The 114,824-nt window shown below is 66.4% G+C and carries 97 protein-coding genes and 4 pseudogenes (2 of these 101 only partly in view); 64 read left to right on the forward strand and 37 right to left on the reverse strand.

The window, feature by feature from the left end:
• Positions 1-78, forward strand: the end of a protein-coding gene (locus EBS_RS12620; RefSeq protein WP_148307596.1) for a hypothetical protein. It extends 198 nt beyond the left edge of the window; only the last 78 of its 276 coding nucleotides appear in the window; the start codon falls outside the window, past its left edge; its stop codon occupies positions 76-78.
• Positions 79-281: 203 nt separating this feature from the next.
• Here EBS_RS12620 and lnt read toward each other — a convergent pair whose 3' ends face one another.
• The 6 genes from lnt to EBS_RS01160 all read right to left on the reverse strand — a co-directional run bounded on the left by lnt (position 282) and on the right by EBS_RS01160 (position 5,787).
• Positions 282-1,769, reverse strand: coding sequence for an apolipoprotein N-acyltransferase (gene lnt, locus EBS_RS01135; protein WP_052199174.1), 1,488 nt, complete (start codon positions 1,767-1,769; stop codon positions 282-284).
• Positions 1,770-2,645, reverse strand: a complete 876-nt coding sequence (locus EBS_RS01140) for an HlyC/CorC family transporter (RefSeq protein ID WP_043106924.1) — start codon at positions 2,643-2,645, stop codon at positions 1,770-1,772.
• A gap of 30 nt (positions 2,646-2,675) precedes the next feature.
• Positions 2,676-3,140 (reverse strand): rRNA maturation RNase YbeY, encoded by a 465-nt coding sequence (ybeY, locus tag EBS_RS01145; RefSeq protein WP_043106925.1) that lies wholly within the window; start codon positions 3,138-3,140, stop codon positions 2,676-2,678.
• A complete protein-coding gene (locus EBS_RS01150) occupies positions 3,137-4,114 on the reverse strand; it encodes a PhoH family protein (protein WP_043106926.1) in 978 nt (325 codons plus the stop codon). Before EBS_RS01150 ends, ybeY begins: the two co-directional genes overlap by 4 nt.
• On the reverse strand, positions 4,114-5,460 hold the full coding sequence (gene miaB / locus EBS_RS01155; protein WP_043106927.1) for a tRNA (N6-isopentenyl adenosine(37)-C2)-methylthiotransferase MiaB: 1,347 nt from the start codon (positions 5,458-5,460) through the stop codon (positions 4,114-4,116). Before miaB ends, EBS_RS01150 begins: the two co-directional genes overlap by 1 nt.
• A gap of 93 nt (positions 5,461-5,553) precedes the next feature.
• Positions 5,554-5,787, reverse strand: a complete 234-nt coding sequence (locus EBS_RS01160; RefSeq protein WP_043109023.1) for an acyl-ACP--UDP-N- acetylglucosamine O-acyltransferase — start codon at positions 5,785-5,787, stop codon at positions 5,554-5,556.
• A 192-nt stretch (positions 5,788-5,979) separates the two neighbouring features.
• On the opposite strand from EBS_RS01160, the gene EBS_RS01165 reads away from it, so the two are divergent.
• Entirely contained in the window at positions 5,980-7,539 is a 1,560-nt protein-coding gene (locus tag EBS_RS01165) for an inorganic phosphate transporter (RefSeq protein WP_043106929.1), read from the forward strand.
• 5 nt (positions 7,540-7,544) lie between these two features.
• Complete coding sequence (rsmA, locus tag EBS_RS01170) at positions 7,545-8,351, forward strand: 16S rRNA (adenine(1518)-N(6)/adenine(1519)-N(6))-dimethyltransferase RsmA (protein WP_043106930.1); 807 nt, start codon at positions 7,545-7,547, stop codon at positions 8,349-8,351.
• Here the strand turns inward: rsmA and EBS_RS01175 are convergent.
• The 3 genes from EBS_RS01175 to EBS_RS01185 form a co-directional block, all read right to left on the reverse strand.
• A complete protein-coding gene (locus EBS_RS01175) occupies positions 8,330-9,145 on the reverse strand; it encodes a DUF2927 domain-containing protein (protein ID WP_043106931.1) in 816 nt (271 codons plus the stop codon). The genes rsmA and EBS_RS01175 overlap by 22 nt on opposite strands.
• 419 nt (positions 9,146-9,564) lie before the next feature.
• Positions 9,565-10,044, reverse strand: coding sequence for a single-stranded DNA-binding protein (ssb, locus tag EBS_RS01180; RefSeq protein ID WP_043106932.1), 480 nt, complete (start codon positions 10,042-10,044; stop codon positions 9,565-9,567).
• Between the two features lie 73 nt (positions 10,045-10,117).
• Positions 10,118-11,497 (reverse strand): MFS transporter, encoded by a 1,380-nt coding sequence (locus EBS_RS01185; RefSeq protein ID WP_231892824.1) that lies wholly within the window; start codon positions 11,495-11,497, stop codon positions 10,118-10,120.
• Between the two features lie 167 nt (positions 11,498-11,664).
• Between EBS_RS01185 and uvrA the strand changes: the two genes are divergently transcribed.
• From uvrA to dksA, 6 genes are all read left to right on the forward strand, one after another.
• A complete protein-coding gene (gene uvrA, locus EBS_RS01190; RefSeq protein WP_043106934.1) occupies positions 11,665-14,487 on the forward strand; it encodes an excinuclease ABC subunit UvrA in 2,823 nt (940 codons plus the stop codon).
• Positions 14,488-14,805: 318 nt separating this feature from the next.
• Positions 14,806-15,258: a peptide-methionine (R)-S-oxide reductase MsrB gene (msrB, locus tag EBS_RS01195; protein ID WP_043109024.1), complete on the forward strand. Its 453-nt coding sequence runs from the start codon at positions 14,806-14,808 to the stop codon at positions 15,256-15,258.
• Positions 15,259-15,311: 53 nt separating this feature from the next.
• Positions 15,312-15,902 (forward strand): chorismate--pyruvate lyase family protein, encoded by a 591-nt coding sequence (locus EBS_RS01200; RefSeq protein WP_052199175.1) that lies wholly within the window; start codon positions 15,312-15,314, stop codon positions 15,900-15,902.
• Complete coding sequence (ubiA, locus tag EBS_RS01205; protein WP_052199176.1) at positions 15,899-16,807, forward strand: 4-hydroxybenzoate octaprenyltransferase; 909 nt, start codon at positions 15,899-15,901, stop codon at positions 16,805-16,807. Before EBS_RS01200 ends, ubiA begins: the two co-directional genes overlap by 4 nt.
• Positions 16,807-18,276: an alpha/beta hydrolase gene (locus tag EBS_RS01210; protein ID WP_043106935.1), complete on the forward strand. Its 1,470-nt coding sequence runs from the start codon at positions 16,807-16,809 to the stop codon at positions 18,274-18,276. Before ubiA ends, EBS_RS01210 begins: the two co-directional genes overlap by 1 nt.
• A gap of 76 nt (positions 18,277-18,352) precedes the next feature.
• Positions 18,353-18,772 carry an RNA polymerase-binding protein DksA gene (gene dksA / locus EBS_RS01215; RefSeq protein ID WP_043106936.1) on the forward strand — a complete coding sequence of 140 codons (420 nt, stop codon included), beginning with the start codon at positions 18,353-18,355 and terminating at the stop codon, positions 18,770-18,772.
• Positions 18,773-19,110: 338 nt separating this feature from the next.
• Here the strand turns inward: dksA and EBS_RS01220 are convergent, their stop codons facing one another.
• Positions 19,111-19,818 (reverse strand): ComF family protein, encoded by a 708-nt coding sequence (locus EBS_RS01220; RefSeq protein WP_148307598.1) that lies wholly within the window; start codon positions 19,816-19,818, stop codon positions 19,111-19,113.
• A gap of 151 nt (positions 19,819-19,969) precedes the next feature.
• Between EBS_RS01220 and EBS_RS01225 the strand changes: the two genes are divergently transcribed.
• The 12 genes and pseudogenes from EBS_RS01225 (at position 19,970) to EBS_RS01280 (ending at position 30,843) form a co-directional block, all read left to right on the forward strand.
• Positions 19,970-20,329 (forward strand): hypothetical protein, encoded by a 360-nt coding sequence (locus tag EBS_RS01225; protein ID WP_408065677.1) that lies wholly within the window; start codon positions 19,970-19,972, stop codon positions 20,327-20,329.
• A complete protein-coding gene (bioB, locus tag EBS_RS01230; protein WP_043106940.1) occupies positions 20,322-21,311 on the forward strand; it encodes a biotin synthase BioB in 990 nt (329 codons plus the stop codon). The genes EBS_RS01225 and bioB overlap by 8 nt, the downstream gene beginning before the upstream one ends.
• 4 nt (positions 21,312-21,315) lie before the next feature.
• A complete protein-coding gene (gene bioF / locus EBS_RS01235) occupies positions 21,316-22,482 on the forward strand; it encodes an 8-amino-7-oxononanoate synthase (protein ID WP_043106942.1) in 1,167 nt (388 codons plus the stop codon).
• Complete coding sequence (gene bioH, locus EBS_RS01240; RefSeq protein ID WP_043106943.1) at positions 22,479-23,234, forward strand: pimeloyl-ACP methyl ester esterase BioH; 756 nt, start codon at positions 22,479-22,481, stop codon at positions 23,232-23,234. Before bioF ends, bioH begins: the two co-directional genes overlap by 4 nt.
• Positions 23,227-24,084 carry a malonyl-ACP O-methyltransferase BioC gene (bioC, locus tag EBS_RS01245; RefSeq protein ID WP_043106945.1) on the forward strand — a complete coding sequence of 286 codons (858 nt, stop codon included), beginning with the start codon at positions 23,227-23,229 and terminating at the stop codon, positions 24,082-24,084. The genes bioH and bioC overlap by 8 nt, the downstream gene beginning before the upstream one ends.
• A complete protein-coding gene (gene bioD, locus EBS_RS01250) occupies positions 24,081-24,758 on the forward strand; it encodes a dethiobiotin synthase (protein ID WP_043106946.1) in 678 nt (225 codons plus the stop codon). Before bioC ends, bioD begins: the two co-directional genes overlap by 4 nt.
• Before the next feature lie 26 nt (positions 24,759-24,784).
• A complete protein-coding gene (locus tag EBS_RS01255) occupies positions 24,785-25,411 on the forward strand; it encodes a 2OG-Fe(II) oxygenase (protein ID WP_043106947.1) in 627 nt (208 codons plus the stop codon).
• 489 nt (positions 25,412-25,900) lie between these two features.
• Positions 25,901-26,386 (forward strand): DUF2244 domain-containing protein, encoded by a 486-nt coding sequence (locus tag EBS_RS01260; protein WP_052199177.1) that lies wholly within the window; start codon positions 25,901-25,903, stop codon positions 26,384-26,386.
• A gap of 113 nt (positions 26,387-26,499) precedes the next feature.
• Positions 26,500-27,620 (forward strand): annotated as a pseudogene (gene coxB, locus EBS_RS01265) (cytochrome c oxidase subunit II).
• A 20-nt stretch (positions 27,621-27,640) separates the two neighbouring features.
• Positions 27,641-29,200: a cytochrome c oxidase subunit I gene (ctaD, locus tag EBS_RS01270; RefSeq protein WP_043106948.1), complete on the forward strand. Its 1,560-nt coding sequence runs from the start codon at positions 27,641-27,643 to the stop codon at positions 29,198-29,200.
• 175 nt (positions 29,201-29,375) lie between these two features.
• On the forward strand, positions 29,376-29,921 hold the full coding sequence (locus EBS_RS01275) for a cytochrome c oxidase assembly protein (RefSeq protein WP_043106949.1): 546 nt from the start codon (positions 29,376-29,378) through the stop codon (positions 29,919-29,921).
• A 55-nt stretch (positions 29,922-29,976) separates the two neighbouring features.
• Positions 29,977-30,843, forward strand: a complete 867-nt coding sequence (locus EBS_RS01280; protein WP_043106950.1) for a cytochrome c oxidase subunit 3 — start codon at positions 29,977-29,979, stop codon at positions 30,841-30,843.
• Here the strand turns inward: EBS_RS01280 and EBS_RS01285 are convergent.
• Positions 30,831-31,016: a twin transmembrane helix small protein gene (locus EBS_RS01285; protein ID WP_043109028.1), complete on the reverse strand. Its 186-nt coding sequence runs from the start codon at positions 31,014-31,016 to the stop codon at positions 30,831-30,833. The two genes, EBS_RS01280 and EBS_RS01285, sit on opposite strands and share 13 nt — an antisense overlap.
• A 44-nt stretch (positions 31,017-31,060) precedes the next feature.
• Between EBS_RS01285 and EBS_RS01290 the strand changes: the two genes are divergently transcribed.
• From EBS_RS01290 to EBS_RS01345, 12 genes and pseudogenes are all read left to right on the forward strand, one after another.
• Positions 31,061-31,840 (forward strand): SURF1 family protein, encoded by a 780-nt coding sequence (locus EBS_RS01290; protein ID WP_171816156.1) that lies wholly within the window; start codon positions 31,061-31,063, stop codon positions 31,838-31,840.
• A gap of 48 nt (positions 31,841-31,888) precedes the next feature.
• Positions 31,889-32,407 carry a hypothetical protein gene (locus EBS_RS01295; RefSeq protein ID WP_043106952.1) on the forward strand — a complete coding sequence of 173 codons (519 nt, stop codon included), beginning with the start codon at positions 31,889-31,891 and terminating at the stop codon, positions 32,405-32,407.
• Positions 32,408-32,454: 47 nt separating this feature from the next.
• A pseudogene (locus EBS_RS01300) lies at positions 32,455-33,410 on the forward strand (COX15/CtaA family protein).
• Positions 33,392-34,297, forward strand: a complete 906-nt coding sequence (gene cyoE / locus EBS_RS01305; protein ID WP_052199179.1) for a heme o synthase — start codon at positions 33,392-33,394, stop codon at positions 34,295-34,297. The pseudogene EBS_RS01300 and the gene cyoE overlap by 19 nt, the downstream one beginning before the upstream one ends.
• 288 nt (positions 34,298-34,585) lie before the next feature.
• Positions 34,586-36,046 carry a cytochrome-c oxidase, cbb3-type subunit I gene (gene ccoN, locus EBS_RS01310; RefSeq protein ID WP_043106953.1) on the forward strand — a complete coding sequence of 487 codons (1,461 nt, stop codon included), beginning with the start codon at positions 34,586-34,588 and terminating at the stop codon, positions 36,044-36,046.
• A gap of 20 nt (positions 36,047-36,066) precedes the next feature.
• A complete protein-coding gene (gene ccoO, locus EBS_RS01315) occupies positions 36,067-36,801 on the forward strand; it encodes a cytochrome-c oxidase, cbb3-type subunit II (protein WP_043109031.1) in 735 nt (244 codons plus the stop codon).
• A 38-nt stretch (positions 36,802-36,839) separates the two neighbouring features.
• On the forward strand, positions 36,840-37,052 hold the full coding sequence (locus tag EBS_RS01320; RefSeq protein ID WP_043106955.1) for a cbb3-type cytochrome oxidase subunit 3: 213 nt from the start codon (positions 36,840-36,842) through the stop codon (positions 37,050-37,052).
• Positions 37,045-37,968, forward strand: a complete 924-nt coding sequence (gene ccoP, locus EBS_RS01325) for a cytochrome-c oxidase, cbb3-type subunit III (RefSeq protein ID WP_043106956.1) — start codon at positions 37,045-37,047, stop codon at positions 37,966-37,968. Before EBS_RS01320 ends, ccoP begins: the two co-directional genes overlap by 8 nt.
• An 85-nt stretch (positions 37,969-38,053) precedes the next feature.
• Entirely contained in the window at positions 38,054-39,472 is a 1,419-nt protein-coding gene (gene ccoG, locus EBS_RS01330; RefSeq protein ID WP_081999752.1) for a cytochrome c oxidase accessory protein CcoG, read from the forward strand.
• Between the two features lie 3 nt (positions 39,473-39,475).
• The gene (locus tag EBS_RS01335) at positions 39,476-40,273 is read left to right on the forward strand and encodes a FixH family protein (RefSeq protein WP_043106957.1); all 798 of its coding nucleotides are present in this window, start codon (positions 39,476-39,478) and stop codon (positions 40,271-40,273) included.
• Entirely contained in the window at positions 40,270-42,696 is a 2,427-nt protein-coding gene (locus tag EBS_RS01340; protein WP_043106958.1) for a heavy metal translocating P-type ATPase, read from the forward strand. The genes EBS_RS01335 and EBS_RS01340 overlap by 4 nt, the downstream gene beginning before the upstream one ends.
• Before the next feature lie 39 nt (positions 42,697-42,735).
• Positions 42,736-44,502, forward strand: a complete 1,767-nt coding sequence (locus EBS_RS01345; RefSeq protein ID WP_052199180.1) for a hybrid sensor histidine kinase/response regulator — start codon at positions 42,736-42,738, stop codon at positions 44,500-44,502.
• A 7-nt stretch (positions 44,503-44,509) separates the two neighbouring features.
• Here EBS_RS01345 and EBS_RS01350 read toward each other — a convergent pair whose 3' ends face one another.
• Both EBS_RS01350 and EBS_RS01355 read right to left on the reverse strand, forming a co-directional pair.
• The gene (locus tag EBS_RS01350; RefSeq protein ID WP_043106959.1) at positions 44,510-44,977 is read right to left on the reverse strand and encodes a LuxR C-terminal-related transcriptional regulator; all 468 of its coding nucleotides are present in this window, start codon (positions 44,975-44,977) and stop codon (positions 44,510-44,512) included.
• Positions 44,947-45,144, reverse strand: a complete 198-nt coding sequence (locus EBS_RS01355; RefSeq protein ID WP_081999753.1) for a helix-turn-helix domain-containing protein — start codon at positions 45,142-45,144, stop codon at positions 44,947-44,949. The genes EBS_RS01350 and EBS_RS01355 overlap by 31 nt, the downstream gene beginning before the upstream one ends.
• Positions 45,145-45,417: 273 nt before the next feature.
• On the opposite strand from EBS_RS01355, the gene EBS_RS01360 reads away from it, so the two are divergent.
• The 10 genes from EBS_RS01360 (at position 45,418) to ccoS (ending at position 71,142) form a co-directional block, all read left to right on the forward strand.
• Positions 45,418-46,746, forward strand: coding sequence for a TolC family outer membrane protein (locus EBS_RS01360; protein WP_171816157.1), 1,329 nt, complete (start codon positions 45,418-45,420; stop codon positions 46,744-46,746).
• Positions 46,747-46,763: 17 nt separating this feature from the next.
• Positions 46,764-47,093 carry an LEPR-XLL domain-containing protein gene (locus tag EBS_RS01365; RefSeq protein ID WP_081999755.1) on the forward strand — a complete coding sequence of 110 codons (330 nt, stop codon included), beginning with the start codon at positions 46,764-46,766 and terminating at the stop codon, positions 47,091-47,093.
• Entirely contained in the window at positions 47,063-64,666 is a 17,604-nt protein-coding gene (locus EBS_RS14455; protein ID WP_231892890.1) for a DUF4347 domain-containing protein, read from the forward strand. The genes EBS_RS01365 and EBS_RS14455 overlap by 31 nt, the downstream gene beginning before the upstream one ends.
• A 7-nt stretch (positions 64,667-64,673) precedes the next feature.
• Complete coding sequence (locus tag EBS_RS01375) at positions 64,674-64,907, forward strand: hypothetical protein (RefSeq protein ID WP_148307599.1); 234 nt, start codon at positions 64,674-64,676, stop codon at positions 64,905-64,907.
• 84 nt (positions 64,908-64,991) lie between these two features.
• Entirely contained in the window at positions 64,992-65,324 is a 333-nt protein-coding gene (locus EBS_RS01380; protein ID WP_043106964.1) for a DUF3467 domain-containing protein, read from the forward strand.
• Between the two features lie 47 nt (positions 65,325-65,371).
• Positions 65,372-67,186, forward strand: a complete 1,815-nt coding sequence (locus tag EBS_RS01385) for an HlyD family efflux transporter periplasmic adaptor subunit (protein WP_052199182.1) — start codon at positions 65,372-65,374, stop codon at positions 67,184-67,186.
• The gene (locus tag EBS_RS12625; RefSeq protein ID WP_148307600.1) at positions 67,183-67,710 is read left to right on the forward strand and encodes a PqqD family protein; all 528 of its coding nucleotides are present in this window, start codon (positions 67,183-67,185) and stop codon (positions 67,708-67,710) included. Before EBS_RS01385 ends, EBS_RS12625 begins: the two co-directional genes overlap by 4 nt.
• Complete coding sequence (locus EBS_RS12630) at positions 67,661-70,138, forward strand: preprotein translocase subunit SecA (protein WP_052199184.1); 2,478 nt, start codon at positions 67,661-67,663, stop codon at positions 70,136-70,138. Before EBS_RS12625 ends, EBS_RS12630 begins: the two co-directional genes overlap by 50 nt.
• Positions 70,135-70,866, forward strand: coding sequence for an efflux RND transporter periplasmic adaptor subunit (locus tag EBS_RS01395; RefSeq protein WP_052199185.1), 732 nt, complete (start codon positions 70,135-70,137; stop codon positions 70,864-70,866). The genes EBS_RS12630 and EBS_RS01395 overlap by 4 nt, the downstream gene beginning before the upstream one ends.
• A gap of 66 nt (positions 70,867-70,932) precedes the next feature.
• Positions 70,933-71,142: a cbb3-type cytochrome oxidase assembly protein CcoS gene (ccoS, locus tag EBS_RS01400; RefSeq protein WP_043106965.1), complete on the forward strand. Its 210-nt coding sequence runs from the start codon at positions 70,933-70,935 to the stop codon at positions 71,140-71,142.
• Positions 71,143-71,430: 288 nt separating this feature from the next.
• Here the strand turns inward: ccoS and rpoH are convergent, their stop codons facing one another.
• The 4 genes from rpoH to ftsY all read right to left on the reverse strand — a co-directional run bounded on the left by rpoH (position 71,431) and on the right by ftsY (position 75,113).
• Positions 71,431-72,306 (reverse strand): RNA polymerase sigma factor RpoH, encoded by an 876-nt coding sequence (gene rpoH, locus EBS_RS01405; RefSeq protein WP_043106967.1) that lies wholly within the window; start codon positions 72,304-72,306, stop codon positions 71,431-71,433.
• A 190-nt stretch (positions 72,307-72,496) separates the two neighbouring features.
• The gene (gene ftsX / locus EBS_RS01410) at positions 72,497-73,456 is read right to left on the reverse strand and encodes a permease-like cell division protein FtsX (RefSeq protein WP_043106968.1); all 960 of its coding nucleotides are present in this window, start codon (positions 73,454-73,456) and stop codon (positions 72,497-72,499) included.
• Positions 73,453-74,124 carry a cell division ATP-binding protein FtsE gene (ftsE, locus tag EBS_RS01415; RefSeq protein ID WP_043106969.1) on the reverse strand — a complete coding sequence of 224 codons (672 nt, stop codon included), beginning with the start codon at positions 74,122-74,124 and terminating at the stop codon, positions 73,453-73,455. The genes ftsX and ftsE overlap by 4 nt, the downstream gene beginning before the upstream one ends.
• Positions 74,121-75,113, reverse strand: a complete 993-nt coding sequence (gene ftsY / locus EBS_RS01420) for a signal recognition particle-docking protein FtsY (protein ID WP_043106970.1) — start codon at positions 75,111-75,113, stop codon at positions 74,121-74,123. The genes ftsE and ftsY overlap by 4 nt, the downstream gene beginning before the upstream one ends.
• A 155-nt stretch (positions 75,114-75,268) precedes the next feature.
• Here ftsY and EBS_RS01425 point away from each other — a divergent pair, with 155 nt between their 5' ends.
• The 6 genes and pseudogenes from EBS_RS01425 to ggt all read left to right on the forward strand — a co-directional run bounded on the left by EBS_RS01425 (position 75,269) and on the right by ggt (position 81,108).
• Positions 75,269-76,642 carry a M16 family metallopeptidase gene (locus tag EBS_RS01425; RefSeq protein WP_043106971.1) on the forward strand — a complete coding sequence of 458 codons (1,374 nt, stop codon included), beginning with the start codon at positions 75,269-75,271 and terminating at the stop codon, positions 76,640-76,642.
• Positions 76,632-77,936, forward strand: a complete 1,305-nt coding sequence (locus tag EBS_RS01430; RefSeq protein WP_043106972.1) for a M16 family metallopeptidase — start codon at positions 76,632-76,634, stop codon at positions 77,934-77,936. The genes EBS_RS01425 and EBS_RS01430 overlap by 11 nt, the downstream gene beginning before the upstream one ends.
• Entirely contained in the window at positions 77,933-78,502 is a 570-nt protein-coding gene (rsmD, locus tag EBS_RS01435) for a 16S rRNA (guanine(966)-N(2))-methyltransferase RsmD (protein ID WP_043106973.1), read from the forward strand. The genes EBS_RS01430 and rsmD overlap by 4 nt, the downstream gene beginning before the upstream one ends.
• 122 nt (positions 78,503-78,624) lie before the next feature.
• On the forward strand, positions 78,625-79,107 hold the full coding sequence (coaD, locus tag EBS_RS01440) for a pantetheine-phosphate adenylyltransferase (RefSeq protein WP_043106975.1): 483 nt from the start codon (positions 78,625-78,627) through the stop codon (positions 79,105-79,107).
• Between the two features lie 55 nt (positions 79,108-79,162).
• On the forward strand, positions 79,163-79,417 hold the full coding sequence (locus EBS_RS01445; protein WP_043106976.1) for a YfhL family 4Fe-4S dicluster ferredoxin: 255 nt from the start codon (positions 79,163-79,165) through the stop codon (positions 79,415-79,417).
• A gap of 5 nt (positions 79,418-79,422) precedes the next feature.
• Positions 79,423-81,108: pseudogene (gene ggt, locus EBS_RS01450) on the forward strand (gamma-glutamyltransferase).
• 10 nt (positions 81,109-81,118) lie between these two features.
• On the opposite strand, the gene EBS_RS01455 reads toward ggt, so the two are convergent.
• The 6 genes and pseudogenes from EBS_RS01455 to EBS_RS01480 all read right to left on the reverse strand — a co-directional run bounded on the left by EBS_RS01455 (position 81,119) and on the right by EBS_RS01480 (position 86,217).
• Complete coding sequence (locus tag EBS_RS01455; protein ID WP_043106977.1) at positions 81,119-81,454, reverse strand: c-type cytochrome; 336 nt, start codon at positions 81,452-81,454, stop codon at positions 81,119-81,121.
• A gap of 12 nt (positions 81,455-81,466) precedes the next feature.
• Entirely contained in the window at positions 81,467-81,778 is a 312-nt protein-coding gene (locus EBS_RS01460) for a c-type cytochrome (RefSeq protein ID WP_231892825.1), read from the reverse strand.
• A 264-nt stretch (positions 81,779-82,042) separates the two neighbouring features.
• Positions 82,043-82,856 (reverse strand): annotated as a pseudogene (gene mutM / locus EBS_RS01465) (bifunctional DNA-formamidopyrimidine glycosylase/DNA-(apurinic or apyrimidinic site) lyase).
• Complete coding sequence (locus tag EBS_RS01470) at positions 82,856-83,152, reverse strand: hypothetical protein (protein WP_043106979.1); 297 nt, start codon at positions 83,150-83,152, stop codon at positions 82,856-82,858. The pseudogene mutM and the gene EBS_RS01470 overlap by 1 nt, the downstream one beginning before the upstream one ends.
• Before the next feature lie 183 nt (positions 83,153-83,335).
• A complete protein-coding gene (locus tag EBS_RS01475; protein ID WP_043106981.1) occupies positions 83,336-85,342 on the reverse strand; it encodes a DUF4350 domain-containing protein in 2,007 nt (668 codons plus the stop codon).
• Positions 85,339-86,217: an ABC transporter ATP-binding protein gene (locus EBS_RS01480; RefSeq protein WP_052199186.1), complete on the reverse strand. Its 879-nt coding sequence runs from the start codon at positions 86,215-86,217 to the stop codon at positions 85,339-85,341. The genes EBS_RS01475 and EBS_RS01480 overlap by 4 nt, the downstream gene beginning before the upstream one ends.
• A gap of 518 nt (positions 86,218-86,735) precedes the next feature.
• On the opposite strand from EBS_RS01480, the gene EBS_RS14810 reads away from it, so the two are divergent.
• Positions 86,736-87,104, forward strand: a complete 369-nt coding sequence (locus tag EBS_RS14810; RefSeq protein WP_331711241.1) for a hydantoinase/oxoprolinase N-terminal domain-containing protein — start codon at positions 86,736-86,738, stop codon at positions 87,102-87,104.
• Positions 87,028-88,641 carry a hydantoinase/oxoprolinase family protein gene (locus tag EBS_RS01485; protein ID WP_331711263.1) on the forward strand — a complete coding sequence of 538 codons (1,614 nt, stop codon included), beginning with the start codon at positions 87,028-87,030 and terminating at the stop codon, positions 88,639-88,641. The genes EBS_RS14810 and EBS_RS01485 overlap by 77 nt, the downstream gene beginning before the upstream one ends.
• A 390-nt stretch (positions 88,642-89,031) precedes the next feature.
• Here EBS_RS01485 and EBS_RS01490 read toward each other — a convergent pair whose 3' ends face one another.
• Positions 89,032-90,285, reverse strand: a complete 1,254-nt coding sequence (locus EBS_RS01490) for an EAL and HDOD domain-containing protein (RefSeq protein ID WP_231892826.1) — start codon at positions 90,283-90,285, stop codon at positions 89,032-89,034.
• 365 nt (positions 90,286-90,650) lie between these two features.
• On the opposite strand from EBS_RS01490, the gene EBS_RS01495 reads away from it, so the two are divergent.
• Positions 90,651-91,766, forward strand: a complete 1,116-nt coding sequence (locus EBS_RS01495) for a DesA family fatty acid desaturase (RefSeq protein WP_043106982.1) — start codon at positions 90,651-90,653, stop codon at positions 91,764-91,766.
• Positions 91,767-91,841: 75 nt separating this feature from the next.
• On the opposite strand, the gene rpmG is transcribed toward EBS_RS01495, so the two are convergent.
• From rpmG to radC, 4 genes are all read right to left on the reverse strand, one after another.
• The gene (gene rpmG / locus EBS_RS01500) at positions 91,842-92,009 is read right to left on the reverse strand and encodes a 50S ribosomal protein L33 (protein ID WP_043106983.1); all 168 of its coding nucleotides are present in this window, start codon (positions 92,007-92,009) and stop codon (positions 91,842-91,844) included.
• A gap of 11 nt (positions 92,010-92,020) precedes the next feature.
• Entirely contained in the window at positions 92,021-92,257 is a 237-nt protein-coding gene (gene rpmB / locus EBS_RS01505) for a 50S ribosomal protein L28 (protein WP_043106985.1), read from the reverse strand.
• Positions 92,258-92,479: 222 nt separating this feature from the next.
• Positions 92,480-93,751 carry a cation:proton antiporter gene (locus EBS_RS01510; protein ID WP_070104700.1) on the reverse strand — a complete coding sequence of 424 codons (1,272 nt, stop codon included), beginning with the start codon at positions 93,749-93,751 and terminating at the stop codon, positions 92,480-92,482.
• Positions 93,752-94,026: 275 nt separating this feature from the next.
• Complete coding sequence (gene radC / locus EBS_RS01515) at positions 94,027-94,701, reverse strand: RadC family protein (RefSeq protein ID WP_043106986.1); 675 nt, start codon at positions 94,699-94,701, stop codon at positions 94,027-94,029.
• A gap of 358 nt (positions 94,702-95,059) precedes the next feature.
• Here radC and coaBC point away from each other — a divergent pair, with 358 nt between their 5' ends.
• From coaBC to slmA, 5 genes are all read left to right on the forward strand, one after another.
• Complete coding sequence (coaBC, locus tag EBS_RS01520; protein WP_231892827.1) at positions 95,060-96,286, forward strand: bifunctional phosphopantothenoylcysteine decarboxylase/phosphopantothenate--cysteine ligase CoaBC; 1,227 nt, start codon at positions 95,060-95,062, stop codon at positions 96,284-96,286.
• Entirely contained in the window at positions 96,255-96,710 is a 456-nt protein-coding gene (gene dut, locus EBS_RS01525; protein WP_043106989.1) for a dUTP diphosphatase, read from the forward strand. The genes coaBC and dut overlap by 32 nt, the downstream gene beginning before the upstream one ends.
• A 77-nt stretch (positions 96,711-96,787) precedes the next feature.
• Positions 96,788-99,214: a hypothetical protein gene (locus EBS_RS13245; RefSeq protein ID WP_171816158.1), complete on the forward strand. Its 2,427-nt coding sequence runs from the start codon at positions 96,788-96,790 to the stop codon at positions 99,212-99,214.
• A 45-nt stretch (positions 99,215-99,259) separates the two neighbouring features.
• A complete protein-coding gene (gene argB, locus EBS_RS01535; RefSeq protein ID WP_043106990.1) occupies positions 99,260-100,150 on the forward strand; it encodes an acetylglutamate kinase in 891 nt (296 codons plus the stop codon).
• A 1-nt stretch (position 100,151) separates the two neighbouring features.
• On the forward strand, positions 100,152-100,736 hold the full coding sequence (gene slmA / locus EBS_RS01540; protein WP_043106991.1) for a nucleoid occlusion factor SlmA: 585 nt from the start codon (positions 100,152-100,154) through the stop codon (positions 100,734-100,736).
• Here slmA and EBS_RS01545 read toward each other — a convergent pair.
• On the reverse strand, positions 100,722-101,471 hold the full coding sequence (locus tag EBS_RS01545) for a DUF4124 domain-containing protein (protein ID WP_081999756.1): 750 nt from the start codon (positions 101,469-101,471) through the stop codon (positions 100,722-100,724). The two genes, slmA and EBS_RS01545, sit on opposite strands and share 15 nt — an antisense overlap.
• A gap of 76 nt (positions 101,472-101,547) precedes the next feature.
• Between EBS_RS01545 and EBS_RS01550 the strand changes: the two genes are divergently transcribed.
• Entirely contained in the window at positions 101,548-102,294 is a 747-nt protein-coding gene (locus tag EBS_RS01550; RefSeq protein WP_043106993.1) for a sulfite exporter TauE/SafE family protein, read from the forward strand.
• Positions 102,295-102,339: 45 nt separating this feature from the next.
• On the opposite strand, the gene pyrE is transcribed toward EBS_RS01550, so the two are convergent.
• Entirely contained in the window at positions 102,340-102,978 is a 639-nt protein-coding gene (pyrE, locus tag EBS_RS01555) for an orotate phosphoribosyltransferase (protein ID WP_043106994.1), read from the reverse strand.
• A 42-nt stretch (positions 102,979-103,020) separates the two neighbouring features.
• On the opposite strand from pyrE, the gene EBS_RS01560 reads away from it, so the two are divergent.
• From EBS_RS01560 to EBS_RS01570, 3 genes are read left to right on the forward strand one after another with little or no spacing between them, the layout of a single operon-like run.
• Positions 103,021-103,794, forward strand: coding sequence for an exodeoxyribonuclease III (locus EBS_RS01560; protein ID WP_043106995.1), 774 nt, complete (start codon positions 103,021-103,023; stop codon positions 103,792-103,794).
• On the forward strand, positions 103,778-105,118 hold the full coding sequence (locus tag EBS_RS01565; protein ID WP_043106996.1) for an AmpG family muropeptide MFS transporter: 1,341 nt from the start codon (positions 103,778-103,780) through the stop codon (positions 105,116-105,118). Before EBS_RS01560 ends, EBS_RS01565 begins: the two co-directional genes overlap by 17 nt.
• Positions 105,111-105,779 carry a sulfite exporter TauE/SafE family protein gene (locus tag EBS_RS01570; RefSeq protein ID WP_043106997.1) on the forward strand — a complete coding sequence of 223 codons (669 nt, stop codon included), beginning with the start codon at positions 105,111-105,113 and terminating at the stop codon, positions 105,777-105,779. The genes EBS_RS01565 and EBS_RS01570 overlap by 8 nt, the downstream gene beginning before the upstream one ends.
• On the opposite strand, the gene EBS_RS01575 is transcribed toward EBS_RS01570, so the two are convergent.
• The 6 genes from EBS_RS01575 to EBS_RS01600 all read right to left on the reverse strand — a co-directional run bounded on the left by EBS_RS01575 (position 105,769) and on the right by EBS_RS01600 (position 111,124).
• A complete protein-coding gene (locus EBS_RS01575) occupies positions 105,769-106,203 on the reverse strand; it encodes a DUF4426 domain-containing protein (RefSeq protein WP_043106998.1) in 435 nt (144 codons plus the stop codon). The two genes, EBS_RS01570 and EBS_RS01575, sit on opposite strands and share 11 nt — an antisense overlap.
• A gap of 150 nt (positions 106,204-106,353) precedes the next feature.
• Positions 106,354-108,339, reverse strand: coding sequence for a dynamin family protein (locus EBS_RS01580; RefSeq protein ID WP_043106999.1), 1,986 nt, complete (start codon positions 108,337-108,339; stop codon positions 106,354-106,356).
• An 80-nt stretch (positions 108,340-108,419) separates the two neighbouring features.
• Complete coding sequence (locus EBS_RS01585) at positions 108,420-108,734, reverse strand: DUF167 family protein (protein ID WP_043107000.1); 315 nt, start codon at positions 108,732-108,734, stop codon at positions 108,420-108,422.
• The gene (locus tag EBS_RS01590; RefSeq protein WP_043107003.1) at positions 108,734-109,309 is read right to left on the reverse strand and encodes a YggT family protein; all 576 of its coding nucleotides are present in this window, start codon (positions 109,307-109,309) and stop codon (positions 108,734-108,736) included. Before EBS_RS01590 ends, EBS_RS01585 begins: the two co-directional genes overlap by 1 nt.
• Positions 109,310-109,312: 3 nt before the next feature.
• The gene (gene proC, locus EBS_RS01595) at positions 109,313-110,140 is read right to left on the reverse strand and encodes a pyrroline-5-carboxylate reductase (protein WP_043107005.1); all 828 of its coding nucleotides are present in this window, start codon (positions 110,138-110,140) and stop codon (positions 109,313-109,315) included.
• A 297-nt stretch (positions 110,141-110,437) separates the two neighbouring features.
• A complete protein-coding gene (locus tag EBS_RS01600) occupies positions 110,438-111,124 on the reverse strand; it encodes a YggS family pyridoxal phosphate-dependent enzyme (RefSeq protein WP_043107006.1) in 687 nt (228 codons plus the stop codon).
• Between the two features lie 132 nt (positions 111,125-111,256).
• Between EBS_RS01600 and EBS_RS01605 the strand changes: the two genes are divergently transcribed.
• Entirely contained in the window at positions 111,257-112,294 is a 1,038-nt protein-coding gene (locus tag EBS_RS01605) for a type IV pilus twitching motility protein PilT (protein WP_043107007.1), read from the forward strand.
• Between the two features lie 91 nt (positions 112,295-112,385).
• Positions 112,386-113,501: a PilT/PilU family type 4a pilus ATPase gene (locus EBS_RS01610; protein WP_043109041.1), complete on the forward strand. Its 1,116-nt coding sequence runs from the start codon at positions 112,386-112,388 to the stop codon at positions 113,499-113,501.
• A gap of 16 nt (positions 113,502-113,517) precedes the next feature.
• Here the strand turns inward: EBS_RS01610 and EBS_RS01615 are convergent, their stop codons facing one another.
• Complete coding sequence (locus EBS_RS01615; RefSeq protein WP_043107008.1) at positions 113,518-114,381, reverse strand: dihydroorotate dehydrogenase electron transfer subunit; 864 nt, start codon at positions 114,379-114,381, stop codon at positions 113,518-113,520.
• 169 nt (positions 114,382-114,550) lie between these two features.
• On the opposite strand from EBS_RS01615, the gene EBS_RS13370 reads away from it, so the two are divergent.
• Positions 114,551-114,824: the beginning of an MMPL family transporter gene (locus tag EBS_RS13370; RefSeq protein ID WP_171816160.1), read on the forward strand. Its footprint extends 2,513 nt past the window's final position; only the first 274 of its 2,787 coding nucleotides appear in the window; its start codon is at positions 114,551-114,553; the stop codon falls past the right edge of the window.

The following is a 114,824-nucleotide window of genomic DNA, read 5'->3' on the forward strand; positions in this document are numbered from 1 at the left end:
CGCGAGCGGCTGCACCGCCTGGGACTAGCCCGATATTTTACCGGGCGAACAACGCTCGAAGCCCAGGAGACTGAATGATCGGGCAAAAATGGCAAAAAGGGACGCCAATCGTCGGTTGCCGTTTGTACCCTGCATTGCTCTATCCCGATTCCGGCGGTTTCTCGCTCGCTGTGGCTTGGCTTTCACTCAAGCGATAGCGACAGCTATCCCTTGAGCGCCAAACCGCCGCCACAGCGGCTGCGAATTCCGCCGGCTTTCGGGATGCCGGTGAAACATCCGGGCTAGACGACGCGGTCCCGCCGCCACCGGAGCCATAGGCCGCCGAGGATCGCCAGCACCCACAAGGGGGCATCGTGCCAGCGCACGTAGGGGGTGGCGCCCCGGCGCGGTACCACCTCGGCCTGCAGCAGCGCGGGGGCGAACTGGGGCGAGCGTGCGCGCACCCGGCCGCGCTCGTCGATCACCGCCGAGATGCCGGTATTGGTCGCGCGCAGCAGCCAGCGGCCGGTTTCTCGCGCACGCATCCGCGCGATCTGCAGGTGTTGATGCGGCGCCAGCGAGTCGCCAAACCAGGCATCGTTGCTGGCGTTGATCAGGAACGCCGCCTGCGGCAGGGCCTCGGCGACTTCGTGGCCGAAGGCGTCCTCGTAACAGATGTCCACGCCCACTACGTGATCGGCGAGATGCAGCACCGGGCCGACCGAGGGGTCGGCGCTGAAGTCCGACATGGGAATGCGCAGAAAGTCCAGCAGCGGGCGCAGCAAGGGGGCCAGCGGCAGGTATTCGCCGAAGGGCACCAGGTGGCGTTTGAGATACTGCTGTCGGCCGGAGGTCCCGAGCCCGACCATGGCGTTGTAATAGCGACCGTCGGGGCGACGCACCGCGATGCCGGTGAGCAGGTCCCGCCCCTCGTTGTGCATGCGCCGGTCGAGCGGCCGCAGCAGGGTGTATTCGACCTCGTCGTCGAATGCTGCGATGGCCGTCTCCGGCCAGACGACCAGGCGTGCCTCCGGCGCCTGCTCGCTCAGTCCCAGGTAGCGTTCGATACTCGGCTGGAATTGCTCGGGCCGCCACTTCTCGTGCTGCGGCACATTGCCCTGCACCAGTGCCACCGGCACCGGCGTGCCCGCGGGCTCGGTCCAGTCGATGCGCCCGAGCAGTGCCCCCGTGCCCCACAGCAGGATCAGGGCGAGCAGGGGCCAGCCCCGCCGCCAGGTAAGCAACAGCCCGGCCGAGAGCACCAGCAGGGCGCCGACGCCGAATACGCCGAGCAGGGGGGCGAAACCCGCCAGTGGCAGGTCGACCTGGCTGTAGCCCAGGGACAGCCAGGGGAAGCCGGTGAAGAGATAGGCGCGCAGCAACTCGGTGCCCAGCCAGGCCAGCGGTGCGACCAGCCACAGCAGCCAGGGGCCGTCACGGGTGCCCCCCAGCCAGCGTAGGCTGGCGCCTGCGAGGGCGAAGTAGGCGGCCACCACGGCGATGAACAGCAGGGTGAACAGCAGTCCCAGCGGTGGCACCACGCCGCCGAACTGGTCGATGCTGATGCGCAGCCAGAAGACGCCGAAGCCCATCAGGCCGAGGCCGAAGGCATAACCGATGGCGGCCGCTTCGCGCGTGTTGTGCGTGCCACGCCAGAGATGCAGCAGGGCGGCGATCAGTGGCAGCGCCAGCCAGCCCTGGCCGAAGGGAGCGAAGGCCAGCACCAGCAGGGCGCCCAGCCCGAAGGCGGCAGCCCCGCGCAGCAGGGAGGGGGCGACCCGCAGTGGCACTCAGGCCTCGCCGTCGCTCGCGCCCCCGGTGGCGGGCGTCAGGCGCTCGATGTTCAGCAGGCGGATACGCCGGCCGTCGGCGCCCAGGACCTCGAAGCGGAAGCCGCCGACCTCCACCGATTCGCCGCGCTTGGGCATGCGCCCGAAGGCCTTGAGCACCAGCCCGCCGATGGTGTCGTAGCCCTCGTCGGGCAGATCGACCTCGAAATAGGCGTTGAAGTCCTCGATGCTGGTGTGTGCCTTGGCGGTGTAGTGGTTCTCGTCGCGGCGCATGATGAAGGCGCCTTCGTCGAAGTCGTATTCGTCCTCGATTTCGCCGACGATCTGCTCGAGCACGTCCTCGATGGTGACCAGGCCGGCCGCCGCGCCGTACTCGTCCACCACGATGGCCATGTGGCTGCGACTGGCACGGAACTCGCGCAGCAGCACGTCGAGCCGCTTGCTCTCGGGCACGAACACCGCCGAGCGCAGGATGTCGCGCAGACGGAAGCGTTCGGCATCGCGCCCACAGTATTGCAGCAGGTCCTTGGCGAGCAGGATCCCGACCACCTCGGCGCGGTCCTCGCCGATCACCGGGAAGCGCGAGTGCGCGGACTCGACCACCACGGGCAGGATCTGCTCGAGCGAGTCGTCACGGCTTACCACTACCATCTGTGCGCGCGGGATCATGATGTCGCGCACCTGCAGGTCCGAGACCTGCAGCACGCCCTCCATCATGGACAGGGCGTCGCCGTCGAACAGCGCCTTGCGGCGTGCCTGGCGCAACAGCTCGACGAGCTGTTCCTTGGTTTCCGGTTCGTTGCGGGTCTCCGGGAGCAGTCGCTCCAGCAGGCGGCTCGCGAACGAACCGCTGCGACTTCGGTCCTTGCTGTTCATGTCATCTCGTCGGGGGATGGGGGAAAGGGGTCATTCGTCGTAGGGGTCGCCGAAGCCCAGGCGTTCGAGGATGGCGCGCTCGCGCGTCTCCATGACCTCCGCCTCGGCCTCCGTCTGGTGATCATGGCCGCACAGGTGCAGTACGCCGTGCACCACCATGTGTGCCCAGTGTGCTGCCGGGCTCTTGCCCTGTTCGGCCGCCTCGCGCTCGACCACTGCCGCACAGATCACCAGGTCGCCGAGCAGGTGCCCGGTCTCCTCGGCCGGCACCCCGGGCGGGGCCTCGAAGGGAAAGGACAGCACATTGGTCGGCCGGTCCCGATCGCGGTATTCGCGGTTGAGGGTGCGGCTCTCGTCCTCGTCCACCACGCGGATGGTGACGGCCGCCGGCCCCTCGCGGTCGCTCAGGGCTGCGTCCGCCCAGTGGCGAAAGGCCGATTCGGGCGGCGTGCGCTCGTCGCGCACCGCGTACTGCACCTCGATCTCGGGGTTCATGCGTCGCTCCCGCGGTCGTGGCGGTCGTAGGCCTGCACCACCTTCTGCACCAGGGTGTGGCGCACCACGTCGCGGGCGTTGAAGAAGGTGAAGCTCAGGCCCTCGACCCCGCCGAGCACCTCGATGGCCTGGCGCAGGCCCGACTGCTGGCCGCGTGGCAGATCCACCTGGGTGACATCGCCGGTGATCACCGCTGTCGAGCCGAAGCCCAGGCGGGTGAGGAACATCTTCATCTGCTCCGGGGTGGTGTTCTGCGCCTCGTCGAGAATGATGAAGGCCTCGTTGAGTGTGCGCCCACGCATGTAGGCCAGAGGCGCCACCTCGATGACATTGCGCTCGATCAGCTTGCTCACGCGCTCGAAGCCCAGCATCTCGTAGAGGGCGTCGTACAGCGGTCTCAGGTAGGGATCGATCTTCTGGCTGAGATCGCCGGGCAGGAAGCCCAGGCGCTCGCCGGCCTCCACCGCCGGGCGTACCAGCAGGATGCGTCGCACCTGCTCGCGCTCCAGTGCGTCCACTGCGCAGGCCACGGCGAGATAGGTCTTGCCGGTGCCTGCCGGGCCGATACCGAAGTTGATGTCATGGGTCATCACCCGTTGCAGGTACTCTGCCTGGTTGGGGCCGCGCGGGCGGATCAGGCCGCGGCGTGTGCGGATGGTGACCTCGGGGGCATCCGCCTCGCGCGGCTCGAGCAGGGCCTCGATGCCCGATTCCTGCAGGAACAGGTGCACCCGCGCGGGCGTGAGCACCTCGTGCGCCGAGGCGTCATACAGGCCTTGCAGTACCTCGCGGCCCGCGCGCACCGCCTCGGGACCGCCGAACAGGCGGAAGAAGTTGCCGCGGTTGCTGATCTCGATGCCCAGCCGGCGTTCGAGCTGGCGCAGGTGTTCGTCGAGTTGGCCACAGACGTTGCGCAGGCGCTCGTTGTCCTCGGGCTCGAGCAGCAGGTCCAGCGAGTCGGGGTGTTCCTTCATCAGGCGTTGACGGCCTCTTCAACGGGCGCGACCAGCTCGCCGCGCAGCGAGTTGGGGAAGGCCTCGGTGATGCGCAGGTCGACGAAATGGCCGATCAGCGAGGCGGGGCCGGCAAAGTTGACCACCCGGTTGTTCTCGGTGCGCCCGGCCAGTTCGTTCGGGTTCTTGCGCGAGGGACGGTCGACCAGCACGCGCTGCACCGTGTCCACCATCTGCCGGCTGATGCGCTGGGCCTGACTGTTGACCAGCTGTTGCAGGCGCGCCAGGCGCTGCTGCTTGACCGCCAGCGGCACGTCGTCGGGCAGCTCGGCAGCCGGGGTTCCGGGGCGTCGGCTGTAGATGAAGCTGAAGGAATGGTCGAAGCCGATCTCCTCGATCAGGCGCAAGGTGTGTTCGAAGTCCTGCTCGGTCTCGCCGGGGAAGCCGACGATGAAATCCGAGGAGATGCTGATGTCGGGGCGCACCTCGCGCAGGCGGCGGATCTTCTGCTTGTAGTCCCAGGCGCTGTGCCCGCGCTTCATGGCCAGCAGGATGCGATCCGAGCCGGACTGCACCGGCAGGTGCAGGTGGCTGACCAGTTCGGGCACCTCGGCATAGACCTCGATCAGACTGTCGGAGAACTCCACCGGGTGCGAGGTGGTGTAGCGGATGCGCTCGATGCCGTCGATGGCGGCGACGTAGCGGATCAGCAGCGCCAGGTCGGCGGTCTCGCCGTCGTGCATCTGCCCGCGATAGGCGTTGACGTTCTGCCCCAGCAGGTTGACCTCACGCACGCCCTGGGCGGCGAGCTGGGCCACCTCGGCGATGACGTCGTCGAACGGCCGGCTGATCTCGGTGCCGCGGGTGTAGGGCACCACGCAGAAGGTGCAGTACTTCGAGCAGCCCTCCATGATCGAGACATAGGCCGTGGGACCCTCGGCGCGTGGCTCGGGCAGGCGGTCGAACTTTTCGATCTCGGGGAAGCTGACATCGATCACCGGCTCGCCGCGGCGGGCCTGTTCGATCATCTCCGGCAGGCGGTGCAGGGTCTGCGGGCCGAACACCAGGTCGACGAAGGGCGCTCGCTCGCGGATGGCCTCGCCCTCCTGGCTGGCCACGCAGCCGCCCACGCCGATCACCAGCGAGGGCCTGGTCTCCTTCCACGGCCGCCACTGCCCGAGCTGGGAGAACACCTTCTCCTGCGCCTTCTCGCGGATCGAACAGGTGTTGAGCAACAGCACATCGGCCTGCTCGGGGCGGTCGGTTTCCTCCAGGCCGAGCGATTCCCGCAGCACGTCCCGCATCTTCTGCGAGTCGTACTCGTTCATCTGGCACCCGAAGGTCTTGATGTAGACGCTGCCTGCCATCTGTTTACCGGTTTAATTCAGGGGACCGGCAATTTTACCTCGACAAACAGCTATTTGCATCCGTTCCCGGCCTTCTCGTGCCAACGGCAGTGCTCACAGGCCGATCAACTCCGCGTGCATGCCGTGGGCCTGGACCTCGCGCAACACCCGCTCGGGGCGCACGTCCTCGGGGTCGAAGTCCACCAGCATGAGGTGGCGGGCACGCTCGTGCACGCAGGCGCTATAGATCCCGTCCATCCAGGCCAGGTCACGCTCCAGGGCGTGGATCTGCTCGTCGCTCAGGTCTTCGTCGATATGGATGACGATGTCACTGCAGTAGTTGGACATGGCGGTTTCCTCCTCGCGACATGCGGCGGGACGCCGCACCCCATTGAATAGACCAGCCGGCCCCGCCGCGCCATGAGGGACATCCCTCACCCGGCGCCCTGGCCGATGGTGGTTTGGCCCGGGGACGGGCCTCCTACAGCTTCGCTGCGAGATGGGTACAATACCGCCACCTCCTCTTTCGACCCGATCATCATGAAACTGGAAAACCTGCAGGACATCGAACGCGCCACCGCGCCGGCACGCAGCGAAATGGCCCGCCTGAGCATGGCCATCCTCTTTCTCGTCGGTACCATCTTCTATGTGAGCGTTGCCCTGAACGCCAGCGACACCCTGGTGATCGCCGCCATCATGGGCGGCTACATGGCGCTCAACATCGGTGCCAACGACGTGGCCAACAACGTGGGGCCGGCCGTCGGCTCGCGCGCCCTGACCCTGGGCGGGGCCATCCTCATTGCCGCCATCTTCGAGGCAGGCGGCTCCCTGATCGCGGGGGGCGACGTGGTGGGCACCATCAAGAAGGGCATCATCGATCCGCAGATGATCGGCGACACCGACACCTTCGTGTGGCTGATGATGGCCGCCCTGCTCGCCGGTGCGGTGTGGCTGAATGCCGCCACCGCGCTGGGCGCACCGGTCTCGACCACCCATTCCATCGTTGGCGGGGTGCTCGGCGCCGGCATTGCCGCGGGCGGCTTCGGTATCGCCAACTGGGGCAAGATGGGGGCCATAGCCGCCTCCTGGGTGATCTCGCCGGTGCTTGGCGGCATCATCGCCGCGATCTTCCTGTATCTCATCAAGCGCAGCATCATGTACCGCCGCGACAAGCTGGCTGCCGCACGCCGCGTGGTGCCCCTGCTGGTGGCGGCCATGGTCTGGGCCTTCTCCACCTACCTGGTGCTCAAGGGGCTGAAAAAGATCTGGAAGACCGACTTCGGCACCGCCCTGCTGGTCGGTCTGGCAGTCGCCGTCGGCATCTACCTGCTGGTGCGCCCGCTGATCCGGCGCTCGACCCGCGACATGGACAACGACAAGGCGGCAATCAACCGGTTGTTCACCATCCCGCTGATCTTCGCCGCTGCCCTGCTCAGCTTCGCCCACGGGGCCAACGACGTGGCCAACGCGGTGGGTCCGCTGGCCGCCATCAACGAGGCCCTGGCGCACGGCGACATCGCCCGGAAGGCGCCCATCCCGCTGTGGGTGATGATGATCGGTGCCCTCGGGATCGCCTTGGGCCTGGCTCTGTATGGCCCCAAGCTGATCCGCACCGTGGGCAGCGAGATCACCGACCTCGATCAGAGCCGCGCCTTCTGCATCGCCATGGCCGCTGCCATCACTGTGATCATCGCGAGCCAGCTCGGCCTGCCGGTGTCCTCGACCCACATCGCGGTTGGTGCGGTGTTCGGCGTGGGCTTCCTGCGTGAGCACCTCAAAGCGACCTATGCGCGCATGATCGACGAGATCGAGGAGCACCATCAGGGCGAGGATCGCGAGGTGGTCGAGGCCTTCCTGGAGCGTTTCCGCGTCGCCTCGCTGGAAGAAAAGCGCATGATGTTGCGTGAGCTCAAGGACAAGAAAAAGAGCCTGCCGCTGGAGAAGGGCGAGCGCAAGCGCCTGAAGAAGATGGTGCGCAAGCAACTGGTCAAACGTTCGGCGTTGATGAAGATCGTCGCCGCCTGGCTGATCACGGTGCCGGCCTCGGCCCTGCTGGCCGCGCTGCTGTACTTCACGATCCGCGGCATGATGCTGCCCTGACCCAGGTGGGCCATCGGGCGCGCAAACGATTCGGGCAGAACTTTCTGCACGATCCGAACATCGTCCGCAAGATCGTGCGGGCCATCGATCCGCGCCCGGGCGAGCACCTGGTCGAGATCGGTCCCGGGCAGGCGGCGCTCACCCGTCCGCTGCTCGAGGCCGCGGGTGAACTGGATGCCATCGAGATCGACCGCGACCTGGTGCCACTGGTGGCCGAACGTTGCGCGCCGTACGGTCGGTTGCGCCTGCACCAGGCCGATGCCCTGAAGTTCGATTTTGCTGCCCTGACCGGCGACGGTCGCCCGTTGCGGGTGGTCGGCAATCTGCCCTACAACATCTCCACGCCGCTGCTGTTCCACCTTCTGGACTACCGGCGGCTGGTCCGCGACATGCACTTCATGTTGCAGAAGGAGGTGGTCGAGCGCATGGCCGCGCCGCCGGGGAGCAAGACCTACGGTCGCCTGTCGGTGATGCTGCAGGCCTGGTGCCGGGTCGAGCACCTGTTCGACATCGGCCCCGGTGCCTTCCGTCCGGCGCCGAAGGTGGATTCCAGTCTGGTGCGCCTCACCCCGTTGCCGGAATCGGCGGTCGGCATCGACGACCCGGCACTGTTCGCCGAGCTGGTGCGCCTGGCCTTCGCCCAGCGCCGCAAGACGCTGCGCAACAATCTGAAGGGGCGGGTCTCGGCGGAACGCATCGCCGCCCTGGGCCTCGACCCCGGTGCGCGTGCCGAGACTCTGGACGTGGACGACTTCAAGCGCCTGGCCAACGAGCTGGCGGGCGAGGGGGGTCAGCCGCCGGCGAGCGCGTAGGGCATGTGACGCCTCACCAGGCGTTCGGCCCGGCGGATCAGGCCGACCTTTTCCCAGGCGTCGAGCTGGCGGCGCACCGCCGGCCGGGCCTGTTCCCAGGTCATGCCGGTGCGCAGGGCCGGCGAGTAGAGCAGGCGGATCAGCAGGTAATCCAGGCCGGTCAGGCGCTCGTCGTCGCTGCGGTCGCTGAACACCGTGTGCAGGGCGAAGCGCGAGTCGTTGATCAACCCCAGCATCTGGGTGACCTCCTCGACGATACAGGACTCGAGCTTGCCAGCCGCCGTCACCCGGGAGACTGGGATCACCACGGTGCCGCGCACGATCTCGGCGCGTCGGTTGAAACGGATGCTGCCCATGCACCAGCTGTACGCGAATTCGTTTTCCGCGATCGCCGGCATCTCGCGCGCCACCAGGGCGTCGAGTTCATCGTCCGCGGCGAAGTAGACCCGTACATTGGCTTCCTCGGGGCGCTCGACCAGGCGCACCGAGAGGCGGGCGATACTGCCCAGGATCTCGAGGTGGCGGCGCAGCAGGGCGCGCTGGGTATGGGCGTCTCCCTCCCCGCTGTGCATCCACACGCGCAGGGGGCGCACCCAGCGCTTGATCACCGGAGGCACGCCCTCGCTGGTGTACTCGGCGTTCAGGGCGATGTCGTGGAAGCTGCGCTCGATGTAGAACTTGTCCTGCCAATAGGAAGTTGACGAGGCGGAGACGCCGCCAGCGGAGCAAACGGTCAGAATGCACAGCAGGCCGTACAGAAAGACGGTGGACAGGGCCTGCTTGTTGATCGGCATCTTCGGTAAGACCTCCCAGGCAGGGAAAATCCGATTGCCTGGTCAATCTAGCCCCGAAAAACACCTTTTACAACAAGCATTTACATCTTGCAGGATAATAATATTCGAATGTGGGCAGACGGCGATGCAGCTCGCCCGGCAAGGACCGGGCGAGAAGGGGGTTAGCCCGAATATTTCACCGGCCGAACAACGCTCGAAGCCCAACAGGCTGCATGATCGAGCAAGAATGGCAAAAAGGGACGCCAATCGTCGGTGACAATTTGTAGCCTGCGTTGTTCTATCCCGATTCCGGCGGTTTCTCGCTCGCTGTGGCTTGGTTTTCACTCAAGCGATAGCGACAACTATCCCTTTCGCTCCAAACCAGCCCCACAGCGGCTGCGAATTCCGCCGGCTCTCGGGATGCCGGTGAAACATCCGGGCTAGAAGGGAATATCGTCGTCGTAGCTGTTATCCACCGGCGGTGCGGCAGGGGCGGGTGTTCCCTGCGCTCCCTGCGGCTGGGCGTTCTGCTGGGGCGCCCCCTGCTGCTGACGCGGCGCGAAGTCGGCGCTGCCGCCACCGCGCGAGTCGAGCATCTGCATCTCGTCGGCGACGATCTCGGTAGTGTAGCGGTCGTTTCCCTGCTGGTCTTGCCACTTGCGGGTCTGCAGCTTGCCCTCGATGTACACCTTGGAGCCCTTGCGCAGGTATTCGCCGGCGATCTCCGCCAGGCGCCGGAACATCACCACCCGGTGCCATTCGATGCGCTCCACCGGCTCGCCGGTGTTCTTGTCCTTCCAGGACTCGGACGTTGCCACGGTGATGTTGCATACCGCGCCGCCGTTGGGCATATAGCGGACCTCGGGGTCCTGCCCCAGGTTGCCGATCAGGATTACCTTGTTGATGCCTCTGCTGGCCATCTTTCCTCCTCGAAAATAGGTGCTGGCGTCCCTTCCTTGGGGTCAGCCGTCGGTTCGTTCAGCGATTGGGATGTTACGCTGGCGCGCCGATGATTGCATCCGCCTGCGCGCGCTCGAAATGCTCGCGATCGACCTTCAGATAGGCTACCCCCTCCTCGGGCACCACCACCGCCTCGACCACCCCCGGCAGGGCCTGCAGCTGGCTGGCTATCCTTGCCGGATCGCCCAGCGCCGTCTCGGGCAGGTGCAGCAGTTCGCTGGCCACCCGCTGTGGCTGGCGCATGCCGCTGGCAGCGAGCAGCCAGACGAGGGTCATGCCGGCGCCGAACAGGAAGGGCGCCATGACGCCGTAGTGCTGGTGCAGCCAGCCGCCCAGCACGCCGCCGACGAAGGACCCCGTGAACTGCGAGGTGGAATACACGCCCATTGCCGTACCCTTGGCGTCCGGCGGCGCGGTCTTGGATACCAGCGAGGGCAGGATGGCCTCGAGCAGGTTGAAGGCCACGAAGAACAGCGCCACCGCCAGCACCAGCGGCCAGAACTGATGACCGAAGCGCCAGATCAGCAGTTGCGCTACGCCAAGGGTACTGATGGCGCCGAGGAACACGCCTTTCATGTGTCCGCCCTTCTCGGACAGGATCACCAAGGGCACCATGCCGATGATGGCGATGAGCATGATCGGAAGGTACACCAGCGCGTGATTCGCCGGTGCCACGCCGGCATCGCGCAGGAGCAGCGGGACGGCCAGGAACAGGGCGGTGAGGATCAGGTGCAGCGAGAAGATGCCGAGATCGAGACGCAGCAGGTCGGCCTGCGTGAGCACCCGCCGGAACAGGGCCGGCACCGGCTCGGCGTCGCGATGCACCGAGCTGCGCAGTGGCGTCGGTACCACCCAGGCGATCAGCGCCATGCCGGCCAGTGCCAGCCCGGCCGTGATCCAGAAGATGCCCGGCACGCCCACCCAGGCATCCAGAGCGGGGCCGGCGATCATCGCCAGCATGAAGGACAGGCCGATGGTCATGCCGATGGTGGCCATGATCTTGGTGCGCTGCTCCTCGCGCGTGAGATCGGCCGCCAGGGCCATGATCGCCGCCGCCACCGCGCCGCTGCCCTGCAGGGCGCGGCCGGCCACGATCCAGAGCATGTCCTCCGCACTCGCCGCCACCACGCTGCCCAGCGCGAACAGCGCCAGACCGCCCAGGATCACCGGTTTGCGCCCGAGGCGGTCGGACAGCAGGCCGAAGGGGATCTGCAACAGCGCCTGGGTCAGCCCGTAGATGCCGATCGCCAGGCCGGTGAGCAGCGGCGTGGCTCCCGGCAGGGTCTCGGCATACAGTGCGAACACCGGCAGGATCAGGAACAGGCCCAGCATGCGCGTGCCATAGACCCCCGCCAGGCCCAGCGCGGCGCGGCGTTCCGCCGGACTCAGAGCGTGATCCCTCTCCTTCGTCATTCCGACCTCCCGATATGAAGACTGCATGAAAAGCGGCATTTTACACTTCGCGCGCATCGGCGGCCGAGGCCGGCAGGGCGGCGTTGGCAAGGCGCTTTCTTTCCCGCTCGCCGCCCCTTCCCGGATTCCGTAGAATTGACTGGTTTGTCCCTGCTGCACGGAATTCGATGGACACGATCCAGATCCGCGGTGCCCGCACCCACAACCTCAAGAATATCGATCTCGACCTGCCGCGCGACCGGCTGATCGTGATTACCGGTCTGTCGGGCTCGGGCAAGTCCTCGCTGGCCTTCGACACCCTGTACGCCGAGGGTCAGCGGCGCTACGTGGAGTCGCTGTCGGCCTATGCGCGGCAGTTCCTGTCGATGATGGAGAAGCCCGACGTGGACCATATCGAGGGCCTGTCGCCGGCGATCTCCATCGAGCAGAAGACCACCAGCCACAATCCGCGTTCCACGGTGGGGACCATCACCGAGATCTACGACTACCTGCGTCTGCTGTTCGCGCGGGTGGGTACGCCGCGCTGTCCCGAGCACGGCGAGCCGCTGGAGGCGCAGACCGTCTCGCAGATGGTGGACCAGGTGCTGGCCCTGCCCGAGGGCAGCAAGCTGATGCTGCTCGCCCCGGTGGTCAGCGACCGCAAGGGCGAATACCACAGGCTGCTCGGCGAGCTGTACGCCCAGGGCTACATCCGTGCGCGCATCGACGGCGAGATCTTCGAGCTGGACCAGCCGCCCGAGCTGGACCTGCGCCGCAAGCACACCATCGAGGTGGTGATCGACCGCTTCCGGGTGCGCGAGGACCTGCGCCTGCGGCTGGCCGAGTCCTTCGAGACCGCACTGCGCCTGGCCGAGGGCACGGCGCGGGTGGCCTGGATGGACGAAGACCGCGAGGACCTGGTGTTCTCCGCCAACTTCGCCTGCCCGGTGTGTGGCTACAGCATCGAGGAACTGGAACCGCGCCTGTTCTCCTTCAACAACCCGGTCGGCGCCTGTCCCACCTGCGACGGCCTGGGTGTCGAGCAGTTCTTCGATCCGGCCAAGGTGATCACCGACCCCTCGCTGTCGCTGGCCGGCGGCGCCATCCGCGGCTGGGATCGGCGCAATGCCTGGTATTTCCAGTTGATCCGCTCGCTGGCCGAGCACTATGGCTTCGACCCCGAGACCCCCTGGCGGGATCTGCCGAAGCGCATCCGCGAGATCATCCTGCATGGCAGCGGCACCGAGGTCATCGAGTTCACTCACTTCAACGAGCGCGGCCGGGTGGTGAAGAAGACCCACCCCTTCGAGGGCGTGCTCAACAACATGCGCCGCCGCTATCACGAGACCGAGTCCAACGCGGTGCGCGAGGAGCTGGCGCGTTATATCTCGCACCAGCCCTGTCCCGACTGCGCCGGCACCCGCCTCAACGAGGCGGCGCGCAATGTCTTCGTGGCCGACCGCCGTCTGCCCGACCTGGCCGCGCTGCCCATCGAGCAGGGCCTGGCATTCTTCCGCGAACTGCAGCTGCCGGGACACAAGGGCGAGATCGCGGCCAAGATCGTCAAGGAGATCGCCGAGCGGCTGCAGTTCCTGGTGAACGTGGGGCTCAACTACCTGACCCTGGATCGCAGCGCCGAGACGCTGTCCGGCGGCGAGGCCCAGCGCATTCGTCTGGCCAGCCAGATCGGTGCCGGCCTGGTCGGCGTGATGTACGTGCTCGACGAGCCCTCCATCGGCCTGCACCAGCGGGACAACGAGCGCCTGCTCAAGACGCTCACCTATCTGCGCGACCTGGGCAACACCGTGATCGTGGTCGAGCACGACGAGGACGCCATCCGCACCGCCGATCACGTGGTGGACATCGGCCCCGGTGCCGGTCGCCACGGCGGCCAGGTGGTCGCCCAGGGCACACCGGAAGAAATCGCCGCCAGCGAGGCATCACTCACCGGGGCCTACCTGAGCGGCCGCGAGCGCATCGCCATCCCCGAGGCCACCACCCCGCGCGATCCGAAGCGCCTGCTGGTGCTGCGCGGCGCCTCGGGGCACAACCTCAAGGATGTGGACCTGGAGATCCCGGTCGGCCTGTTCACCTGCGTCACCGGGGTCTCGGGCTCGGGCAAGTCCACGCTCATCAACGACACCCTCTACCCGATCGCCGCCAACCGCCTCAACGGTGCCAACCACGACATCGCGCCCTACCGATCGATCAGCGGGCTCAAGCACCTCGACAAGGTGGTGGACATCGACCAGTCGCCCATCGGCCGCACCCCGCGCTCCAACCCGGCCACCTATACCGGCTTGTTCACCCCCATCCGCGAGCTGTTCGCCGGGGTGCCCGAGGCGCGCTCGCGCGGCTACACCCCGGGGCGCTTCAGCTTCAATGTCAAGGGTGGACGCTGCGAGGCCTGTCGCGGCGACGGGGTGATCAAGGTGGAGATGCACTTCCTGCCCGACATCTACGTGCAGTGCGATGTGTGCAAGGGCCAGCGCTACAACCGCGAGACGCTCGAGATCCGCTACAAGGGCAAGAACATCAACGAAGTGCTGGAAATGACCGTGGAGCAGGCGCTGGAGTTCTTCGACGCGGTGCCGGTCATCCGCCGCAAGCTGCAGACCCTGGTGGACGTGGGACTGAGCTACATCACCCTGGGGCAGAACGCCACCACCCTCTCCGGTGGCGAGGCGCAGCGGGTGAAGCTCTCGCGCGAGCTGTCCAAGCGCGACACCGGCAGCACCCTCTACATCCTCGACGAGCCCACCACCGGCCTGCACTTCCACGACGTCAGGCAACTGCTCGGTGTGCTGCATCGCCTGCGCGACCACGGCAACACCGTGGTGGTCATCGAGCACAACCTGGACGTGATCAAGACCGCCGACTGGATCGTGGACCTCGGTCCCGAGGGCGGCGACGGTGGCGGCGAGATCATCGCCACCGGCACCCCGCGCGAGGTCGCGCAGATGGAACACTCGCATACCGGACGCTTCCTGAGGCCGTTCTTCGAGGGGTGAGGTTTCCTCGGCCGGGCGCCAGGGCTTTTGATGGGCACGGCCCTTCGGACCCTTGCCCATCCTAGCAGCCTGTCGGACTTGACCGTTCGCAGCGAAAATTCGCGGGAGCGGATCAAATGAGTTTATTCGAATGAGGAGAATAGCGGGCCTATTTGACGAATTCGATAAGCTCAGTCGATCACTATCCGCGGATTTACAGCCGGACAGTGTCAAGTCCGACAGGCTGCTAGCAGTGTCGGGTTTGTTGAATGGTGGGTAGGATGGGCAAAGGCGCATCGCGCCGTGCCCATCATTGGGCTGGATCACGAGGAGACAGCGATGAGGAAATGGCACAAGGCACCGGAGGCAATCGCGCGGCTCACCCCCGAGCAGTATCGCGTCACCCAGGAGAACGGCACCGAGTACCCCGGCACGGGCGAGTACCTGCACAACGAGGAACCGGGCATCTACGTGGACGTGGTCTCGGGTGAGCCCCTGTTCCTGTCGATCGACAAGTTCGACTCGGGCTGCGGTTGGCCGAGCTTTGCACGCCCGGCCGAGCCCGACTGCATCGTCGAGCGGCGCGACACCAGCCACGGCATGATGCGCACCGAGGTGCGTTCACGCTACGGCGACAGTCACCTGGGGCATGTCTTTCCCGACGGGCCGCCGGAGCGGGGCGGGCTGCGATATTGCATCAACTCGGCGGGGCTGCGATTCGTGCACCGCGACGACATGGAAGCGGAGGGTTATGGCGACTACCTGCCGCTGCTCGATCGGGCCGCGGACTGAGCCGGGGGGCGGGCCGGCGTGCGATAATGTGCCTTTTCCGTTTCCGGGCAGAGATGTTCAAGCCGCAGAATCGTATCGCCGAGCCCCGCTGGATCGACTGGACGCGCCTGCGTCCCGGCCTCGTGCCGCCCGGAAGTGGCCGCCCGGAAGTGGCCGCCTGGCTGCGTGATCCGGGGTCGCTGACGCGTGCCGTGGTGCAGGCCTGTGCCGGCGATTTCGGGGTGGTGGTGCAGCGTCAGGACTGGGCGCGCGCCCTGCCCAGCGAGCAGCGCTGGCTGGGGGCCTCGCCCGCCGAGCGCTGTCTGGTACGCGAGGTGAAGCTGCGTTGCGACGACACGCCCTGGGTGTTCGCGCGTACCCTGATTCCCGCCACCAGCCTGCGTGGTCCGGCGCGGCGCCTGGCGCGGCTGCGCAGCCGGCCGCTGGGTGCGGTGCTGTTCGCCGACCCGTGCACCCGGCGGCTGGGTGTGCAGCTGGCACGGCTGGATGCCCGCCATGCGCTGTATCATGCGGCCTGTTCGCACCTGGACAAGGACCGTCTCCCGGCGGCCATCTGGGGGCGGCGCACCCGGTTCTCCTATGCGGGCAAGCCCTTGCTGGTGAACGAGATCTTCCTGCCGGCCATCCCGGCACGCACGTCATGAGCGAACAGTACCCGCGCATCGATGCCCTGGAACAGCAACGCCCGGCCTGGCAGCGGCGACTGCGCGCCTACTGGAAGCTGATCCGCGCCGATCGGCCGATCGGCATCTTCCTGTTGCTGTGGCCCGCGCTGTGGGCGTTGTGGATCGCGGGCGAGGGCAACCCGCCCTGGCAGGTGGCGCTGATCTTCGTGCTCGGCACTGTGCTGATGCGCTCGGCCGGCTGCGCCATCAACGACTACGCCGACCGCGATTTCGATGGCCACGTGGAGCGCACCGCCGGCCGCCCCCTGGCCACTGGCCTGATCCGCCCGCGCGAGGCACTGGCGGTGTTCGCGGTGCTGGCGCTGGCCGCCTTCGGGCTGGTGCTGTTCCTCAATCGGCTCACCGTGATGATCTCCTTCGTGGCGGTGACGCTGGCCGCGGTCTATCCGTTCATGAAGCGCTATACCCACCTGCCGCAACTGGTGCTGGGCATGGCCTTCGGTTGGGCGGTGCCCATGGCCTTCACCGCCCTGCATGGCACGGTGCCGCCATTTGCCTGGGAACTGTTCGCCGCCACCGTGATCTGGGCGCTGATCTACGACACCGAGTACGCCATGGTCGATCGCGAGGACGACCTGAGGATCGGCATCAAGTCCAGCGCCATTCTGTTCGGTCGTCATGACCGGCTGATCATCGGCCTGCTGCAGTTGGCGATGCTGGCCCTGCTGTGGGATGTCGGCCGCCGCGCCGGGCTGGGCTGGGGCTGGTGGGGCGGCCTGCTGGCCGGCGCCGGCCTGTTCGCCTGGCAGCAGGTGCTGATCCGCCATCGCGAGCGGCAGGCTTGCTTTCGTGCCTTTCTCAACAACAATGCCTTCGGGCTGGTGTTGTTCCTCGGCCTGTTCCTCGACTACCTGTCGCGTTGATGCGTCGTCTCGCTGTCCTGTTGTGGCTGCTGATCGCCGCTTTGTGGTGGGGCTGGGGCGCCCTGCATGCCCCGCCGGTCGCGCGCGTGCTGGCCGACGGCAGCCGCCTGGACTGGGGCCAATGCTGGTTCGACACGCCTTCCTGGCGGCCGGTGCACTGTGGCTGGCTGCGCCGACCGCGAGAAGGCATTGCCCTGCCGGTGGTCTACCTGCCGGCCTTCTTCTGGCAGCGACGGCAATCGCCGGTGCTGTACGTCTCCGGCGGGCCGGGTGGGGCCACCGGCCTGGACGACGAGGTGATGCCGGCCTGGCTGAACTGGCTGGACGAGGTCGACTGGGCGGCTGATGTGATCCTCTACGACCAGCGCGGGGTGGGGCGCAGCCGGCCGGCCGTCGACTGTCCGGAGGTGCGCGCCGAGCAGCGCGCGCTGCTCGACAGTCAGGCGCCGCAGGAACAGCAATACCGGCGCCTGCAAGACGCGCGTCGCGCCTGCCGCGACCGCCTGCTGGCCGAGGGGGTCGACCTGACCGCTTTCCACACCCCGGCGAACGCCGACGATGCGCTGGCGCTGGTCGGTGCCCTGGGGCTGTCGCGCTGGCGCCTGTACGGGGTCTCCTATGGCACCCGGGTGGCGCTGGAGATACTGCGCCGCGCCCCGACCGGGCTGGAGGCGGCGGTGCTCGATTCGGTCTATCCGCCACCGATGCACCCCGAGGCGCAGGATGCCTGGCTGCTGGCGCGCGCCCTGCACCTGGCGACCGTGGTGTGCGAGCGCCTGGGTTGCGAGGCGCCGGCCATGCGCCTGCGCGCCGATCTCGAGCAGGCCATGGCACGCCTGCGCAGCCGGCCGCTGCGGCTCACCCTGCGCGACCCGGCAGGCGGGGCGCCGCTGACCCTGTCGCTCGACGATGCCGACCTGGCCTGGCTGATCTTCGATGCCGAATACCAGTGGAGCGACCTGGAACGCCTGCCCGGCCTGCTCGCCGAACTGGCGGACGGTCGTGCGGGGCCGATCACCCGCGCGCTGGCGCAGGGCTCGCTGGAGGGCCTGCTGGGCGAAGGCATGAGCGAAGCGGTGGCCGATTCGGTAGACTGCTCGGACAATCCCCCGTTGTCCGCGGCGGCGTTCCGGCGCTCGCTGCGGCGCTACCCGGCGGTGGCGGCGATCAAGGCCCTGGACTGGCGTTACAGTCCCTGCCGCATCTGGCCGCGCGCGCCGGTGGCCACGGCCTTCGCACGCCCGGTGCACAGCCGGCTGCCGGTGCTGTTGCTTGCCGGCGAATTCGACCCGGTGACGCCGCCGCAATGGGCCGAGGCGGCGGCGCGTACCCTGTCGCGCGGCGAGGTGCTGATCTTTCTCGGCATCGGTCACGGGGTGCTCGACTCCGATGCCTGCGCGCTCGAGGTGGTGCGTGCGTTCTGGGCCTCGCCGGAGGCACCAGCGGTGCCCGTCTGTCTGGCACCGTGACCGGCGCGCTTGATTTATCGGCGGCATGCCGGTAAAACCCTGCGCCTTGGATCAATCACATCTGGAGTAGCGTCGCATGGCCGTGGAGCTTCCACCCGACTATCGTCCGAGCCCCGACGAGGAATACATGAACCCCATGCAGCTGGAGTACTTCCGGCGCAAGCTGCTGGCCTGGCGGGACGAGCTGATGCAGGAGGCCCAGGAGACGCTGGACAACCTGCGTGACGAGTCCTACCAGGATGTTGGCGACGAGGCGGACCGCGCCAGCCGCGAGAGCGAGCACGGTCTCGAGCTGCGCACCCGCGACCGCTACCGCAAGCTGCTGCGCAAGATCGAGCAGGCGCTCGAGCGCATCGATGATGGTTCCTATGGCTACTGCGAGGACACCGGCGAGCCGATCGGCATCAAGCGCCTCGAGGCGCGGCCCATCGCCACCCTGAGCATCGATGCCCAGGAACGCCGCGAGATGAAGGAAAAGGTGCTCGCCGACCGGTAGCCCGAATATTTCACCAGCCGAACAACGCTTCAGTCCATAAGATACTGATTGAACAGAAATGGCAATGAGGAAGGCCAGTCGTCGGTTGCGGTTTGTTCCCGGCGTTGTTCTATCCCGATTCCGGCGGTTTCTCGCTCACTGTGGCTTGGTTTTCACTCACGATAGCGCGGGCTATCGCTTTCGCTCCAAACCGGCACCACAGTGGCTGCGAATCCCGCCGGCTCTCGGGATGCTGGTGAATTTTCGGGCTAGCCTGGAAAACGGCTTTCATCCCCTACCGCCACGCGAGGGGGAAGCCCTGTGTATCCCTTCAGACCTTCCCGCGCGCGGGGGATTGATCAGACGTTCCTCGAGTGTGGTGGCGGGGTGCGTGCCACCGCCCAGATCTCTACCCATTCCGCCCCTGCGCGCTTGAGCGCCACCGCGGCCGCGCGCGCCGTGGCCCCGGTGGTCATGACATCGTCGATCAGTGCCACCCGTGCCGGTGGTGTGCTGCCCTGCCAGGCGAAGGCCCCGCGCAGGTTGCGCAGGCGCTCGCGGCGTGAACTGGTGTGCTGGGTTGGCGCGGTGCGTATGCGCTGCAGCGAGTGGCTGTCCCAGGGGGTGTCATGTGCCCCGGCCACGACCCGGCACAGTTCCGCGGCCTGATTGAAGCCACGCTCGCGCAGGCGCGCCGGGTGCAGGGGGACCGGGAACAGGCAATCGACGGTCCGCCCCGCCACCGCGTTCGCCAGCAGTTGGCCCAGCAGTGTGCCTGCCGCGAGATCGTGCCGGAACTTGAGCGCGCCGATCAGGCGGTCGATGGGCGGGGCATAGCGAAAGGGCATCAGCGCCTGGTCGAAGGGCGGCGGGTCGGCCAGGCAGGTGCCGCACAATGTGCCTTCTTCGGCGCTCGCCAGCGGCAGGCCGCAGTGTGTACAGGCGGCACCCAGCCAGGGCAGGTCGCGCGCGCAGGCCGGGCACAGGGCGGCAACGGCCGTTGCCGGCGCCTGGCACAGGTGGCAACGGGGGGCGGGCAGCAGGTTCTGGACAATCCTTGTCCACATGTCGACTTCCATGGGCTTCCCAGGTTGACAAGGGCGCAGGCGGGGCCAAGAATGCCCGGCTGATCCCTTGCATCCGGAGTCTCGACCCATGGATCCCGACCGTCAAGACGGCGCGCGCGTCATCAAGGCCGCGTCTTCCCGCTTTGCCGCCATGCAGATGGATATCGGCAACATTGTCAGCATGTTGCTGCCGCCCCTGCCGCTGCTGTGGTTCGGTGCCTCCATGCTGGTGTATGCCATGCACCGTCACCACCCCGATCCCCGGGTCGGCGAGTACACTCGCTGGGCGGGCTATCGCTTCTACGCGGTGATGGGCCTGATCATCCCGGTCGGTACCTTCTTTCCGGGGGATGCCAAGATCGCCTGGCTGGTCGCCTGGATCGTGGGCATCCTCGTCATCGTGCCCTGGTCGGCCTGGTCCATCCTGCGCGCGCGCCGCGAGGACTGGCACGACATCGTGCTCCCACCGCCCGAAGAAGACGCAGCCGAGGAGGTGCCCGAACATGTCTGAGTCTGTCATCCGCCACGACTGGCAACTGGACGAGATCGAGGCGCTGTTCGCGCTGCCGTTCAACGACCTGCTGTTCCGCGCCCAGCAGGTGCACCGCCAGCACTTCGATCCCAACGAGGTGCAGGTGAGCACCCTGCTGTCGATCAAGACGGGCGCCTGTCCGGAGGACTGCGGCTACTGCTCGCAGAGTGCGCGCCACGACACCGGCCTGGAGCGCGAGCGCCTGCTGCCGCTCGAGGAAGTGGTGGCCGCGGCGAAGGCAGCGCGCGAGAAGGGGGCGACCCGCTTCTGCATGGGCGCGGCCTGGCGCAATCCCACCGACCGGAATCTCGAGCGGGTGATCGAGATGATCCAGGCGGTGCGTGCGCTGGGCATGGAGACCTGCGTCACCCTGGGCATGCTCAGTGCAGAGCAGGCGGCACGCCTGCGCGAGGCCGGGCTGGACTACTACAATCACAATCTCGACACCTCGCCGGAGTTCTACGGCAACGTGATTACCACCCGCACTTTCGAGGATCGCATCGAGACCCTGAAGCACGTGCGCGAGGCGGGTATCAATGTCTGCGCCGGCGGCATCCTCGGCATGGGCGAGGCCCCGCGTGACCGCGCGCGCATGCTGCAGGAGCTGGCCAACCTGTCCGAGCACCCGCAGTCGGTGCCGATCAACATGCTGGTGCAGGTCGAGGGCACGCCGCTGTTCGGCGTGGACGGCATCGACCCGCTGGACTTCGTACGCAACATTGCGGTGGCGCGCATCCTGATGCCCAGGTCGCATGTGCGGCTCTCGGCCGGGCGCACTGACATGAGCGACGAGCTGCAGGCCCTGTGTTTCCTGGCCGGGGCCAACTCCATCTTCTACGGCGAGCGTCTGCTGACCACCGACAACCCCGACGCCGACCACGACCACCGCCTGTTCGAACGCCTGGGACTCCGCGCGCAGGCAGCGCCGGCGGACGAGCAGAAGGTTTGCTGCGGCGCCTGATCCCATGCACCCGTTCGAGGGACTGGCCGAGGCGCTGGCCGAACGCGAGGCCGCCGGCCTGTACCGCCGCCGCCGCGTGATCGAGGGTGCGCAGGGTCCGCGCTTGCACGTGCACGGGCGCGAGCTGTTGGCCTTCTGCAGCAACGACTACCTGGGCCTGGCGGGCGACCCGCGCCTGGCCGAGGCGCTGGCCCGCGGGGCACGCGAGATGGGCACCGGCAGCGGGGCAGCGCACCTGGTCAGCGGACATCACCGCGCCCATCACGCGCTGGAGGAAGAACTGGCCGCCTTCGTGGGTGCCGAGCGCGCGCTGCTGTTCTCCACCGGCTACATGGCCAATCTCGGGGTGATCCCGGCCCTGCTCGGGCGCGGTGACACCGTCATCGAGGACCGCCTCAACCATGCCTCGCTGATCGACGGGGCGCGCCTGAGCGGGGCGCGCCTGCGGCGCTGGCCGCATGGTGATCTCGCGGGTCTGCAACGTCAGCTCGGGCACGCCTCGGGAAGGGTCCTGGTAGCGGTGGACGCGGTGTTCAGCATGGACGGCGACCGCGCCCCGCTGGGCGAGCTGGCACGGCTGGTCGCGCAGCACGAGGCGGCGCTGATGATCGACGATGCCCATGGCTTCGGGGTGCTCGGCCCGCTGGGACGGGGGAGTCTGGCCGCGGCCGGGCTGGGCTTCGATGCGGTACCGCTCTACATGGCCACTCTGGGAAAGGCGCTCGGCGTGGCCGGGGCCTTCGTGGCGGGCAGCGAGCTGCTGGTCGAGACCCTGATCCAGCGTGCCCGTCCCTATGTTTATACGACTGCCATGCCGCCGGCGCTGGCCGAGGCGACCCGCGCCGCCCTGCGCATCGCCGCCGAGGAGGACTGGCGGCGCGAGCGCCTGCGCGCGCTGACCGAGCGTTTCCGGCGCGAGGCGGCGGGGCTGGGGCTGTGCCTGGCAGACTCGGATACTCCCATCCAGCCGCTGTTGCTGGGCGATGCCGCCACCGCTCTGCGCTGGAGCGAGGCGCTGGCCATGCGCGGCATCCTGGTGCCGGCGATTCGTCCGCCCACCGTGCCCGAGGGCAGCGCCCGGCTGCGCATCACCTTCTCGGCCGCGCACGAAGAGGCCGATCTGGATCACCTGCTCGAGGCGCTGGATTCGGTGCGCCGGGAGGCGGCATGAGGCTCTGGCATGTCACCGAGGGCGGTGGTCCGCCGCTGCTGTTGCTGCACGGCTGGGGACTGCACGCCGGGGTCTGGGAGCCGCTGCTGCCGGCGCTTTACGAGCGTTTCGCGATCACTCGAATCGAGCTGCCAGGACACGGCGAGAGCGCGCCGCCGGCCAGCGCGCGCCTGGCCGACTGGGCCGAGGCGGTGCTGGCGGTGGCACCGCCGCGGGCGCACTGGCTGGGCTGGTCGCTGGGTGGGCTGGTGGCACAGCAGGCGGCGCTGCTCGCGCCCGAACGCATCGAGCGCCTGTCGCTGGTGGCCAGCACGCCGCGTTTCGTGCAGGACGCCGACTGGGCCTGTGCCATGCCGCGCGCCACTTTCGAGCAGTTCGCCGCCGCTCTGGGCGACGACATGCCGGGCACCCTGCGGCGCTTCCTGGCATTGCAGGTGCGTGGCGCGGAGCACGCGCGCGACACCCTGCGCACGCTGGACGCCGCGCTGGCGCGCCGCCCGGCCGCAGTCCCTGCCGGGCTGGAGGCCGGACTCGCCCTGTTGCTCGAGAGCGACCTGCGCGCCGACTGGGCACGCCTGTCGGCCCCGCTGCGGCTGTTGCTGGGGCAGCGCGACACCCTGGTGCCGGCGGCGCTGGCCGAGGCCGTGCCGGCGCTGCGCGGCGACGCGAGCGTGCGGGTGCTGGCCGGTGCCGGGCATGCGCCCTTCCTGTCGCACCAGGCAGCCTTCCTGGAGTGGCTGGCCGATGACTGAGTTTCGTATCGACAAGCGCCAGGCACGGCGTACCTTCTCGCGCGCCGCCGGCAGCTACGATGCCCACGCGGTGCTGCAGCACGAGATCGCCGATCGTCTGCTCGAGCGCCTGGACTACGTGAAGCTGCGACCGCGTCGCATTCTCGATCTCGGCTGCGGTACCGGTCGTGCCAGCGCGGCGCTGCTGCGGCGTTATCCCGGTGCCGAGGTGGTGGCGCTGGACTTCGCTCTGCCCATGCTGGCGCAGGCACGGCGCCGGGGGCGCTGGCTGCGGCGGCCGCGCGCTGTCTGCGGTGACATGGACTGCCTGCCGCTGGCCGCGCAGTGCTTCGACCTGGTGTTCTCCAGTGCGGCCATCCAGTGGAGCGCCGATCCGGCCGGCGCCATCCGCGAGATGCACCGGGTGTTGCGCCCGGGTGGCCTGCTGATGTTTACCAGCTTTGGCCCCGACACCTTGCGCGAGCTGCGCATCGCCTGGGCCGAGGTGGATGGCGCGGTGCATGCGCACGACTTCATCGACATGCACGACTATGGTGACATGCTGGTGGCCGCGGGGCTGGCCGATCCGGTGATGGACGTGGAGCGGCTGACCCTCACCTATGCCGATGCGCGCGGCCTGCTGCGCGATCTGAAGGCCATTGGCGCCAACAATGCCGCGGCCGGTCGCGCGCGCGGGCTCACCGGGCCTGCGCGGCTGCGCGCCTTCGAGCGCGCCTACGAACGCTTTCGCGATGCCGAAGGCCGCCTGCCGGCCAGCTACGAGGTGATCTACGGTCATGCCTGGGGCGCGGAGCAGCGCCGCGAGGGCGAGGCCGTGCTGGTCTCTCCCGAGGTATTGCGGCGGCGATGAAGGGCCTGTTTCTCACCGGCACCGACACCGACTGTGGCAAGACCCGGGTGGCCGTGGCCCTGGCCCATGCGCTGCGCGCCGCGGGTTACCGGGTCGCGCCGTTCAAGCCGGTGGCCGCCGGGGCCGAGCGCAGGTCTGCGGGACTGCGCAATGCCGACGCCGAGACCCTGATCGCCGCCTGCGGCGGGGGCTGGGACTACGGTCTGGTCAATCCGTATTGCTTCGCGCCGCCCGTCTCGCCGCATCTGGCCGCGGCCGAGGCGGGAGAGGTGGTCGATGCGACCGTGCTGCGGGGGGCCGCCGAGCAACTGGCGGCACAGGCCGACCTGCTGCTGGTCGAGGGCGCGGGCGGTTGGCTGGCGCCGCTGGGGTCGGGGATCAACATCGAGGACCTGGCGCTGGCGCTGGGCCTGCCGGTGGTGCTGGTGGTGGGGCTGCGCCTGGGGTGCCTGAACCATGCGCAACTCAGTGCCGATCGCATCCGCCGCAGTGGTGCGGGCCTGGCTGGCTGGATCGGTTCGATGGTCGATCCGGGCATGGCGCGGTGCGAGGAGAACATCGCCACCCTGCGGGACTTGCTCCCGGCGCCCTGTCTGGGCATCCTTCCGCCGCTGGCGCCAGGCGAGAGTGGCGCGCGGCACGTGGTCATCGAACGACTCGAGACGGCTCTGTAGCATTTTCCCCGTGCGTGGGTGCAGTCATGGCCCGGCGGACACGTGAGGAGATCGAACAGCAGATCGTCGAGGGCCTGGCGGGCCCCGGCTGGGTAGTGATCGACGACTTCCTGGAACCCGACCTGTGGCGTGCGCTGGCGCGTGGTGCCTGGCATGCCGAGGGCGGTGGCGGCTTTCGTGCGGCCGGCATCGGCCGGGAAGGGCGGCTTGCCGCGGCAGTGCGTGGCGACCGCATCCGCTGGCTGGAGAGCCGCCCCGCCGAGCGTCACGAGCGGTGTTTTCTGCAGCGCGTCGAGTCGCTGCGCCTCGCGATCAATCGCCGGCTCTGGTTCGGCCTGCTCGATTTCGAAACGCATTACGCCCTGTATCCGCCGGGTGCGGCCTATGCCCGGCACCTGGATCGTCCGGCGGGCCGGCCGGAGCGCACGGTGACCCTCATCTGCTACCTGAACGAGGACTGGCGCGAAGGCGAGGGCGGCGCCTTGCGGCTGTACCTGGCCGATGGCGGGCATCGGGACCTGTTGCCGCTGGGTGGCCGTGCCGTGGTGTTCCTGAGCGAGTGCTTCGAGCACGAGGTACTGCCCGCGAACCGGCCCCGCCTGGCGCTCACCGGCTGGTACCGGCAGCGGGTGCATGGGAATGTCATGGTTTGAGTGGCGGTGGGGGAAGGTGCCGCGTGTGTCTTGCATGACGGAACCTCGGCACAAGTCATGAAACCTGATCTCACCACCGAAATGCGTGCTCTACGCAGTCTGTCTTCGCAGTAGCAGGCTATTCCATGCCATTGGCGCCTTGAACCGACGCAAATCGGTTGGTGATCTCGTCGCTCGATGCCGGTTTGGAAGTCCCCGAGGAAAGGGAGTGGAATATCATAATGTTTGAATATTAAATATTTGATTGACTTTTTATAAAAAATACTTGTGCCGTTTCATTAATAAATTAACTTGCCCTCCTGTTCCGGTCTCTATAGGCTGCATGCTCGAACCCAGACCGGTTTCTGGTTGGTCCTCTCTTCGAAGCTGTATTGAAGGCCGCTCCGGCCTGGCAGTAACACCAATTAAATAAGTACAACCGTCGGTAGTTCCGTCTGTGGCGTGTGGCGGACCGATGGCATCAGTCATAACAGGGTGAGATACAGCTTCATGCTCAGCACCTATTGCACGCCAGGCCGTGCCGAGTGCCAGGTCGTCATCCGTCCCAACCGGTCGTTGACCTGGCGCCAGTCCCTGTTTTTCATCGGCCTCGTTTCCCTGTTGTTGTTCACCGTGTCTGGCGTGTTCGCCTCTCTGGGCTATTGGCTGGTACTGCCATTTGCCGGTCTGGAGGTGCTTGCGCTGCTGGCAGCCACCTGGTGGGTCGCCGAGCGCGGCATGGACTGTGAAATGGTCTGGCTGAATGCCACCGAAGTGCGTGTGGACAAGGGGCGCAGGGCCTGTTCGCGTCTCACGAGTCGAAAGTGTTTCCCCCGGGCCTGGGTGCGCATCGAGCTACGCCGCAGGTCCGGCTGGTATCCGCTCCAGCTGTTGATCGGTGCGTCCGGCGTCTGGGTGGAGCTCGGGGCCTTTCTCGCCGACGGCGAGAAGCAGAGCCTGGCCAACGAATTGAACCGGCTGCTGTCCAGCGCCTGAAGCAGGGCCGTTGCCGGCGTCATTCGATGCAGTACAACGATAACCATCAAAGCAGAGTGGGAGAGCAAGCAGTGAGAGTGAAAAGAAGTGTTGGGAGGAGGGTGCTGCCGGCCATGCTTGCATTGGCCGCTGGGCCTGTGTTGGCGGACTGGAGTCTGCTGAACATGCGTGAAGGGGTTACCAGCACCAGTCGCGCGGTGCATGACCTGCACATGATCATCCTCTGGGTCTGCGTGGTGATCGGCATCGTGGTGTTCGGTGCCATGATCTACGCCATGCTCAGGCATCGCAAGTCGAAGGGAGCCGTTGCTGCGCAGTTCCACGAGAGCACCACCATGGAGGTCATTTGGACGATCATTCCGATCGTGATCCTGGTGAGCATGGCGATCCCGGCGACCAAGACGCTGCTCGCCATGGAAGATACCAGCGAGGCCGACATGACCGTCAAGGTCACCGGCATCCAGTGGAAGTGGAAATATGACTACATCGACGGTGAGGCCGCCGGTATCTCTCTCATCAGTTCATTGCATCCCGACCACAATAACGCCCGCTTGCGCGGTGCGAGCGGGAGCGCCGAGAACCTGCGCGAGCAGTTCGGCGATACCTATCTGCGTGAGGTGGACAATCCGCTGGTCATTCCCACCGGCAAGAAGGTGCGCTTCCTGCTCACCGCGGCCGATGTGATCCATTCCTGGTGGGTGCCCGATCTGGGCTGGAAGAAGGATGCCATCCCCGGCTTCGTCAACGAGAGCTGGACTCGGGTGGACAAGCCCGGGGTGTACCGGGGCAAGTGCGCCGAGCTGTGTGGCAAGGACCACGGCTTCATGCCCATCGTGGTGGTGGCCATGGCGCCGGACGACTACAAGGCCTGGGTGGCGCAGCAGAAGGGCAATGCGGCACAGGCCGCCGCGGCCGCCGACAGGACCTGGAGCAAGGAAGACCTGATCGCCCGCGGCGAAAACGTCTACCGCACCAACTGTGCGGCTTGTCACCAGGTCAGCGGCAAGGGGCTTCCGCCAGCCTTCCCGGCGCTGGCCGGCAGCCCCATCTCGAATGGCAGCGATGCCAGCAAGCATATCGAGACGGTGATGAACGGTCGTCCGGGCACCGCGATGGCTGCCTCAAGGGGCTGCTCAACGACGTGGACCTGGCCGCTGTCATCACCTATGAGCGCAATGCCTGGGGCAACAACGGCGGTATCGTGCAACCCGCCGAGATCAAGGCCGCCCGATAAGCAAGACGGAGAGAGCACAGATGAGTACCGCAACTGCAACGCACGACGAACATCACGACCACGGCCCCGCCAAGGGCCTGATGCGCTGGATCACGACGACCAACCACAAGGACATCGGGACCCTTTACCTGGTGTTCGCGCTGATCATGTTCTTCATCGGCGGCGCCATGGCCATGGTGATCCGCGCCGGGCTGTTCCAGCCCGGCATGCAACTGGTCGATCCCCAGTTCTTCAACTCCATGACCACGGTGCACGCCCTGGTGATGATCTTCGGCGCGGTGATGCCGGCGTTCACTGGGCTGGCCAACTGGCTGATCCCGATGATGATCGGCGCGCCCGACATGGCCTTGCCCAGGATGAACAACCTGTCGTTCTGGATACTGCCGTTCGCCTTTACCCTGTTGCTGTCTACCTTCTTCATGGAGGGGGGTGGCCCCGCCGGCGGCTGGACCCTCTATCCGCCGCTGTCGTTGCAGATGGGTGATGGCTTTCCGTTCATGATCTTTGCCATCCACCTGGCTGGTATCAGCTCGATCATGGGTTCGATCAACGTGATCGTCACCATCCTCAACATGCGCGCACCGGGCATGACCCTGATGAAGATGCCGCTGTTCGTGTGGACCTGGCTGATCACCGCCTACCTGCTGATTGCCACCATGCCGGTGCTGGCCGGGGCAGTGACCATGCTGCTGACCGACAAGTTTGCCGGTACCAGCTTCTTCAACGCGGCGGGTGGTGGCGACCCGGTGATGTACCAGCACATCTTCTGGTTCTTCGGGCATCCCGAGGTGTACATCCTGATCCTGCCGGCCTTTGGCATCATCTCGGCGATCGTGCCCACCTTCGCGCGCAAGCCGCTGTTCGGCTACAGCTCCATGGTGTATGCCACCGCTTCGATCGCCTTCCTCTCGTTCATCGTCTGGGCGCACCACATGTTCACCGTGGGCATGCCCGTGGTAGGCGAGCTGTTCTTCATGTATGCCACCATGATGATCGCGGTGCCCACCGGAGTGAAGGTGTTCAACTGGGTATCCACCATGTGGAAGGGGGCCATGACCTTCGAGACCCCCATGCTGTTTGCCATCGGCTTCATCATGATGTTCACCATCGGTGGTTTTTCTGGCCTGATGCTGGCCATCGCGCCAGCGGACTTCCAGTACCACGATACCTATTTCGTGGTGGCGCACTTCCATTACGTGCTGGTGACCGGTGCCACCTACTACTGGCTGCCGAAGTGGACCGGCAAGATGTATGACGAGCGCCTGGGCAAGATCCACTTCTGGCTCTCCACCATCTCGGTCAACGTGCTGTTCTTTCCGCAGCACTTCCTGGGGCTGGCCGGGATGCCACGCCGTATCCCGGATTACTCGGTGCAGTTCGCTGACTGGAACATGGTCTCGTCCATCGGTGGTTTCGTGTTCGGTGCCTCGCAGCTGCTGTTCCTCTGGGTGGTGATCAAGACCGTCCGCGGAGGCGAGAAGGCAACCGACCGGGTATGGGAGGGCGCGAACGGTCTGGAGTGGACCCTGCCATCGCCGCCGCCCTATCACAGCTTCACCGAAGCGCCTGTCATCAAGTAAACGAGGTCTAAGGCCTGCCCGGGGGCAGGCCGGTCGAACAGGAGATCGAGTCATGCGGGAGCAGACGGCAGACAAGGGAAAGGCCAATGTGCGCCTGGCCATCTTTCTCGGCGTGGTGGCCTTCGGGCTGTTCCTCGCCGGCATGTACATGGCTGTGAAGAAGGCGGGTTGAGGAATGACGGACGAAGACAGGAATCGGCGTTCGGTCAGGCGTATCGCCCTGGTCGTCATTGCCATGTTCGGCTTCGGCTACCTGCTGGTGCCGCTGTACGACGTGTTCTGCGAGATCACCGGGCTCAACGGCAAGACCGGCCGTATCAATGAGGCCGAGGTGGCGGCGAGCTACCGGCCCGATCCTTCGCGGACCCTGACCATCCAGTTCGTCGCCAGCAACAGTGCCGACATGCCGTGGGACTTCCGGCCCGCCGTGGCCACCATGGAGGTGCATCCGGGGCAGCTGTATGCCACCTACTTCGTGGCGGCCAATCGTACCGGGCAGCGCATGGTGGCGCAGGCCATCCCCAGCATGGCCCCGACCCGGGCGGCACGCTACTTCAACAAGACGGAATGTTTCTGTTTCAACCAGCAACCGCTCGAGGCCGGCGAGGAAAAGCAGATGCCCTTGCGTTTCATCGTCGATCCCAGGCTGCCGAAGGACATCAAGACCCTGACCCTGGCCTATTCCCTGTTCGACGTGTCCGGGCGCACGGCCAGCAGGTGACCACGAATCGACCACCGGAAAAGACAACCAGCACAGACATCAAAGGGGAGAGAGGATGACACATACCGCAAACGACTATTACGTGCCGCACGGCAGCTACTGGCCTATCGTGGCGGCCATCGCCATGTTCATCACGGTGATCGGTGCGGCCCTCTGGTTCAACGGCGAGTTGAACGGTCGCATGGTGCTGTTCATTGGCCTGGGTCTGATTGCCTTCATGATGTTCGGTTGGTTCGGCACCGTGATCCGCGAGAATCTCAAGGGGGTGTACAACGAACAGGTGGATCGCTCCTTCCGCCAGGGCATGATGTGGTTCACCTTCTCCGAGGTGATGTTCTTCGCCGCCTTCTTCGGCGCCCTGTTCTATGCGCGGGTGCTGTCGGTGCCCTGGTTGCTGGGCATGGACTCGGGCTTTACCACGCACGAAGTGCTCTGGCAGGGCTTCAGCGAGGCCTGGCCGACCAACGGGCCCGGTGATGTCGGTGGCGAGTTCGAGCCCATGGGCCCCTGGGGGATTCCGGCGCTCAACACCCTGCTGTTGCTGAGTTCGGGTGTGACCATCACCCTGTCACACTGGGCGTTGAAGGCGGGCGATCGCGGCAAGAGTGTGCTGTGGCTGATCGCCACCGTGCTGCTGGGTTTGACCTTCCTCGGTTTCCAGGCCTACGAATACATCCACGCTTACACCGAGATGGATCTGACCCTGGCCTCCGGTATCTATGGTTCCACCTTTTTCATGCTCACCGGCTTCCACGGCATGCATGTGACCATCGGCACCATCATGCTGATCGTCATTGCCCTGCGTGCGGCGAAGGGGCACTTCACGGCCGACGATCACTTCGCCTTCGAGGGCGTGGCCTGGTATTGGCACTTCGTGGACGTGGTCTGGCTGGGGCTGTTCATCTTCGTCTACGTGTTGTGAGGACTCAGCGCCATGAGGAACAGGAACAGACCCAGCGAGAGGCCGATGCGGAAGCTCAATGCCTTGACGGTGCGCTTGGACGACCCCTTGTCCTTGACCAGGTAGTAGAGGCCAGAGGCCAGACTGAGCAGGATGCCCGCGAAGATGGAGATGATGAGAATCCTGATCCACATGGCGGTGGTCTCCATGAACCCTGCGTGGGCTCTGGTGAATGGCAGTGAGTGAAGTTCGACAGTATAGCAGCGCAGAGGGGGTCGGCCGTTTGAGGATCGGACGCTATCAGTTTCGTCCCGGGGTGGTTCCCAGCCTGGTGTTCCTGGTGTTGATGGCCCTGCTGCTCTCGCTGGCCAACTGGCAATGGCATCGTGCGGGTGAAAAGCAGCGGCTGCTCGAGGCGCGCGAGGCGCACCGCCAGGCGCCCCCTCTGGTACTGGACCGGGAGCTACCGGACGCTGTGTCCGACCGTTTTCGTCCCGCCCTGGCCCGGGGGCACTACCTGGCGGATCAGCAGTGGCTGCTGGACAACCGGGTATACCGGGGGCAGGCCGGTTATCACGTGTTCAGCCTGTTCCGTACCACCAGCGGCCGGCAGTTGCTTGTCAACCGAGGCTGGGTGCCCGTGGGGCATGACCGGGAGTTTCTGCCTGAATTGCCCTTGCCGGTCGGCGAAGTGGTTTTGCGCGGGCGCCTGGACCGCCCCGAGTCGGTCGGTCTGGTGATGGGCACGCCGCCGCTCGAAAGCCTGGAACGGCGAGTGGTGTTGCAGAGCCTGGATGTCGCGGCGCTGTCGGCTGCTCGTGGCCTTGGCCTGATGTCGTTGACCCTGGTGCTCGACGAGAGGCAACCGGGCGCCTTGCAATACGACTGGGCGCCGGTGGCGGAAATGGGGCCAGAGCGGCACCTGGGGTATGCCGTGCAGTGGCTGGCCCTGGCCGTGGCGCTGTTGATCATCTATGTCGGGGTCAATACCCGGCGCATCGAACCGAAGGAGGACTGAGTGGAGCAGGTGTTGGCAGTATCCCGCAGGGGGCGACGACAGTTCCTGATGATCGTCGGATTGTTTCTGTTGCCGCCGCTGGCCGCCTGGCTTGCATGGGACTACTTGAGCAGTCACGGGGTGACGGCCACCACCAACAACGGGGAGCTGATCTCGCCGGCACGACCGGTGGACCTGTCGCACCTCGATTATGCGGACGGGCAGTCTTTCGGTGACCTGAAGGGGCGCTGGGTGTTCGTGGTGTTCTCCGGTGCCGCCTGTGATGCGCTCTGCGAGAGGCAGCTCTACCTGACCCGGCAGGTGCGCATCGGCGTCAACAAGGACCTGCCGCGCGTGCGTCGTCTGCTGGTGGTGCGCGGAGGCGAAGCGGTGGCGATGCGCAAGGCGCTGGAGCCCGCGCACCCCGACCTGGTGGTGGCCGGCGGAGCCGAGACGGCGTTGCTCTCGGCCTTTCGGGGGGAAGGGTTCGCGCCCGATGGCTCGCGCTTCTTCCTGGTCGATCCGCTGGGCAACCTGATGATGTTCTACACCCTCGACGAGCAGGGCAATGGCGTGGCCCAGGGCTAGGGCATGCTCAAGGACCTGCAGAAGCTACTCAAGGTGTCGCAGATCGGATGAACGCCGTTGCTGCCACCCTGGTGCTGGCCTTCTGTGTGATCGTGCTGGGAGCCTATACCCGGCTGTCGGATGCCGGCCTGGGCTGTCCCGACTGGCCGACCTGCTATGGCCATCTCACCGTGCCCGACAGCCCCGAGGCGGTGGAACAGAAACACTACCTCGACCAGCGCCCGCTGGAGCCGGCCAAGGGCTGGGCGGAGATGATCCACCGCTATTTCGCCGGCACGCTCGGCTTGTTCATCCTGGTGATCACGGTATGGTCGTGGCGCCTGCGGCGTCACCATCCCGACCAACCCCTGCTGCTGCTGGGCGTGGTGATCTTCCAGGCCCTGCTCGGCATGTGGACCGTGACGCTGCTGCTCAAGCCTCTCTGGTGGTCATGGGGCACCTGCTGGGCGGGTTCACCACCCTGGGGCTGTTGTTCCTGTTGCTGCGCATCACCGGCAGGCGGCTGGGGTTCGGTCCGCGCGGTCGGGTATTGGCATCGATCGCGCTGGTCGTGCTGGTGACCCAGATCGCGCTGGGTGGCTGGACCAGCACCAACTACGCGGCCCTGTCCTGTACCGATTTTCCGACCTGCCAGGGCAGCTGGTGGCCCGAGATGGATTTCTCCGAGGCCTTCGTCATGTGGCGCGGGCTGGGCATCAACTACGAGTATGGCGTGCTGGAGCACCCGGCGCGCACCGCCATCCACGTGACTCACCGGTTCGGCGCGCTGACCACCCTGCTGGTGGTGGGTGGCTTCGCCCTGTACCTGCTTGGCCGGGGTGGCCCGGCACGTCGTGCCGGCATTCCGGTGCTGTTGTTGCTGGTGCTGCAGATCGGGTTGGGCATCGGCAACGTCCTGTTGCATCTGCCCTTGCCGGTGGCGGTGGCACACAATGCGGTGGCAGCCCTGCTGCTGCTTTCACTCATCAATGCGAGCTATCTGTTATGGCGTCGACATTACTGAATACCCGGGAAGGGCTCCTTGCCGACTGGCGTGACTATCTCGAGCTGTGCAAGCCCAAGGTGGTGCTGCTGATCGTGTTCACCGCCGTGGTGGGCATGCTGCTGGCCAGTCCCGGCCTGCCACCATTGACCGTGTTGCTCGCTGCGACATCCGGCATCGGCCTGGCCGCGGCTTCGGCCGCGGCGATCAATCACGTGGTGGACCGGCGCATCGATGCCATCATGGGGCGCACGCACGGACGCCCCCTGCCCAAGGGGTCGGTAACACCGCGGCAGGCGCTGGTCTTCGCCTTTGTGATCGGGGGGCTGGCGATGGTCCTGCTGGTCGCCTGGGTCAATGTGCTCACTGCCGCACTGACCTTCGGGTCACTGATCGGCTACGCGGTGATCTACACCATGTACCTGAAGCGCGCCACGCCACAGAATATCGTCATCGGTGGTGCCGCGGGGGCTGCGCCGCCCCTGCTGGGCTGGGCGGCGGTGACCGGCAGTGTCGATCCTGGCGCCATGCTGCTGTTCCTGATCATCTTCACCTGGACGCCACCACACTTCTGGGCGTTGGTCATCCACCGGACCGAGGAGTACCGCAAGGTGGACATGCCCATGCTGCCGGTGACGCATGGCAAGGACTACACTCGCCTGCAGATCCTGCTCTATACGGTGCTGCTGTTCGTGGTCACCCTGCTGCCGTTCAGCTATGGCATGAGCGGCATACCCTACCTCGCGGGAGTGCTGCCGCTGAACCTGGGCTTCCTGTACTACGCGGTCCAGCTCTACCGCAACGAGGACCCGCGCATGCCCATGCGCACCTTCGGTTATTCCATCGTCTACCTGATGGCCCTGTTCGCCTTGCTGCTGGTCGATCACTATCTGCCACTACTGTACTGAGGCCCGGTGATTTGGCATTCCGGCTGGCGTTGTGATTCCTGAAACCCCAAAGTCAGTGTGGCTAGAGTTTCAGCATTGACTTATAAAGGGTTTTTCCCTAGGATACCCGACCCTGACGACCCCTCGCGCTGAACCGGCGGGAGCGGTTGCTACCCCAGCGGGGCCGTGTCCGATTCGTCTGCGGCACACCCGCAATCCGGAAGCGCATCCTGAACGGACGGTTTGCCGCCGTCTGGCGGGGCGGGCTTTTTTTGTTGGATCAGTCAAATCTAGAGTGGGATTCGATCTATGGCACAGGGTGCAGTAGCTGCGGAGACGCAGTACGACTACGACATTGTCAAGAAATTCGCCATCATGGCGCTGGTGTGGGGGGTGCTCGGCATGACCGCGGGCACCTACATCGCGTCCGAGCTGGCGTTTCCGTTCCTCAACTTCGATATCGCGCAGATCACCTTTGGACGGCTACGTCCGGGTCACACCACCATGGTGATCTTCGGCTTCGGCGGCAACGCCCTGTTTGCCACCTCCTACTACGTGGTGCAGCGTACCTGTCAGGCTCGCCTGTGGGGTAGCGGTCTGGCCAATTTCACCTTCTGGGGCTGGCAGGTCGCGCTGGTGGTCGGTGTGCTTGGGTATCTGAACGGCATCACCGACGGCAAGGAATATGCCGAGTTTCCCTGGTACGTCGATATCCTGATTACCGTGGTCTGGGTGGCCTATTTCGTGGTCTACGTGCAGACCCTGCGTCGTCGCAGTCAGCCGCACATCTACGTGGCCAACTGGTTCTACCTGGCCTTCATCCTGGCCACCGCCATCCTGCACATCTTCCGCAACCTGGCGGTGCCGGTCGGTCTGTTCCACCCCGAGTCCTACAGCCTGTACGCCGGCGTGCAGGACGCCATGGTGCAGTGGTGGTACGGCCACAACGCGGTGGGCTTCTTCCTGACCGCGGCCTTCCTCGGCATGATGTACTACTTTGTGCCCAAGCAGGCGGGGCGCCCGATCTATTCCTACCGGCTGTCCATCATTCACTTCTGGGCGCTGTCCTTCATGTACATGTGGGTCGGTGGTCACCACCTGCACTGGACCGCGCTGCCCGACTGGACCAGTTCGCTGGCCGCGGCCTTCTCCATCCTGCTGCTGATGCCTTCCTGGGGCGGCATGATCAACGGCATCATGACCCTGTCCGGCGCCTGGGAGAAGCTGCGCACCGACCCGATCATGCTGTTCCTGATCACCGCGCTGTCGTTCTACGGCATGTCCACCTTCGAGGGGCCGATGATGTCGCTCAAGAGCGTCAACGCCCTGTCGCACTACACCGACTGGACCGTTGGCCACGTGCACTCCGGCGCGCTGGGCTGGGTGGCCATGATCACCTTCGGCTCCTTCTATCATCTGATTCCGCGCCTCTGGGAGACCCGTCTGTGGAGCACCCGTCTGGTGTACGTCCACTTCTGGCTGGCCACCATCGGCATCGTGCTGTACATCGCCGCCATGTGGGTCTCCGGCATCGGCCAGGGCCTGATGCTGCGCGCCTTCGACGAGTACGGCAACCTGGCCTACACCTTCATCGAGTCGGTGCAGTTCATGCACTGGCCACTGGTGGTGCGAGCCCTGGGTGGCGCCTTCTTCGTCAGCGGCATCCTGCTGATGTGCTTCAACGTGGCCATGACCATCCGCACCGCGAAGCAGGAGCAGGCCGCACTGGAGGCCAGGATTGCGGCCAAGATGGCCAAGGCCGGCGCTTGAGAGGTATGTGAACGATGAAATTGAATCACGAAAGCATCGAAATCAATGCCGGCCTCATGATCGTGCTGATCATGCTGGCCATCAGTATCGGCGGCCTGGTCGAGGTGGCCCCCCTCTATTACATCGAGGATACCGTCGAGAAGGTCGATGGCGTGCGCCCCTACACGCCGCTCGAGCAGCGTGGGCGCGACATCTTCATCCGCGAGGGCTGCTACACCTGTCATTCGCAGATGATCCGTCCCTTCCGCGACGAGGACATGCGCTTCGGCCACTATTCGCTGGCGGCCGAGTCGCAGTACGACCACCCCTTCCAGTGGGGTTCCAAGCGTACCGGTCCGGACCTGGCCCGCGTGGGCGGCAAGTACTCGAACGCCTGGCACGTCAAGCACCTGAACAATCCGCGTAGCGTGGTGCCCGAGTCGATCATGCCCAACTATCCCTGGCTGCTGAAGACCGAACTGGACTATTCCGATATCGCAGCGCGCATGCGTGCGCTCAAGGCGGTCGGTGTGCCCTATTCCGAGACTGACGAGGAATATCAGGCGAACGTCGAGAAGTTCGGCAAGGAAGTCGCCGAGATGCTCGACATCAACAACGCGGAAAAGAACCTCATCAAGCAGGCGGAGGCCGGCAACTACGACAAGGACCCCAGTCGCGTGACCGAGATGGATGCCCTGGTGGCCTATCTCCAGGTGCTGGGCACCATGGTGGACTTCAGCAAGTACGACGAGGGCTACTTCGCCGAGTTCCGTTGAGCCGGCGAAGGTCTTCCAACCGATAGCAGGGTCCGACGATGTTCGAATGGCTGTCCCACATGGAGAACACCAAGCCGCTGGCGCTGGTGATCTTCTTCGTCACCTTCGTGGGCATCCTCCTGTACGTGTTCAGTGGACGCAAGCGCGCCAAGCGCCTGGAGTCCTACAAGAACATCCCCTTTCTTGACGACGAGAAAGAGACATCGGATCGGGCCGGAAAAGTAGCAGACAAGGATCAAGACAATGGCTGATCAATCGCAACACAAAGCCGTGCAGACCACCGGTCACGCGTGGGACGGCGATCTGCAGGAATTCAACAATCCGCTGCCGCGCTGGTGGCTGTGGACCTTCTACGCCACGGTGGTGTTCGCCATCGTGTACTGGATCCTCTACCCGGCCTGGCCGGTGGGCAAGAGCTTTACCAAGGGTCTGGCCACCACCAGCTTCGTGGACGCCGACGGCAAGGAGGTGACCACGCACTGGAACACCCGTGCCGAATTCATCCGTGACATGCAGTCGGGCGAGGAGGCGCTCAAGCAGAAGGCCTACCTGGAAAAGGTTGCCGGCGCCTCGTACGAAGAGATCCTCAACGATCCCGACATGATGGCCTTCACCCAGTCCCTGGCCAAGGTGCTGTTCGCCGACAACTGTGCGGCCTGTCACGGCCTGGGCGGCACGCCCGCCGAGGTGGGCAACTTCCCCAACCTGCGTGACGACGCCTGGCTCTGGGGTGGTTCCATCGCACGTATCGAGCAGACCATCCGCAAGGGGCGTCTCGGTTACATGCCGTCATTCGGCAAGGTGTTGTCCGACGAGGAGATCGAGGCCCTGGCCAACTATGTGCTGAGCCTGTCCGGGCACAATGTGGACAAGGGCCTGGCGGCCCGTGGCGACAAGCTGTTCCACAGTGAACAAGCCGGCTGTTACTACTGTCATACCAACAGTGGCAAGGGCCTTTACTCCCAGGGTTCGGCCAACCTCACCGACCAGGTGTGGACCGTGGCCGACGTGAACGGTGCCGGCAGCGTCGCCGAGAAGGTCGAACGCGTGAAATCGGTGATCCGCAGCGGCATCCAGCGCCGGATGCCGGCCTGGGAAGGTCGTCTCAGCGACGAGGAGATCAAGCTGCTGACCGTCTATGTGCACGGACTGGGCGGCGGCCAGTAAGCGACTGTCTTCCTCGTGAACGGTAGAGAAAAGGCCGCTTGCGACCTTTTCTCGTTCCTCCACGATCGGTACGGGTAACACGACCATGGCAGAATCGGGTGATACCCAACTCTATGCGCCGCGGCAGGCGATCTTTCCGCGCTCGGTCAAGGGGCGATTTCGTCGCCTGAAATGGGGCGTGCTGGCGCTGGCCTATGGTGTCTACTTCCTGCTGCCCTGGCTGCGCTGGGAGCGCGAGAGCGGGCCCGACCAGGCGGTGCTGTTCGACCTGGCGGGGCGCAAGTTCTATATCTTCGACCTGGTGGTCTACCCGCAGGACATCTTCTGGTTGGCTGGTCTGCTGATGATCTTCGCCTACCTGCTGTTCTTCGTTACCGGTATCGCTGGACGGGTGTTCTGCGGCTATTTCTGCTTCCAGACCCTGTGGACCGACGTGTTCATCTTCATCGAGCGCCTGGTGCAGGGCGAGCGTCCCGCGCGCATCCGCCTGAGCAAGCAGCCGATGACTGCCGAGAAGGCCGTCAAGCTCGGGCTCACCCACCTGCTGTGGCTGCTGGTGGCCTTCGTCACCGGCCTGACCTTCGTGCTCTACTGGGGCGATGCGCCGCAACTGGTGGCCGATTTCTTCACCGGCCAGGCCCCCTTTGCGGCCTATGCGACGACGGTGTTTCTCACCGCTACGACCTACGTGATGGCGGGTATCGCCCGCGAGCAGGTCTGCACCTACATGTGTCCCTATGCGCGCTTTCAGAGCGTGATGTTCGACAAGGACACCCTGATCGTCTCCTACGATCGCGCGCGCGGTGAGGGCAGTGCCGGCCGGGCCAAGCTGGGGCGTGACCTCAAGACCCGCGAACAGCGGCAGGCTGCGGGCGTGGGCGACTGTATCGACTGCGGCTATTGCGTGCAGGTCTGTCCCACCGGCATCGACATCCGCAACGGTCTGCAAATCCAGTGCATCTCCTGTGCCCTGTGCATCGACGCCTGCGACACCATCATGGACTCGCTGGGCTGGGAGCGTGGACTGGTGGGGTATTCCTCGCAGCGGGTCGAGGATGGCGGCAAGCGCGCCCGCCTGCTGCGTCCCAAGGTGCTGGGGTATGCGGCGGTGCTGCTGGTGGCCGTGGCTCTGCTGGCGTGGAGCGTGGGCAACCAGGCACCTTATGATCTGGCGGTGAGCCAGGTGCGCCAGCCCATCTTCACCCGCCTGTCCGACGGGCGCATCGAGAATGCCTACCAGATCAAGGTCAACAACAAGACCGGGCACAGGCTGGGGCTCACCTTCTCCATCGAGGGGCTGCCCGATGCCGAGCTCGACATGGGGCGTTTTCGCCACATCGTGCTGCGACCCGAGCAACGCCTGCGCCTGAGCGCACGCATCAAGGCGCGGCCCAGAGTGCTCGATGGTCGCACTCACCCGGTGACCATCGTTGCAACACCTGACGCCGGCAGCGGCCTGTTGCCGGTGCGTCATGCAACGGTCTTCTACGTGCCCAAGGGGTGATTCATGGGTGCGGGCGAACTGATCCAGAGCATCGGGCTGGGGGTGGTGGCCGAACTGGTCGTCTACCTGGTCGCGACCCGTCTGTTCCGGCTCTCCGGAAAGGCCGCCGCCATGGTGGTGGCCCTGCTGGTACTGCTCTTCTATGTCCCCTGGGCCATCATTCACTGGCCCGGTCCCGACATCTTTGCGGTGCATCTGGCCATCTACCTGACCCTGGCCTATGCCCTGGGCATGATCGGTTCGCGGGTGGGCAAGGGCTTCCACTGGGCGCCGGCGCTGATCGTCACCTTCTTCGTCGGCGTGATCGCGCTGAACATCGTGTTCGTCACCGTGGCCGAACGGGGTATCACCGGCATCTTCGCCGAGCTGCTGCCCAGGCCACAGGAGAGCGAAGGGGTGGCCGACTCGGAATTCCCCGGCGTGGTCTCGCACGACTTCCAGGAAAAGGAGGCGCTGTACAACCAGTATCTCCAACAGGTCGAGGCCCAGCGCCGGCGCGGCTGGCGGGTGAAGAAAGGGTGGCGCCACAAGCCCTGGGTGGGGCGTCCGGAGACCCTCATCGTCACGGTACACGACCGGGACGGGCGGCCGATCACCGGTGCGGAGGTCCACGGGCGTTTCCTGCGCACCTCGAACAGCCGGGACGATTTCGACTTCCGCTTGTCCGAGGTGGGCGGTGGCGAGTATCGTGCGCAGATCACCATGCCCCTGCCGGGGCTCTGGCGCCTGGTGCTGGAAATCCGCAAGGGTGAGGCGCGGCACGAGATCCGCGCCACCACCTCGGTACTGCCCGAAGAATGACCGCCCCGGACGACGCCCCGCAACGCACCGAAGAAAGCTGCTTCCACTGCGGCCTGCCCGTGCCGCCCGAGGCCCATTACCCGGTCGAGATCGACGGCCAGATCCACAATCTCTGTTGCCGGGGCTGCCAGGCGGTGGCCCAGGCCATCGTCGATGGGGGGCTGACCTCCTTCTACCGGCACCGCGAGAAACCGACCGGCCGCCCCGAGGAGCTGATCCCCGAACAGCTCGCGCAGATGGAACTGTACGATCAGCCGGCCCTGCAGGCCGGTTTCGTGTCAGTGGACGAGAACGACCTCAAGCAGGCCTCGCTGATCCTCGAGGGGATCACCTGTGCGGCCTGCGTCTGGCTCAACGAGCGCCATGTGCGCTCCTTGCCCGGGGTGCAGGACTTCCAGGTCAACTACAGCACCCACCGTGCGCACGTGAGCTGGGACGACAGCCGCATCAAGCTGTCGGACATCCTCAAGGCCATCGCCAGCATCGGCTATGTGGCCCATCCCTTCGATCCCGGCCGCCAGGAACAGATCCAGAAGAAGGAGAAGTCACAGGCGCTGCGGCGTCTGTTTGTGGCTGGCCTGGGGGCCATGCAGGTGATGATGCTGGCGGTGGCCATGTATGCCGGCGATGCCTACGGCATGGAAGCGGACATCGAGCAGTTCATGCGCTGGGTCAGCCTGCTGCTCACCCTGCCGGTGGTGTTGTATTCGGCCAGTGGTTTCTTCGTTACCGCCTGGCGTGATCTGCGGCGCCGGCAGTTGAGCATGGAGGTGCCGGTCTCGCTGGCCATCGGTGCGGCCTTCGGCGCCAGCCTTTGGCACACCCTGCGCGGCAGTGGCGAGATCTATTACGACTCGGTGTGCATGTTCACCTTCTTCCTGCTCGCCAGCCGCTACCTGGAGATGGGCGCGCGGCATCGTGCCGGCCAGGCCGCCGAGGCCCTCGTCAAGTTGTTGCCGGCGACCGCCACCTGCATCGTGGACGGCCGGCACGAGGCCGTGCCGGTGGCGCAGTTGTGTCCTGGCGATCGGGTGCTGATCCGTCCTGGCGAGACGGTGCCCGCCGATGGCGAAGTGGTCGAGGGCGAAAGCTCGGTGGACGAGTCGCTGCTGACTGGGGAAAGCCTGCCGCGGCACCGGGGGCCAGGCGATGCCCTGGTCGGCGGCAGCCTCAATGTCGAGAGCCCCCTGCAGATGCGGGTCTCCCGCGTGGGCGAGGACACCATGGTCTCGGGCATCGTGCGCCTGCTCGATCGCGCCCAGGCCGAAAAACCCCGGCTGGCAATGCTCGCCGACCGCGTCGCCGGCTGGTTCGTGGCCGCCCAGTTGTCGATCGCCACCGCCGTGGCCATCGGCTGGTGGCTGCATGCACCGGAGCGCGCCTTCGAGATCACCCTGGCGGTACTGGTGGTCACCTGTCCCTGCGCCCTGTCGCTGGCCACTCCGGCAGCGGTCACCGCCGCCATTGGCGCGCTCACCCGGCTGGGGCTGCTGGTGACCCGGGGGCATGTGCTCGAGACCCTGGGCGCGGCCGATCACATCGTGTTCGACAAGACCGGAACGCTGACCCGAGGCATGCTGACCCTGGCCGGGGTGCAGCCGTTGTCAGACACGGGCGAACAGCAGGTGTGTCATCTGGCCGCTGCCCTGGCGCGCGATTCCGAGCACCCGGTGGCACGCGTGCTGGCCCTGCACGGCAAGGCGGCGGATACCGTGACGGACCTGCGTTCCCACCCCGGCAAGGGGATGGAAGGGGTGATCGATGGGACCCGCTATCGCCTGGGCAATGCCGCCTTCGTGGCCGAGTTGATCGGCAGCGAACCACCGCCGGCCGCGGACCTGGCGGGCACGCCGGTCTACCTGGGCAGTGAACAGGGCTGGCTGGCGCGCTTCGTACTGCGCGACCGCCTGCGCGAGGATGCGGTCGAGGCGGTGCGTGCCCTGCGCGAACTGGGACTGACGCCCCATATCTACAGCGGTGACGCAGCCGATGCCGTGGCCACAGTAGGGCGCGAACTGGGTATCGACGACTGGGCGGCGCAACTGCGCCCCGAGGACAAGCTCGCGCGCGTGCGCGCCCTGCAGCAGGCAGGCCACAAGGTAGTGATGGTGGGCGACGGGGTCAACGATGCCCCGGTGCTGGCCGGTGCCGATGTGTCCGTGGCCATGGGGCAGGGGGCTCAACTGGCCCATGCCAGCGCCGACATGGTCGCATTGTCCGAGCGCCTGGCGGTGCTGCCCGAGGGCGTGCGCAAGGCGCGCGATACCGGCACCGTGATCCGCCAGAACCTGGCCTGGGCCGTGGTCTACAACCTCATCGCCGTCCCCCTGGCCGCCGCTGGCTGGGTCGCCCCCTGGATGGCCGCCATCGGCATGTCGCTCAGTTCGCTGGTGGTCGTGGTCAATGCCTTGCGCTTGAAATAGCCTTTTGCGGAGTGGTGACCGATGGGCTAGCCTCTGGGCATGTCCGAGGATCCGCGTCCGAACACGGCCGGCGACACGATCCCTCCCGAGGTGATGCTGCGTGGCCGTATCGAGTTGCTCCAGGCCCAGTTCCCCTTCGTGCTGCTCGGCAATGCGTTGGTGCCGACGATAGCCGCCTGGTTTCTGCGCGCGCGTGTCGAGTACGAACAACTGGCGCTGTGGGTCTCCGCGATCTGGGTGGTGGCGCTGTTGCGTTGGCTGGTTGGCCGGCGTCTGGCAGACGCCCCCGAGACGCCGCGCAGCCAGCGCTTGCGCCTGCTGGTGTTCGTGCTCGGTTCGCTGCTCTCTGGCCTGCTGTGGGGAAGCAGTGCCTGGTTCCTGCTCGATCTTGCCGACCCCGTCTATACCTCCCTGATCATCCTGATGCTGGCTGGCATGACGGCCGGTGCGGTGCCCTCGCTTTCCGCGCATGCGGTAGCCTATTTTGCCTACGCGGTGCCGACGATGTTGCCGGTCACCTTGTTGCTTCTGGGAGAGGGGGCCGATGCCGTGCCTGCCGGCGGGCTCTTCATGTTGCTGTTCCTGATAGTGAACCTGGGATACAGCCTGAGGTTGCATCGCAAGTACGGCGAGACGATCGCCTACCGTTACGAGAACGCCCAGCTGGTCGACCGTCTGCGTCGCCAGATGCAGATCGCCCAGGAGGCGGATGTCGCCAAGTCGCGCTTCCTGGCGGCCGCCAGTCATGATCTGCGCCAGCCCCTGTACGCCATGGGGCTCTTCCTGGACGCCCTGAGCCAGACACCCCAGCAACCGCAGCAGCAGATGTTGTTGCAACGCGTGCGTCAGTCGCTGGAGGCGCTGCGCCAGTTGTTCGATGCCTTGCTGGATATCTCGCGACTGGACGCGGGTGCCATGGAGGTGTCCATCCGGGTGGTGGATCTCGATATCCTGCTGCAGGATCTCTACGACGAGTTCGAGCCGCAGGCGGCGAAGAAGGGGCTGGAACTGCGCATCGACGATGAGGCGCCCCTGGTGATGACCGATCCATTGCTGCTCGAGCGCATGTTGCGCAATCTGTTGTCCAATGCGCTGCGCTACACCGAACAGGGGAAGATCCACCTGGCCTGGGAGCAGGTGGACGACCGGGTGTGGCTGAGCGTGGCCGATACCGGTCAGGGGATTGCGGAGGACGATCAGCAACGCATCTTCGACGAGTTCCAGCAGGTGGGCAACCCGGGGCGTGACCGTCGCCGCGGGCTGGGTCTGGGGCTGGCCATCGTGCGTCGCCTGTCCAATCTGCTCGATCACCCCCTGCGCCTGAATTCGGCGCCGGGGCAGGGCAGCCGATTTGCCCTGGAGCTCCCGGTGGCCCCGGACGACGAGATCTTCGAGGAGTCCCTGGAGCCGGCTTCGCTGCACACCCCCTGGGTCGGTGATGTCCTGGTCGTGGACGATGAGTCCGATGTGCTCGATGCGGTGGCCGAGGTGTTGCGCGGCTGGGGCATGCGGGTGCGTTGTGCCGGTGACGAGGACGAGGCCATGGCGTTGATCGAAAAGGGTTTTCGTCCCCAATTGCTGATCACCGACTATCGTCTGCCGCGTGGTCCCGTGGGGCTGGAACTGATCGACCGCATGCGAGAGGTCCTGGGACATCGGCTGGGTGCCCTGCTGATTACCGGTGATACGGCCCCCGAGGAGTTGGCACGCATTCACGCGCACGGGACGCCGGTATTGAACAAGCCCGTCGGGGCGGCGGGCCTGCGCCAGGCCATCGACCGAGAGATGGAGACGCACGCGGCCTGAGCGCGCGCTATTCCGTCATGCTCTTGCGTCTGACCAGGCCCAGCTCCCTGGCCCGGGTGAGGCATTCGGTACGGTTGCGGGCGTCGAGCAGGCGGAACAGCGTCGCCAGGTGAAACTTGACAGTGTGCACGCTGATGTTCAGCCGCTGTGCGATCTCGGCATTGGAATCGCCGGCGGTCAGCGCCTCGAGGATGTGCTGCTGGCGTCGCGTCAGCTCCGGCAGGGTGTCGTTCTGTCGTTGCCTGAGCCGGGCATGGATCTCCCGGGGCAGCCAGTTCTCCCCTTGCAGCACCCGTTGCAGGCCATCCAGCAGCATGCTCGAACTGGTGGATTTGGGTATGAAGCTCTGGGCTCCCGCCGCCAGCGCGCGTTGGATGTCATGCAATTCCTCCGAGGCCGAGATGACCACGACCGGGCAGTCCAGGCCGCGTTCTCTCAATGCACTCAGCAGGTCGATACCATCGATGCCAGGCATCCCCAGGCGATCAGCAGCAGGTCGATTTCCGACATCAGGTCGAGCTGGTGCAGGGCCTCTTCGGCGCTGCTGGCCTCTCTCGTATCGACCTGTTCCCCCATTTGCCGCAAGAGCAATACCAGGCCCTCGCGGAAGAGGGCGTGGTCATCCACTACCAGAATATGCACGAGTCCGGGTCCTCACTCTGGGTGTACTAGCCGGATGGCTAGTGTTTTTTGTTTTTGTCGTCCCTAGACTGCCGACCTACAGGCATCCGTCCTCAAGCGGAAGTGCCAGCATAACAAACATGGACCGACAGAATGCCGGAGGCAAGCCGCCGGGGGCCGAGTCGGGAGAGGCGGCGGCCCGGCGGGCTCGTGCGTCGTGGCGGGAAGAGTCGAGAGTGGGGCATCCGAATGACGATACATTGGCCATGGGCGTGGGTGGCCTTGCTGGGGGTAATGGCCGCACTGGTGTCCGGTGCGCGCGCGGCGGAGCCAGCAGGGGGATCATCGCATGCTACTCCAAGGGATCTGGTAGCGATCTACCGGGAGGCGCTGAAGCGGGATCCTCGTTTCCGGGCGGCGGCGTTGCAGCGCGAGGCCGACGGAGAATTGCGTCTCCTGGCTCGCGCACGGTTGCTGCCGGAGGTCACCTTCGAGGCGCAATACACCCAGACGCGGCAGGAGATCCTGGCCTCGGACAATGCGGTGTTCGGTTCGGGAACCAGCACCTTCCCCAGCAGCACCTACACCCTCACCCTGACCCAGCCCCTGTTCAACTGGGCCTCCTGGCAGGGATTCCGCAAGGCCGAGGCCGAGGTGCGTGCGGCGGATGCCGATTTCGCTGCCGAGAAAATGGACCTGCTGCTGCGCGTGGCCGAGCGCTATTTCGAGGTACTGGGGGCGCGGGACGACGTGTCCTCGCGCAAGGTCGAGCAGGTGGCGCTGGCCAAGAATCTTGCCTATGCCCGGCAGCGTTTTCGTTCCGGGCTGACCAATATCGCGGATCTCAGCGACGTCAAGGCCCGTGACGCACTGGTGCGCGCCTCGCTGATCGAGGACGTGGCCCGGCTCGATGATGCGCGACAGGGCCTGGCCGAACTGGTTGGTTGGGGCGGCATGCGCCTGATGCGCCTGGACACGAAGATGCCGCTGCCCAGGCCCGATCCCGAGGACGTGGATGTCTGGGTGCAGCGCGCCATGCAGAACAACCCGGAGTTGGTGGCATTGGCAGTGCGGGTGGAAGTGGCACGCCGCGAGGTCTCGGTGCAGCAGGGCGGGCATTTCCCTACGGTGGGGGTGACTGGCCGCCACAACTATCGCAAGACCGAGGGCACGCTCTTCGGGGGCGGCAGCGAGGTGGCGACCACCGATCTGTCGGTGTCGCTGAGTCTGCCCTTGTATCGTGGCGGTGCGACATCGGCGGCGGTGCGCCAGGCCGTGAAGCAACACGCCAGGGCCCAGGAGGCCCTGCAGCAGCGCCAGCGAGAGATCGAGCGGCAGGTGCGTGCCGCGTTCGAGGGGATGCGCACGGCACGCAGTCGTATCGAGGCATTGCGCGAGGGGGTGGCGGCCCAGCAGGTGGTGGTCGAGGGACGACGCCGTGGTGAGCGGGCGGGCGTCTACACGCAGGTGGCGGTCGCCGAGGCCGAACAGGACCTGCAGGCCGCGGTGCGTGACCTGACGCGGGCGCGCTACGACTATCTGCTTGAAAGCCTGCGTCTGAAACGGGCGGCGGGCCTGCTCGCCGTGACCGATCTCGAAGCGATCAACGCCTGGCTGCGCTGACAGGACACGGAGGCACGATGATCAGCAAGTGGCGAAAGCGATTGGTTGAAGGACTACGGCGGCGCTCCCTGGCTGCGCCGCCGCGTGCCGAGACACTGATCTTCGAACCCCTGGAACCGCGCATCCTGCTGTCGGCGGATCTGCCCCTGCCCGGGGCCACCGAGCTGTCCGAGGTGCCGGCCGAGACCCTGCTGCTCACCGACCAGGAGGTGGCTGCCCTGCAGGCGGACGAGGTGCTGCTCACAGACGATGCCCCCCGGCCCCCGAAGTGGCGCAGGCCCAGGCACAACCGGGCCTCGGACCGGCCGAACTGGCGTTGTTCGAAGCGCTGGAAGGCACTCACCTGATCATCGTCGATCCCTCGGTGAGCGGCGCCGAGGCGCTGGTCGCCCAGCTCGAGGCCCGCCTGCGGCAAGGGCCCGCCGGGGAGCCGGCCGCGGCCGCGCCGGCCCCGTCGCCCGTTGCCTCCGTGACACCGGAAGCCGAAACGTCACCGCAAGGTCCCGTGCCTGCTGCGCCCGACGAGACGCCACCCAGGGCGCCGGAGCCCTCGCTGGTGCTGCCCGGGGGCGAAGATGGTGCCGGCCAGGCGCCGCGGGTCGAGGTGGTCTGGCTCGATGCCGAACGAAACGGGGTGGAACAGGTGAGCGAGATCCTGTCCCGTCATCAGGATCTGGCCTCGGTGCATCTGCTGTCGCACGGTGCGGCGGGCCTGGTGCGCCTTGGCAACAGCCAGCTCGATCGCGAACGCCTGCAGCGCGAGCAGGCGCGCATCGCGCGCTGGGGTGCTGCCCTGCGACCGGGCGGTGATCTGCTGCTCTATGGCTGTGATGTCGCCGAAGGCCAGTCGGGCGTGGCCTTCGTGGACAGTCTGTTTCGGCTGGCCGGTGTGGACGTGGCGGCGTCCACCGACGCCACCGGTGATGTGGCCCGCGGGGGCGACTGGGATCTGGAATACGCGACCGGTCGGATCGAGGCACAGACCGGCAGCCTGAGCTATGCGGGCTTGCTGGGCGGCATCGCCGGCAATGTGCTCTATGTCGATGGCCGGGCCGAAGGAAACTTCCAGACGAGCCGTACGCTGGATCCAGTACGGAGCCTGGATCTGAGCACGCATACGGGGGATCTGGAGTTCCGTTTCCAGAAGGGTGGGTGGCTCAGCGTCGCCGGAAACGGCATCACCCTGAAGATGCAGCTTGCGGCCAATGCCGGCATCAAGGCCGGTACCGGCAACAATACCGTGCTGTTCTCCAAGGGCGCCTCGTTCACCGGCGCCCTCGATCTGCAGGGCAGTCAGAGCGCCAGACTGGGGTTCAGTTCCAATCTCGACAATCCCGATGGCCTGCTGGTCCGGGGCGAGACCCGACCGGTGCGCATCGACCCGGTCGGGACGGACCGGGGGCATTTCCGGGTGCGTGCCGGCAGCAACGATTTCGAGATCCTCAATCTCTATACGGCGCAGTCACTGGTGGGTGGGCGTGGTGCCGATACCCTGGTTGGGGCGGATCGCGCGCAGTATCGGGATGTTCTGCTCGGTGGGCGCGGCAGCGACCGTCTCTACGGGCAGGCGGGCGACGATACCCTGAAAGGCGGTGCCGGTGCCGACGAGGTGCATGGTGGCGCCGGCGTCGACCAGCTCTTCGGCGGTGGTGGCGACGACGTGCTGTTCGGCGATGCCGGCAACGACGCCCTCGATGGCGGAACGGGCAAGGACCACCTGTTGGGTGGTGACGGAGTCGATACCCTGCAGGGCGGAGGCGGCGCCGATGTGCTGCAGGGCGGTGCCGGCAACGACACCCTGATCGGCGGTGCCGGTGACGACAGTTATGCCTTCCTCGATGGCTGGGGGACGGATACCCTGATCGAGTCGTCGGGTAACGGTCGGGACGCGCTCGATTTCAGTGCCGTGAGCGGCGATATCTCGGTCCAGTTGTCCGCCACCCTGTCTGTCGACAGCAGTCTGACGACTCTGAGTGGTTCGCTTGCCACGGGCACCGATGTGGGGCTGAACGGTGCCCCGGCCGCCATGGCCTTCGATGATACCGATTTCGCCGACCGGCTGGTCGCCGCGGTCGATTTCGCCATGGCCGTGGGTGAACTGGAAGACACCACGCCGGATACCGTCCAACGGGTGCATCTGGATGCCATGGATCTGACCCCGGTGGAGACGGTGGGTACCCCGGAGGTGACACCGGTCAACGCCAGTCCCGTCGAGGTGGGTTATGCGGCGGGGCGCCTGGCACTGGCGATGCGTGACGGCAGTGCGCGCCTGACCGTGGACAGCTATCTGGATACCAGGCCCCCGCAGACAGGCATGATCGTGGTGCTCGCAGGTGTCGGCCCGGTCGGCTCCGCGCTCGATTTCGATCTGCGCATCGGTTCTGCGCGTGATGCGGTACGGGTACAGCTCGCCGCCCAGTCCGGCGTGAGCAAGACGACATGGCTGGCGAACATCGAGCAGACCATCGTCAATGCGCTCAACGGCACGCCACAGGCCCAGCCGCCGGCGGTTACCAAGGTCATCGACGTCAAGTATCTGAACGGCCGTCTGGCGTTCGGCCATGTCGAGGGCCGCGCGCTCACCCTGTGGTCCGGGCCGAATCTGAGCCAGCAGACCAGCGGGGGACTGGTGTTCCTGGATCAGCCCCTGCCGGCCGATGGCGCGGCGACGGTACCGTTGACGTTCAAGCTGCGCATCGGCGGCACCCTGGGCGAGCAGGTGACGGTGACCGTGCCTTCACAGACCTTCACCGGCAGTGATGGTGAACGCCGTGCGGCCTGGACCCGGGTCATCGCCGACGAGATCAATCGTGCACTGGCTGGCGTCGTTCCGAACGCCAGCGATACCGCTGTCGTCGACACCATCGACCAGGCGGCCGAAGACGCCTGGCTGGCCGCGCTGCAGGCGGCAGTCGATGCGACGTTCGGCGCCGACCGGGTCGATGTCGGTTATGCCGACGGGCATGTCACCTTCACCTCACTCACCGGCGAGGACATTGCCGTCTGGGACGATCCGGCGACGGCACCGACTACCACTCTGGTGAGTCATACCAACGCTTCGCGTCTCGCCGGCGTTCAGGCTGTCGAGCACCTGAAGCTGGGTCGCGGCGACAACACCATCAAGGTCGATCAGGCCTTCGTCGATCAGTATGCGGTCGACGGGCTGTTCAACAAGACCCTGAGCATCGAAAACCCGCTGGCGCCGAACGCGATTCCGGAGATGGTGCTGGACCTGAGCGGCGTGACGCGCGGCATGCACGTCACCGTCGAGTCGGGCGAGGGTCTTGGCAATCGCGTGACCGTGGCCTTCACCGATTCGTCCGGCACGCTCGGGAACCTGCTGGCCAAGAAGCTGGTGGTGACCAATGTGGGGCGCATCATCGGCGGGGCCGGTAACGACCTGTTCACCATCGAGGACGACGCCGTGGTGCATGGCGGTATCGACGGTGGGGCAGGCAGCAACACGCTGGAATACCGCTGGCAGGCCGGTGAGGCGATCAGCCTGATGGCGCATTCCCTGAAAGGCCTGCCCGCCGGCTTCGAGGGTTTCGCCAACCTCAAGGGTGGGGAACGGGGCGATCTGCTGGACGGCAATGCGGCAGACAACCGGCTGGACGGCAGCGGCGGAGACGATCAGCTGGTGGGCTGGGCCGGCAACGACGAGCTGGTCGGCAACGCGGGCAACGATGTGATGCGCGGCGGCGAGGGCAGCGACCGCCTGCGCGGTGGCAGCGGTCAGGACTACCTCGAAGGTGGTGCCGGCGACGATGTGATCGAGGGAGGACGCAACGACGACATCCTGGTCGGCGGGTCCGGCAACGATACGCTGAGTGGCGGCTGGGGACGTGACACCTACCGGTTCGAAGACGGTTGGGGACATGATGTCATCAAGGGCGAAAAGCTTGGCAGTCGGACCGACATCGTCGATCTGAGCGCGGTCACCGACGATCTTTCCTATTCGCTGGCTGCCGGGAAGATCGAACTGGGTACCGGAACCTTTACCCGTGATACGGGGTCGTTGCCGACCGGCAATTTCACCCGTGCGACCGGGACCTTCTCGGGTAACAACACGCTGCTGGTCGAAAAGGTCAATTTTCTGGCTCGTGGTTACAAGGTCCGGACGATCGAGACCGGTTCCGGCAACCAGAGGTTCTATTTCGGCAACGACTGGAAGCGCCTGGACATCGATACCAGCGCGATGAACGCGAACAGCACGCTGCTGCTCGATTTCAGCGCGGCCACGGTGCCGTTGCGCTTCGATTTCCGCGAGGACGGTTCGCTGGTGGTGAGCAAGATCAGCGGGCTCGACGCGATTGGGGACAGTGTACCGGGACTGTCGCCGACATCCATCACCATCGACCAGGTGGATGCCAACACCACCATCGTTACCGGGCGTTCGGAAAACGTGTACCGGGTCTACCAGGGGACGAGTTTCCAGGGCACGCTGGAACTGACCGGCGGCCTCCAGTATCGGCAGATTCCGCTCACCGAAAATGCCGTGCTTGCCGGCCTCTATGTGCAGCACACCCTGGACCTGTCACGCTACGGCGTGTTAACAGGTTCCACGCAGCTCAGTCTGGCGCCGCCGCTCACCTGGCCGGACACCGCGACCAACACTCAGAAAGCCTACGATGTGTTGGCCAGCGGCTTCACGCCGGGCAGCGTGGATATTCCCGGCATCGCCAATCTGGTCAAGGGCGAACGCCCGACCGATACGAACGGCATCATCACCGACGTCAAGTACGGTGCCGGCGCCAATTTCCTGCTGGGCGACGTGATGCCCAACACCTTCTCCAGTTCGCTCGGCCGGGTCAGCGCCAGCGTGATGTCCGGCCTGGTGGGGCCGGACACCTACAAGTTCAGCAATCTGTGGGGCCTGGCGGTGATCCCGGAGATGCCGGACGTGCAGGTGACGGTGAACGGACAGGCCTACACCGCGCCCGAGTCGCTGGATACCCTGGATTTCTCCTCCATGGTGGGAGACATCGAGGTCGATATCTACCAGTATTCCGCCGCCGAGGCCTTCGCCCTGATCACCGATGCCATCGGGGGTACCGACCTTGCGGGCAGCCTGTCCAGCTATTCCGGACCGGATATCGTGAGCAACTACGTGGTGGTGCGCGATACCACCCTGGCCAATGCCGCGACCAGCCTCGGCATTTCCTTGCCCGGCGGTTTTACTACCAGCGTGGTCCTGGCGATGGACATCGAGTCCATCATCGGTCCCTCGGCGGGGACCATGAAGGTCAACTTCCACGGTGATGCTTCGCTGAAAGGGACCTTGGAGGCGGGCTCCTTCGGCGACATCGTGCTCGACTACAGCGATTATGGAAAGAATCCCGATGGCACGCCCATAACGGCCGGGCAGGGGGGCGTGACGGTGAACCTGGACACGGGGCTGGATCTGCCAGGCCCTGCCGACCTGCTCGGTCTGTCCCTCCCCGTCCCTCCGGGGGACAGTCCGGCATTCGGTGTTCCCGGACTGGGCAGTCTCTCCGAGGCCTGGAACGAGTTCATGCTCGATCGCCATACCAACCGGGGGCAGGCGACCGGGGTGGAAGGCAACCGCCTGGGCGGTCTGACCACACTGATGGATCTTGCCGGGCCGCACGATCCGAGCAACGCCTTCCTGGCGAAGTTTGGCGTCAAGGGGGTGAGCAAGATCATCGGTTCGGCCTTCGACGACCAGATCACCGCGGACGATACCCGGGTGGTCCTGGTGGCTTCGGATGGAACGGACAGCTACACGGGGATAAAGCGTGAAGGACGCCCCGGAAGTGACGACGCGCTCGATCTGTCCGCCTTGCAGAAGGATGGGCTGCGCTTTCAGGCAAACGAGATTCAGGAAGTGCGGGCCGACCTGGGCAATTGGCACGGTGTGACCATCGATGTGACCGGTACCCTGTCGAAGCTGCGGTTGTCGGGTACGAGCGGCGTGGCGCCATCCGCGATCACCATCACGCGAGCGGCGAACAGTACGAGCATCGCCTATGGTGGCAAGACATTGTTGCTCGATGGCGCGCCGGCGGTGGAGATCGTTACCGACGGGGCCGTGCTCGATGCGGGGGCTTTTTCGCCCGATGCCCTGGTGAGTACCTCGGCGTTGCCGGCAGGTCTGGCATTGAGTGCCGTGTCCACGGGCGACATCGAGGCGGCGTTTGCGGCATTCGACGGTGTTTCGCTCGATGGGCAGACGCTCGCATGGGACGCCGTGGACCGGGTGCTGAAGGATGGCAGCGGCACGGTGTTGCTGCGTGCGGATGCGATCCGGGTCGATCTGCCCGATCTGGCCTTGGCCATGCAGTTGCCCGACGGCACCATCCGCATCGATTCCACGGCCGCCGGCCATGGTTGGGGCGCAGGCACCATGGATCTGGCCTCGGTGCTGCGCCAACAGATCGGGCTCAAGCTGTCGGTCGATATCAGCGGTAGTGCCACGCTGGCGGCCGGGGCTTCCCTGAGCCCTGCGGCTACGCTGACAACGAGTGACATCGATCCCACGGCACCCCTGATGGCGGGCGGCTGGCCGGCCGGTGCCCTGACCGATGTGGCGCAGGTACCGCAGGCGCTGATCGATGCCGCGCGGCAGGCCTGGGTAGGCACCTGGGTGGATGTCGTGGGGAATACCCGGGCCGGCGGCAAGCTGCAGTTGGCGGACATTCCGGTGCCCTCGCTGCGTCTGGTCGATCTGCCGGAAGGTGAGTTGGCACGTACCCTGGCCGATGGCACCGTCCTGCTCGATCCCACGGCCGCCGATCATGGTTGGTTCGTCGATTCGACGCCTGCGACCGCCAACGATCTGGCGGCTGGTCGTATCGACCTCTACAGCGTACTGGTACACGAGATCGGTCACGCACTCGGTCTTGGACACGATACCGGCTCGGGCAACGCCATGGATGTCGTATTGTCCACGGCGGCACGTCCCGCGGTACCTGGCAGCAGCCAGCAGCAGCCTGTCCAGGTGGTCAATCTGGACAGCTCCGATCAGAGCCGCCTGCGTGAAGGGTTCCAGCAGTTCCGTACCTGGATCGACGGGGTCGCGCAGCGTGTGGACGGTTTCCTGGCGAGCGACATCCCCTTCACCAATCTGCGCCTGGCGGATTTCCTGCCGGCCTCGGCGGCCGATCTGAATACCCGGGTGCAATCGCTGATCACCGATATCGAGAACTTGTTTGCCAACGGCAATAATGTGGACAGCCAGGCGATCGCCGGTATCGGGGGCGTGAGCATTGCGCCTGGCAGCAACGGCAAGGCCTTCACGGTGTCTCTCCCGGTGTCCACGGCGACGCAGACCCTGGGTATCGACCTGAGCAGTCTGTCGCTCGATTTCAATGCCGTTCCCGGCCTGGAGAATCTGCACTTCGGTGTCAACGGCAATGCCTCTGTCGATCTCGCGGCCGCCCTGCGCCTGGACTTCGGTTTCGGGCTGGACGAGAACAGCGGTGAGTTCTATGTCGATGCACCGGCAGTGATACTGGACCTCTCGCTGGCCAACCCCGATGTCAATCTTGGCGTATCGCTCGGTCCCGTCGGTCTGGCGATCCAGAATGGTGTGATCGATATCGGTACCGAGATGCGCTTTGGCACCGACAGCCGGCTCGACATGGCGGCCCTGCAATCGGGGGTATTGCCGCCCTCTGCCCTGTTGCCGGAGCTGGGCGGCAATACCTGGTTCAACGTCGATCTGCCCTTGGTGCTCGATACCGGGCTCGATGGCCTGCAGGCCAACGCCGCGGCCATCCGCGCCAGCCTGCCCGAAAACAATGGTCTGTCACGCATCGGCAGCATCGCGGACCTGTTCTCCAACGTGCAATTGAGCGCGCAAGGTCTGGAAGGGCTGTTCGATCTCAAGGGCCTGAGCGTACAGGACGTGGTGAATGGCCTGATCCAGGTGCTCGATGGCCTGATCGATCCGTCCAGCGCGGTGTACACCACCCTGCCGGGCATCGACCGCAGCCTGATGGATCTGCTCGGCGACGGCACCAGCGATTTCCTGACGGCCATCCGTGACCGACTGGTTGCCGTGCGTGACGGTGCGGGGACCACCCTGGTCAGTCTGGAAAACGAACTGAACCGGGTATTCAACGACTTCCTGGGCGCCGGGAGCGACCCGTTCTCCCTGACCTACCAGGATTCGAGCCTGGCGCTCGATTTCTCGTTCGAGAAGGTGCTGGCCGACAGCCAGTATGCCTTTGCGCTCGATCTCAACGACTACGCTTCGCAGATCCCTCTGCCACCCGGGGTGGGACTGAACGTCTCGCTGGGCGATGCCAATGGCAATATCGGTCTGGGGCTGCTGGCCACGGCGGCCATGGATATCGGGCTGTCCTGGGATCTCGGTGACCTGGCCGCGGCGCCGGTCCCCGAGATCGCCGGCGATTCCGGTGTGCGCTTCGATCTCGAAGCCGGCTTCCAGAATCCGGTCGATTTCCAGGTGGGGCTGGACCTCGGCAGTTTCGGCAGCGTGGACTTCCTGATCGCCAATGCCTCGGCGGACATCGACATGGCGGCCTCTTTCGGTCTCGACGGACTGGCAAGCCGCTATGCCCTGGGGGACATGTCGGCGCATCTCGACGGGTCTCTGGGCGGCATGGCGACGCTCGATCTGCCGATGTTCTTCCCCGACCCGGGAACGCCGCTGGGTTCGCAGGAAGACCAGAACGGCGACGGCATCCCCGACAACGTGCTGCATTTCGATGCCGGCTTCGATCTCGGGACGGGCATCGACTGGCAGGTGGTGGCCCCTGACATCGGTGACCTGTTCTCCCTGTCGGCCCTGCTCAACGATCCGGCGCGGGTGCTGAGTGGCCTGGAGGCCATGTTCGACACCCTCGAGAACGGCATGCTGGGACGCTTCGCCTCCCTGGACCTGCCGGTGGTGGGCGATGCCATCCAGGACGCGGGCAACTTCGTGTCCACCCTGCGTCAGTCCCTGCTCGGCGACAAGACCGGGGGGAGCTACCGGAACGGCCTGGGGCTGGATCTGCAACGCCTGGTGGTGGATGCGGACGGTCGGCCGCAGCGTGATGCCAACGGCGACCTGGTATATGCCGCCGTGACCGGCCCGCAGGACATTGACCTGATGGTCTCGCCCGAGGCCATCGGCTTCAACCTGCAGATCGGTGGCCAGGTGTTCTCGCCGCGCGTGGTGCCCTTCACCTTCGGCGGGGGCCTGCCCGGCCTGAACCTCTCTGCCGATGGCGGTCTCCAGGTCAGCATGGACTACGTGTTCGGTCTGGGCTTCGGTCTGTCGGCCACCGACGGGGTCTATCTGGATACCAGTGGCGCCACGGCCAGCGGGGCCGAGTTCGCGCTGAACCTTGCGGCGGAGTTGCTCCCCGGCACCACGCTGGAGGCCAACCTGGCCTTCCTGCGCGCCCAGCTCACGGACGTGGCGGATGCCGATGGCGGCAGTGGCCTGTTTGGCGAGTTCGAGGTCGATCTCACCGATGGCGATGGCAATGGTCGCTTCGGTCGGGGGGATACCCTGGGGCTGGAAGCGCGTATCGCCGCCTATGCCAATGCCGACATCCAGGCCACCCTGGACATGCCGGTCAGCGGCGGCCTGAGTTTCCCCAGTATCGAGACCACCATCCACTACGACCAGCAGTTCGTCGAGGCCACCTTCGGTCCCGGTGTCACCAGCATCGACCTCGGCGGTTCGCCTCAACTGGTGTTCGAGGACGTCACCCTCGATGCCGGCGGCTTCATCACCGGTTTCATGGGGCCGATCGTGGACAAGGTCGCCGAGATCCTCGGCCCGGTGCGCCCGGTGATCGAGATGCTGACCCGCGAGATCGGTTTCCTCAAGCAACTGGGTTCGCCGGCGACTTCGCTGCTCGACCTGGCCCGGCTGGTGCTGGGCAACAGCCGATATGGCGCGGCGGTCAAGTTCATCGATGCGGTCGTCAAGCTTGATGCCTTTGCTCAGGCCATACAGGATCTGCCGCCCGACGGGCTGTTCATCAATTTCGGCACCTTCGATATCGACACCGGCAATCCGGCAGCGCCGGCGGCCCCGCCAACGGCCAGGCCAGGCACCGAGGGCAGCCTGGACACCGCCAGCAGCACGCCCGGCGGTACTTCCACCAATTCGGCTGCGAAGAGCAAGGCCAGGAGTCTGCGCGACAACTTCCTCGTGGGCGACGGGGGCTTCAGCTTCCCGCTGCTGACCAATCCCGGCGATGTGGTCGGCCTGCTGCTGGGCAAGGATGTCGATCTGTTCATCTACGACATGCCGAAGCTGGTGCTCAGTTTCGACTATCGCCGTTCGTTCCCCATCTTCCCGGGCCTGAATGCGCGGATCGGTGGTGGCGTGAGTGCGACCGCCGACTTCGGATTCGACACCAGTGGCTTGCGCGCCTTCTTCGACAGCGGCTTCACCCGGCCCGATCTGATCTTCACCGGCTTCTTCGTCGATGACCAGGTGGTCGATGCGGCCGGCAACCGGGTGGCGAGCTATTCGCAGGGGCAGCTCGACAGTGGCCAGGTGACCGATCTCCCCGAGGTGACGATGACAGCTGGCATCGTCGCCGGGGCATCGGTCGGTATCAGCGGGCTGGTCGAGGCCGGGGTGGATGGCGGAATCAAGGCCAGAGTCGATTTCGATCTCAACGATCTGGCCAACCCGGGCACGGGGCGGGGCACCCTGGTCGAGGCGCAGTACGACAACAAGCTGCGGGTGGACGAGATCCTGACGCGGCTGGATCAGGATCCACTGTGCCTGTTTGAAATGCACGGTGCGGTGCGTGCCTTCCTCGAAGCCTTCTTCTGGGTGGGCCTGGATCTCGGATTCTTCGGCGAGGTCACCCTGTTCGAGGCACGCAAGCGCTTTGTCGACGAGGTGCTGGCGGATTTCGATCACGACTGCCCCGACCCGGCGGCCGACATCGCTCAGCTCGATGCCAACGGAACCCTCACCCTGGAATACCGCCCGGATACCTCGGTGACCGGCGAACGGATAGGCGAGCGTCCGGTGCGCTATATGGTGGATGTGGCGCATGTCGACAATCCGGCGTCCGGACCGCCGCGCGATGTGCTGCGGGTGACTTCACGCGGGGTGAGCGAGGATTTCGAACTCGGGCAGGTGAAGCGCATCGTCACCGGGGGCACCGCTCACGACGACGAATTCGTGATCGGCAAGGACGTGACCGCCGATCTGGATCTGTCCACCGGGGACGGCGACGATATCGTGCGCGTACTCGCCGCCACCGCGGGCCAGCGACGCATTGTGCGGGGTGGGGCCGGCAACGACACCATCGAGACGGCCGATGGGGCCGACAGCGTCTACGGTGGTGCGGGTGACGACATTCTCATGACCGGCGGTGGCGACGACAGCATCTGGGGTGACGCCGGTCTGGACCAGATCGAGGCCGGTGCCGGCAACGATGTCGTCCACGGTGGCGACGGGCGCGATTTCATCCTGGCCGGCGAGGGGGGCGACCTGGTATGGGGTGATGCCGGCAAGGACCGGCTCGAAGGCGGTGTCGGCAACGACGAGCTGCACGGTGGTGCGGCCGCTGATGTGCTGCTGGGGCAGGATGGAGACGACCGCTTGTTCGGTGATGCCGATTCCGACACCCTCACCGGTGGTGCCGGGCGTGACCGGGTCGATGGCGGTCTGGACAGCGACACCATCCACTGGTACGTCGGTGACGGCAGCGATCTCGCGGTGGCGGGCGGTACCGGCACGCAGAACGGAAACACCGAGGAGCAGGATACCTTCAAGGCGCATGCCCGGGTGGCACGCGAGGCCGACGATGTGCGGCTGTCCGCCGTTGGCGCCGATGTGAAGGTGGACTTCAACCGGGCGTCCTTCGTGCTGCAGGGAGTTGAGCATCTCTCCTTCGATCTCGGCGAAGGTGCCGACCGGATGAGCAGCGGCGATCTGTCGGCGACCACGGTCACTCGCGCCGATGTCGATTTCGGTACCGGCGAGATACTGGACACGGTGGCGATCGTCGAGGACGGTGTGTACGAGGACTGGTCGCAACGGGATGCCAATGGCCTGCCCACGGCCATCGCGGTGTCCACCCCGCGGGTGTTCCGCGTTACCGATCCCTACGATGCGGCCAGCAACCAGCAGCCCGACATCCGCTTCTATCGCCAGGTCGCTGCGGACGGATCAGACGGTCCCGATGTGGCCTATGACATCCTCGCCGATGGCAGCCTGGACCTGGTGACGGTGACGCACCCGATCCTGGGGCAGGTGCTGGTGCAGCGGCGCGACGGTGTGGCTCCCACCGATTTCACCGCCTACAACCTCGAGGCCTTCGAGACCCGTACCGAGCAGCGCAGTCATCGTTCGCGGGCGCAGGCCCATGACGCAACGGGCAATCCTCTCATCGATGCCCAGGGCAACCCGGTGTACGACGAGTTCATCACACCCGTCTATGGCCTGGATTCGCAGCAGGATCTCCTGCAGCTGTTCGGCGGCGCCGGAGCCGATGATTTCCGCGTCTCCACGGGCAATGGCGTCGTGATCGTCAGCCAGGCCGGCGGCGTGTCCTGGGCTGTCAGCAACAGCAACGTCCTGCACGACGAGCTGGAGATCGATGGTCAGGGTGGCGACGATCGCCTCGACGCCTCGCTGATGGCCGAACACCTGCTGACACGCACCGTGCTGCGCGGTGGGGATGGCGCTGACCGTTTGATCGGTTCCGACTATCTCGATCATCTCGATGGTGGGGCGGGCGACGACCGGGTCACCGGCGGCAAGGGGGTCGATACCTTCGCCAACACCGGCGGCGGCTACGACACCCTGGTCGAGACCCGGGATGCGGACTTCGAACTGAGTGATACCCGGTTCGTGGTTCATGAGCTGGCAGCCGGGGTCAATGTCGGTACGGCAACCGATCCACGGATACAGCGGACCCGCCTGCTGACCGAGTCCGAGGATGTGACCGGGGTGTTCTCACAGTTCATTCTTTCGGCTGTCGATACGGTGGGACAGAACGGGCTGGCCGCGGGCACCGCCAGCGTCAACCAGTTCTACGTGCATGATTTCACGTCCGACTCGGCCATTCTCGATGGTGGGGATGCCGGTGATGTCTACGATATCCAGCTTTCCAGTACCGCCAGTGGCGAATTCAGTTCCCTGGTGGACATTCGCGACCGGGGAACAAACGGTCTGGACGGCCTGCTGGTGCGTGGCAGCAACGAGAACGATGTCTTCCATTTCGACAAGGACATCGTCGAGCGCATCACCCCGCGTCCGGGTGACCAGGGTGCGAATTCCATATTCGCTCCGGTGGCCGATTACAGTACCGAGATCATCGTGCGCGACACCAGCCTGGGCAATGTCTCCCGGCAGACGGTCAACTACCTGACGACCGAGTTGTTTACCACCCATGGCCGGGGAGGGGACGACCTGTTCCTGGTCGATGATTCATCGACCGAGCTGCAGGTGTATGGCGACGCCGGTGACGACCGCTTCTTCATCGGCAACGTCCTCGAGACCCAGCAGATCAACGACCCGCGCTACGGTCTGGTGACGGCGGTCAAGCGCATCACCAACGGCGTGAGCTTCCCGTCGCGTTTCTACGGCGGCACCGGTGACGACTATTTCGAGGTCAATCACAACATCGCCGAGATCTTCCTCTATGGCCAGGAAGACGATGAGCTGTTCTACATCAAGGCGCTGCTCACCACGCCGGCGCTGAATCCCGATGGCCTGTCCCCCGATGACGATATCAATGTCGCCAATGACGGCGAGGGTGCGGATACGCTGGTCTATGTAAAGAATGCACCCATCAACATCTTCGGGGGCTCGGGCTTCGATACCCTGGTGGTGGTCGGCACCGAGATCGACGACACCTTCTATGTCTTCACCGAAATGGTCAATGGCCGGGAGGTGCAAAGGGTCTATGGCGCGGGGCTGAACATTCCCACCATCGAGGGCATCGAGCGTCTGCGCCTGATCACCGGCGGTGGCGACGACACCGTGTATTTCTACGGTTCGCTGGAGGGACAGGAGATCATCGTCGACACCGGGGCAGGCAACGACACCATCCATGTGGGTGGGCCGGCGCGTGACTTCGAGGTCGAGATCCCGGCGTCGCAGCGCACCCAGATCAAGCGGGTGCCCCAGCCTCCCATCGTGACCTACCAGAACATCCTGGTGCGTCCCGCCTACACCTGGTGGGAGGTACGTTATGCCTGGTACGGGACCGGCCTCTTTGGCGCCTATCTGTTCCCCTACTGGGTGCGGCACGACGAGCCCCCGATCTACCTGAATGTCCCTGTCGTCACGCCGCAGCCCGACCTCGAGGTGCCGGTGGTCATCACCCAGCCGGCCTCGGTGGTGCCCATCCACATGCCGGCGAGCCGGGATCTCTCCGGCATCAAGGGGTCTGTGATCTTTACCGATGGCAACAGCGAGGACGGCCAGGACCGGCTCATCGTGGACAACAGCGATGGCGCGCCGGCGGCAGATGAAGGCCTCTACCGCCAGGAGGTGCGCACCCTCAAGGTGTCCACTGATACCGCCGTGCTGGCCGGGATCCTGCCTGCCTGGATGGGAGTGGCCGATGTCGACAAGGCCCTGAAGGGACTGATCCGTCAGCGCAGTGCCATCATCGAGCCCGATCTGGCCGATGCCCTGGCCGCCGGCCAGGTGCGTACCGTGGTGATCCCCAAGGGGTATCGCCTGGGGACGCGGGCCCCGGGCGCAGATACCAGCGACGTCGATCTCTCGCAGGCCGAGGTCAAGGTGGATCCCGATACCGGTGATGTATTGATCTATGCCACCCGGGACATCGCGCTCGGTCTGCCCGCCGGTTATGTCACCAGCGTCAAGATCAAGCAGTCGCGTATCTACGATGCCATCGGCAAGCTGGGTTCTGCCCATGGCCTGCTGTATGCCGGTTTCAGCGACATCGAGGTGCAGTTGGCGCAGCGTGGCGGCAACGATTTCACCGTACGGCAGACGGCGAACAAGGCGGTGACCCATGTCTATGGCAACGGCGGGGGCGACCGTTTCACGGTGAAGGCCACGACCGGTCCCCTGCATCTGCATGGCGATACCAGTACCGATTATTACGAGACCCTGGCGGGCCTCCTGCCGCAAGTCGGACGTCTGCTCAACCTGGTCGATACCAATGGCAATCCCGTGGACTTCGATCCGTCGGACCCGGTGCACGTCACCGCCCTGCTCCAGCGGCTCGAGACCGAACAGGGGCTGGGCCTGGATGTCGCCAGCCTGCGCCAGGAGCCGACGCTGGATGCCGAGGTGTTCAACGAGCACATCATGGCCCAGGTCCGTTTCCTGCGGAACCGTCTGGGCGATGCCGGGGCCTGGATCTCGGAACTGACACTGGTCGGCGACTGGCTCGGCCTGGGGCGTGATTTCGACACCCAGTCGGTGAGTGACCGCCATGCCCTGATCGACCGCTTCAACCAGCGGGTCGCCGATCCGGCGGAGCGTATCCCGGTGTATCCGCCGGACGACCAGCTCGATACCTGGCTGACCGGCAAGAACGACCTGATCTGGGAGATGCTCAAGGCCGACTACAACCCGTTGCAGGGCAACGAGCATTACCGCGACTGGGCGGCCGATGTGCGCATCGTGCTGGGCCTGAATCACGACTTCGATCCAACCAGCACCCCGGATCTGCTGGCACTGATCGCCATGCTCAACGACAAGTACGTGCTGGGCATCAATCCCGACCAGGCGCAGCAGCGGTTGTTCTTCGGGCGTACCGGCACTCAGTACGCCGGTCAGCGATTCACCATCGAGGACGTCCAGCCCGAGATCTGGCGCCTGCTGGTGGCCAACGGCCTGGCCTCGGCGCCTGCGGGCGACGACACCTTCGTCATCGCCAATGACCTCCAGCAGGTGGATGAGGTCGCAGGCCCCCTGTTCCTGTATGGGCAGGCTGGCAACGATACCGCCCTGGTCGATGATCGGGGCAATGCCGTCGAGAGCGAGGCCATCCTGAGGCAGTCGCAGCTCACTGGTCTCGGCATGCTCAACGGCATCACGTTCTCCGGCCTGGTGGGCATGGAGATCCACACCGGCAGTGCACGAGACCAGTTCAATGTGCAGGGCGTGCTGCCCGATACCCGGCTCTACCTGCACGGTGGCGACGACCGGGTCTATGTGTCCTCGCAGGCGGCGCAGGGCATCGGTGTGGACACCGATTTCCTGCGCGGTGACCTGGATGCCGTCGCGGGCAATCTCGATATCGATTTCGGTGCCGGCCGTCACAAGCTGATGGTCAGCGACGAGGCCACCACAGTGAGCGATACCGGGGCGGTGATCGCCAGCGACCGCATCACCGGCCTGTCGCAGGGAGAGATCCGTTACATCGGCGCGGGCAACCTGGCCGATGGGGTCTGGATCTGGACCTCGCAGGGGGCGGATCGGGTCGAAGTGCGTTCCACGCGCCGCGATGCCGGCGTGAACACGCTCACCAGCGTCAATACCGGTGGTGGCGACGATCAGGTCGTTACTGCATTGCAGGCCGGCGGTGACGGCGCACTGGCCGTACATCTCGGTGCCGGCAATGGCCGTTTCGACGGTCAGGGTGCCACCCGCGACCTGTGGGTGTTCGGCAGTCTGGGCGACGACGAACTGCTGGGTGGCTCGGGTGACGATGCCCTGTTCGGCGACGACGGCCGCATCCTGTTCGGCGGCCCGGTGACCGCCACCCTCGGCAATGGCGGTCCGGGGGACTTCACCGATGGCATCCTCGGCCTGCCGAGACAGTACCTTGGGATCACCACGGTTGCCGGCGGTACGGATACCGTGCTCGGCGGGGAGGGCAATGACGTCCTCTTCGGCGGTGCGGGTGCGGATGTCCTGCGTGGTGCACAGGGCGACGACCGCCTGTTCGGCGATTTCGGTGAGCGGTCGCTGGATGCCACGGGTGGCGAGCAAAACCGCAATCTCGCCGGCCAGGGCGCCGGAGACGATCTCCTGTTCGGTGATGCCGGCAACGACGTGCTGTTTGGCGGCGCGGGCGGTGATCATCTGAGCAGTGGAGAGGGCGATGATCGCCTGTTCGGTGATTTCGGCCGGTGGTCGCTGGATGCCACGGGTGGCGAGCAGGCTCGTAATCTCACCGGCCAGGGCGCCGGAGACGACCAGCTTTCTGGCGATGCCGGCAACGACGTGCTGTTTGGCGGCGCGGGCGGTGATCGTCTGAGCGGTGGAGACGATGATGATCGCCTGTTCGGCGATTTCGGCCAGTGGTCGCTTCAGGGCGGTGTGGAGACGGCAGGCACCGTGATGGGGACCGGAGGTGCTGCCGATGTATTGTCGGGCAACGCCGGCAACGATGTGCTGTTCGGCGGCGCCGGTGGCGATCGTCTGGATGGCGGTGCCGGCAGTGACAGCCTGGTGGGTGACTACGGGCTCTGGCAACGACGTGGCGCGTGGAGCCAGGTGCAGGCCGACCCGGTGTTTTCCGGGGGCAACGACACCCTGACCGGCGGCGCCGGCAACGACTTCCTGCTGGGTGGTCATGGCAGCGACATCTTCGTGGGCAGCCTGCGAGAGGACGTGATGCTCGGCGAATTCGGCCGGCTCACCCTGCAAGGCGGCGATGTACGCACCGTGATCTCCCTGGCCGGTGACCAGCGTGATGTCGCGGGCCTCACCCAGGACCAGTTGTATACCTGGCTGCCGCCATTGTCGCTGCTGGCACCGGTGAGCAGCGTGGCGGCCTCCCGGTTCGATGCGGATACGGCACCGCGCGCCGGTGAACAGGCGCGAAACGAAACCCTGCATGCCGTGCCCGCGCCGCCTGCCGGTCAGGTGGTCGAGCACGGGCTCGATGCCCTGGAGCCGACGGATCTCGGCAGGGATCCTGCGGCATGCGGCATGGGTGGCCCCGGCCCCGGCCGAGGCCGTGTGTCGCCCGAGCGAGGTGCCGCCCGATGCCTTGCCGCCCGGCGAGGTGGTCCTGCCGTCCTGTGATCTGGAGGTGGCCCCTTCGACGGAATCCGCCCCTGCCGAGGGCGAAGCGCCGGCCGAAGAGGCGGCGGTGCCCGACGAGACCCTCCAGGCACTGGGGGCGCTCGGTGCACTGGCCGGGCTCGGCGGGACCGTCCGCCCGTCCGCCGGGGGAGGGGGAGACTGGGGAAGCCGCGCCGGGCACCTCCTGCAGCGCCTGCAGGACGGCCGGTTGCGGCGCTGGCAGGCCGGCCGCTGGCACTGAGGCTGGCAATTCCCCGTCGAACCCGTATTCTCGCCCGGGGGACTTCCGGATTCATCCACATCAACCATCGAGGACAGCGTGACCATGGCGGAGCAAACGAGCCCGACAGGCGAAAAGACCGAAGAAGCACCCAAGCAGCCCCGGGTCGTCTGGGACGATCGGCAGATGCGCACGACCTATGCCAATGTGTGCAACGTGTCGAGCACGCGTGAGGAAGTGACCCTGCTGTTCGGCACCAACCAGACCTGGCACACCGGCCAGCAGCAGGTCACCATTCGCCTGAGCGACCGCGTCATTCTCAATCCCTATGCGGCCAAGCGGCTCTCGCTGTTGCTTCAGCGGGTGGTGGAAGACTACGAGTCCCGTTTCGGGACGCTCGAGGTCGGTCAGGGCGATGTTGGCGCCGAGACGCACTGAGACCGCAGTTCGAGCCCTTGACTGCTGTGCGGTGATGTCGCCCGGCCATGACTGAATCGTCGTCGGCGTCGCTCGAGAGCGGCCGCACGCAGACGACGACGGCCACCCCGACCGACCTCCAGGCCTGGCTGGAGCGTGAGTGCGCCGTACTCGGCCGGGTCGAGCGTGCCCTGCTGATTCATCGTGAGCCCGACGGCGAGTGGCAGCCGGAGGCCATGCTGCCGCTGGAGGCGGCGACCGCGGAGGCGGCCACGCCCCTGCTGGCGCTGGCGGACAAGGCAGTGGCCGAACGCTGCCCGCTGGCCGATCCGTATGACGGACTGCTGGCGTTCCCCCTGCACCTGCCGAACGACGAGCACTGGGTCTTCTGCTGCCGTCACGGCGAACGCGACGAGCGCCGGCTCACCGCCATGCTGGGGCGCCTGCAGCTGTCGATCCACGAGGTCGGCACCCTGCGCCTGCGCGCCCGTCTGCAGGCCCTGCAACAGGGCAGCGAACGTCTGCTCGCGGCCCATCGCCTGCTGGCGGTCGTGGTGGAGCAGGGCGACTATGCGGCCGCCACCCAGGCCCTGGTCAACGAACTGGCCACGGTGCTGAATGCCGATCGCGTCAGCCTCGGCCGTGTCGAGGCCGACCGTGTCGCGGTGGTCGCCATCTCCGGGACTGCCGATTTCCGTCGCCACCAGGACCAGGTCGAACAGCTTCGCCTGGCCATGCAGGAGGCCTACGAGCAGGGGCGTACCCTGGTCACTCCCGCGGACGACGCGGACGCGGCCGGTGCCCTGCGGCGCGAACAGGGGGCCCTGATCGAACAGGTCGGCGGCATCCAGGTACTGACCCTGCCGTTGCAGGTGGCCGGGCAGACGTCCGAGGTGATCTGTATCGAGCGCCCTCGCGACCCACCGCTGCAGGCCGCCGAGATCACCTTTGCCGAGGCAGCCTGTGCCCTGGCCGCGCCGGTACTGCGTGACAAGGCGCGAGGCTCGCGCGCGTTGCCGGCCATCGTGCGCGAACGCGCCTGGCAACAGTTGCAGCGCCTGCTGGGACGGGGCTATCCCGGCCGCAAGCTGCTGTTGCTCGGGTTGCTGGCGCTGGTCGCGGTGCTGGTGCTGGTGCGGCTTCCCTTCCGGGTGAGTGCCGACGCCCGTCTCGAAGGGGCGGTGCAACGCAGCCTGGTGGCGCCATTCGACGGCTACATGGAAGCGGCACCCCTGCGTGCCGGCGACCGGGTGCGCAAGGGGCAGGTGATCGCACGGCTGGACGATGCCGACCTGCAGCTCGAGGCCCTGCGCTGGCAGAGTCGTCTGGCGCAGCTCGAACGCCAGATCCAGGCGGCGAGGGCCCGGGGAGAGCGCAATGAGCTGGGTCGCCTCGAGGCCGAGCGCGACGAGGCGAAGGCCGAACTCGCACTGGCCCGGACGCGGCTGGAGCGCACCCGCCTGCGCGCGCCCTTTGATGCGGTCATCGTCGAGGGCGATCTCAGTCAGCGCCTGGGCGGCGCGGTGAAGCAGGGTGAGCCGTTGTTCCTGCTGGCGCCGCTCGATCGTTATCGCGTGGTGTTGCAGGTGCCCGAATCGGAACTGGCGCTGGTGCACCCGGGGCGGCAGGGGGAGCTGGTGTTCGATGCCTTTCCCGAGCGCAGGATGTCGTTGACCGTCGAACGGATCACCAGCGAGTCCAGTACCGAGGACGGGGTCAACCGCTTTCGTGTCGAGGCGGTACTGGACGGTGACATGGGTAACCTGCAACCGGGCCTGGAGGGTGTGGCGCGCATCGAGGCCGAAGAACTTCCGCTGTGGCAGGCCCTGGCCCGCCGCCCCTTGCGCTGGCTGCGGCTCTGGTTGTGGCGCTGGCTGCCATGAGCGGACAGCTGTTTTCCCCGGTGTGGTACCGCGTGGCCGATCTGCGACCGCGCCTGCGGCGGCACGTGGCGCTGTCCCGCCACCGCTATCGCGGGCAGCGCTGGTACCTGTTGAGCGACCCGGTCAGCGGACGTGATTTCCGCATCAACGAAGCGGGCTGGGCACTGGTCGGACGTTTCGATGGTCGGCGCACCCTGCAGCGGCTCTGGCAGGAGGTCTGTGAACGGCTGGGCGACGCCGCGCCCACCCAGGACGAGGTGATCCGCCTGCTGGGACGTCTGCACCAGGCCGACCTGGTGCAGATGCCCCCCCCCGCAACTGCCCGAACTGCAGCGGCGCAAGGGGCGGCAGCGACGCGCCCGCTGGCTCCAGTACCTGCGTTCCCCGCTGTCGATCAAGATCCCCCTGTGGGACCCCGACGCCTTCCTCTCGCGCACCCTGCCGCTGGTCGCCCTCCTGTTCAGCCGCCGGGGCTTGCTCGGCTGGGTGTTGCTGGTCGGCAGCGCAGCGGTGCTCGGCGCTGAACATTTCGACACCTTGCGCGAGGGTTGGCAGGACCGCCTGTTCAGCCTCCAGGGCATCGTGATGCTCACCCTGCTCTACCCGCTGGTCAAGGCTCTGCACGAACTGGCACACGGTTGGGCGGTCAAGCGCTGGGGAGGCGAGGTGCACGAGATGGGGGTGATGCTGCTGGTGTTCCTGCCCGTGCCCTATGTCGATGCCTCGGCATCGACCCGCTTCGAGTCACCGGCGCAACGCATGATGGTAGCGGCGGCCGGGGTGCTCACCGAGCTGGGCATTGCCGCCCTGGCGATGTGGTTCTGGGTCTATGCCGAGCCCGGTCTGGCGAGGGCGCTGGCCTGGCAGACGATGCTGATCGGCACCGTCTCCAGCCTGCTGGTCAACGGCAATCCCCTGCTCAAGTTCGATGCCTATTACGTGCTGGCCGATGCCCTGCAGATCCCCAATCTGGCGAAACGCGCCAATGCGCACATCGGCTGGCTGGCGCGCCGTTACCTGCTGGGCGACCGCGAGGCCGAACCGGCCGTGCAGGCCCCGGGTGAGGCCCCCTGGCTGACCGCCTACGCCGTGCTCTCCTTCGTGTACCGGACCCTGCTGGTGGCCGGCATCCTGCTGTTCGTCTCCGGGCGCTTCTTCGCCGTGGGTATCGTGCTTGCGGCCTGGGCACTGGCCGGCAGCCTGCTGATCCCGCTGATCGGTCGCTTCTGGCGGCTGACCCGCACCCTGTCGCTGCGTCGTCGACGCCTGCGCGGCTATGGCCTGATGCTGGGCGGGCTGATGCTCGCCTGGGCCGCTGTCGCCTGGCTGCCCCTGCCACACAACCTGCTGGTGCAGGGGGTGGTCTGGGTGCCCGAGAATGCCCGCCTGCGGGTCGCCGAGGCCCGGCTGGCCGGGTCGCGTGCCCGCCTGGAGGCCGCAACGGGTGACCGGGTCGAACGCGAATTGGCGCAACAGGCGCTGGCCTTTGCCCGGGGAGAGGCCGAGCGCCTGCGCGAACGGGTCGCGGCCCTGCTGCTGCGTGCCCACCGCGAAGGCGAACTGGCCCTGCCGCGGGCCGCCGATCTGCCGGGGCGCTTGCTGGCCCGGGGCGAGGCGGTCGGCTGGCTGCTGGCGCCGGGTGAACGGGTGGTGCGCGCCTTTCTCGATCAGGCCGCCTGGGACCAGCTGCAACAAGCGGGCTACGAAGTCACGGCGCGGCGCGCCAGCCGCCTGGCGCAGGAACTCCCGGCCCGGGTCGTGCGCCTGATCCCGGGTGCCACCCGCGAGCTGCCCAGTCGGGTGCTGGGGGTATCGGGCGGCGGCCCCTGGCCGGAGGTGCCGCAGCAGCCGACGAACGAATCGCCGGAGCCCCCTCTGCCACAGGCCCTGCGCCCCGGTTTCATCATGGACCTGCGCCTGCCGGGGAGTCGGCTGGAATGGCCGGAAGAACGCATCTACCTGCGCTTCGCGCTGCCGACCGAACCCCTGCTGCCGCGCCTGCAGGCGCTCACGGCCCTGCATCGTCTGCGCCCGGACCGCGACTACCTGGTACAGGACGACAAGGTACAGATCATCGATCCGCATACCGGTCGGGTGCTGCCCGACCGCCAATGGTCCCAGGGCCTGCAACAACTGGTGGAGATCAAGGAGGGACTGGAGCCCAGTCGGGCGAACCGTACCCTGGCGAAGATCAGTTATCAGCGTTTCTTCCGCCGCTACCACCATCTCTGTGGCCTCAGCGGGACCGCGCGCGAGGTGGCCACCGAGCTGTGGCGGGTGTATGGGCTGGCCGTTGCCAGGGTGCCCACGCACCGGCCGGTACAGCGACGCCGGCTGCCGCCGCGGGTCTTCGCCCGCAGCGAGGCGCGCTGGGATGCGGTGGTCGCCCGCCTGGAGGAATGGCATGCGCAGGACAAGGCCGTGCTGGTGGGGTGCGACAGTGTGGCGGCCTCCGAGACCCTGTCGCGTCGGCTCGCCGAGCGTGGCTTGCCGCATCGCGTGCTGAATGCGCGCCAGTCGCGCGAGGAGGCCGAACTCGTGGCCCGGGCCGGGCAGCCGGGGAGCATCACCGTCACCACGCAGATGGCCGGACGCGGTACCGATATTCGCATTGCCGGGTCCGTGCGCGAGAACGGCGGCTTGCACGTGCTCCTCAGCGCCTGCCAGGGGGCACGGCGCATCGATCGCCAGCTCGAGGGGCGATGCGCGCGCCAGGGTGATCCGGGCACGGTACAGTATCTGCTGAGCTGGGAAGACGCGCTGGTGCGCCAGTGGCGGCCGCGCTGGCTGGCGCTGCGTCCCGGGGGGCGTCCCGGGGGGCGTCCCGGCCTGCTGCTGATGCGCTGGCTGCAGTGGCGCGCCGAGCGTGCGGCGGCCCGTCAGCGCGACTGGGTGCAACGACAGGACGAACAGGAGGAAGAACTGATGGCCTATGCCGGAGCGAGCGAATGAAGGCCGGGATCGGCAGCCTGGTGGCTGGTCTGTTGATGACGACGGTTGCGCTGGCCGGGGATCTCGGCGAGACCCGTTTCGATTGCCTGCTCGAGCCGAACGCCCAGGTCGACCTCGGTGGCGGTTCTCCGGGCGTGGTCAGCGAGGTGCGGGTCGAGCGTGGCCAGCGTATCCGCAAGGGGCAGGTGCTGGTGCGCCTCAATGACGGCCTGGAACGCACCGCCCTGGCACGCGCCAAGGCACGGATTGCGCGCGGCCAGCGACGTCTCGAGCGCAACCAGGCGCTCTACGAGATGAAGATGCTCTTGCCCGAGGAACGCGACGACATCGAGATGGATATCCGTTCCGCCGAGGCCGATGCCGCCGAAGCGCGCGAGCGTCTGCGCCTGCGGGTGCTGAAGAGCCCGATCGACGGGGTGGTGGTGGAGCGCAGCATCGACCCGGGCGAACTGTTGGGCAGTGACCCTGTGCTGCGACTGGCCAGCCTGGATCCTCTGCATGTCGAGGTGATCCTGCCTGCCCGGTACTTCGGGCAGGTGAGCGCGGGCCAGCAGGCCAGCGTCTATCCGGCCGAACCACTGGGGGGCGAATACCCGGCCAGGGTGGCCATCGTGGACCCGGTGGTCGACCCGGGCAGCGGCACCTTCCGGGTACGCCTGTTGCTGGACAATCTCGGCAACCGCATCCCGGCGGGCCTGCGTTGCCAGGTGCGTTTCGGAAAATCGTGAAGGGGGCGCTTTCCCCCTCCGTCCATATGAAGTATATTAGCGACAAGCGAAATACATGAGCCGCCGATGGAAATACTCTTCCTTCTGATTCCGCTGGCAATTGGCCTGATGGCGGTGGCTGTCGTGTTTTTCCTGTGGACCGTGAAGAGCGGTCAGTACGACGATCTCGAAGGACCGGCGCATCGCATCCTGATGGACGACGATGACCCCTTGATCCCCGGCAACCGGCGTGCCGCTGCGAGGGAACGGGGCAAGGCCGGCGATTCCGAAGACTGAGGTCGTGGTGCGGGTCGCCGTACGCGGATGAATCGACTGTCTCTCATGACGGAGTAGTAGCCATGTTCAGTTTCGAAAACTTCCCCATGACCATCGTCGTGACCCTGATCGTGGTCGCCTGGCTGAGTTTCTTCTCGGTAGTTTTCTCCGGCTGACAGCCGGGCTCCGCCCCCCGGACAGGGTCGCAGACCCTGTCCGGGGGGCGCCGGCTCCGTCGGCCCCCACAAAAAACCCCCGCGGATAGCGGGGGTTTTTTGTGGGCCGTCCGATGTGAGCAGGGATAGAGCGTCAGGCCGCCAGCAGTTCGCCCTCTTCGCCCATCAGCTTGCGCAGCTTTTTCATGGCCGCCTTCTCGATCTGGCGGATGCGCTCGGCCGATACGCCGTAGTCGGCAGCCAGCTCGTGCAGGGTCTCCTTCTTCTCGTTCAGCCAGCGGCGTTGCAGGATGTCGCGCGAGCGATCGTCGAGCTGTTCGAGGGCTTGTATCAGCAGCTCGTGCTCGTGCTGTTCGCTGTCTTCGGCCTCCAGACGCCGCGACGGCTCCTCGCGCAGGTCGGCCAGGTAGGCCGAGGGCGTGAAGGCGGCGTTGTCGTCTTCGTCGGCCTCCAGCGGGTCGAAGGCGACATCGTGGCTGCTCAGGCGCGCCTCCATCTCGATCACTGTCTCGGGCTTGACGCCCAGGTCCTCGGCCACGCCCTCGATCTCTTCCTGCGAGAACCAGCCCAGGCGCTTCTTGGCCGAGCGCAGGTTGAAGAACAGCTTGCGCTGGGCCTTGGTGGTGGCCACCTTGACGATGCGCCAGTTGCGCAGGATGTATTCATGGATCTCGGCCTTGATCCAGTGCACCGCGAAGGAGACCAGGCGCACACCCATGTCGGGGTTGAAGCGGCGCACCGCCTTCATCAGGCCCACGGTGCCTTCCTGGATCAGGTCGTTTTGCGGCAGGCCGTAGCCGTTGTAGCCGCGCGCGATGCGTACCACGAAGCGCAGGTGCGAGAGCACCAGCTGGCGTGCGGCTTCCAGGTCCTTGTGGTCACGCCAGCGTACCGCCAGTTCGTGTTCTTCCTCGGCGCTGAGCATCGGCAACTGGAAGGCCGCGCTGATGTAGGACTCCATGCTGCCGGTGGGCAGCAGGCTGGGGAAATTCATTGCTTGCTGGGTCATGTCCGTTGGACTCCTCTTGGTCTGTCCACAAATCTAGCACTCTCTTTTGGAGAGTGCCAAGCCGTTTTTAGCACTCGCTTCCTGAGAGTGCTAATTAGCAGAAAAGTTCCGGGGTTGAAAAAAATCGAGCACAGAATCTGCAGGGTTTTTGCGCGGGATCAAAAGGGGGGCGGGGGCCACCCGGGACTGCTCACTCGGGCTGGATGCGCGCCAGGTGGCGCCCGACTGCCAGCCAGGCGCCGACCAGGCCGAGCAGCGGGCCGCCGGCGAGCACGCTCAGCAAGGTGCCGGAGGTGACAAGGCCCAGCTGGAAGTCCGAGGCGTAGAGCCCGGCCAGGCGCTGTACCGGGCCCTGCATCAGGCCGAGGCCGAGGGTCACCAGGAGCAGCGCGATCAGGGCGCCGAGCAGGCCGTACCACAGCCCCTCGTAGAGGAAGGGGCGGCGGATGAAGGCGTCGGTGCCGCCGACCAGCTTGACCACCTCGATCTCGTGGTGGCGGTTCTGGATCTCCAGGCGCACGGTGTTGCCGACGATCAGCAGCACCGCGGTCGAGAGCAGGCCGGCCAAGACCAGGATGCCACGCTCGAGGGCATGGGTGATGGCCTCCAGACGGCGCACCCATTGCAGGTCCACGCGCACCAGAGCGATCTCCCGGTACTGTCCGAGTTCTTTCGCCAGGCGCTCGGTATCCGCCGCCGAGCTGGCGAAGGTGGCGGGCCGGATCAGGATGACTGCCGGCAGCGGGTTGCGGTCGAGCAGGTCCAGCGCCTCGCCGAAGCCGGAGCGCTGGCGAAATTCCTCCAGCGCCTGGGCGCGGGTGATCAGGCGCGCCTCGCCGACGTCCGAGCGCCGTGCCAGGGTGTCGCGTACCACCGCGGCCTTGCGGTCGTCGATCTCGTCTGCCAGGAACAGCGAGATGCTCGAGCCACCGTCCCAGTTGCCCGTGAGCTCGCGTACATTGTCCACCAGCAGGTAGAGCCCGCTGGGCAGCGCAATGGCGATGCCGATCACCGCGGTGGTCATCAGGGTGGCGAGTGGTTGCCGGGCCAGCCGGCCCAGCGAGGCCAGGGCGTTCTGCGCATGCCGCGCCAGCCAGGTCAGCGGGTTGCGGTTGCGCCGGAAGCCGGTCGGCTGGGTATCGCGTTTCATGCCGCCGCTCCCGAGTCGTGCAGGATGCGGCCCTCGCGCAGCTGCACGATGCGCTTGCCGAAGCCCCGGATCAGGTCGACATCGTGGGTGGCGATGAGCATGGTCACGCCCACCTGATTGAATTGCAGGAACAGTTCCATGATCTCGCGCGAGAGCTCGGGGTCGAGGTTGCCGGTGGGCTCGTCGGCAAGCAGCACCGGCGGCTTGCTCACCAAGGCGCGGGCGATGCCCACGCGCTGCTGTTCGCCACCCGAAAGGGAAATCGGCTGGCTGCGTTCCTTGCCCAGCAGGCCGACCTTGTCCAGCGCGGCGCGCACCCGGCGCTGGATTTCCTGGTGGCCCATGCCGGCGACCACCAGCGGCAGGGCCACGTTGTCGAACACGGTACGGTCGGCGAGCAGGCGGTGGTCCTGGAAGATCATGCCCACCTCGCGGCGGTGGTAAGGCACGTCGCGCGCCTTCAGGCGGTTGAGGTTGCGTTCGTTGACCCAGACCTGGCCGCGGGTGGCACGCTCGAGCAGTCCGATCAGCTTGAGCAAGGTGCTCTTGCCGGCGCCGGAATGGCCGGTGACGAACACCAGCTCGCCCGGTTCCACCTGCAGGCTGACCCCGGCCAGGCCCTCGCGCCCGGTGGGGTAGCGCTTGGCGACGTTGTCGAAGCGGATCATGTCGCGGTGTCGTCCTCCGAGCGCTCGAACAGGGCGCGCACGAACTCGCGCGCCTCGAAGGGGCGCAGGTCCTCGATGCCTTCGCCGACGCCGATGAAGCGGATGGGGATGCCCAGGGTGTCGGCAATGGCGAACACGATGCCACCGCGCGCGGTGCCGTCCAGCTTGGTGAGCGTGATGCCGGTCAGCGGTACCGCCTCGTCGAACTGGCGTGCCTGGTTGAGGGCGTTCTGCCCGGTGGTGGCATCGACCACCAGCATGACCTCGTGGGGCGCCTCGGGATCGAGTTTTTTCATCACCCGCGCGATCTTCGCCAGCTCGTCCATCAGGTTGGACTTGGTGTGCAGGCGACCGGCAGTATCGGCGATCAGCACATCCATGCCGCGTGCCTGCGCCGCCTGCAGGGCGTCGAAGATCACCGAGGCAGCGTCCGCGCCCGTGGCCTGGGCGATCACCGGCACGCCGTTGCGTTCGCCCCAGGTCTGCAGTTGCTCGACCGCGGCGGCGCGGAAGGTGTCGCCGGCGGCCAGCATCACCTTCTGGCCCTCGTCGAGCAGGCGCCGCGCCAGCTTGCCGATGGTGGTGGTCTTGCCGGCACCGTTGATACCGACCATGAGGATCACCTGTGGCCGGCCCTCGGCCGCGGCCTTCACCGGCCGGTCGGCCTGCTCGAGGATGTCGGTCAGCATGTCCTGCAGCACCTGTTGCAGGGCCTGCGGGTCGGACAGCTCGTGGCGTATCACCCGCGCGGTCAGCTCGTCGATGATGCGGCGTGTGGTGTCCACGCCCACGTCGGCGGTGAGCAGCAGGGTCTCGAGTTCCTCGAGCAGCTCGTCGTCGATCTGGCGGCGTCCCAGCAACAGGCTGGCCAGGCCGTCGCCCAGGTTGGCGCGGGTACGCGACAGGCCGCGGCGCAAGCGCTCGAACAGCCCGGGCTTCTTCTCGGGGGCGGGGGTCTCCTGGGTCTTCTTCTTGCCGAATCCGAACATGTGGTCCTTCCAGTGCTGCGGGAAGTGGTTTCCCCGGGTGTCTGTGAGAAGGCGGGGATTTGTCTTGCAGTCGGCTGCGGCTCTTGGAAGAATACCGCAGGTCTCGATGCCCCGAATCCTAACACCTGCGGGCCATTCAGGAGTATTCGCACATCATGTTTTCACGTCTTCTGTCCGTGCTGCTCGCCCTGCTGCCGGCCATTGCTGCGGCCGGCGCGGCGCCGGTCCATGAGTTCCTGCTCGACAACGGCTTGAAGGTGATCGTCAAGGAGGAGCATCGCGCCCCGGTGGCGGTCAGTCAGGTCTGGTACAGGATCGGTTCCAGCTACGAGGAGGGCGGGCGCACCGGCCTGTCGCACCTGCTGGAGCACATGATGTTCAAGGGTACCCGGGCACACGGGCCGGGTGAGTTCTCGCGCATCGTGGCCGAACTGGGCGGCAGCGAGAATGCCTTCACCAGCCGCGACTACACCGCCTACTTCGAGACCCTCTCGGTCGAGCACCTGGATCGCGCGCTCGAGCTGGAGGCCGACCGCATGCGCAACGTGGTGTTCGAGGAGAAGGAGTTCCGCAAGGAACTGGCGGTGGTGATGGAGGAGCGCCGCATGCGCACCGACGACAGCCCGAGCGGCCTGACCTACGAGCAGCTCATGGCGGTCGCCTGGCGTGCCTCGCCGTACCAGAACCCGGTGATCGGCTGGATGGACGATCTCGCCAACATGGAGATCGACGCCCTGCAGCGCTGGTACGACTTCTGGTACCAGCCCAACAACGCCACCCTGGTGGTGGTGGGTGATGTCGATCCGCAGCAGGTGCTGGCGCTGGCGAAGAAGCATTTCGGCCCCATCCCGGCGGGCAAGGTGCCCGCGCCGCGCCGCCCGGCCGAGCCCGAGCAGCGTGGCATCACCCGGGTGACGGTAAAGGCGCCGGCCAAGCAGCCCTATGTGCTGATGGGCTACAAGGTGCCCAATCTGGCGAGCGCCGAGCACGACTGGGAACCCTATGCGCTCACCGTGGCCGCCGCGGTGCTCGACGGCGGTGCCAGTGCGCGTCTGGCGCGTGATCTGGTGCGCGGCCGCAAGATCGCCGCCTCCGCCGGTGCCCAGTACGACCTGTATTCGCGCCTGCCTGGTCTGTTCCTGTTCGACGGCACCCCCACCGAGGGCCATCGTGCCGCCGAGGTCGAACAGGCCCTGCGCGAGGAGGTGAAGCGCTTGCAGGAGACCCTGGTCTCCAGGGAGGAGCTGGACCGGGTGGTCACCCAGGCGGTGGCGGCCAAGGTCTTTCAGGCCGATTCCATCTTCTACCAGGCCATGGAGATCGGCATCCTCGAGACCATCGGGCTGGACTGGCACTTGCTGGAGCGCGAGATCGAGCGCCTGCGCGCGGTCACGCCTGAACAGGTGCAGGCGGTGGCGCGCAAGTACCTGAAGGACGACTACCTCACCGTGGCCACCTTGGTGCCACAGCCGACCGACAAGCCGGTGCGTACCACGCCGATCACCCGGGGGACGACCCATGGCAAATAGGATCAAGTTCCTGCTGTTGTTGTGGCTGCTGCCGCTGGGCGCGCTGGCGGCCACCCCGAAGATTCAGTTCTGGACCACGCCGCAGGGGGCGAAGGTGCTGTTCGTCGAGACCCATGCCCTGCCGATGCTGGACGTGCGCGTGGTGTTCGATGCCGGCAGCGCACGCGACGGCGAGTTGCCCGGTCTGGCGGCCTTCGTCAACGGCCTGCTCGCCGAGGGTGCGGGCGAGTGGGATGCCGACGCCCTGGCTACGCGTCTCGAGGATCGCGGCATCGATCTGGGTACCGGCTCGGCCCGCGACATGGCCTGGGTGAGCCTGCGCACCCTCAGCGAGGCTCCGGTACGCGCGGTCGCCATCGACACCCTGGCCGAGGTGCTGGCCCATCCGCGCTTCGACGACGAGGCCATCGAGCGGGTACGCCAGCAGATGCTGGTGGCGCGCCGCATCGCCCTGCAGAAGCCGGGGACCATCGCTTCCGAGCGTTTCTTCCGCACCCTCTATGGCGACCACCCCTATGCCCATCCCGGCGGTGGCACCGAGCAGTCGCTGCCGAAGATCGACAAGGCCCGGCTGCGCGCCTTCCATCGGCAGTACTATGTCGCCGCCAACGCGGTGATCGCCCTGGTGGGAGATGTCGATCGCGCCACTGCCGAGCAGGTCGCTGAACGCATCACCGCTGCCTTGCCGCGCGGTCGCCATGCGCCACCCCTGCCGATCCCGGAGCCCGTGCCCGGCGGCGAGCTGCGGTTGAGTTTCCCCTCCAGCCAGACGCACATCCTCATCGGCCAGCTCGGGCTGCGGCGCGGCGATCCCGATTATTTCCCCCTGTACGTGGGCAACCATGTGCTCGGCGGCAGTTCGCTGGTCTCCATCCTGGGTGAGGAGGTGCGCAACAAGCGCGGCCTGTCCTACAGCGTGTACAGTTATTTCAGTCCCATGCGGGCCACCGGCCCCTTCCTGATGCTTGCCCAGACGAAGAACGACAAGGCCGGCGAGACCCTCGAGGTGATGCGCGAGACCCTCGAGCACTTCGTGCAGGAGGGACCGCCCCAGGCCCTGCTGGATGCCGCCAAGAAGAACCTGATCGGCGGCTTCCCGCTGCAGATCAGCAACAACCGCAAGATCGTGCAGTACATCGCCATGATCGGCTTCTACGACCTGCCGCTCGACTGGCTCGATACCCTTGCCGACAAGATCGCGGCGGTGACCCTGGCCGATGTGCGTGATGCCTTCCTGCGGCGCATCGACCCGGCGCGCAGCATCGCCGTCATCGTGGGTGGCAAGCCCGAGTGAGTGGGCGGCGCAACCGCCTGCGCATTGTCGGCGGCAGCCACCGGGGGCGGATACTGCACTTTCCCGATGTGCGCGGACTGCGCCCCACTGCCGACCGGGTGCGCGAGACCCTGTTCAACTGGCTGCAGGGCGAGGTAGGCGGCCGGCGGGTGCTCGACGTGTTCGCCGGCTCCGGCGCCCTGGGGCTCGAGGCCCTCTCGCGCGGCGCAGCCGAAGCGATCTTCGTCGAGCGCGCGCGCCCGGCCCTCCAGGCCCTGCGCGAGAACCTGCGTTTGCTGGGCCTAGACGACCGTGCCCGGGTGGTGGCGGGTGACGCGCGGCGCTTCCTCGCCGGTCCACCCGAACCCTTCGACCTGGTGTTTCTCGACCCGCCCTTTGCCGACGACCTGCTGGGTGACATCGCCCGGCAGCTGACCGAAGGCGGGTGGCTGGCCGACGACGCCTGGATCTATATCGAGCAGGACAGCACACGCGACTGGCCCGCTCTGCCCGAGAGCTGGCAACCACACCGTGAAACCCGCGCCGGCCAGGCCGCCTGCCGCCTGGTGCGGTTCGATCCTGCGTGACGCCTGACCGGCACAATCCCGCAATCGGAACAGGGTACCTGTCTCGCACAAATTGATCTTGCGCAATGGCTGGGGCTCGGGCGTTCGGCTAGAATGGGCTTTTCTGTCGCCTGGAGCGGAATTTGCACAACATCGCCGTCTATCCCGGGACCTTCGATCCACTCACCAATGGTCACAGTGACCTGGTGGCGCGGGCCGCGCGATTGTTCGACGAGGTGGTGGTGGCCGTGGCGCGCGACACGGCCAAGCGGCCGGTGTGCGACATCGACCAGCGGGTGGCACTGGCGCGGCGGGTGCTCGCGGATATGCCCAACGTGCGGGTCGAGCCGTTTTCTGGCCTGCTGGTGGAGTTCTGTCGCAGCATCGGTGCCAACCTGGTGATCCGCGGACTGCGCGCGGTGTCGGATTTCGAGTACGAGTTCCAGCTGGCCGGCATGAACCGGCGGCTGGCGCCGGAGATCGAGACCATCTTTCTTACCCCGGCCGAGCAGTACGCCTTCATTTCATCGACGTTGGTGCGGGAAATCGTGGCCCTTGGCGGCGATGTGTCAGAATTCGTTCATCCAGAGGTGAAGCGGGTGCTGGAGGGAAAGCGTTGCGATTGAAAGCCGGCGTCGCCGCCTCAATGTGTGTTTCAACTTGTAGTTCAGGAGTGGTCCCATGGCCTTGATGATTACCGACGAGTGCATCAACTGCGACGTGTGTGAACCGGAGTGCCCGAACGGGGCCATCTCGCAGGGTGACGAGATCTATGTCATCGACCCCGATCTGTGTACCGAGTGCGTCGGTCACTACGAGACCTCGCAATGCGTCGAGGTCTGCCCGGTGGATTGCATCCCGCATGACCCCGATCACCAGGAGTCGCAGGAAGAGCTGATGGCCAAGTACGAGCGCATCACCGCTGCCGCGGGCTGAGCGCCATGCGCGGTCTCATTGACAGGATGGCCCCCGCGCGGGGCCTTCTTGTTTTCTGCCTGCTGTGGCTGGGGGTGGCTGCGGCCGATCCTCGGCCGCCGGGGCAGGCGGTAGCCAGCGCCCACCCCGAGGCCACGGCGGCGGGCATCGCCGTGCTCGAGCTGGGAGGCAATGCCTTCGACGCGGCGGTGGCGGTCAGTGCCGCGCTGGCCGTGGTCGAGCCCTACAGCTCGGGACTGGGCGGCGGCGGCTTCTGGCTGCTGCATCGCGCGCGCGACGGCTTCGAGGTGATGATCGACGGGCGCGAGCGAGCGCCGCTGCGCGCCACCCGTGACATGTACCTGGACGCGAACGGCGAGCCGGTACCCGGTGCCAGCATCGACGGCCCGCTCGCCGCCGGCATCCCCGGTGAACCGGCCGCCCTGGTGCATATCGCCCGGCGCTACGGGCGCCTGCCGCTGGCACTCGCCCTGGCGCCGGCCATCCACCTGGCGCGCAGCGGTTTCGTGGTGGACGAACACTACCGGCGCATGGCCAGGTGGCGCCTGGAGGCGCTGCGTGCCTAGCCCGAGGCCGCACGCATCTTCCTGAAGGACGGCGAGGTGCCGCCGCTGGGGCATCGCATCGTCCAGCCCGCGCTGGCCGATACCCTGGAGCGGCTGGCGCGTGACGGACGCGACGGTTTCTATGCCGGGGAGACCGCACGCCGGCTGGTCGAGGGCGTGCAGGCCGCCGGCGGTATCTGGACGCTCGAGGATCTGGCCGAATACCGCGTGGTCGAACGCGAACCGGTGGTCGGCCATTTCAAGGGCTACCGGGTGGTCAGTGCCGCACCGCCCTCCTCGGGCGGAGTGGTGCTGATCGAGATGCTGAACATGCTCGAGGCCCTGGACGTCACAGAGCAGCCGGCGGCCCAGCAGGTGCATCGCATGATCGAGGCCATGCGCCGCGCCTACGAGGACCGCGCCCGCTATCTGGGGGATCCGGATTTCGTCGAGATGCCGCTCGAGCGCCTGCTCGACCCGGCCTGGGCGCGCGAGCGCCTGCGTGACTTCGATCCCGACCACGCGGGGGAGAGTCGGCCCATGGCCGAGCCAACCGGCGCGGGGATGGACACTACCCACTTCTCCATCATCGACCGCGAGGGCAACCGAGTGGCCGCCACCCTGTCGATCAACTATCCCTTCGGCTCGGGTTTCGTGGTTGCCGGGACCGGGGTGTTGCTCAACGACGAAATGGACGACTTCTCCATCAAGCCCGGCGTGCCCAATGTCTATGGCCTGGTAGGCAACGAGGCCAACGCCATCGCCCCGGGCAAGCGCATGCTCTCGAGCATGAGCCCCACCTTCGTCGAAGGTCCGGACCGGGTCGCCATCCTCGGTACGCCCGGTGGTTCGCGCATCATCAGCATGGTACTGATCGGCGTGCTCGAGGCGGTGGCTGGCCAGCCACCTGAGCGCTGGGTGTACCGCCTGCGCTTCCACCACCAGTATCTGCCTGACGAGGTGCAGTACGAACCGGGCGCCTTCACCGAGGACACGCGCCAGGCCCTGGAGGCGCTGGGGCACCACCTGCGCGTGCTCGATGAGCGTTACGGCAACATGCAGGCCGTGCTCTGGGACCGCCGGGCCGGACGCCTGCAGGCGGCATCCGACCCGCGCGGTGTGGGCGCGGCCTGGGCCAGTCGCTGAGGCGTCTGCCTCAGAGTCCGGGGGCGCCGTCCTTCAGAGCGCCGGGCAGGCTGGCGAACCAGGCCGCCAGATCCTCCATGTCCTGCTCGGTGAGGGCACCCACCTGGCCCTGCATGATGGCGTTCTTGCGTTCGCCCGACTTGTAGGTCTTGAGCGCGTGCAGCAGGTAGTCGGCATGCTGGCCACCGATATTGGGGAAGGCCGGGCTGACGCTGATGCCCTCGGCACCGTGGCAGCCGGCACAGACCTGGGCCTTTGCCTTGCCCGCGGCCGGGTCACCCCCGGCCAGTGTCGGACCGACGAGGAGCAGGGCGGCGAGGCCGCCGGCAACGATGGAAGTCTTCATGATGCGTACTCCTTATTTCCCGAGGCTTTCCCAGAAGGCGCCGATGTCCGCCATGTCCTGATCGCTGAGGCTGCTGGCCTGCACGCTCATGGTGGGGTGCTGGCGCTGGCCGTCGCGGTAGGCCTTGAGCGCGGCGACGATGTAGTCGGCGTGCTGGCCGGCCAGCTTGGGTACGTGATAGGTGGGGTAGACGTTGTTGTAGCTGGGAATGCCGTGGCAGCCCAGGCAGGCCTCGGACTTGGCGCGACCAGCCTGCGGATCGCCGGTGGCCGACACGGCCCCGGCAGCCAGCAGCAGGCAGGCGGCGCCTGCAAGTTTCTGCATCATCCCTCTCTCCTGACTTTGGTGAAGGACGACCGCTTACTGCTGCGGTTCTGTTGGTGTTGCACGGACCATTGTAGAAGGGGCAAGAGGGAGGTGTCACTCAAGGGACCTCTGATCAACTCATGACACGGCATCTTGCAGCGCCAAATCGCCCGGTTCCATGTTGCGAATCTTCGCCATAGCGGGCTATTGCGTGCGATTCGCGCCTCGAACCGGACGATTTTTCACCACAATCTGCTCGCGCCAGAGTTGATCAGAGGTCCCTCAGCGCTGACAGTGCGGACACCAGGTGCTGTTGCGCTGGGCGATGGAGCGGGCACGCAGCGCGGTGCCGCAGGCCGGGCAGGGCAGGCCCTCGCGGCCATAGACACGCAGCGACTGGGCGAAGTAGCCGGGGCGGCCGTCCTCGCGCTGGAAGTCGCGCAGGGTGGTGCCGCCCTGTGCAATGGCCTCGGTGAGCACTTGCTTGATGTGCGTCACCAGCATCGCGATGCGCGGGCGGGCGATGCGGTCGCAGCGACGGGCCGGGGCGATGCCGGCGAGAAACAGCGCCTCGGTGGCGTAGATGTTGCCCACCCCCACCCCCACCACCACGTGGCCGTCCATGATCAGTGCCTTGATTGGCACCCGCCGGCGCCGGGTCACGGCGTACAGGTGGTCGGTATCGAAGGCGTCGGACAGCGGTTCGGGGCCGAGCGTGCGCAGCAGGGGGTGCCGTTCGGGCGGCTGGTCGGTCCACAGCACGGCGCCGAAGCGGCGCGGGTCGCGCAGGCGCAGGCAGCGGTCGCCGAACACCAGGTCGAAGTGATCATGGGCCTGTGGCGGGGTGTCGGCGGGCAGGATGCGCAGGCATGCCCGACATGCCCAGGTGCAGGATCAGGGTGCCGTGATCGAAGCGCAGCAGCAGGTACTTGGCGCGGCGCTCGACTGTGCGCAGTGTCTGTCCGGCGAGATGGTCCAGGGCGGGCACGGGCCAGCGCAGCTTCGGCTGGCGCACGACCGTGCCGTGCACGATCTGTCCCTCGAGGTGCGGGGCGATGCCGCGCCGGGTAGTCTCGACCCCGGGCAGTTCCGGCATCACTCGGCCTCGCGGAAGTGGGTGGCCGGCAGGCCGGCCAGGTCAAACCAGAAGTCGTCGACCAGATACACCCGCTCGCCGACCTGCACATAGCGTTGTCCCGGCGGGGTACTGGGGCCGCCGAAGCGGATCTCGAGCTTGTCGAACCATAGCGCACGCACGGGTTGCGCCAGCCCGGCCTGCGCCTGAAGGGTCGGGGTGAGCGGCCATTCCGCGCGCACCGGTGCGTGCAGCAGGGCGAGCAGCGTGGCGACGCGCGCGGGGCGGGCGCGGGCGATCTCGGGGTGGGTGAGCATCCAACCCTCGGCATCGCGCAGCAGGGCGAGACGCAGCTGGTCGCCGGAGAAGGCGCGGACCTCCTGGACCTGCGCGGCAGAGAGGGTGGTCAGCGGCCGGCCGCTCGAGCCGGGCCAGGCCGATCAGCAGGGCCAGCAGGGCTCCCAGGGCCAGGATCAGGCGGTCGATGCCGTGCAGCCGCATCAGCCGCGCCTCCGTTGCCTGCGAATGAGCAGCCCTGTGAACAGCCAGAGCAGCGGCACGCCGAGCAGGTGGGTCAGGACGACGCGCGCGCCGGTCTCGGGTGTCCAGTCGATGGCGATGTCGTGCGCCGCGCTGCCGGTGCTCAGGTGGTTGCCGGTGAGCCAGTTGACCAGCCCCAGCAGGATGGAGCGGTTGCCGGCCTGGCCGAACAGGGTGTTGCGCGCGCAATCGCTGTCACCGAGCACCAGTACCCGGGAATCCTCGTGGCGCAGCGCCAATCCGACGGCGTGGCGTGCCTTCTGCTCACCCTGCAAGGGCTCATGGCGCACGGGGTCGGACAGCGATCCGGTTTCGTTCCAGGCCGGCACCGGGGTCTCGAGGCGGGTGACAACCTCCCAGCGTGCCTTTTCCGGGGCGATCAGGGCATGGGCGCCGTCCAGCAACAGGGGCGAGTCCGGCGATCTCCCGAGCAGCGGGGCCAGACCGGAGTGCACCCCGAAGCGGGCGGGGGCGAGCCCGGTTTGCGGGGTATCGGTGACCAGGGTGCCGGGCAGGGTCTGCACCCCGAGCAGGGTGGTCAGGTTGTCGCTGGCATCGTCTTCGTGCAGCCACAGCAGATGGCCGCCGCGTGCGAGGTGGCGGCGCAGGGCCGCGCGTGCCGGCTCGGGCAGGGCACGGCGTGGCGCGGGGACCAGCACCAATGCGACGTTGTCGGGGATGGGCGCGTTGCCCGGCAGGCCCAGCACCCGGTAGCCCTGTTCCTCCAGGGCGGCAGCCCAGGCACCGATACCTCTCGGGTCGGCCGGGTCCAGGCCCGCCTCGCCATGGCCCTGCAGGACCACGATCCAGGGCTCCCCGGTGCGCGCGATGCGGGTGAAGGCGCGCAGCAGGGCCGCCGGGGTGAGGCGTTCGACGCGCTGGCTGCGGCCCATGCCCTCGATGTGCAGCTCGCCCTCGTGGCGCACTCTCGCCTGGCGGGCCAGTTGCGGTTCGCGTCGGGGGTCGATCCAGCGCAGTTCCAGCCGGGGATAGCGGGCCTGCAGGGGGCGGATCAGCTTTTCGATGCGCGCGCGCAGCACCGGGTGGTCTGGCGCCCAGGCGGTGACCACCACCGGGCCGCGCAGGGCGTCGAGTGCGCGCAACAGGGCCTCGGGCAGGGGCTGTACCCGGTAGAGTTCCGTGGCGTGGCGTTGCGACAGCCCGGCTCCCAGCACCAGGATGGTGCCCAGCAGCCCCAGGGCGATCAGTTCGCGCAGCGGGTGCAGCGGGGCGCGCTCGCGTTGGCGCAACAGGGCCAGGCCGGCGGCGACAAGACAGACGAAGGTGAGTAGGACAAAGTAGGCGATGTCGTCGCTGCGCAGGGTACCGTGCAGGCCGGGGTCCAGGTGGGGCGCCAGGGCCAGCCAGCGCCAGGCCGCTTCGCGCGGGGCAAGGCTGTCGAGCAGCCACAGGAAGCCGCCGACGAGCAAGGCCAGGGCCATGGCCGAGGGTGGCCGGCGGACCAGCGCCGAGCACAGCAGAACGAGCGCGGCGAGCCCTCCCGCGAGCAGGCCGAGCAGGCCCCCGGCGACGGCCAGGCGGCCCCATTCCACCGCCATGCCCAGCGCCAGGCTGGCGGGCAGGGCCATCAGGGCACCGACGATCGCCAGCGCGGGGACCAGGGTGCCCAGCCACTTGCCGAGCACCAGTGCCGGCAGTGACAGCGGAGTCGCGAGCAGCGCGGGCAGGCGCCCGGTCTCGCGTTCGCCGGCGACCGCACCCATGCCCAGCAGCGGCACCACGAACAGCAGCAACAGGGCCAGCGTGTTCAGCGTGGGGGTGATCAGCAGGTCATTGATGCCCAGCGGTACCTGCCGTGCCAGCAGGTCGGGTTGGATCTGCTGGTACACCTGCAACTGGGCGAACAGCATCCAGGCGCAGATCAGCCAGGTGCCGGCGAGCACCAGCCAGAAGGTCATGCTGGTGAAGTGCGCGCGCAGCTCGCGCGCCAGCAGGTGTCGGATCATGCCGCCTCGCCCAGACTGAGTTCGCGGAAGCGGGACAACAGATCGGGGCCTTCCCGGCGCCACTCGCGCAGGCCCCAGCCGCCGGCCGCGACCCGTTCGGCCAGGTCCGGCGGGGCGTCCTCGGCCAGGCTCAGCCACAGGCTGCCGTCGTCGTGCCGCGCCACCCCATTGATGCCGGGCAGCGCCAGCAGCTCCGGGTCTGCTGGCGGTCGGTCGAAGCGCGCGCAGATCCGCGGCGGGTGATCCAGCGCCTGTTCGGCGACGATGCGCCCCTGGTGCATCAGCAGGGCGCGCGTGCACAGCCGTTCGATGTCCGGCAGCAGGTGCGAGGCGATCAGCACCGCGCGCTCGTCGGCGATGGCCTGGATGTGGGTGCGCAACCGTTCCGCCTGCAGGGGATCGAGCCCGGCGGTGGGTTCGTCGAGTAACAGGATGTCCGGCTCGTGGGCCAGCACGCAGGCCAGCCCCAGGCGCATGCGCTCGCCGCCCGAGAGCCGACCGGCCAGCCGGCCTTGCAGGGGGGCCAGATCGAAGTGTTCGAGCAGGGATGCGCAGCGGTCGTCCGGCGGGTGTCCCTGTCCCTGCAGGCCGGCGAAGAAGCGCAGGTTCTCACGCACCGTCAGCTCGGGATACAGCGGGGGGCGCTGCGGCAGCCAGCCGATGCGTCGCCGTGACGCCCGCGTCAACGGGGAGCCCGCCACCCGCACACGCCCGCGCGCCCCCGGCAGGGCCCCGGCCAGCGCCGCCAGCAAACTCGACTTGCCCGCGCCGTTGATCCCCAGCAGCCCCACCGTCTCGCCGCGGTGCAGGCTCAGCGAAAGGCGATCCAGGCGCGGTGGCAGCCGGAGTTCACGGGCTTGCAACAGGACATTCATGGCCGCGCAGGGTAGCAAGCCGGGGCGAGAAGCGCCAAGGAGGAGAAAGTCTCGAAAAGGGAAACCACAGAGGACACAGAGAACACAGGGGGACGCGAACGTTTCTGAGGGGGTAACCCGAGGGGCGCGAAGGTCTTATACGTCGGCTTTGCGGTTTCCCGCTGCATTTTGCGTCACAGCACCCTGGGCGGGCATTCGCGGCGAGGACGCCGCTCCCACAGGTAGGAGGCCTGTCCTCGGGCCGAAGGTTCTCGAAGGTTTTTCTTTGTGTCCTCTGTGCGCTCTGTGGTTGAGTCCCCTTCGCACGGAGCAAGGAAGTTTCCAGGCCGTGCGTGGTGTTGCGAAATACGCCCGTCGAAAAAACCTTGCCTCCCTGGCGACCTGCGCAGTTCCCTCGAAGCGCCCGTTCAAGCCGTCCTTGTGCTCTTTGGTGTGCCTTGTGCTTATCCCTTCCAAAGCCTTCGCGGTTTTCACTCCCCGGTTCCTGTCGCGCCACCGCTTCTCTACAATCCGCGGCCATGATCTGGCTTGGCGTGGACACCGGCGGCACTTTCACCGATTTCGTCTGTTTCGACGAGGACGGGCGGGTGCGCGTGCACAAGGTGCTGTCTACACCCGAGGCGCCGGAGCGAGCCATCCTGCAGGGCATCGCCGAGCTGGACCTGCCGCTCGATCGCTTGCAGGTGGTGCATGGCTCCACGGTGGCGACCAACGCGGTGCTCGAGGGCAAGGGCGTGCGTACGGTGTTCGTCACCAACCGGGGCTTTGCCGATCTGCTGAGCATCGGCCGGCAGGCGCGGCGTGCGCTGTATGACCTGCGGCCGCATCGGTGCCGATGGCTCGGTGGTCGAGCCGCTCACCGACGACGATCTCGCCGCCCTGCGTGATGCACTGGCCGAGCGCGCCCCTGAGGCGGTCGCGATCTGCCTGCTGTTCTCCTGGCTGCGTCCCGAGCTGGAGCAGCGCCTGCGCGAGGTGGTGCCGGCGGACTGTTTCGTGTCGCTGTCTTCCGAGGTGCTGCCCGAGGTGCGCGAGTACGAGCGCGGTATGGCGACCTGGCTGAATGCCTGGGTCGGGCCGCGCGTCGCCGGCTACCTGCGGCGCCTGGGCGGGGCCTTGCCCGGGGTGCCGGTGTCGGTGATGCAGAGTTCGGGCGAGACCATGAGCGCCGACCAGGCCGCGGGTCAGGCGGTGCGCATGTTGCTCTCGGGACCGGCCGGCGGACTGGTGGCGGCAAAGCACCTGGGCGAGCGCGCCGGTTTCGATCGCCTGCTCACCTTCGACATGGGCGGCACCTCGACCGATGTGGCGCTGATCGAGGGCGAGCTGGCGCTGACCAGCGAGGGGCGCATCGGTGACTGGCCGGTGGCGGTGCCCATGATGGACATGCACACCATCGGCGCGGGGGGTGGCTCGATCGCCTGGCTCGACGAGGGCGGGATGCTGCAGGTGGGGCCGGCCTCGGCGGGTGCCGATCCGGGGCCGGCCTGTTACGGACGCGGGGGCGAGCGGCCGACGGTGACCGACGCCAATCTGCTGCTGGGTCGTCTGCAGGCCGATGCCTTCCTCGGTGGGGACATGGCGCTGGACCGGGGCGCGGCGGAGCGGGCCATGCGGCCGGTCGCCGAGGCGCTGGACGGGGATGTACTGACGGCGGCGCGCGCGGTGATCGATGTGGCCAATGCGCACATGGCGCGCGCCTTGCGCGCCATCTCGATTCGCCGTGGCGTGGATACGCGGGGGCACCTGCTGGTCTCCTTCGGTGGTGCGGGCGGGTTGCACGTGTGCGAACTGGCCGAGGCGCTGGATATGCGCCAGGCCATGGTGCCGGCACACGGCGGGGTGCTCTCGGCCCTGGGCATGCTGGTGGCCCGGCCGGGGCGGCAGTTGTCGATCACCCTGATGCGCGATCTCGGCGAGGCGGATCTGCAGGCGGCGGTGACCGAGGCCCTGACACGCCTGCGCGAGCGCGCGGCAGCCATGCTGGCGCCCGAAGGTATCGTGCTGGAGCGGGCCGAGGCCGTGGTGAGCGCCGATCTGCGCTATCGCGGCCAGTCGCATACCCTCAACCTGCCCTGGACGGGGGCGGCGGACACGGCCGCGGCCTTTCACTCCCTGCATGCCGAGCGTTACGGTCATGCCCTCGACCAGCCGGTGGAGCTGGTGACCCTGCGTCTGGCAGTGCGCGGCGAGGGCTGTGGTTTCCGGCTGCCGGACTGGCGAGCGGACGGCCGGCCCGATCCGCGGCCCGTGTCGGTGCCGGGGTGTGGCGAGGTGCCGCTCTACCGACGCGAGACCTTGCCGCCGGGCTTCGCCTTCGCCGGGCCGGCGATCGTGGCCGAGCAGGTGGCCACCACCTGGGTGGCGCCGGGCTGGCGCGCCCGGGTGGACGATTTCGGCAACCTGTTGTTGCAGCGTGACTAGGAGCCTGTCGGACTTAGGATGAATCGGCTGCAAATCCGCCATGAATCATCATCTCAGCTTATTGTCCTCGTTAAATAGGGCCGGCTATTCGCCTCGGCCGATAAACTGAGCTGATAATCCCTGTCGAATTTTCGCGTCGATCCCCCTAAGTCCGACAGGCTCCCAGCCCGGGAGGCGGCGTTCGTTTCGTGCGGGGGTGTTCACCACAAAGGACACAAAGTGCACAAAGGTTTTTGGTTCTGAGGTCGAGCAGGTCGAACGTCCCCGGGAGGCATCACGAGAGACGCAGGGCGTCTGTTGCTCACCGTGCAGCGAACGCCTTCGTGTGCTTTGTGTTCTTCGTGGTTTCCCCTTGCGCCGATCTGCCCGGCTGAAGCGATCGAAGCGTCCTCAGTGCAGCGCGTCGAGGACGGCGAAGGCCTGTTCGCTGGCGGCAAGGAAGGTGTCCATCAGGCTGTTGTCGTCGAGTTGCAGACGTGAGTCCTTGGGCAGGGGGGTGCCCGCCTCCAGCGCCAGCGCGGCGCGCAGCAGCAGGCCGTGTTCGCCCTCGTGGTGGCTGATGGCACGCTGGATCTCGGGTGGCAGTGGCAGTTCCTGCACGGCCTGTGCCATGGGCAGTGACAGCAGGCCGTCGAGGATGGACAGCAGGCCCATGGTGTAGCCGGTGTCGGGTCGGCCGATGCCGCTCTGCCGCGAGAGGCGTTCGCACAGGGCGGCACGGAACAGGCCCAGGTGCAGCAGTTCCGAGGGCGCATGGTCCACGCCGGCCATCACGAACAGACTGGCCCAGGCGCGGACGCGTTGCAGGCCCAGCAGCACCACCGCCTGGTGGATGGAATCGACCTGCCGGCTCAGGCCCACCGCCGCGGAGTTGATCAGGCGCAGCATCTTGTAGCTCAGGGCCGGGTCCTGGGCGATGAGTTCCGCGATCTGTTCGATCTCGACCTGGGGGTCGTTGAGCTGGGCGAGCAGGCGTATCACCACCAGGTGGGACTCGGGCAGGCGATCCTCGCGGATCACCTCGGGGCGGGCGAAGAAATAGCCCTGGAACAGCTCGAAGCCGCACTCGAGCAGGAAGCGATACTGCTCCCGGGTCTCGACCTTTTCTGCCAGCAGGGTGAGGCCGCGCTCGCGCAGCGGGGCGGTCCGGTGCGGCATCTCCGCCAGACTTTGTTCGGTGATTTCCACCTTGACGATGTCCACCCAGGGCAGCAGGGGTTGCCAACGCTGTTCGAACAGGTAGTCGTCCAGCGCGACCCGGTAGCCCTGGTCGTGCAGCTGTCGCACGGCCTCGATCAGACGATCGTCCACCGGGATGTCTTCCAGTACTTCCAGCACCACGGCATCGGGCTGGAAAGGGAGGTGTGGCATCTCGGTGAAGAAGTTCCGGGTCAGGTTCAGGAAGGCGGGCTTGCCGCCGGTGAGGCGATCGAAGCCGATCTCGATGAAGGCGTTGAGGATGGTGCTGGAGGTCGCGTTGTCGCCGTCAATCGAGGTGCAGCGGTTGCCGCTGTCGGCGCTGCGGAACAGCAGCTCGTAGCCGAAGACCTCGAGTTGCCGGTCGAAGATGGCCTGGCGACCGACGCGTACCGAGGCCGGAGGTGCATCCGCCGGTGACGGGGGGGCTGGGGCTGGAAGCATCATTCGACATGCGAAAAGTGACGGCATGTCGGCCGGGATCTTTAGGACAGTTCTGAACACGTGTTGTATCCCCCTCCTCGCATGTCGGATGTCCGGGGGGGGAGTGTTGGTCTGGATGACTCCTTCGGGCCTCCTTCGCAAGCGAGCGGAGGATTCGACCAGAATCCCTTTGGGCGCAGGCCGGAAATTGGTGAAATACCGGCGACAGTGTCCGGGAATCAGGTTCCTCCACGGTTGGGCCGCTATACTGGATAGGCTGGTCTGTCTGAAAACGGCTGGCAGTTCTTTTTGTCATTTCGAATCTCTGCACCGTTTCCGGCGACGGGTTCCCGCGCCGCTTCTGCTGGCGAGGTTCTCTTGGAGCTCTCATGATCGAAGGCCTTTTGCAACTGTCCTGGTGGCAGTTGATCCTGGCAACCCTGACGATGAGCCATGTCACCATCGTTGCGGTCACCGTCTACCTGCATCGCGCTCAGGCGCATCGCGCGCTCACCCTGCACCCCCTGGTGGCGCATTTCTTCCGTTTCTGGCTGTGGCTGACCACCGGCATGGTGACCGGTGAGTGGGTGGCCGTGCATCGCTACCACCACGCCCGTTGCGAGACCGAGGACGACCCGCACAGCCCGCAGGTCAAGGGTATTCGCAAGGTGCTCTGGCAAGGCGTCGAGCTGTATCGCAAGGCGATCGCCGACCAGGGTCTGATCGAGCGCTTCTCGCACGGTACCCCCGACGACTGGCTCGAGCGCCATGTCTACCGCCGATGCTCGCTGGGCATCAGTCTGATGCTGGTGATCGATCTGGTACTGTTCGGTGCGGCCGGACTGGCGGTGTGGGCGGTGCAGATGGCCTGGATACCCTTCTGGGCCGCCGGGGTCATCAATGGTCTGGGGCACTGGTGGGGCTATCGCAACTTCGCCTCGCCGGACGCCGCGACCAACATCTCGCCCTGGGGCATCCTCATCGGCGGCGAGGAACTGCACAACAATCACCATGCCTTCCCCAGCTCGGTCAGGCTGTCGGCGCGCTGGTTCGAGTTCGACATCGGCTGGTTCTACATCCGTCTGCTGTCCCTGCTGGGAATGGCGCGGATTCGGCGGGTTGCGCTCCGGCCACTGCTGGATGCCGGCAAGGCCCATGTCGATACCGAGACCGTGAAGGCCGTGGTAGTGCACAGCATGTACGTGCTGGCCGACTATGCCCAGCAGGTGATCCGCCCGGTGGCCCGCGCGGAGCTGTGCCGGTCGGAGCGGCATTGTCGGCGGCTGGCGCGCCAGGCGTGGCGCCAGCTTGGCACAGATGGCGCGCGGTTGGACGCAGCGGCGCGCGAGCGCCTGCAGGGGATATGGGGCCGTTCGGCGGCCAGCCAGGAGGTGTTGCTCGAATCCTTGCAGCAGTGGTGTCGCGAGGCCGAGGCCAGCGGCATCCGCGCCTTGCAGGAGTTCGCCGAGCGGGTGCGCAGCTATCGCCCGGCGGTCGCTGTCTGATCCCTGCTGGTCCCCCAGGCAACAAAAAACCCGCCATTGGCGGGTTTTTTGTTGCGAGCGGTGTGCAAGGACGGATTACTTGATCTTGCCTTCCTTGTAGATCACGTGCTTGCGGATGACGGGGTCGTACTTCTTGATCTCGAACTTGCCCGTCATGGTGCGCTTGTTCTTGGTGGTGGTATAGAAGTGACCGGTGCCTGCGCTCGAATTGAGCCGGATCTTTTCACGAACTGCCTTGGCCATGGTGTTGCTCCTCAGACCTTCTCGCCACGTGCGCGCAGCTCGGCGAGCACGGCGTCGATGCCTTTCTTGTCGATGATGCGCATGCCGGCGGCGGAGACCCGCAGGCGAACGAAGCGTTGCTCGCTCTCCACCCAGAAACGATGGTAGTGGAGGTTCGGCAGGAAGCGGCGCCGCGTCTTGCGGTGCGAGTGAGACACGTTGTTGCCGGTCATCGGCCGCTTGCCCGTTACCTGACAGACTTTGGACATGGTCGGAGCCCCAAAAATGCGGTTGATTTCATCGCCCCGAAACGCGGGGGCGGGCTGAAAGGCGCGTATTTATAACAGAAGGCCGGGGCGCGGGCAAGCGCAATCGGTCGTTCAGGCGCCCACGGCCGAAAAGCCGGGCCGGTCCCGCCTCACGTGGCCAGGCGGTTCGGCTGATCGGAATACAGCATTCATGATGCCGGGGTCGGCGATTCGAGTCTGCCCCTAACGGTCATCTCCCCGGAAGTCGCCCCCTCCGGGTGGCTTTTTCGTGCCCGAAATCCCGGTCTCGCCGGAGTCTGCCGGCCGGTCCCCATGGCAGAGCATCTTCAACAGGAAGGGCGGGATCAGCGTGGTGAAGGCGATCACCATGATCATGCCCGCGTAGACGGAATCGTCGAAGATGCCGCTGGTGCGGCCCAGCTCGGCGAAGATCAGTCCCACCTCGCCCCGGGGAATCATGGCGACGCCGATGATGATGCGTTGGCGCAACGGCTCCCGAATGAGCAGGGCGCCGCCGAACTTGCCGGCCACTGCCACCAGGAGGGAGAGGAAGAAAAAGGCCCAGATGAAGGCGGAATTCCAGTCCACCTCGTGCAGGTTGAGCGACAGCCCGACGGTGACGAAGAAGATGGGGGTGAAGAGCTGGATGATGGGCCGCATCTGCGCCTCGATGCGCGTGGAGAATTCGGGCTGGGTGCGCAGGGCGATGCCGAAGGGGAGGAAGAAGCGACGCGAGAGCGCAAGTCCTGCGGCGAAGCCGCCGAGCAGTTCCGGCGCCCCCATGGCGTGGGCCAGCCAGGCGAAGAAGAGTACCAGTGACACGATGGCGGTGGGGATCAGTCCCGGCAGGTCGCTGGCGGTATCCACGTGGCGGATGAGGACGGAAATGAGCCGGGCGGCCACCGGTGCGATGAGGAAGAAGAGCAGGATGAAGAGCAGTACCTTGCCGGTGTTGCCCAGGGTGATGCCGCCGGCCACCGAGAACTCGTAGAGCAGGCCCAGCAATACCACGCCGAGCACGTCGTCCAGCACCGCTGCGCCCAGCACGATCTGCCCCACGCGGCTGCTGCGCTGACCCAGGTCGATGAGCACCCGCATGGTGATGCCGATGCTGGTGGCGGTGAGGGTTCCGCCCACGAAGAGGGAGACCAGGGTGGGGAGGCCGAACGCCAGTTTGGCAAGCAGGAAGCCCAGCACGAAAGGCAGGGTGAATCCGGCCAGTGCCACCAGTACGGAGCTTCTTCCGGTGTTGATCAGCTTGTGGATATCCGTTTCCAGACCGACCTCGAAGAGCAGCAGCAGGATGCCGATCTCGGCGAGAAAACGGATGGTCTCTTCGGGGTGGATGATGCCCAGCAGGCTGGGCCCGAGCACGATCCCGGCGGTCAGTTCCCCGATGACGGCCGGTGCACCGAAGTGGACGGCGATCTCGGCGCACACCCGGGCCGTGATCAGGATGACCAGCAGATAGAGAAAGAAGGTGGAAGTGTCCATCTTCGTTCGAGGATAACACCGGCTCAGTGCAGCTGCTGCCTGATCGGCCAGTTGCCGGGAGGTCAGTCCCGCGGGGCCGGGGTCCGGATGGCGGTGGGGCCGGCGCTTGACCTGGTGTATCGGCAGGCCAGGTGGCATGGCTGCCTCTCGCTGTCGGAGTTGTGTTGGCGATCTGCTGGATGCGCTCCCGTCACGGGCTCACGGTCGGTCTCTGCTCTCCGTCGGAACCGGGCAAAGGGGGCATTACGGGCTGGGGGCAACAGCGCAGTTGGTCCTCAGATCCAGCCGCGTTGTGCCAGCGAGCAGTGTTCGCTGTCGCCGATCACGATGTGGTCGAGCACGCGCACGTCGATCAGAGCCAGGGCGTCGCGCAGGCGCAGGGTGATCTGGCGGTCGGCCTCGCTGGGTTCGGCGACCCCCGAGGGATGGTTGTGGCTGAGGATTACCGCCGCGGCATTGTGTACCAGGGCGCGTCGCACCACCTCGCGCGGGTAGACGCTGGCGCCGTCTATGGTGCCGCGGAACAGCTCCTCGAAGGCGATCAGGCGGTGCCGGTTGTCGAGGAACAGTACCGCGAAGCATTCGCTCGGGGAGTCGCCCAGGCGGGCCTGCAGGTAGTCGACGCACTTCTCCGGTGCGTCGATGGTTGCCCCGCGCCGCAGGCGCTCGCCGATGTGCCGCCGGCTCATCTCCAGCACCGCCTGCAGCTGGGCATACTTGGCATCGCCCAATCCCGGTGCGGCGCAGAAGTCGTGTCGCGAGGCGTTGAGCAGTGTGCGCAGACTGCCGAAACGTGTCAGCAGTGCGCGCGCCAGGTCCACCGCACTGCGCCCCTTGACCCCGGTGCGCAGGAAGATCGCCAGTAGCTCGGCGTCGCTGAGCGCGCCCGCGCCATGCGCCAGCAATTTTTCGCGTGGCCGCTCGTCGGCAGGCCAGTCTCGTATGCTCATGGTCTCGTCCTTGAAAGCCGATGAGGTGGATGGATTTTATTAACCCGGCCCCCATCTATGCCACCCTCAGCCACCACGAGCGTGCCCGTGGACGTCGTTGCCGCACCTCGACAGGGAATGACCCTGCCTTCGGCGCGGCGCCTCGCCACGGTCGCGCTCGTGGTGGCTGAGGGTGGCATAGATGGGGGCCGGGTTAATAGCCCGAATATTCCACCGGCCGAACCAGGTTTGAAGTCCAGGATGCCGGTGAAGCCTCCGGGCAGGCCCGCCGGTCTGTTGGTGGACAGGGCGCGAAAGAGAACCGGAACGGGGTGCATGGCACGCCGGGGGGGCAGCAAGTACACTTGGGCACATGACCGTGAGTAATCACTTTCGACTGTGTGCCCGGCGCATCCTGCTGGGCGTGACCGGGGGCATCGCCGCCTACAAGGCCGCCGAGCTGGCGCGTCTGCTGGTGCGTGCCGGGGCCGAGGTTCAGGTGGTGATGACCGAGGCGGCGGGCGCCTTCATCGGCGAACTGACCTTCCAGGCGATCACGGGGCGGCCGGTGCGTCAGGCGCTGTTCGATCCCACGCACGAGGCGGCCATGGGACACATCGAGCTGGCGCGCTGGGCCGAGCTGATCCTGGTGGTGCCGGCGAGTGCCGACTTCCTGGCACGCCTGCACGCCGGCCTGGCCGACGATCTGCTGTCCACCCTGTGCCTGGCCAGCGAGGCGCCGCTGGCGGTGGCGCCGGCCATGAACCAGAATATGTGGAGACACCCGGCGACGACCGCCAACGTCGAGGCCTTGTGCGCACGCGGCGTGCGGGTCTGGGGGCCGGCCGAGGGAGAGCAGGCCTGCGGCGACCAGGGGCCGGGTCGCCTGCTCGAACCGGCCGAGCTGCTGGCACGGGTCGGCGAGCTGTTCGGGCGGGGGCGCCTGGGTGGGCGCAAGGCGGTGGTCACCGCCGGTCCCACACGCGAACCGCTCGATCCGGTACGCTTTCTCGGCAACCGGAGTTCGGGCAAGATGGGCTATGCGGTGGCCGAGGCCCTGCTGCGCGAGGGGGCGGAAGTGATCCTGGTCAGTGGTCCGGTGAGCCTGGCTGCGCCGCCGGGGGTGCGCCTTGTCCCGGTGGAGACGGCGCTGGCGATGCGCGAGGCCGTACTCGAGGCGGTGGCCGGGGCCGATCTGTTCGTGGCCTGCGCGGCGGTCGCCGACTATCGTCCGCGCGAGGTGGCGGACCACAAGATAAAGAAGACCGAAGAGACCTTGCAGGTCGGGCTGGTGAAAAATCCCGATATCCTGCGTGAAGTGGCGGCCCTGCCGGATCGTCCCTTCTGCGTGGGCTTTGCCGCGGAGACCGAGGCGCTGGCCGGGCAGGCGGAAGCCAAGCGGCAGGCCAAGGGGATCGACATGATCGCCGCCAACCAGGTTGGCGAGGGCGAAGGGTTCGAGGTCGACGACAATGCGCTGCTGGTGCTCTGGGAAGGGGGACGTCTCGAACTACCCCGGCAGCCGAAAACCCGACTGGCCGAGCGACTGGTCTCGGTGATTGCGGAGAGGATGGATGCACAGGCTACAATTGAAGATCCTCGATGAGCGCCTGGGCAGCGAGTTTCCGCTGCCCGATTACGCCACGGCGGGCTCTGCCGGGATGGACCTGCGGGCCATGCTCGAGGCGCCACTGGAGCTGGCGCCCGGCGAGACCGAGCTGATCCCCACCGGCATCGCCATCCACATCGGCGACCCCTCGCTGGCGGCGGTGATCCTGCCGCGCTCTGGCCTGGGCCACAAGCACGGCATCGTGCTGGGCAACCTGGTGGGGCTGATCGATTCCGACTACCAGGGGCAGCTGTACGTTTCCTGCTGGAACCGGGGACAGAAGACGTTTCGTATCGAGGTGGGCGAGCGCATTGCCCAGCTGGTCTTGCTGCCGGTGGTGCGTGCAGTGTTCGAGCAGGTCGAGGAATTCGAGACCAGCGAGCGAGGAGCAGGCGGATTCGGACATTCAGGACGGCACTGATGGGCATGGAGGCAATCGCCGGAAAACGGTCGGGCAACGGCAAGAGGCGCCGGAATGGTGCTGCGGCCGCCACTCCGATGCACTACTTTCTGCCGGTTGCCGCCGGGGTGTTCCTGGCGCTGGCCCTGGTTACCTGGTTGGCGCTCGAGTTCATCGGCGATCTCCAGGCACAGTCCGCCCGCACCAGCGTTCAGGGTACTGCCGAGGCGCTCTCGGAGCGGATCGGTGGCTTTCTTGCTGCACGGCGTGAGCTGTTGGGTCTGGTGACCCGGTCGAGCACGGTGCGCAGGGCCCTGGAGGGTGGAGAGGCCGAGACGTTGAAGCGTATCGCCCAGGCTGCGGCAGCCCTGTTGCCGGGTGCACTTCAGCTGCGCCTGTTTCCCCAGATGGACGTGGCGCCCGATCCCCGGGGAAAAGCCCCGATGGGTTTCGCGGGCGTGGACATGGTGCGGCGCGCCTTGCAGGGCAAGCACCCGCCGGCAGAGATCCACCAGATCATGGCCGGACGCCCTTACCTGGGTATGGCCTTGCCGATCGAGCATGACAAGCGGGTGGTAGGTGCGGCCTTCGTTGCCTGGCCGCTGAGCCAGTTGCGGCCCCTGGTGTCGGCGCCGAACGTGCCGGGTGTCCTGTGGCTGGTGCAGGGTGAGGCGGATGGCTATGTGATCGCCTCCAGTGGAACGGGGCACCCGCCGGCTGGCGCAGAGAGTGTGGCCGTGCCGGGCAGTATCTGGCGAATCTTCTACCAGGTGACGCCCCGGTCCACGGGGGAAGAGGCCACGTTGTTGCTGGCGACAGCCGGTGGGGCACTGTTGCTGGTACTCGGTCTGCTGTTTGTGCGGCAGCAGGCCCTGGTGCGTGATCTGCGGTACGACATGGCGGCCCTGGTGGCGCTGGGAGAGGCCATTCAGGAGGGGCATGGTGCCGGTGAGCATGTGCCGCGCACGTCGATGGCGCGTGATGCGATGTTGTTGCTCAGCGGGATGGCCAAGCGGGCCTATGGCAAGGGGGCGGCCGCCCGGGAGAAACCGCAACCTGTGGTAGTTGCCGACAAACCAAAGCGTGCTCAGCCACGGGGGGGCGAGGTGCGTACCGGTATCGAAGTGCGCGAGACGCATCAACGAATGCCGGTGAAGGTGGCCGCCAATATATTTCGTGCCTACGATGTACGAGGGCTGGCTGGCAAGGAGCTGACGCCCGAGGTGGCGCAGGGGCTGGGTTGGGCGCTGGCCGAGATGGCGCAGGCCAACGGGGTCTCGCGCGTCTATGTGGCGCATGATCCCCGCCTGTCCAGTGCCGATCTCTACGAGGCGATGATCGACGGGCTGGCGGGGCAGGGGATGCAGGTGATCGAACTGGGCATGGGGCCGGTGGCGCTGCTCTACCACGCCATGCACCAGGATCCGGAATCGGCTGCGGTGATGGTGACCGGCAGCCACAATCCGCCGGAATACAACGGTTTCAAACTCTACCTGCGTACCGAGCCGATCCAGGGCGAGCAGTTGCTGGCGTTGCGTGAACGCATGCTCGAAGGCGGTTTCGAGCCGGTCCAGGGGGCGCGCGAGCAACGGGATGTCCGACGCGAGTACCTGGACGCGGTGGTCGAGAGCGTCACCCTCGGCCGCCCCCTGAAGGTCGTGGTGGACGCGGGCAACGGGGCCGCGGGCGAACTGGCCTGCGCCCTGTTCGAGATGCTGGGCTGCGAGGTTACCCCGCTGTACTGCGAACCCGACGGGCAGTTCCCGCATCATCATCCCGATCCCAGTCGTCCCGAGAACCTGGAAGACCTGCGTCGCGAGGTGGTGGCGCGCAATGCCGACCTGGGGGTCGCCTTCGACGGTGATGGCGATCGTATCGGCGTGGTCGATGACCGTGGCGGGCCGGTCTGGCCGGAGCATCTGCTGATGTTGCTGGCGGCCGACGTGTTGCGTCGCCACCCGGGCGTTGACGTGATCTATGACGTGAAGTCCTCGCGCTATCTTGCGGGATTCATCCTGTCGAATGGCGGCCGGCCGATCATGTGGCGTTCCGGTCACAGCCTGATGAAGGCCAAGATGCGCGAGAGCGGAGCCCTCATCGGGGGGGAGTTCTCGGGGCACATCTATATCAAGGAACGCTGGTCCGGCAGTGATGATGCCATCTACGTGGCGGTCCGCCTGCTCGAGGTCTTTGCCGACGATCCCCGTCCGGTGCACGAGCAGGTTGCCGAACTGCCCTACGGCATCGGTACGCCGGAATACCAGTTGCACATGAGCGAAGGCGAGCCCCTGTTGGCCATGCAGTCGATCATGGCGGCAGCCAATTTCCCCGATGCCCGGGTGGTCGATCTGGACGGTCTGCGCATCGAGTTCGATGATGCCTGGGGCCTGGTGCGCCCTTCCAATACCATGCCTTCGCTGGTATTTCGTTTCGAGGCCGACTCCCCGGCGGCACTGGAGACGATCAAGCAGCGTTTCCGCGAACTGATGCAGCAGGCGCTCCCGGACAGGGATCTTCCCTTCTGATCCGGGCCGTCGATTCCGAACCGAGCAGTCTGGAGAATGCTTCCCATGGGTTTGAATGCACAAGCGGCGGGCAATGTCGCACACGTACTCACCGAGGCCTTGCCCTACATACAGCGTTTCGCGGGGCGTACCGTGGTCATCAAGTATGGCGGCAATGCCATGACCGACGATCGTCTCAAGGCCGGGTTTGCACGCGACGTGGTGCTGATGAAGACGGTCGGCATCAACCCGGTCGTGGTGCACGGGGGCGGACCGCAGATCGGTCGCCTGCTGGAGCGCCTGGGCAAGGAGAGCGAGTTCGTGCAGGGCATGCGGGTCACCGACGCCGAGACCATGGACGTGGTGGAGATGGTGCTCGGTGGCTTGGTCAACAAGGACATCGTCAACCTCATCAATCGGCACGGCGGGCAGGCGGTGGGGCTGACCGGCAAGGACGGTGACCTGATCCGTGCGCGCAAGCTGCGCATGACCCTGCCGGAGACCGACGAACGGCCCTCCGAGATCATCGACATAGGTCACGTGGGCGAGGTCGACAGCATCGATGCCTCGGTGGTGAACATGCTGGTGCAGGGCGATTTCATTCCCGTGGTCGCTCCCATCGGGGTGGGCGAGGACGGTTTTTCCTACAACATCAATGCCGATCTGGTGGCCGGCAAGATGGCCGAGGTGCTCGGCGCCGAGAAGCTGATTCTGCTTACCAATACCCGCGGCCTGCTGGATGCCGATGGCGAATTGCTCACCGGGTTGAGTACCGCCGATGTGGACCGGCTCATCGCCGATGGCACCATTCACGGTGGCATGCTGCCCAAGATCCGCTGCGCGCTCGATGCGGTGAAGTCGGGGGTGCGCAGTGCGCACATCATCGATGGCCGGGTGGAGCACGCGGTGCTGGTCGAGCTGTTTACCGACGAAGGTGTGGGAACCCTGATCCGCTGACATGCCAAGACCATCCCGCAAGCAACTGATCCTCGAGACTCTGGCGCGCGAGCTCGAGGTCAATCCTGGAGACCGTATCACCACCGCCGCGCTGGCGCGCGCGGTGGGCGTCTCCGAGGCGGCCCTGTATCGGCATTTCCCCAGCAAGGCCCGCATGTTCGAGGGATTGATCGCCTTTGCCGAGGAGACCGTCTTCGTGCGTATCAACCAGATCCTCGAGGCAGAGAAGGACACCCGTGTCCGTTGCGCCCAGGTGCTCTATCTGCTGCTGGGCTTTGCCGATCGCAATCCCGGTATCACGCGCGTCCTGCTGGGGGATGCCCTGGTCGGCGAGCGTGAGCGGTTGCTCGAGCGGGTGCAGCAGTTCTTCGATCGCATCGAGCTGCAATTGCGGCAGATCCTGCGCGAGCAGGTCCTGCAGGGCGACGGCCGTCTGCAAGTGGAGCCCGCGGCCGGGGCAGCCCTGCTCACCGCCTATATCGAGGGTCGGTTACACCAGTTCCGGCGTTCGCGTTTCGAGCGGTCCTGCCTCGCTGCCTGGGAGGCCGAGTGGCAGGTGTTGCAGGCGGGTCTATTTGCCGACTGAGGCGGCGTCTTCCTTTTCGATGTGCTGCTGCATGACCTCGACGAACTGACGCGGCAGGTCGCGTACCGAGGCGCGCTTGCAGAACTCCCGGCCCGAGACGCTGTTCATGCAGGACAGGTCCAGGAAGATGCGCTCCACCCCGCTGCGTCTGAGGCGTGACACCGTCAGGCTGATGTCGGTGGGCTTGCGTGCTGCGCGGGTGACCAGGATGCGTTCGCCCACGACCTCGACCGGTGTGGTGGCATGCTGTTTGGCCCATTCCTTGGCCAGCGGCCAGAGGCGGTCGCACTGGTTGCTGTCGTGGCAGACCACCGCACCGTCGACAGGAATGATTCGCGGCTGCTTGCGGACGGGCTCCACGTCGCCCGGCGAGTTGGCGCGGAAGCCGTGCTTGAGCTGCCGAAAGCGATTCAGCTCGCGCTGGTACTGGGCGGTGATCCGCTTCTTGTCAGCCTCGCGCTCGACGATGCGTTGCTGTTCGCGGCGCAAGGCCTCCAGTTCGCGTTCACGCGCGATCTCTTCCGGTGTCTGGGCGCGGTCCACGCGCTTGACGGCAATGCCGCGTTCGTTGAGTTCCTCGTGTGCCTGATTCACGTATTGCGGAGGGATCGATGTTCCGTAATGGGTGACGCCATTCTCGTCTACCCATTTCTTGATGGTGATGCCCCCTGCGGGGCCGGCGAGCATGACCGCCAGAGAGCAGAGTAGTATCGATCTGGCGGGACGGAATCTCATGTAATGCACCTCGGTCGCGGATTGCTGCACACGGGCTCATTATAATGCGAGGGTATCGACCTCACCCGGATTCTCCGTGGACCAGCTCATACTTTTTGCCGTTTCCCTGGTCGCCAACACCTTTTCCGCCTTTGCCGGGGGTGGGGCAGGCCTGTTGCAACTGCCGATCCTGATCTTCCTTGGACTGCCTTTCGCCATTGCCCTGGCGACGCACAAGGTCGCTTCGGTTGCGCTGGGGGTGGGCGCCACCCTGCGCCACCTGCGTGAAGGTCATCTCGAACGGCGCTTCGTGCTGTTCATCCTCGCTACCGGCCTGCCGGGGGTGGTGCTCGGTGCCTCGGTCATTCTTCAGGTGCCGGGACGCTGGGCCGAGATTGCGCTGGGCCTGCTCACCCTGGGGCTGGGCGTCTATTCGTTCATTCGCAAGGAGCTGGGACAGGAGACGCGCCTGCAGCATCAGAGCGGCCGGGGTTTGTGGTTTGGTGGCCTGGTGCTGTTTGTCATCGGTGTGCTCAACGGCTCGCTCACTTCAGGCACCGGGCTGTTCGTCACCCTCTGGCTGGTACGCTGGTTTGGTGCCGACTACAAGAGCGCCGTGGCCTATACGCTGATCCTGGTCGGCCTGTTCTGGAATGGCAGCGGTGCACTCACCCTCGGCTTGCTCGGCGAGATCCGCTGGGACTGGCTGCCGGCCTTGCTGGCGGGCTCGCTGGCCGGCGGCTATCTCGGTGCGCACCTGGCCATCCGCCAGGGCAACCGCTGGATCAAGCGGGTGTTCGAGATCGTCACCGTGCTGGTGGGCCTGCGGCTGATCTGGGGCTGAGATGAGGGTGTCGGGCCTCGGCCCGACAAGCGGGGCAGGCGATGTTCAGACGCCGTAGCGCTCGCGATAGGCGCGGACCCGTTCCAGGTCCTGCTCGTCACCGCGTTGCTCCAGGTAGCCGATGAGATCTTCCAGCCGCGCGATGGCAGCGACCGGGATACCGTAATCGGCCTCGACCTCCTGGATGGCGGAACGCTCGCCCTGGCCCCGTTCCTGGCGGTCGAGCGCGATGACCACGCCGGCGGGAGTGGCACCTTCGGCGGCGATGATGTCCATGGACTCGCGGATCGCGGTGCCGGCAGTGATGACGTCGTCGATGATGAGGATGCGGCCCTCCAGTGGGTGGCCGACGATGCGCCCGCCCTCGCCGTGGGTCTTGGCTTCCTTGCGGTTGAAGGCATAGGGCTTGTCGATACCGTGGTGCTCGAACAGCGCAGCGGCGGTGACCGCGGCCAGCGGGATGCCCTTGTAGGCCGGGCCGTAGAGCACGTCGAAGTCGATGCCTGCTTCGACGATGGCCTGTGCGTAGAAGCGGCCCAGGCGTGCCAGCGCGCCGCCGGTGTCGAACAGGCCGGCATTGAAGAAGTAGGGGCTGATGCGCCCGGATTTCAGCGTGAACTCGCCGAAGCGCAGCACGCCGCGTTCGAGGGCGAAGTCGAGAAAGTCGCGTCGAAAGTCCTGCATGACGGGCCTCATTCGTGGTGAAGCGCCAGTATAATGCGACAGATGCGCGTCATCACCTGCAATCTCAACGGCATCCGCTCGGCGGGCCGCAAGGGTTTCTTCCACTGGCTGCGCCGGCAGAAGGCCGATGTGGTCTGCCTGCAGGAGCTCAAGGCCCAGGTTCACCAGCTCGAGGATTCACTGTACTGGCCGCCCAGCTTTCATTGCTATTACCACCCGGCCGAGAAGAAGGGCTACAGCGGGGTGGGCATCTATTGCCGGCGCGAGCCCGACGCGGTGATCGAGGGTGTGGGGCGGCCCGAGTTCGACCGTGAGGGGCGCTGGATCGAGGCCCGCTTCGGCGACCTGCACATCGTCTCGCTCTACCTTCCCTCGGGCTCGTCCAGCGAAGAACGCCAGCAGGTGAAGTTCCAGGTGCTCGACTGGCTGCTGCCGTATCTGGTCGAGCGACGCGAGTCGGGTCAGCGGCTGATCGTCTGCGGCGATCTGAATATCGCGCACAAGAAGGAAGACCTGAAGAACTGGCGCGGCAACCAGAAGAACTCGGGTTTCCTGCCCGAGGAGCGCGCCTGGATGGACCGTCTGTTCGGCGAGGCGGGCTTCGTCGATGCCTTCCGCCAGGTCAATCGCGAAGCCGACCAGTACACCTGGTGGTCGAATCGCGGACGTGCCTGGGAAAAGAACGTGGGCTGGCGCATCGACTACCAGGTGGTCACGCCGGATCTGGCCGACCGTGTCCAGGCAGCAGGCATCTACAAGCGCAAGCGCTTTTCCGACCATGCACCGCTGATCATGGACTATGCACTCGAGGACTGAACGTATCGGCTGGCGCGAGGCCCTGTTGCACCTGCGCGACTGGCGGGTGCTGCGCATCGGCCTGCTGGGTTTCTCCTCCGGCCTGCCGCTGCTGCTGGTATTCGGCACCCTGTCGTTCTGGCTGCGCGAGGCGGGCATCGACCGCTCCACCATCGGCTACATCAGCTGGGTGGCGCTGGCCTATGCCTTCAAGGTGGTCTGGTCGCCGCTGGTCGATCGCCTGCCCATCCCCGTGCTCACCCCCGCCCTGGGTCGTCGCCGGGCCTGGCTGCTGGCAACCCAGCTGGTCATCGCCGGCGGCCTGGTGGGGATGGCATTGAGTGATCCGGCGTGGCAGCTCGAACGGGTGGTCTGGCTGGCGCTACTGGTGGCGGTCGCCTCGGCGACCCAGGACGTGGCAGTGGATGCCTACCGCATCGAGAGCGCGGGCACGCGGATGCAGGGCATCCTTACGGCCTTCTACACCACCGGTTACCGGGTCGCCATGTTCGTGTCCTCGGCAGGCGCCTTGTGGATCGCGGCGCGCTTCGATCCCGACGAGGCCAGCTATCAGCAGGGGCCCTGGCTGGCCGCCTACGGCATCATGGCCTTGCTGATGGGGATTGGCATCCTCACCACCCTGTTTTCGCCGGAGCCCGAGCGCACCGTGGAGCCCGAGCCGCTGGTGGGCGACCGCTCGGAACGGCTGGCCGCCTGGCTGCGCAGCGCGGTCTGGGAGCCTTTTGCCGAGTTCTTCCAGCGTCACGGCGGCAAGGCTGCGCTGGTGTTGGCGCTGATTGCCGGTTACCGGTTGTCGGACATCGTGCTCGGGGCCATTGCCAACGTGTTCTACAAGGACATGGGGTTTTCCAAGGACGAGATCGCGCTGGTCTCCAAGGGCTTCGGCATCTACGTGACCATCCTTGGCGGTTTCCTGGGAGGCGTGGCGGTCTATCGCTTCGGGGTGATGGTGGTGTTGTTCGCCGGTGCCGTACTGGCCGCGGCAACCAATCTGCTGTTTGCCTGGCTGGCGGTGCGCGGGCACGATTTCTGGGGTCTGGTGGCGGTGGTGGGCATGGACAACCTGGCTGCCGGGGTGGCCATCTCGGCCTTCGTGGCCTATCTCTCCGGGTTGGTGAACATCCGCTTCTCGGCCACCCAGTACGCCCTGTTCAGCTCGGTGATGTTGCTGTTGCCCAAGTTCCTGGGTGGCTTCTCGGGGGTGCTGGTCGACCGCCTGGGCTATCCGGCCTTCTTCACCCTCACCGCGCTGGCCGGGGTGCCGGTGCTGCTGCTGGTGGCCGCGGCCTGGCGTTGGACCGAGGTGCAGATGGACGATGATTGAGGTCGGTCTGCTCGGTGCCCTGCTGGTGGGGCTGCTCGGTGGTGTGCACTGCGTGGGCATGTGCGGCGGTATCGTGGGTGCCCTCTCGCTGGGGCTGCCGGCCGAACGCTCGCGCTGGCCTCTGTTGCTGGCCTACAACCTCGGGCGGATCGCCAGCTACACCCTGGCCGGCGCCATCGCCGGCGGGTTGGGGGTGTTCTTCTCGGGGCTGCTGCCGGTGCAGCAGGCGCAACAGGTGCTGCTGGGGCTTGCGGGCGGCTTCATGGTGCTGTTGGGGCTGTACCTGGGCGGCTGGTGGCGTCTGCTGGCACGCGTGGAACAGGCCGGTGGCATGCTGTGGCGGCGTATCGAGCCCTGGGGGCGCGGTCTGCTGCCGGTGCGGCGTCCCGCCCAGGCGCTGGCGCTGGGTGTGCTCTGGGGCTGGCTGCCCTGTGGGCTGGTCTACAGTGTGCTGATCTGGTCGGTCTCGGCCGGTGGCGCGCTGGAGGGCGCGCTGCTGATGCTGGTCTTCGGGCTGGGCACCCTGCCCAACCTGTTGCTGATGGGGGCGGCGGCCGCGACCGTACAGCGTTTGGTGCGCCGCCCCGGGGTAAGGCAGGCCGCGGGCGCGCTGGTGGCAGCCTTTGGCCTGTGGCAACTCTGGCGCGCGCTCAGCGGGTGAAGAATTCCTGGTCGAAGCGGGCGTGCAGGGGGTTGCCCTGGCCCTTGGGCAACACTTCGATCTCGAAGGTCAGGTGCTCCCGGTGGGCGACCGGAAAGTCGGCGATGTAGTAGATGGCATCCCCTTCGCGGATTTCGCGTACCGGGATGTTGCGCTTCTGTCCCATCAGGTTGTGCGCTGTGACCTTCAGCCTCGCCTGGACCGGGGTGCCGATGGTGTCGGTGGTTTCGCGGATCACGGTGATGTTCACCATGCCGCGGCTGGTGCTGCGCTGGATGCCATAGCTGCGGGCCACCTCGGGCGCGAGGCTGTCGGTGGTGAAGGCATTGTGGTGGATGGCGTAACCCGCGGAGCGGGTGACATTTTCCGCCAGTGCCAGCCCGGCAAACAGGAGCAGCAGGGGGAGCAGGATGAGTCGTTTCATGGCGGATCTCCTTTTTTCTTCCCGAATTGTAGTACGGCCCTGTCTGATAAGACCGGGAAAAGGGAAGATTTAGTTCCTGCGGAAGCGTCTGAATCAGGGCGCCGCGCGCGGGAGGCGGCGGGGCCTGGGTCCAGGGACTCTCGTCGGGGATCAGCGCGCCAGGCGGCTGTCGTTGCTGCCCTCGATCACCTTGGGTCGCACCTTGCCCTGTTCGTTGGGGATGATGGGATTGTTCAGGGCCTGGCGCACGTTCTGCAGGGAGCTGAGCTGGATCTGCAGGCGTCGGGCCTCGCGTTCCATCAGCAGGATGCGCTGCTGGATGGTCTTGCGCGACTGGCTGGCGTGCTTGAGATCGCGAATCTGCTGGGAGATGGCGCCGCGATACTCCTTGACTTCGACGGTGAGTGGATCGAGAGCATGCTCCAGCCATTCGCGGGCCTCGCGATGTGCCTCGCGGAAGATGTGGCGGGCGCGGTCCACGATGGTGCGGAAGTAACGCTTCACCACGAAGTGCTGTTCGGTCATGGTGGTGCGCGGGCTCTTGCGGAAGACCTCGGCCTCCTGGTGCAGCATGCCCAGTTCCACCTGGTAGCGGACGATGGAGAACATGGCCGGCTGCAGTGGCGGGAAGTCGTGATCGGTCTGGAAACGTCGATAGATGCCGCGGATCAGGCGGCGCATGGCGGCGGTGTGTTGGCCGACCGTCTCCATGCGGGCGTTGATGTCGTCGAACAGGATACGCATGGCCTCCTTGAGGCCGGGCGTGGTCCAGGCCTTGGACATCTCCAGGCGCGCCTCTTCGATGACCTTGTCCAGGGAGTGCAGGTCCAGCGCCTCGAGCAGGATGCGCCCGTGTTCCTGGAATTCGCGGCGGCTCTCGCGATAGGCCTCCACGCTGGCCTGGTAGCGTTTCTTGTCACGCTGGGTTTCGCGCAGCAGGTGAGCGACCGAGCTGTCGCTGCGGTTGGCCACCTCGTGCAGACTGTGGATCTGTTTCTGTGTGCGCTTGTGGCGCGACTCGATGATGTTCTCCAGCGACTCGATGGCGTGCTGCACCTCGCCGGTGAAGTCGTTCATGATGAGGTCGCGCCGGTTCTCCACCACGCAGGTCGAGAGGTAGTCCTCCAGTCGGTGGATGCCGCTGCGCCGCTCGAGATGGTGGTTCTCGCGGATGCGTGCCAGCAACGCCTTCTGTGCCGACACGGCGAAGGTCTGCTCGATGCGGATGTCCAGCATGTTGGCCACGTCGGAGCGTTGCTGGAGGACGCGCTCCTCGATGTGCTCCTGCGGCCGCAGGTCGTCCCACAGGACGTCGACCTTGTTGAGCACCACCATCACGCCCTGTCGCAGCTGGCCCGCGGGGTTGATGCACTGCTGCCAGATGTCGAGGTCGGAGCGGGTCACGCCGGTGTCGGCGGACAGCACCAGCAGTATGGCCTGGGCATTGGGCAGGATCTCGTAGGTGAGTTCCGGTTCGTTGCCCACGGCATTCAGGCCGGGGGTATCGATCACCCGGAGACCCTTGGCCAGCAGTGGGTGACGAATGTTGAGCTGAGCGAGCCGCCAGCGCGGGATAACCACCGTATCGTCGGTGTTGTCGGCAAACTGGCTGTCGATCTCCTCGAACAGTCCCAGCTCGGCGGCCTGGGCGCGCGGAACCCGCTTGGTGGCAGTCAGTGCCTTGAGTTGTTCTTCCAGAACGTCCGGATCGTCGAGTTGCAGCGGAATCGTGGTCCAGAGCTCCGGCTTCTGTCGCAGGTGGAACAGGCTGATGTCATGGCCGCGGGTCTCGATCGGCAGTAGGCGCAGGCAGGGTTCGGCCTCGGGGTCTTGCAGGATCTCGGTAGGGCACATGGTGGTGCGCCCGGCGTCGGTGGGCAGCAGGCGGTAGCCGAGGTTGCCGAAGAACAGGGCGTTGATCAGCTCGGTCTTGCCGCGCGAGAACTCGCCGGTGATGGCGACCGTGATGTCGTCGTTGCGCAGAGCGGCGCGTGCCCGCCCGATGGCGTGATGGATCTCCGAACTGTAGAGATTCTGCTGCTGCAGCCATGGTTCGAGCTGGTCCAGGATCTTGCGCTGGCGTTGTTTCCAGCGGGCGAACCCGGCCAGTTGTTTTTCCAGCGGCGAAATCGCCATGCCCCTTGTCCTCTCTGGTGAAGGCCGGGTTGGTGCCCGGGTATCGTTAGATTTTTCAGCCTGTCTCTCAATTCTAGGCGCTAAACGATTGTTTTTGCACCCTTGAGGCTGTCGTGAAGTGCGGACGGAATCAGGGAGGGGGACGATATGCGAATGCGTTTGCGGCGGGAGGACTCCCCGCTCTCGATGCGGACGGCCGATTTTGGCACCCGAAACTGGCGTGCCAGCCAGGCCGTCAGGTGGGCATTGGCCTTGCCGTCGACCGGTGGCGCGGTGATGCGCACCTTGATGGCGTCGTCGAGGACCTCGGCAAAGGCATCGCGGGCGGCACGAGGCTGGACCTTGACCCAGAGCAGCAGGTCCTCGCCGTCCCAGCGGAACCATTCGTCCGTCATCAGAGCAGGCCCAGCAACAGCGCCTTCAGGGGCGGGATGAGCAGCATCTTCAGCAGCACCAGGCCGATCATCACCAGCATGGGGGAGAGATCCAGTCCGCCGATCGGTGGCAGGAGGCGCCGCGCCGGTGCCATCAGCGGGTGGGTCAGGGCGCCGAGCACGCCGATCGCCGGATTGTGGCCGCCGGGATTGACCCAGCTGATGATCACCAGGATGAGGATACTGTAGAGGAAGATGTCGATCCCCAGCCCGATCAGCTCCGGGATCGCCAGCAGCAGCGCGGCCAGGGGCTGGAAGCCCTGGCCGGCGATGGCATAGATCAGCAGCAGTTGCAGCGCCAGCACCAGCCAGGCCAGCACCAGCGAAGCGGTGTCCTTGCCGCCGACTGGCGGGATGACACGGCGCAGCGGCACCAGTATCGGGCTGGTGATGCGCACGATGAACTGCGACACCGGGTTGTAGAAATCGGCGCGTACCAGTTGCAGCAGGAAGCGCAGCAGGGCCACCAGGGCATACAGCCCGAAGATCACCTGCACCAGAAAGATCAGTGGTGTGGAGAGATAGCCTTCGCCCATGGTTCATTCCTCGTCCAGCAGGCGCGACAGCTCGATGGAGCGGTCGCGTGCAGCGGTGAGCGCGCGCAACACGGCGCCTTCCAGGTCTTCTTCCTCGAAGCGTCTGATCGCCTGTTCGGTGGTGCCGCCCGGCGAGGTCACGCGGTGTCGCAGTTCGGCCGGATCCTCGCTGCTTTCGATGGCCATGCGCGCGGCGCCCAGCGCCGTTTGCAGGGTCAGCAGGCGGGCGGTGTCGGCTGGCAGGCCCAGGCGTTCACCGGCGCGCTCCATGGCCTCCATGAGCAGGAAGAAATAGGCGGGGCCACTGCCCGAGAGCGCGGTGACCGCATCCATCAGCGATTCATCGTCCACCCACAGTACCAGGCCGACTGCGCGCATCACCGATTCGGCCTGTTCGCGTTGCGTTTCGTTTACCTCGGGGGTGGCGAACAGCGCGGTGGCGCCGGCCTGCAGCATCGCCGGGGTGTTGGGCATGCTGCGCACCAGGGGCACGTCGCCGCCCAGCCAGCGTTGCAGGGTGTCGCTGCGTATCCCGGCGGCGATGGAGATCACCAGCGGACGGTATTGCTGTATCGACTCTGCGAGCTCACGTGCGACCTCACCCAGCACCTGGGGCTTGACGGCGAGTACCACCACTTCAGCGCGGGCGACCGCCTCGGTATTGTCCTCCAGGGTGTGGATGCCGGCATTGGTGGCCAGTGTCTCGCGGCGCACCGGGTCGGGGTCGGTGGCAAGGATGCGCTCTGCCGGAGTGCCATCGGTGATCAGGCCGCCGATCAGGGCCGCGGCCATGTTGCCGGAACCGATGAAGGCGATGGTGGGCTGGCTCATGGGTTGTCTGCCGTGTTGTTGGTTGATGCCATTCTAGCCCGAATATTTCACCGGCCGAACAACGCTTGAAGCCCGGGATGCCGGATGATCGAGCAGAGAGGGTCATAACGGGATGCCAACCGTCGGTTACCGTTTGTACTCCGCGTTGTTCCATCCCGATTGCGGTGGTTTCTCGCTCGTTGTGACCTGGGCGTCACTCGAGCGATAGCGCAGGGTATCCCTTTCGGTCCCGGCCGGCGCCGCCATGGCGGCGAATTGCACCGGTTCTCGGCATACCGGTGAAACAGCCGGGCTGCCTCATTCCCGGGCACCGAAGATATCGGTGCCCACGCGCACCAGGGTCGAGCCGGCGGCGATCGCCAGTTCCAGGTCGCCGCTCATGCCCATCGAGAGGGTATCGAGACTCAGGCCCGCCTGTTTTTCGAGTTGGTGGCGCAAATCGGCCAGGCCCCGGAACACCGCGGCCTGGGCCTCGCGCGGGCTGGCCGGGTCGGGCATGGTCATCAGGCCGCGCAGGCGCAGGCCCGGCAGTTCGTTCACGGCCAGCGCCAGCTCTTCCAGGGCGTCTGCGGGGACGCCGCCCTTGCTGGCCTCGCCGCTCAGGTTGACCTGGATACAGCAGTTCAGCGGCGGCAGCGCCTCAGGGCGCTGGTCGCTCAGGCGCCGGGCGTGTTTCAGCCGGTCCAGGCCATGCACCCAGGCGAAGTGCCGGGCGATGTCGCGGGTCTTGTTGCTCTGGATACGCCCGATGTAGTGCCACTCGACAGGCAGGTCGGCGAGGGCCTGGATCTTGGGCAGGGCATCCTGCAGGTAGTTCTCGCCGAAGGCCTGCTGGCCGGCGCTCCAGGCCTCGCGGATCATTGTTGCCGGCTTGGTCTTGCTCACTGCCAGCAGCTCGATCTCGGGCGGGTTGCGGCCTGCCGCGAGTGCGGCCTGTGCGATACGTCGATGAACATCCTCCAGCGCTTGTGCAATAGTAGGCATGGGATTCCGGTGACTGCTAATCTCTGCCGGCAAGGGTGTTGTGTGGCCGGGGTCCCGTCAAGTATCAGGATGCCGGGCCGTTACAGGCGTGCGTGGTGCAGCGCGCATTGGACTCAAGGGGTAATCGAATCGATGGACATTGCAGAACTGCTCGCCTTCAGCGTCAAGCACAATGCCTCGGATCTGCATCTCTCGGCCGGTCTGCCGCCGATGATCCGGGTGGACGGGGACATCCGGCGGATCAACGTGCCGGTGCTCGATCACAAGACCGTGCATGCGCTGGTCTACGACATCATGAACGACAAGCAGCGCAAGGACTACGAGGAATTCTTCGAAGTTGATTTCTCGTTCGAGATCCCGGGATTGGCGCGTTTCCGGGTCAATGCCTTCAATCAGGATCGCGGAGCCGCGGCGGTATTCCGGACCATCCCCTCCAAGGTGCTTACCCTCGACGAGCTGGAGGCGCCGCCGGTGTTCAAGAGCATCTGCGACAACCCGCGTGGCCTGGTGCTGGTCACCGGGCCGACCGGCTCGGGCAAGTCCACCACCCTGGCGGCGATGATGGACTACAAGAACGAGACCGAGTACGGGCATATCCTCACCATCGAGGACCCCATCGAATTCGTGCACCATTCCAAGAAGTGCCTGATCAACCAGCGCGAGGTGCACCGTGACACCCTGGGTTTCGCCGAGGCACTGCGTTCGGCCCTGCGCGAGGACCCGGACATCATCCTGGTCGGCGAACTGCGCGACCTGGAGACCATCCGCCTGGCGCTGACGGCCGCCGAGACCGGTCACCTGGTGTTCGGCGCCCTGCATACCAGTTCGGCCGCCAAGACCATCGACCGGATCGTGGACGTGTTCCCGGCCGGCGAGAAGGCCATGGTGCGCTCCATGCTGTCGGAGTCGCTGCGCGCGGTGATCTCGCAGACCCTGCTCAAGAAGGTCGGGGGTGGGCGCATCGCCGCGCACGAGATCATGGTCGGTACCCCGGCCATCCGCAACCTGATCCGCGAAGACAAGGTGGCGCAGATGTACTCGGCCATCCAGACCGGGCAGGCGCACGGCATGCAGACGCTTGACCAGTGCCTGCAGGACCTGGTGAAGAAGGGCCTTGTATCGCGTCAGGATGCCCGGGCCCGAGCAGTCAACCGCGACCTTTTCGGGTGAACGACGTGTGAACTGGCGCACAGTTTCGCGACCGCATCGGCGCGTGTCGCGATGCAGGTATCAGAATGTCGTCAGGAGGTAAGTCATGGCCATGGATTTCAACGACATCATCGCCCTGATGGTGGAAAAGAAGGCATCCGACCTGTTCATCACGGCGGACATGCCACCCTGCATCAAGGTGAACGGGCGGGTGATGCCCATCTCCAAGACGCGTCTGACCGAGCAACAGAGCCGGGAGCTGACCTATGCCCTGATGAGTCCGGAACAGCGCGAGGAATTCCTGCACACCAAGGAGTGCAACTTCGCCTTCTCGGCGCGCGGGGTCGGCCGTTTCCGGGTCAGCGCCTTTGTGCAGCGCGATGCGGTCGGTATGGTGCTGCGCCGTATCGAGACGCGTATTCCCTCTTTCGACGAGCTGGGTCTTCCCACGGTATTGCAGGACCTGGCGATGGCCAAGCGGGGGCTGGTGATCTTTGTGGGTGCTACCGGCACCGGCAAGTCCACCTCGTTGGCCGCGATGGTCGGTCATCGCAACCACAACAGTACCGGGCATATCATCTCCATCGAGGACCCGATCGAGTTCCTGCACAAGCACGGGGGCTGCATCATCACCCAGCGCGAAGTCGGCGTGGATACCGAGTCCTACGAGGTGGCCTTGCGCAACACTCTGCGCCAGGCGCCGGACGTGATCCTGATCGGCGAGATCCGTACCCGAGAGGCCATGGAGTATGCCATCACCTTCGCCGAGACCGGCCACCTGGTGCTGACCACCCTGCATGCCAACAACGCCAACCAGGCGCTCGAGCGCATCATCCATTTCTTTCCGGATGACCAGCATGCGCAGGTGCTCATGGACCTGTCGCTGAACCTGCGTGGCATCGTCGCCCAGCAGTTGGTACCGCGTATCGACGGCAACGGCCGGCGGGCAATCGTGGAGATCCTGCTCAACACGCCGCTGGCCTCCGACCTGATCGCCAAGGGCGAGGTGTCCAAGCTCAAGGATCTGATGAAGCGCTCTCGCGAGCACGGCATGATCACCTTCGACCAGGCGCTCTACGAGGCCTGCGTGCGCGGTGAAATCAGCGAGAAGGACGCCATGCACTATGCCGATTCGGCCAACGAGGTGCGCCTGATGCTCAAGCTGGGCGACAACCGGCCCGGTGCGCGCTCGCGCGACCAGAACGCCATGAAGCTGGTGCCGGAGTGATGCCGCCGGTCGGCGCTCAGAATACCCGGTAGCCGTCGAACACCGGTCCGTCCACGCAGACCCGCTGCATGGCGGAGCCGGTATCGGTGGCCACTTCCACCACGCAGCCCGCGCAACCACCCACGGCGCAGGCCATGAATTCCTCCAGCGATACCTGCACCGGCAGTTCGAACTCGCGTGCCAGTGCCACCACGGCCTCGAGCATGGGGTGCGGGCCACAGGCATAGAGCCCGACCTCGGCGCGCGCCTCGTCGTCCAGCGCCCGCAGCCAGTGCCGGGCGAGATCTGTCACATAACCCTCGTGACAGCCGGGATAGCCCTGCAGGCTGGCCAGGCGGCAGGGGATGTCCCAGTCCTCGAGCAGGGGCATGGTGGCGATCACCCCGTCGGGCAGGCCTGGCAGCAGGATCTGCGAGGGACGTGGCTCGAAGGGGAGGGGTACCTCGGAGCCCAGGATCACGAAGGGCTGCGCATCGGCATCGCGCAGCGACTCGGCGAGGAAGATCATCGGCGGCATGCCCACCCCGCCGCCGATCAGCAGCGGCCGGCGCTGTTTCAGCTCGAAGGGCTGGCCAATGGGGCCGAGCAGGCTGAGGCACTCGCCCACGCGCCGCTCCGCCAGCAGGGCAGTGCCTTCGCCGACTGCCTTGTACAGCAGGTCAACCCAGCCGGCCTCGGCAGAGACGCGCATGATGGAGATGGGGCGTCGCAGGGGGCGCAGGGGATGTACCTGGAGATGCACGAACTGGCCCGGCAGGGCCCGTGCCGCACAGCCGGGGGCCTGCACGCGCAACAGGTACTGGTCGCCGGGAAAGGCCTGGTGTTCCAGGATCTCGGCCTCCTCGAGGAGGATGCTGTCTCGGTGGGGTCGGTCGTTCATGGCGCGAAGCTTACCGTAATCGGCACTCGGGGTTCACTACGAAAGGTGGGAACCCCGCGCAGTGATGTGGCCTGGAGCTGTTGCTGGCTGGGTGCGCGATCCTGCCAGCGACGGTGCCGGCTTTGCTAAGCTGGAGGCTATTCTCCATCCCGGCCCAGGAGCCTTCCGGATGCAGCGTCTGCTGATGCTCTGTGCCAGGTATCCGTGGCACGCCCCCGGGTTCCTGTTGCTGGTCTCGCTCGCGGCCGCCACCCAGTTGCGGTACGTCCAGGTGCAGATCGCCACCGACGAACTGCTGGTGATAGACGATCCCGAACGCGCCTATTACGAGCGTGTCAGCCGCCAGTTCGGGGAAGAGGACATCATCGTTCTCTACCTGGAGGACGAGGCGCTGATGGCGCCGGAACGCCTCGAGGTCCTGCGCCAGACCCTCGAACAGATCG

The organism is endosymbiont of unidentified scaly snail isolate Monju, from assembly GCF_000801295.1.
Lineage (GTDB): Bacteria > Pseudomonadota > Gammaproteobacteria > Chromatiales > Chromatiaceae > MONJU.

What these genes read in the sequence shown, in the direction of transcription:
- EBS_RS01140 (WP_043106924.1), bottom strand. Translation starts at nt 2,645, where the DNA reads ATGAACAGCAAGGACCGAAGTCGCAGCGGTTCGTTCGCGAGCCGCCTG.
- ybeY (WP_043106925.1), bottom strand. Translation starts at nt 3,140, where the DNA reads ATGAACCCCGAGATCGAGGTGCAGTACGCGGTGCGCGACGAGCGCACG.
- EBS_RS01150 (WP_043106926.1), bottom strand. Translation starts at nt 4,114, where the DNA reads ATGAAGGAACACCCCGACTCGCTGGACCTGCTGCTCGAGCCCGAGGAC.
- miaB (WP_043106927.1), bottom strand. Translation starts at nt 5,460, where the DNA reads ATGGCAGGCAGCGTCTACATCAAGACCTTCGGGTGCCAGATGAACGAG.
- EBS_RS01160 (WP_043109023.1), bottom strand. Translation starts at nt 5,787, where the DNA reads ATGTCCAACTACTGCAGTGACATCGTCATCCATATCGACGAAGACCTG.
- EBS_RS01165 (WP_043106929.1), top strand. Translation starts at nt 5,980, where the DNA reads ATGAAACTGGAAAACCTGCAGGACATCGAACGCGCCACCGCGCCGGCA.
- EBS_RS01175 (WP_043106931.1), bottom strand. Translation starts at nt 9,145, where the DNA reads ATGCCGATCAACAAGCAGGCCCTGTCCACCGTCTTTCTGTACGGCCTG.
- ssb (WP_043106932.1), bottom strand. Translation starts at nt 10,044, where the DNA reads ATGGCCAGCAGAGGCATCAACAAGGTAATCCTGATCGGCAACCTGGGG.
- EBS_RS01185 (WP_231892824.1), bottom strand. Translation starts at nt 11,497, where the DNA reads ATGACGAAGGAGAGGGATCACGCTCTGAGTCCGGCGGAACGCCGCGCC.
- uvrA (WP_043106934.1), top strand. Translation starts at nt 11,665, where the DNA reads ATGGACACGATCCAGATCCGCGGTGCCCGCACCCACAACCTCAAGAAT.
- msrB (WP_043109024.1), top strand. Translation starts at nt 14,806, where the DNA reads ATGAGGAAATGGCACAAGGCACCGGAGGCAATCGCGCGGCTCACCCCC.
- EBS_RS01200 (WP_052199175.1), top strand. Translation starts at nt 15,312, where the DNA reads ATGTTCAAGCCGCAGAATCGTATCGCCGAGCCCCGCTGGATCGACTGG.
- ubiA (WP_052199176.1), top strand. Translation starts at nt 15,899, where the DNA reads ATGAGCGAACAGTACCCGCGCATCGATGCCCTGGAACAGCAACGCCCG.
- EBS_RS01210 (WP_043106935.1), top strand. Translation starts at nt 16,807, where the DNA reads ATGCGTCGTCTCGCTGTCCTGTTGTGGCTGCTGATCGCCGCTTTGTGG.
- dksA (WP_043106936.1), top strand. Translation starts at nt 18,353, where the DNA reads ATGGCCGTGGAGCTTCCACCCGACTATCGTCCGAGCCCCGACGAGGAA.
- EBS_RS01220 (WP_148307598.1), bottom strand. Translation starts at nt 19,818, where the DNA reads ATGTGGACAAGGATTGTCCAGAACCTGCTGCCCGCCCCCCGTTGCCAC.
- EBS_RS01225 (WP_408065677.1), top strand. Translation starts at nt 19,970, where the DNA reads ATGCAGATGGATATCGGCAACATTGTCAGCATGTTGCTGCCGCCCCTG.
- bioB (WP_043106940.1), top strand. Translation starts at nt 20,322, where the DNA reads ATGTCTGAGTCTGTCATCCGCCACGACTGGCAACTGGACGAGATCGAG.
- bioF (WP_043106942.1), top strand. Translation starts at nt 21,316, where the DNA reads ATGCACCCGTTCGAGGGACTGGCCGAGGCGCTGGCCGAACGCGAGGCC.
- bioH (WP_043106943.1), top strand. Translation starts at nt 22,479, where the DNA reads ATGAGGCTCTGGCATGTCACCGAGGGCGGTGGTCCGCCGCTGCTGTTG.
- bioC (WP_043106945.1), top strand. Translation starts at nt 23,227, where the DNA reads ATGACTGAGTTTCGTATCGACAAGCGCCAGGCACGGCGTACCTTCTCG.
- bioD (WP_043106946.1), top strand. Translation starts at nt 24,081, where the DNA reads ATGAAGGGCCTGTTTCTCACCGGCACCGACACCGACTGTGGCAAGACC.
- EBS_RS01255 (WP_043106947.1), top strand. Translation starts at nt 24,785, where the DNA reads ATGGCCCGGCGGACACGTGAGGAGATCGAACAGCAGATCGTCGAGGGC.
- EBS_RS01260 (WP_052199177.1), top strand. Translation starts at nt 25,901, where the DNA reads ATGCTCAGCACCTATTGCACGCCAGGCCGTGCCGAGTGCCAGGTCGTC.
- ctaD (WP_043106948.1), top strand. Translation starts at nt 27,641, where the DNA reads ATGAGTACCGCAACTGCAACGCACGACGAACATCACGACCACGGCCCC.
- EBS_RS01275 (WP_043106949.1), top strand. Translation starts at nt 29,376, where the DNA reads ATGACGGACGAAGACAGGAATCGGCGTTCGGTCAGGCGTATCGCCCTG.
- EBS_RS01280 (WP_043106950.1), top strand. Translation starts at nt 29,977, where the DNA reads ATGACACATACCGCAAACGACTATTACGTGCCGCACGGCAGCTACTGG.
- EBS_RS01285 (WP_043109028.1), bottom strand. Translation starts at nt 31,016, where the DNA reads ATGTGGATCAGGATTCTCATCATCTCCATCTTCGCGGGCATCCTGCTC.
- EBS_RS01295 (WP_043106952.1), top strand. Translation starts at nt 31,889, where the DNA reads ATGATCGTCGGATTGTTTCTGTTGCCGCCGCTGGCCGCCTGGCTTGCA.
- cyoE (WP_052199179.1), top strand. Translation starts at nt 33,392, where the DNA reads ATGGCGTCGACATTACTGAATACCCGGGAAGGGCTCCTTGCCGACTGG.
- ccoN (WP_043106953.1), top strand. Translation starts at nt 34,586, where the DNA reads ATGGCACAGGGTGCAGTAGCTGCGGAGACGCAGTACGACTACGACATT.
- EBS_RS01320 (WP_043106955.1), top strand. Translation starts at nt 36,840, where the DNA reads ATGTTCGAATGGCTGTCCCACATGGAGAACACCAAGCCGCTGGCGCTG.
- ccoP (WP_043106956.1), top strand. Translation starts at nt 37,045, where the DNA reads ATGGCTGATCAATCGCAACACAAAGCCGTGCAGACCACCGGTCACGCG.
- ccoG (WP_081999752.1), top strand. Translation starts at nt 38,054, where the DNA reads ATGGCAGAATCGGGTGATACCCAACTCTATGCGCCGCGGCAGGCGATC.
- EBS_RS01335 (WP_043106957.1), top strand. Translation starts at nt 39,476, where the DNA reads ATGGGTGCGGGCGAACTGATCCAGAGCATCGGGCTGGGGGTGGTGGCC.
- EBS_RS01340 (WP_043106958.1), top strand. Translation starts at nt 40,270, where the DNA reads ATGACCGCCCCGGACGACGCCCCGCAACGCACCGAAGAAAGCTGCTTC.
- EBS_RS01345 (WP_052199180.1), top strand. Translation starts at nt 42,736, where the DNA reads ATGTCCGAGGATCCGCGTCCGAACACGGCCGGCGACACGATCCCTCCC.
- EBS_RS01350 (WP_043106959.1), bottom strand. Translation starts at nt 44,977, where the DNA reads ATGCCTGGCATCGATGGTATCGACCTGCTGAGTGCATTGAGAGAACGC.
- EBS_RS01360 (WP_171816157.1), top strand. Translation starts at nt 45,418, where the DNA reads ATGGCCGCACTGGTGTCCGGTGCGCGCGCGGCGGAGCCAGCAGGGGGA.
- EBS_RS01365 (WP_081999755.1), top strand. Translation starts at nt 46,764, where the DNA reads ATGATCAGCAAGTGGCGAAAGCGATTGGTTGAAGGACTACGGCGGCGC.
- EBS_RS01380 (WP_043106964.1), top strand. Translation starts at nt 64,992, where the DNA reads ATGGCGGAGCAAACGAGCCCGACAGGCGAAAAGACCGAAGAAGCACCC.
- EBS_RS01385 (WP_052199182.1), top strand. Translation starts at nt 65,372, where the DNA reads ATGACTGAATCGTCGTCGGCGTCGCTCGAGAGCGGCCGCACGCAGACG.
- EBS_RS12625 (WP_148307600.1), top strand. Translation starts at nt 67,183, where the DNA reads ATGAGCGGACAGCTGTTTTCCCCGGTGTGGTACCGCGTGGCCGATCTG.
- EBS_RS01395 (WP_052199185.1), top strand. Translation starts at nt 70,135, where the DNA reads ATGAAGGCCGGGATCGGCAGCCTGGTGGCTGGTCTGTTGATGACGACG.
- ccoS (WP_043106965.1), top strand. Translation starts at nt 70,933, where the DNA reads ATGGAAATACTCTTCCTTCTGATTCCGCTGGCAATTGGCCTGATGGCG.
- rpoH (WP_043106967.1), bottom strand. Translation starts at nt 72,306, where the DNA reads ATGACCCAGCAAGCAATGAATTTCCCCAGCCTGCTGCCCACCGGCAGC.
- ftsX (WP_043106968.1), bottom strand. Translation starts at nt 73,456, where the DNA reads ATGAAACGCGATACCCAGCCGACCGGCTTCCGGCGCAACCGCAACCCG.
- ftsE (WP_043106969.1), bottom strand. Translation starts at nt 74,124, where the DNA reads ATGATCCGCTTCGACAACGTCGCCAAGCGCTACCCCACCGGGCGCGAG.
- ftsY (WP_043106970.1), bottom strand. Translation starts at nt 75,113, where the DNA reads ATGTTCGGATTCGGCAAGAAGAAGACCCAGGAGACCCCCGCCCCCGAG.
- EBS_RS01425 (WP_043106971.1), top strand. Translation starts at nt 75,269, where the DNA reads ATGTTTTCACGTCTTCTGTCCGTGCTGCTCGCCCTGCTGCCGGCCATT.
- EBS_RS01430 (WP_043106972.1), top strand. Translation starts at nt 76,632, where the DNA reads ATGGCAAATAGGATCAAGTTCCTGCTGTTGTTGTGGCTGCTGCCGCTG.
- EBS_RS01445 (WP_043106976.1), top strand. Translation starts at nt 79,163, where the DNA reads ATGGCCTTGATGATTACCGACGAGTGCATCAACTGCGACGTGTGTGAA.
- EBS_RS01455 (WP_043106977.1), bottom strand. Translation starts at nt 81,454, where the DNA reads ATGAAGACTTCCATCGTTGCCGGCGGCCTCGCCGCCCTGCTCCTCGTC.
- EBS_RS01460 (WP_231892825.1), bottom strand. Translation starts at nt 81,778, where the DNA reads ATGCAGAAACTTGCAGGCGCCGCCTGCCTGCTGCTGGCTGCCGGGGCC.
- EBS_RS01470 (WP_043106979.1), bottom strand. Translation starts at nt 83,152, where the DNA reads ATGCTCACCCACCCCGAGATCGCCCGCGCCCGCCCCGCGCGCGTCGCC.
- EBS_RS01475 (WP_043106981.1), bottom strand. Translation starts at nt 85,342, where the DNA reads ATGATCCGACACCTGCTGGCGCGCGAGCTGCGCGCGCACTTCACCAGC.
- EBS_RS01480 (WP_052199186.1), bottom strand. Translation starts at nt 86,217, where the DNA reads ATGAATGTCCTGTTGCAAGCCCGTGAACTCCGGCTGCCACCGCGCCTG.
- EBS_RS14810 (WP_331711241.1), top strand. Translation starts at nt 86,736, where the DNA reads ATGATCTGGCTTGGCGTGGACACCGGCGGCACTTTCACCGATTTCGTC.
- EBS_RS01485 (WP_331711263.1), top strand. Translation starts at nt 87,028, where the DNA reads ATGACCTGCGGCCGCATCGGTGCCGATGGCTCGGTGGTCGAGCCGCTC.
- EBS_RS01490 (WP_231892826.1), bottom strand. Translation starts at nt 90,285, where the DNA reads ATGATGCTTCCAGCCCCAGCCCCCCCGTCACCGGCGGATGCACCTCCG.
- EBS_RS01495 (WP_043106982.1), top strand. Translation starts at nt 90,651, where the DNA reads ATGATCGAAGGCCTTTTGCAACTGTCCTGGTGGCAGTTGATCCTGGCA.
- rpmG (WP_043106983.1), bottom strand. Translation starts at nt 92,009, where the DNA reads ATGGCCAAGGCAGTTCGTGAAAAGATCCGGCTCAATTCGAGCGCAGGC.
- rpmB (WP_043106985.1), bottom strand. Translation starts at nt 92,257, where the DNA reads ATGTCCAAAGTCTGTCAGGTAACGGGCAAGCGGCCGATGACCGGCAAC.
- EBS_RS01510 (WP_070104700.1), bottom strand. Translation starts at nt 93,751, where the DNA reads ATGGACACTTCCACCTTCTTTCTCTATCTGCTGGTCATCCTGATCACG.
- radC (WP_043106986.1), bottom strand. Translation starts at nt 94,701, where the DNA reads ATGAGCATACGAGACTGGCCTGCCGACGAGCGGCCACGCGAAAAATTG.
- dut (WP_043106989.1), top strand. Translation starts at nt 96,255, where the DNA reads ATGCACAGGCTACAATTGAAGATCCTCGATGAGCGCCTGGGCAGCGAG.
- EBS_RS13245 (WP_171816158.1), top strand. Translation starts at nt 96,788, where the DNA reads ATGCACTACTTTCTGCCGGTTGCCGCCGGGGTGTTCCTGGCGCTGGCC.
- argB (WP_043106990.1), top strand. Translation starts at nt 99,260, where the DNA reads ATGGGTTTGAATGCACAAGCGGCGGGCAATGTCGCACACGTACTCACC.
- slmA (WP_043106991.1), top strand. Translation starts at nt 100,152, where the DNA reads ATGCCAAGACCATCCCGCAAGCAACTGATCCTCGAGACTCTGGCGCGC.
- EBS_RS01545 (WP_081999756.1), bottom strand. Translation starts at nt 101,471, where the DNA reads ATGAGATTCCGTCCCGCCAGATCGATACTACTCTGCTCTCTGGCGGTC.
- pyrE (WP_043106994.1), bottom strand. Translation starts at nt 102,978, where the DNA reads ATGCAGGACTTTCGACGCGACTTTCTCGACTTCGCCCTCGAACGCGGC.
- EBS_RS01560 (WP_043106995.1), top strand. Translation starts at nt 103,021, where the DNA reads ATGCGCGTCATCACCTGCAATCTCAACGGCATCCGCTCGGCGGGCCGC.
- EBS_RS01565 (WP_043106996.1), top strand. Translation starts at nt 103,778, where the DNA reads ATGCACTCGAGGACTGAACGTATCGGCTGGCGCGAGGCCCTGTTGCAC.
- EBS_RS01570 (WP_043106997.1), top strand. Translation starts at nt 105,111, where the DNA reads ATGATTGAGGTCGGTCTGCTCGGTGCCCTGCTGGTGGGGCTGCTCGGT.
- EBS_RS01575 (WP_043106998.1), bottom strand. Translation starts at nt 106,203, where the DNA reads ATGAAACGACTCATCCTGCTCCCCCTGCTGCTCCTGTTTGCCGGGCTG.
- EBS_RS01580 (WP_043106999.1), bottom strand. Translation starts at nt 108,339, where the DNA reads ATGGCGATTTCGCCGCTGGAAAAACAACTGGCCGGGTTCGCCCGCTGG.
- EBS_RS01585 (WP_043107000.1), bottom strand. Translation starts at nt 108,734, where the DNA reads ATGACGGACGAATGGTTCCGCTGGGACGGCGAGGACCTGCTGCTCTGG.
- EBS_RS01590 (WP_043107003.1), bottom strand. Translation starts at nt 109,309, where the DNA reads ATGGGCGAAGGCTATCTCTCCACACCACTGATCTTTCTGGTGCAGGTG.
- proC (WP_043107005.1), bottom strand. Translation starts at nt 110,140, where the DNA reads ATGAGCCAGCCCACCATCGCCTTCATCGGTTCCGGCAACATGGCCGCG.
- EBS_RS01600 (WP_043107006.1), bottom strand. Translation starts at nt 111,124, where the DNA reads ATGCCTACTATTGCACAAGCGCTGGAGGATGTTCATCGACGTATCGCA.
- EBS_RS01605 (WP_043107007.1), top strand. Translation starts at nt 111,257, where the DNA reads ATGGACATTGCAGAACTGCTCGCCTTCAGCGTCAAGCACAATGCCTCG.
- EBS_RS01610 (WP_043109041.1), top strand. Translation starts at nt 112,386, where the DNA reads ATGGATTTCAACGACATCATCGCCCTGATGGTGGAAAAGAAGGCATCC.
- EBS_RS01615 (WP_043107008.1), bottom strand. Translation starts at nt 114,381, where the DNA reads ATGAACGACCGACCCCACCGAGACAGCATCCTCCTCGAGGAGGCCGAG.